This window comes from Marinobacterium lutimaris (assembly GCF_900108065.1).
Lineage (GTDB): Bacteria > Pseudomonadota > Gammaproteobacteria > Pseudomonadales > Balneatricaceae > Marinobacterium_D > Marinobacterium_D lutimaris.
In genome coordinates, this window is the sequence record NZ_FNVQ01000001.1 from 623,515 (window position 1) to 738,599 (window position 115,085).

At 57.6% G+C, this 115,085-nt stretch carries 105 protein-coding genes and 1 pseudogene (2 of these 106 only partly in view); 58 read left to right on the forward strand and 48 right to left on the reverse strand.

Annotated elements, in window-relative coordinates; genetic code table 11:
- A protein-coding gene (locus C4S72_RS02905; RefSeq protein ID WP_104001561.1) for a sulfite exporter TauE/SafE family protein crosses the window boundary here: on the reverse strand, window positions 1–51 show its 5' portion. The gene continues 720 nt to the left of window position 1, outside the view; only the first 51 of its 771 coding nucleotides appear in the window; its start codon is at window positions 49–51; its stop codon lies off the left edge, out of view.
- Window positions 52–579: 528 nt separating this feature from the next.
- Here C4S72_RS02905 and C4S72_RS02910 point away from each other — a divergent pair.
- From C4S72_RS02910 to maiA, 8 genes are all read left to right on the forward strand, one after another.
- Window positions 580–2,286 carry an FAD-dependent oxidoreductase gene (locus C4S72_RS02910; protein WP_200826723.1) on the forward strand — a complete coding sequence of 569 codons (1,707 nt, stop codon included), beginning with the start codon at window positions 580–582 and terminating at the stop codon, window positions 2,284–2,286.
- A gap of 193 nt (window positions 2,287–2,479) precedes the next feature.
- Complete coding sequence (locus C4S72_RS02915; protein WP_200826650.1) at window positions 2,480–3,520, forward strand: TRAP transporter substrate-binding protein; 1,041 nt, start codon at window positions 2,480–2,482, stop codon at window positions 3,518–3,520.
- Window positions 3,521–3,570: 50 nt separating this feature from the next.
- Window positions 3,571–4,149: a TRAP transporter small permease subunit gene (locus tag C4S72_RS02920; RefSeq protein ID WP_104001562.1), complete on the forward strand. Its 579-nt coding sequence runs from the start codon at window positions 3,571–3,573 to the stop codon at window positions 4,147–4,149.
- Window positions 4,139–5,482 (forward strand): TRAP transporter large permease, encoded by a 1,344-nt coding sequence (locus C4S72_RS02925; protein ID WP_104001563.1) that lies wholly within the window; start codon window positions 4,139–4,141, stop codon window positions 5,480–5,482. The genes C4S72_RS02920 and C4S72_RS02925 overlap by 11 nt, the downstream gene beginning before the upstream one ends.
- Before the next feature lie 100 nt (window positions 5,483–5,582).
- Window positions 5,583–6,545, forward strand: coding sequence for an MBL fold metallo-hydrolase (locus C4S72_RS02930; protein WP_104001564.1), 963 nt, complete (start codon window positions 5,583–5,585; stop codon window positions 6,543–6,545).
- A 200-nt stretch (window positions 6,546–6,745) separates the two neighbouring features.
- Window positions 6,746–7,285, forward strand: a complete 540-nt coding sequence (locus C4S72_RS02935; RefSeq protein ID WP_104001565.1) for a VOC family protein — start codon at window positions 6,746–6,748, stop codon at window positions 7,283–7,285.
- A 72-nt stretch (window positions 7,286–7,357) separates the two neighbouring features.
- Window positions 7,358–8,671, forward strand: coding sequence for a fumarylacetoacetase (gene fahA / locus C4S72_RS02940; protein WP_104001566.1), 1,314 nt, complete (start codon window positions 7,358–7,360; stop codon window positions 8,669–8,671).
- Window positions 8,672–8,776: 105 nt separating this feature from the next.
- Window positions 8,777–9,436 carry a maleylacetoacetate isomerase gene (gene maiA, locus C4S72_RS02945; protein ID WP_104001567.1) on the forward strand — a complete coding sequence of 220 codons (660 nt, stop codon included), beginning with the start codon at window positions 8,777–8,779 and terminating at the stop codon, window positions 9,434–9,436.
- A gap of 314 nt (window positions 9,437–9,750) precedes the next feature.
- Here maiA and madM read toward each other — a convergent pair whose 3' ends face one another.
- From madM to mdcA, 9 genes are all read right to left on the reverse strand, one after another.
- Window positions 9,751–10,515 carry a malonate transporter subunit MadM gene (gene madM / locus C4S72_RS02950; protein ID WP_104001568.1) on the reverse strand — a complete coding sequence of 255 codons (765 nt, stop codon included), beginning with the start codon at window positions 10,513–10,515 and terminating at the stop codon, window positions 9,751–9,753.
- A gap of 9 nt (window positions 10,516–10,524) precedes the next feature.
- The gene (gene madL / locus C4S72_RS02955) at window positions 10,525–10,926 is read right to left on the reverse strand and encodes a malonate transporter subunit MadL (RefSeq protein ID WP_104001569.1); all 402 of its coding nucleotides are present in this window, start codon (window positions 10,924–10,926) and stop codon (window positions 10,525–10,527) included.
- A 150-nt stretch (window positions 10,927–11,076) separates the two neighbouring features.
- The gene (mdcH, locus tag C4S72_RS02960; RefSeq protein ID WP_104001570.1) at window positions 11,077–11,967 is read right to left on the reverse strand and encodes a malonate decarboxylase subunit epsilon; all 891 of its coding nucleotides are present in this window, start codon (window positions 11,965–11,967) and stop codon (window positions 11,077–11,079) included.
- Complete coding sequence (locus C4S72_RS02965; protein ID WP_104001571.1) at window positions 11,961–12,617, reverse strand: malonate decarboxylase holo-ACP synthase; 657 nt, start codon at window positions 12,615–12,617, stop codon at window positions 11,961–11,963. Before C4S72_RS02965 ends, mdcH begins: the two co-directional genes overlap by 7 nt.
- On the reverse strand, window positions 12,617–13,438 hold the full coding sequence (gene mdcE, locus C4S72_RS02970) for a biotin-independent malonate decarboxylase subunit gamma (RefSeq protein ID WP_200826651.1): 822 nt from the start codon (window positions 13,436–13,438) through the stop codon (window positions 12,617–12,619). The genes C4S72_RS02965 and mdcE overlap by 1 nt, the downstream gene beginning before the upstream one ends.
- Window positions 13,435–14,298, reverse strand: coding sequence for a biotin-independent malonate decarboxylase subunit beta (locus tag C4S72_RS02975; RefSeq protein ID WP_104001572.1), 864 nt, complete (start codon window positions 14,296–14,298; stop codon window positions 13,435–13,437). Before C4S72_RS02975 ends, mdcE begins: the two co-directional genes overlap by 4 nt.
- The gene (gene mdcC, locus C4S72_RS02980; protein WP_104001573.1) at window positions 14,295–14,606 is read right to left on the reverse strand and encodes a malonate decarboxylase acyl carrier protein; all 312 of its coding nucleotides are present in this window, start codon (window positions 14,604–14,606) and stop codon (window positions 14,295–14,297) included. Before mdcC ends, C4S72_RS02975 begins: the two co-directional genes overlap by 4 nt.
- Window positions 14,607–14,620: 14 nt before the next feature.
- Complete coding sequence (locus C4S72_RS02985) at window positions 14,621–15,484, reverse strand: triphosphoribosyl-dephospho-CoA synthase (protein ID WP_200826652.1); 864 nt, start codon at window positions 15,482–15,484, stop codon at window positions 14,621–14,623.
- A gap of 3 nt (window positions 15,485–15,487) precedes the next feature.
- Window positions 15,488–17,149, reverse strand: coding sequence for a malonate decarboxylase subunit alpha (mdcA, locus tag C4S72_RS02990; protein ID WP_104001574.1), 1,662 nt, complete (start codon window positions 17,147–17,149; stop codon window positions 15,488–15,490).
- Window positions 17,150–17,296: 147 nt separating this feature from the next.
- Between mdcA and C4S72_RS02995 the strand changes: the two genes are divergently transcribed.
- Window positions 17,297–18,205: a LysR family transcriptional regulator gene (locus tag C4S72_RS02995; RefSeq protein WP_235009028.1), complete on the forward strand. Its 909-nt coding sequence runs from the start codon at window positions 17,297–17,299 to the stop codon at window positions 18,203–18,205.
- Between the two features lie 53 nt (window positions 18,206–18,258).
- On the opposite strand, the gene C4S72_RS03000 is transcribed toward C4S72_RS02995, so the two are convergent.
- The 5 genes from C4S72_RS03000 to C4S72_RS03020 form a co-directional block, all read right to left on the reverse strand.
- Complete coding sequence (locus C4S72_RS03000; RefSeq protein ID WP_104001575.1) at window positions 18,259–18,999, reverse strand: ABC transporter permease; 741 nt, start codon at window positions 18,997–18,999, stop codon at window positions 18,259–18,261.
- Entirely contained in the window at window positions 18,996–19,949 is a 954-nt protein-coding gene (locus C4S72_RS03005) for an ABC transporter ATP-binding protein (protein ID WP_104001576.1), read from the reverse strand. Before C4S72_RS03005 ends, C4S72_RS03000 begins: the two co-directional genes overlap by 4 nt.
- The gene (locus C4S72_RS03010; protein ID WP_104001577.1) at window positions 19,946–21,103 is read right to left on the reverse strand and encodes an ABC transporter permease; all 1,158 of its coding nucleotides are present in this window, start codon (window positions 21,101–21,103) and stop codon (window positions 19,946–19,948) included. Before C4S72_RS03010 ends, C4S72_RS03005 begins: the two co-directional genes overlap by 4 nt.
- Window positions 21,103–22,005: a glycine betaine ABC transporter substrate-binding protein OsmF gene (osmF, locus tag C4S72_RS03015; RefSeq protein ID WP_104001578.1), complete on the reverse strand. Its 903-nt coding sequence runs from the start codon at window positions 22,003–22,005 to the stop codon at window positions 21,103–21,105. Before osmF ends, C4S72_RS03010 begins: the two co-directional genes overlap by 1 nt.
- A 221-nt stretch (window positions 22,006–22,226) precedes the next feature.
- Window positions 22,227–23,285 carry an NAD(P)H-dependent flavin oxidoreductase gene (locus tag C4S72_RS03020; RefSeq protein WP_104001579.1) on the reverse strand — a complete coding sequence of 353 codons (1,059 nt, stop codon included), beginning with the start codon at window positions 23,283–23,285 and terminating at the stop codon, window positions 22,227–22,229.
- Between the two features lie 96 nt (window positions 23,286–23,381).
- Between C4S72_RS03020 and C4S72_RS03025 the strand changes: the two genes are divergently transcribed.
- Both C4S72_RS03025 and C4S72_RS03030 read left to right on the forward strand, forming a co-directional pair.
- On the forward strand, window positions 23,382–24,254 hold the full coding sequence (locus C4S72_RS03025; RefSeq protein WP_104001580.1) for a LysR substrate-binding domain-containing protein: 873 nt from the start codon (window positions 23,382–23,384) through the stop codon (window positions 24,252–24,254).
- Between the two features lie 59 nt (window positions 24,255–24,313).
- A complete protein-coding gene (locus C4S72_RS03030) occupies window positions 24,314–24,799 on the forward strand; it encodes a nuclear transport factor 2 family protein (RefSeq protein WP_104001581.1) in 486 nt (161 codons plus the stop codon).
- 81 nt (window positions 24,800–24,880) lie between these two features.
- On the opposite strand, the gene C4S72_RS03035 is transcribed toward C4S72_RS03030, so the two are convergent.
- Together C4S72_RS03035 and C4S72_RS03040 are read right to left on the reverse strand one after the other, a co-directional pair.
- Window positions 24,881–25,597 carry a spermine/spermidine synthase domain-containing protein gene (locus C4S72_RS03035; protein ID WP_104001582.1) on the reverse strand — a complete coding sequence of 239 codons (717 nt, stop codon included), beginning with the start codon at window positions 25,595–25,597 and terminating at the stop codon, window positions 24,881–24,883.
- A 41-nt stretch (window positions 25,598–25,638) separates the two neighbouring features.
- Complete coding sequence (locus C4S72_RS03040) at window positions 25,639–26,469, reverse strand: inositol monophosphatase family protein (protein WP_104001583.1); 831 nt, start codon at window positions 26,467–26,469, stop codon at window positions 25,639–25,641.
- A gap of 112 nt (window positions 26,470–26,581) precedes the next feature.
- Between C4S72_RS03040 and C4S72_RS03045 the strand changes: the two genes are divergently transcribed.
- Window positions 26,582–27,013 carry a DUF1810 domain-containing protein gene (locus tag C4S72_RS03045; RefSeq protein WP_104001584.1) on the forward strand — a complete coding sequence of 144 codons (432 nt, stop codon included), beginning with the start codon at window positions 26,582–26,584 and terminating at the stop codon, window positions 27,011–27,013.
- A gap of 87 nt (window positions 27,014–27,100) precedes the next feature.
- On the opposite strand, the gene C4S72_RS03050 is transcribed toward C4S72_RS03045, so the two are convergent.
- Complete coding sequence (locus C4S72_RS03050) at window positions 27,101–28,495, reverse strand: glutamine synthetase family protein (protein WP_104001585.1); 1,395 nt, start codon at window positions 28,493–28,495, stop codon at window positions 27,101–27,103.
- A gap of 338 nt (window positions 28,496–28,833) precedes the next feature.
- Here C4S72_RS03050 and C4S72_RS03055 point away from each other — a divergent pair, with 338 nt between their 5' ends.
- The 3 genes from C4S72_RS03055 (at window position 28,834) to C4S72_RS03065 (ending at window position 32,560) form a co-directional block, all read left to right on the forward strand.
- The gene (locus C4S72_RS03055) at window positions 28,834–30,180 is read left to right on the forward strand and encodes a glutamine synthetase family protein (protein ID WP_200826653.1); all 1,347 of its coding nucleotides are present in this window, start codon (window positions 28,834–28,836) and stop codon (window positions 30,178–30,180) included.
- 82 nt (window positions 30,181–30,262) lie between these two features.
- Complete coding sequence (locus tag C4S72_RS03060) at window positions 30,263–31,567, forward strand: NAD(P)/FAD-dependent oxidoreductase (RefSeq protein ID WP_327332419.1); 1,305 nt, start codon at window positions 30,263–30,265, stop codon at window positions 31,565–31,567.
- Between the two features lie 138 nt (window positions 31,568–31,705).
- Entirely contained in the window at window positions 31,706–32,560 is an 855-nt protein-coding gene (locus C4S72_RS03065) for an urease accessory protein UreD (protein ID WP_200826654.1), read from the forward strand.
- A gap of 166 nt (window positions 32,561–32,726) precedes the next feature.
- Here the strand turns inward: C4S72_RS03065 and C4S72_RS03070 are convergent, their stop codons facing one another.
- The gene (locus C4S72_RS03070; protein WP_104001587.1) at window positions 32,727–33,170 is read right to left on the reverse strand and encodes a hypothetical protein; all 444 of its coding nucleotides are present in this window, start codon (window positions 33,168–33,170) and stop codon (window positions 32,727–32,729) included.
- Between the two features lie 303 nt (window positions 33,171–33,473).
- A complete protein-coding gene (locus tag C4S72_RS03075; protein ID WP_104001588.1) occupies window positions 33,474–36,173 on the reverse strand; it encodes a glycosyltransferase in 2,700 nt (899 codons plus the stop codon).
- 309 nt (window positions 36,174–36,482) lie between these two features.
- Between C4S72_RS03075 and C4S72_RS03080 the strand changes: the two genes are divergently transcribed.
- A complete protein-coding gene (locus C4S72_RS03080) occupies window positions 36,483–37,469 on the forward strand; it encodes an OmpA family protein (protein WP_104001589.1) in 987 nt (328 codons plus the stop codon).
- Window positions 37,470–37,630: 161 nt separating this feature from the next.
- Here C4S72_RS03080 and C4S72_RS03085 read toward each other — a convergent pair whose 3' ends face one another.
- From C4S72_RS03085 to puuE, 3 genes are all read right to left on the reverse strand, one after another.
- Window positions 37,631–37,846: a hypothetical protein gene (locus tag C4S72_RS03085; protein WP_104001590.1), complete on the reverse strand. Its 216-nt coding sequence runs from the start codon at window positions 37,844–37,846 to the stop codon at window positions 37,631–37,633.
- Between the two features lie 267 nt (window positions 37,847–38,113).
- A complete protein-coding gene (gene amt, locus C4S72_RS03090; RefSeq protein ID WP_104001591.1) occupies window positions 38,114–41,524 on the reverse strand; it encodes an ammonium transporter in 3,411 nt (1,136 codons plus the stop codon).
- Between the two features lie 248 nt (window positions 41,525–41,772).
- The gene (gene puuE / locus C4S72_RS03095) at window positions 41,773–42,726 is read right to left on the reverse strand and encodes an allantoinase PuuE (RefSeq protein ID WP_104001592.1); all 954 of its coding nucleotides are present in this window, start codon (window positions 42,724–42,726) and stop codon (window positions 41,773–41,775) included.
- 142 nt (window positions 42,727–42,868) lie between these two features.
- Here puuE and C4S72_RS03100 point away from each other — a divergent pair, with 142 nt between their 5' ends.
- The 12 genes from C4S72_RS03100 to C4S72_RS03155 all read left to right on the forward strand — a co-directional run bounded on the left by C4S72_RS03100 (window position 42,869) and on the right by C4S72_RS03155 (window position 58,248).
- On the forward strand, window positions 42,869–43,720 hold the full coding sequence (locus tag C4S72_RS03100; RefSeq protein ID WP_235009029.1) for a MurR/RpiR family transcriptional regulator: 852 nt from the start codon (window positions 42,869–42,871) through the stop codon (window positions 43,718–43,720).
- 231 nt (window positions 43,721–43,951) lie between these two features.
- Window positions 43,952–44,986: an allantoicase gene (gene alc / locus C4S72_RS03105; protein WP_268807674.1), complete on the forward strand. Its 1,035-nt coding sequence runs from the start codon at window positions 43,952–43,954 to the stop codon at window positions 44,984–44,986.
- A gap of 223 nt (window positions 44,987–45,209) precedes the next feature.
- Window positions 45,210–45,512 (forward strand): urease subunit gamma, encoded by a 303-nt coding sequence (gene ureA, locus C4S72_RS03110; RefSeq protein WP_104001594.1) that lies wholly within the window; start codon window positions 45,210–45,212, stop codon window positions 45,510–45,512.
- 10 nt (window positions 45,513–45,522) lie between these two features.
- The gene (locus tag C4S72_RS03115) at window positions 45,523–45,828 is read left to right on the forward strand and encodes an urease subunit beta (RefSeq protein ID WP_104001595.1); all 306 of its coding nucleotides are present in this window, start codon (window positions 45,523–45,525) and stop codon (window positions 45,826–45,828) included.
- Between the two features lie 25 nt (window positions 45,829–45,853).
- A complete protein-coding gene (gene ureC / locus C4S72_RS03120) occupies window positions 45,854–47,557 on the forward strand; it encodes an urease subunit alpha (RefSeq protein WP_104001596.1) in 1,704 nt (567 codons plus the stop codon).
- A gap of 98 nt (window positions 47,558–47,655) precedes the next feature.
- Window positions 47,656–48,132 (forward strand): urease accessory protein UreE, encoded by a 477-nt coding sequence (gene ureE / locus C4S72_RS03125; RefSeq protein WP_104001597.1) that lies wholly within the window; start codon window positions 47,656–47,658, stop codon window positions 48,130–48,132.
- Between the two features lie 28 nt (window positions 48,133–48,160).
- The gene (locus tag C4S72_RS03130) at window positions 48,161–48,403 is read left to right on the forward strand and encodes a HupE/UreJ family protein (RefSeq protein WP_104001598.1); all 243 of its coding nucleotides are present in this window, start codon (window positions 48,161–48,163) and stop codon (window positions 48,401–48,403) included.
- 4 nt (window positions 48,404–48,407) lie between these two features.
- Window positions 48,408–49,073, forward strand: coding sequence for an urease accessory protein UreF (locus C4S72_RS03135; protein WP_104001599.1), 666 nt, complete (start codon window positions 48,408–48,410; stop codon window positions 49,071–49,073).
- A 53-nt stretch (window positions 49,074–49,126) separates the two neighbouring features.
- On the forward strand, window positions 49,127–49,741 hold the full coding sequence (gene ureG / locus C4S72_RS03140; RefSeq protein WP_104001600.1) for an urease accessory protein UreG: 615 nt from the start codon (window positions 49,127–49,129) through the stop codon (window positions 49,739–49,741).
- 290 nt (window positions 49,742–50,031) lie between these two features.
- Window positions 50,032–52,404: a putative bifunctional diguanylate cyclase/phosphodiesterase gene (locus C4S72_RS03145; RefSeq protein WP_104001601.1), complete on the forward strand. Its 2,373-nt coding sequence runs from the start codon at window positions 50,032–50,034 to the stop codon at window positions 52,402–52,404.
- Window positions 52,405–52,813: 409 nt separating this feature from the next.
- On the forward strand, window positions 52,814–54,481 hold the full coding sequence (locus tag C4S72_RS03150; RefSeq protein ID WP_146071852.1) for an autotransporter assembly complex protein TamA: 1,668 nt from the start codon (window positions 52,814–52,816) through the stop codon (window positions 54,479–54,481).
- Window positions 54,478–58,248: a translocation/assembly module TamB domain-containing protein gene (locus C4S72_RS03155; protein WP_104001603.1), complete on the forward strand. Its 3,771-nt coding sequence runs from the start codon at window positions 54,478–54,480 to the stop codon at window positions 58,246–58,248. The genes C4S72_RS03150 and C4S72_RS03155 overlap by 4 nt, the downstream gene beginning before the upstream one ends.
- Before the next feature lie 90 nt (window positions 58,249–58,338).
- Here C4S72_RS03155 and C4S72_RS03160 read toward each other — a convergent pair whose 3' ends face one another.
- The 9 genes from C4S72_RS03160 to C4S72_RS03200 form a co-directional block, all read right to left on the reverse strand.
- Window positions 58,339–58,662: a hypothetical protein gene (locus C4S72_RS03160; protein ID WP_104001604.1), complete on the reverse strand. Its 324-nt coding sequence runs from the start codon at window positions 58,660–58,662 to the stop codon at window positions 58,339–58,341.
- Between the two features lie 171 nt (window positions 58,663–58,833).
- On the reverse strand, window positions 58,834–59,472 hold the full coding sequence (locus tag C4S72_RS03165; RefSeq protein WP_104001605.1) for a response regulator transcription factor: 639 nt from the start codon (window positions 59,470–59,472) through the stop codon (window positions 58,834–58,836).
- Window positions 59,450–61,558 (reverse strand): ammonium transporter, encoded by a 2,109-nt coding sequence (gene amt, locus C4S72_RS03170; protein ID WP_104001606.1) that lies wholly within the window; start codon window positions 61,556–61,558, stop codon window positions 59,450–59,452. Before amt (C4S72_RS03170) ends, C4S72_RS03165 begins: the two co-directional genes overlap by 23 nt.
- A 251-nt stretch (window positions 61,559–61,809) precedes the next feature.
- Window positions 61,810–62,907, reverse strand: a complete 1,098-nt coding sequence (locus C4S72_RS03175; protein ID WP_104001607.1) for a BMP family ABC transporter substrate-binding protein — start codon at window positions 62,905–62,907, stop codon at window positions 61,810–61,812.
- A gap of 268 nt (window positions 62,908–63,175) precedes the next feature.
- The gene (gpt, locus tag C4S72_RS03180; protein ID WP_104001608.1) at window positions 63,176–63,673 is read right to left on the reverse strand and encodes a xanthine phosphoribosyltransferase; all 498 of its coding nucleotides are present in this window, start codon (window positions 63,671–63,673) and stop codon (window positions 63,176–63,178) included.
- A 102-nt stretch (window positions 63,674–63,775) separates the two neighbouring features.
- Entirely contained in the window at window positions 63,776–65,140 is a 1,365-nt protein-coding gene (locus tag C4S72_RS03185; protein WP_104001609.1) for an 8-oxoguanine deaminase, read from the reverse strand.
- A 12-nt stretch (window positions 65,141–65,152) separates the two neighbouring features.
- The gene (locus C4S72_RS03190; protein ID WP_104001610.1) at window positions 65,153–66,079 is read right to left on the reverse strand and encodes an ABC transporter permease; all 927 of its coding nucleotides are present in this window, start codon (window positions 66,077–66,079) and stop codon (window positions 65,153–65,155) included.
- Window positions 66,079–67,185 (reverse strand): ABC transporter permease, encoded by a 1,107-nt coding sequence (locus tag C4S72_RS03195; RefSeq protein WP_200826655.1) that lies wholly within the window; start codon window positions 67,183–67,185, stop codon window positions 66,079–66,081. Before C4S72_RS03195 ends, C4S72_RS03190 begins: the two co-directional genes overlap by 1 nt.
- Before the next feature lie 19 nt (window positions 67,186–67,204).
- Window positions 67,205–68,743 carry an ABC transporter ATP-binding protein gene (locus C4S72_RS03200; RefSeq protein WP_104001611.1) on the reverse strand — a complete coding sequence of 513 codons (1,539 nt, stop codon included), beginning with the start codon at window positions 68,741–68,743 and terminating at the stop codon, window positions 67,205–67,207.
- Window positions 68,744–69,078: 335 nt separating this feature from the next.
- Between C4S72_RS03200 and xdhA the strand changes: the two genes are divergently transcribed.
- From xdhA to C4S72_RS03245, 9 genes are all read left to right on the forward strand, one after another.
- On the forward strand, window positions 69,079–70,524 hold the full coding sequence (gene xdhA, locus C4S72_RS03205; RefSeq protein WP_104001612.1) for a xanthine dehydrogenase small subunit: 1,446 nt from the start codon (window positions 69,079–69,081) through the stop codon (window positions 70,522–70,524).
- Complete coding sequence (gene xdhB, locus C4S72_RS03210) at window positions 70,517–72,880, forward strand: xanthine dehydrogenase molybdopterin binding subunit (RefSeq protein WP_104001613.1); 2,364 nt, start codon at window positions 70,517–70,519, stop codon at window positions 72,878–72,880. The genes xdhA and xdhB overlap by 8 nt, the downstream gene beginning before the upstream one ends.
- Complete coding sequence (gene xdhC / locus C4S72_RS03215) at window positions 72,877–73,764, forward strand: xanthine dehydrogenase accessory protein XdhC (RefSeq protein ID WP_104001614.1); 888 nt, start codon at window positions 72,877–72,879, stop codon at window positions 73,762–73,764. The genes xdhB and xdhC overlap by 4 nt, the downstream gene beginning before the upstream one ends.
- Window positions 73,754–74,266: a 2-oxo-4-hydroxy-4-carboxy-5-ureidoimidazoline decarboxylase gene (gene uraD / locus C4S72_RS03220; protein WP_104001615.1), complete on the forward strand. Its 513-nt coding sequence runs from the start codon at window positions 73,754–73,756 to the stop codon at window positions 74,264–74,266. The genes xdhC and uraD overlap by 11 nt, the downstream gene beginning before the upstream one ends.
- A 2-nt stretch (window positions 74,267–74,268) precedes the next feature.
- The gene (gene uraH, locus C4S72_RS03225) at window positions 74,269–74,610 is read left to right on the forward strand and encodes a hydroxyisourate hydrolase (protein ID WP_104001616.1); all 342 of its coding nucleotides are present in this window, start codon (window positions 74,269–74,271) and stop codon (window positions 74,608–74,610) included.
- Between the two features lie 33 nt (window positions 74,611–74,643).
- On the forward strand, window positions 74,644–75,153 hold the full coding sequence (locus tag C4S72_RS03230) for an ureidoglycolate lyase (RefSeq protein WP_104001617.1): 510 nt from the start codon (window positions 74,644–74,646) through the stop codon (window positions 75,151–75,153).
- Entirely contained in the window at window positions 75,150–76,457 is a 1,308-nt protein-coding gene (gene guaD, locus C4S72_RS03235; RefSeq protein ID WP_104001618.1) for a guanine deaminase, read from the forward strand. Before C4S72_RS03230 ends, guaD begins: the two co-directional genes overlap by 4 nt.
- Window positions 76,458–77,669 (forward strand): urate hydroxylase PuuD, encoded by a 1,212-nt coding sequence (locus tag C4S72_RS03240; RefSeq protein ID WP_235009030.1) that lies wholly within the window; start codon window positions 76,458–76,460, stop codon window positions 77,667–77,669.
- A gap of 242 nt (window positions 77,670–77,911) precedes the next feature.
- Window positions 77,912–78,679: a hypothetical protein gene (locus C4S72_RS03245; RefSeq protein WP_235009031.1), complete on the forward strand. Its 768-nt coding sequence runs from the start codon at window positions 77,912–77,914 to the stop codon at window positions 78,677–78,679.
- 82 nt (window positions 78,680–78,761) lie between these two features.
- Here C4S72_RS03245 and C4S72_RS03250 read toward each other — a convergent pair whose 3' ends face one another.
- Window positions 78,762–80,225 (reverse strand): DUF3360 family protein, encoded by a 1,464-nt coding sequence (locus tag C4S72_RS03250; RefSeq protein ID WP_104001619.1) that lies wholly within the window; start codon window positions 80,223–80,225, stop codon window positions 78,762–78,764.
- A 254-nt stretch (window positions 80,226–80,479) separates the two neighbouring features.
- Window positions 80,480–81,040 (reverse strand): cysteine hydrolase family protein, encoded by a 561-nt coding sequence (locus C4S72_RS03255; protein ID WP_104001620.1) that lies wholly within the window; start codon window positions 81,038–81,040, stop codon window positions 80,480–80,482.
- Between the two features lie 120 nt (window positions 81,041–81,160).
- On the opposite strand from C4S72_RS03255, the gene C4S72_RS03260 reads away from it, so the two are divergent.
- Both C4S72_RS03260 and C4S72_RS03265 read left to right on the forward strand, forming a co-directional pair.
- Window positions 81,161–82,129: a GlxA family transcriptional regulator gene (locus C4S72_RS03260; RefSeq protein ID WP_104001621.1), complete on the forward strand. Its 969-nt coding sequence runs from the start codon at window positions 81,161–81,163 to the stop codon at window positions 82,127–82,129.
- A gap of 282 nt (window positions 82,130–82,411) precedes the next feature.
- Window positions 82,412–83,746 carry a ferredoxin reductase family protein gene (locus C4S72_RS03265; protein WP_104001622.1) on the forward strand — a complete coding sequence of 445 codons (1,335 nt, stop codon included), beginning with the start codon at window positions 82,412–82,414 and terminating at the stop codon, window positions 83,744–83,746.
- Between the two features lie 43 nt (window positions 83,747–83,789).
- Here C4S72_RS03265 and C4S72_RS03270 read toward each other — a convergent pair whose 3' ends face one another.
- The gene (locus C4S72_RS03270) at window positions 83,790–85,802 is read right to left on the reverse strand and encodes a PP2C family protein-serine/threonine phosphatase (RefSeq protein WP_104001623.1); all 2,013 of its coding nucleotides are present in this window, start codon (window positions 85,800–85,802) and stop codon (window positions 83,790–83,792) included.
- 81 nt (window positions 85,803–85,883) lie between these two features.
- On the opposite strand from C4S72_RS03270, the gene C4S72_RS03275 reads away from it, so the two are divergent.
- Window positions 85,884–87,206: a lipase family alpha/beta hydrolase gene (locus C4S72_RS03275; protein WP_104001624.1), complete on the forward strand. Its 1,323-nt coding sequence runs from the start codon at window positions 85,884–85,886 to the stop codon at window positions 87,204–87,206.
- Window positions 87,207–87,273: 67 nt separating this feature from the next.
- Here C4S72_RS03275 and ppiC read toward each other — a convergent pair whose 3' ends face one another.
- The 7 genes and pseudogenes from ppiC to C4S72_RS03310 all read right to left on the reverse strand — a co-directional run.
- Window positions 87,274–87,552: a peptidylprolyl isomerase PpiC gene (gene ppiC / locus C4S72_RS03280; RefSeq protein WP_104001625.1), complete on the reverse strand. Its 279-nt coding sequence runs from the start codon at window positions 87,550–87,552 to the stop codon at window positions 87,274–87,276.
- A 224-nt stretch (window positions 87,553–87,776) separates the two neighbouring features.
- Entirely contained in the window at window positions 87,777–88,502 is a 726-nt protein-coding gene (locus C4S72_RS03285; protein WP_104001626.1) for an aspartate/glutamate racemase family protein, read from the reverse strand.
- On the reverse strand, window positions 88,502–89,806 hold the full coding sequence (locus tag C4S72_RS03290) for a TRAP transporter large permease (RefSeq protein ID WP_104001627.1): 1,305 nt from the start codon (window positions 89,804–89,806) through the stop codon (window positions 88,502–88,504). Before C4S72_RS03290 ends, C4S72_RS03285 begins: the two co-directional genes overlap by 1 nt.
- A complete protein-coding gene (locus C4S72_RS03295) occupies window positions 89,803–90,372 on the reverse strand; it encodes a TRAP transporter small permease subunit (protein ID WP_104001628.1) in 570 nt (189 codons plus the stop codon). Before C4S72_RS03295 ends, C4S72_RS03290 begins: the two co-directional genes overlap by 4 nt.
- A 24-nt stretch (window positions 90,373–90,396) precedes the next feature.
- Window positions 90,397–91,428: a TRAP transporter substrate-binding protein gene (locus C4S72_RS03300; RefSeq protein ID WP_104001629.1), complete on the reverse strand. Its 1,032-nt coding sequence runs from the start codon at window positions 91,426–91,428 to the stop codon at window positions 90,397–90,399.
- Window positions 91,429–91,640: 212 nt separating this feature from the next.
- Complete coding sequence (locus C4S72_RS03305) at window positions 91,641–92,483, reverse strand: MurR/RpiR family transcriptional regulator (RefSeq protein ID WP_104001630.1); 843 nt, start codon at window positions 92,481–92,483, stop codon at window positions 91,641–91,643.
- A gap of 510 nt (window positions 92,484–92,993) precedes the next feature.
- A pseudogene (locus C4S72_RS03310) lies at window positions 92,994–93,284 on the reverse strand (AraC family transcriptional regulator); the annotation flags it as partial.
- 329 nt (window positions 93,285–93,613) lie between these two features.
- Between C4S72_RS03310 and C4S72_RS03315 the strand changes: the two are divergent.
- The 4 genes from C4S72_RS03315 (at window position 93,614) to C4S72_RS03330 (ending at window position 96,910) form a co-directional block, all read left to right on the forward strand.
- Window positions 93,614–94,831, forward strand: a complete 1,218-nt coding sequence (locus C4S72_RS03315; RefSeq protein WP_104001631.1) for a multidrug effflux MFS transporter — start codon at window positions 93,614–93,616, stop codon at window positions 94,829–94,831.
- 54 nt (window positions 94,832–94,885) lie between these two features.
- Window positions 94,886–95,446: a DUF1285 domain-containing protein gene (locus tag C4S72_RS03320; protein ID WP_104001632.1), complete on the forward strand. Its 561-nt coding sequence runs from the start codon at window positions 94,886–94,888 to the stop codon at window positions 95,444–95,446.
- Window positions 95,447–95,845: 399 nt separating this feature from the next.
- Window positions 95,846–96,235, forward strand: a complete 390-nt coding sequence (locus C4S72_RS03325; protein WP_104001633.1) for an MbcA/ParS/Xre antitoxin family protein — start codon at window positions 95,846–95,848, stop codon at window positions 96,233–96,235.
- A 3-nt stretch (window positions 96,236–96,238) separates the two neighbouring features.
- The gene (locus C4S72_RS03330; protein ID WP_104001634.1) at window positions 96,239–96,910 is read left to right on the forward strand and encodes an RES family NAD+ phosphorylase; all 672 of its coding nucleotides are present in this window, start codon (window positions 96,239–96,241) and stop codon (window positions 96,908–96,910) included.
- Window positions 96,911–96,939: 29 nt separating this feature from the next.
- Here the strand turns inward: C4S72_RS03330 and C4S72_RS03335 are convergent, their stop codons facing one another.
- From C4S72_RS03335 to C4S72_RS03350, 4 genes are all read right to left on the reverse strand, one after another.
- Window positions 96,940–97,485, reverse strand: a complete 546-nt coding sequence (locus tag C4S72_RS03335) for a nucleoside 2-deoxyribosyltransferase (protein ID WP_104001635.1) — start codon at window positions 97,483–97,485, stop codon at window positions 96,940–96,942.
- 13 nt (window positions 97,486–97,498) lie between these two features.
- A complete protein-coding gene (locus tag C4S72_RS03340; protein ID WP_104001636.1) occupies window positions 97,499–98,149 on the reverse strand; it encodes a TetR/AcrR family transcriptional regulator in 651 nt (216 codons plus the stop codon).
- Between the two features lie 128 nt (window positions 98,150–98,277).
- Window positions 98,278–99,663, reverse strand: coding sequence for a uracil-xanthine permease family protein (locus tag C4S72_RS03345; RefSeq protein WP_104001637.1), 1,386 nt, complete (start codon window positions 99,661–99,663; stop codon window positions 98,278–98,280).
- Between the two features lie 62 nt (window positions 99,664–99,725).
- The gene (locus tag C4S72_RS03350) at window positions 99,726–100,442 is read right to left on the reverse strand and encodes a DUF5020 family protein (protein WP_104001638.1); all 717 of its coding nucleotides are present in this window, start codon (window positions 100,440–100,442) and stop codon (window positions 99,726–99,728) included.
- A gap of 400 nt (window positions 100,443–100,842) precedes the next feature.
- Between C4S72_RS03350 and C4S72_RS03355 the strand changes: the two genes are divergently transcribed.
- The 5 genes from C4S72_RS03355 to C4S72_RS03375 all read left to right on the forward strand — a co-directional run bounded on the left by C4S72_RS03355 (window position 100,843) and on the right by C4S72_RS03375 (window position 104,631).
- Window positions 100,843–101,196: a NifB/NifX family molybdenum-iron cluster-binding protein gene (locus C4S72_RS03355; protein ID WP_104001639.1), complete on the forward strand. Its 354-nt coding sequence runs from the start codon at window positions 100,843–100,845 to the stop codon at window positions 101,194–101,196.
- Window positions 101,196–101,816 (forward strand): glutathione S-transferase family protein, encoded by a 621-nt coding sequence (locus C4S72_RS03360; RefSeq protein WP_104001640.1) that lies wholly within the window; start codon window positions 101,196–101,198, stop codon window positions 101,814–101,816. Before C4S72_RS03355 ends, C4S72_RS03360 begins: the two co-directional genes overlap by 1 nt.
- 240 nt (window positions 101,817–102,056) lie before the next feature.
- Window positions 102,057–102,353 carry a DUF6156 family protein gene (locus C4S72_RS03365; RefSeq protein WP_104001641.1) on the forward strand — a complete coding sequence of 99 codons (297 nt, stop codon included), beginning with the start codon at window positions 102,057–102,059 and terminating at the stop codon, window positions 102,351–102,353.
- Between the two features lie 111 nt (window positions 102,354–102,464).
- The gene (gene rmuC / locus C4S72_RS03370; protein WP_104001642.1) at window positions 102,465–104,060 is read left to right on the forward strand and encodes a DNA recombination protein RmuC; all 1,596 of its coding nucleotides are present in this window, start codon (window positions 102,465–102,467) and stop codon (window positions 104,058–104,060) included.
- A gap of 61 nt (window positions 104,061–104,121) precedes the next feature.
- Window positions 104,122–104,631, forward strand: a complete 510-nt coding sequence (locus tag C4S72_RS03375) for a hypothetical protein (protein WP_104001643.1) — start codon at window positions 104,122–104,124, stop codon at window positions 104,629–104,631.
- Between the two features lie 17 nt (window positions 104,632–104,648).
- Here the strand turns inward: C4S72_RS03375 and C4S72_RS03380 are convergent, their stop codons facing one another.
- Window positions 104,649–105,830 (reverse strand): GAK system CofD-like protein, encoded by a 1,182-nt coding sequence (locus C4S72_RS03380; protein ID WP_104001644.1) that lies wholly within the window; start codon window positions 105,828–105,830, stop codon window positions 104,649–104,651.
- 150 nt (window positions 105,831–105,980) lie between these two features.
- Here C4S72_RS03380 and C4S72_RS03385 point away from each other — a divergent pair, with 150 nt between their 5' ends.
- The 7 genes from C4S72_RS03385 (at window position 105,981) to C4S72_RS03415 (ending at window position 113,046) form a co-directional block, all read left to right on the forward strand.
- On the forward strand, window positions 105,981–107,660 hold the full coding sequence (locus C4S72_RS03385) for an aminoglycoside phosphotransferase family protein (RefSeq protein ID WP_200826656.1): 1,680 nt from the start codon (window positions 105,981–105,983) through the stop codon (window positions 107,658–107,660).
- Window positions 107,653–108,543 carry a GAK system ATP-grasp enzyme gene (locus C4S72_RS03390; protein ID WP_104001646.1) on the forward strand — a complete coding sequence of 297 codons (891 nt, stop codon included), beginning with the start codon at window positions 107,653–107,655 and terminating at the stop codon, window positions 108,541–108,543. The genes C4S72_RS03385 and C4S72_RS03390 overlap by 8 nt, the downstream gene beginning before the upstream one ends.
- Window positions 108,540–109,622, forward strand: a complete 1,083-nt coding sequence (locus tag C4S72_RS03395; RefSeq protein WP_104001647.1) for an HprK-related kinase B — start codon at window positions 108,540–108,542, stop codon at window positions 109,620–109,622. The genes C4S72_RS03390 and C4S72_RS03395 overlap by 4 nt, the downstream gene beginning before the upstream one ends.
- A 27-nt stretch (window positions 109,623–109,649) precedes the next feature.
- On the forward strand, window positions 109,650–110,636 hold the full coding sequence (locus C4S72_RS03400; RefSeq protein ID WP_104001648.1) for a histidine phosphatase family protein: 987 nt from the start codon (window positions 109,650–109,652) through the stop codon (window positions 110,634–110,636).
- Entirely contained in the window at window positions 110,624–111,325 is a 702-nt protein-coding gene (locus tag C4S72_RS03405; RefSeq protein WP_104001649.1) for a histidine phosphatase family protein, read from the forward strand. Before C4S72_RS03400 ends, C4S72_RS03405 begins: the two co-directional genes overlap by 13 nt.
- A gap of 141 nt (window positions 111,326–111,466) precedes the next feature.
- Window positions 111,467–112,756, forward strand: a complete 1,290-nt coding sequence (locus tag C4S72_RS03410) for a metallophosphoesterase (protein ID WP_235009032.1) — start codon at window positions 111,467–111,469, stop codon at window positions 112,754–112,756.
- 23 nt (window positions 112,757–112,779) lie between these two features.
- The gene (locus tag C4S72_RS03415; RefSeq protein WP_104001650.1) at window positions 112,780–113,046 is read left to right on the forward strand and encodes an amphi-Trp domain-containing protein; all 267 of its coding nucleotides are present in this window, start codon (window positions 112,780–112,782) and stop codon (window positions 113,044–113,046) included.
- A 25-nt stretch (window positions 113,047–113,071) separates the two neighbouring features.
- On the opposite strand, the gene C4S72_RS03420 is transcribed toward C4S72_RS03415, so the two are convergent.
- Window positions 113,072–113,962, reverse strand: a complete 891-nt coding sequence (locus C4S72_RS03420; RefSeq protein WP_104001651.1) for a LysR family transcriptional regulator — start codon at window positions 113,960–113,962, stop codon at window positions 113,072–113,074.
- 136 nt (window positions 113,963–114,098) lie between these two features.
- Here C4S72_RS03420 and C4S72_RS03425 point away from each other — a divergent pair, with 136 nt between their 5' ends.
- Window positions 114,099–115,004 carry an MBL fold metallo-hydrolase gene (locus C4S72_RS03425; protein ID WP_104001652.1) on the forward strand — a complete coding sequence of 302 codons (906 nt, stop codon included), beginning with the start codon at window positions 114,099–114,101 and terminating at the stop codon, window positions 115,002–115,004.
- Window positions 115,005–115,065: 61 nt separating this feature from the next.
- On the forward strand, window positions 115,066–115,085 hold the beginning of the coding sequence (locus C4S72_RS03430; protein ID WP_104001653.1) for a DsbA family protein. 613 nt of this gene lie beyond the right edge of the window; only the first 20 of its 633 coding nucleotides appear in the window; it begins with the start codon at window positions 115,066–115,068; its stop codon lies off the right edge, out of view.

Here is a 115,085-nt window from a genome sequence, read left to right on the forward strand (position 1 = left end):
AGAAGTGCTGCCTAAGTTCTGCAAGATCTCACTGCTTGTTGTCAGTTGCATCTCTGATCCTTCATTGTTCGGGTGATCATTTAGCCCTCCGCCTGCAATCGGTCCTGGTCCACAGGGCCGCTCCAATGTTCAAACTGCTCATGCTTCCGGTCACAGCGCTGGGCCAGGTCGTCAATTAAACACCCTCAGAAAATTATCAAAGCCGCGGCCAGGCACGGCGTCGAATCTTTCGAGTGCCCGCTTTAGCGCCTGTTTCAGTGGGCTCGGGATCACCAGCCATCCTGGCGTCAGGGCCGGGTCGTCTTTGTCTGGACCCGGCAATTCGAGCCGATGAAACCCGCCGAATCTTCAACCTCGCATCTGCAGCCGAGGGAAATTATTGCTTGCAAAGTTCGTTAATGGCAAATACATTCGCAAATAACAAACGACATGCATATGGTTAATGCGTTTCCTAAACGCTGTTATCTCTACCCAATCAGGGCATCAGCTTGCGAGCGACTTGAGGGGCGTTGATAGGGATAAAAGTCGAAAGAAGTGTGCAACAACTCAGCACACTTTCTTGATTCCAGGAGTAGTCAGGTGAAAACAATAAAATACGAATGTGATGTGTTGGTCGTGGGTTCTGGCGCCGGTGGTCTCTCAGCCGCCGTATCGGCAGCCCATAAAGGATTGAAGGTTCTCGTGGTCGAAAAGGAACCGGTGTTTGGCGGCACTACCGCCAGATCCGGTGGCTGGATGTGGATTCCCGGAAATGCACCGGGTCAGCGAGACGGAGTAAACGATTCTGCTGATGCCGCCAGGACCTATCTGAAGCATGAAACGGGTGCTTTTTTCGACGAATCGCGGATCAATGCCTTTTTGGACGCCGGTCCAAAAGCCGTCGACTTTTTCGAGAAAAACACCAGTCTGCAGTTTGATCTTGGCCCGACTTTTTCCGACTACCATCCATTGGTCGAGGGTGGGATGCCGGGTGGGCGTTCCATTGTGGCTAAACCCTTTGATGGCCGTGATCTCGGTAAGGAAATTAAACGCCTGCGTCCGCCGCTGAGGGAAATCACTGTTCTGGGGATGATGATCGGATCAGGCAAGGAGTTGCTGCACTTCTTTAATGCGACAAGATCCGTTATATCCGCCAGCTATGTTGGATTTCTGTTCGCCAAGTTTATGCGCGACGTAACCTTCCATGGTCGCGCCATGCGACTGATGAACGGTAATGCGTTGATCGGAAGGCTGGCAAAGTCCTGCTTTGAAAAAAATGTACCTATCTGGACGCGTTCTCCCGTCGCGAAGCTGATTCGGACAGAGAGTGGCGAGATCCAGGGCGCACTTGTGGATACGACAAAGGGGCGTGTTGAGGTCGTTGCTCGCAGAGGTGTTGTCCTGGCCTGTGGTGGCTTCCCGCAAGACGCAGTACGCAGGAAAAAGCTCTTCAGGCATGCGCCGACTGGCCATGAGCACGCCTCTCCTGCGCCTATGGGCAACACCGGTGATGGTCTGCGTTTGGGCGAGTCGGTCGGTGCCACTGTCAATGAAGATCTGCCTCATCCCGCAGCGTGGGTGCCGATCTCCCGCCCGGTTTGGTCTGACGGAACAACCGGAACATTCCCGCACTTTGTGGATCGCTCAAAGCCAGGAATCATCGCGGTCACCCGTTCGGGTCGTCGCTTTGTCAACGAGTCGAACTCTTACCACGACTTCTGTCAGGCGATGTACGACCGCTGTACGGAAGAGGAGGGCGAAATCTGTGCTTACTTTATCGCCGACCATAAAACCTTCCGCCGTTACGGCCTCGGATTCGCCAAGCCGGCGCCCATGCCTTATCGCAGCCAGTTGAAAACAGGCTACCTGATGCGCGGGAAAACACTGCGTGAACTGGCCGAGCAGATCGGTGCAGATCCGACTCAGCTTGAAGCAACCGTCGCTGAATTTAATAAGCATGCGGTTAACGGTGAAGATCCTGAATTCGGCAAGGGTACCACCGCTTATAACCGTTCCCTGGGTGATCCCGATCACAAGCCGAACCCCTGTGTGGCACCGATACGTAAAGGGCCTTACTACGCAGTCAAGCTGGTCATCGGTGATTTGGGTACGTTTGCCGGTTTGCGCTGCAACGAAAATTCGCAGGTTCTTGATGGTGAAGGTAGCCCAATAAAAGGCCTATACGCAGCAGGGAATGATGCCGCAAGCATTATGGGCGGTAATTACCCCGGCGGCGGAATCACCCTGGGGCCGGCGCTCACCTTTGGCTATATCGCTGCTAACCATATGGCAGGAGTTACACCCTAGTCAGCTGATTCGAGCACTGAGGATTAACTTAACCTCAGTGCTCGATATTAAATCAAATTTATAGATCATCGTTTGTATCTGAATGAATTTTTGGATGTGTGGTTTGAGATTTTAATCAGTTTTAACAGATCTCATGTTTTTAAATGGATCTGTCGTTTCAGAGTTACTGATAAAAATTAAAAAAGGTAAGAAAATGAATAAGAATTCTATGCTGGGTGCCGTTTTTGCTGGAGCAATTGCAGTATCGACTGCAACGGCTGCGAGTGCTCAAAGCTACGATTTACAGAGTACTTTTGGTTTGCATGTCCCCTCGATCGGCAAGAGCCCCGTCCACTGGGCCGAGCGCGTCTCAGAATCGACCGGCGGAAACATCGAGATCAATGTTCACGGAGCGGGTGATTTCGTGCCGCCTTTTGAGGTGTTCGAAGCCGTTAGTATTGGCGCTATTCCTATGGGGTTCGACTGGATGGGGTACTGGTCTGAAAAGATACCTGTCGCTAACCTAATTGGATCTATGCCTTTTGGCCCGACACCGGATATCGCGCTTGCCTGGATGTTCCAGGGCGGTGGTCTGGAGATTATCCAGAAGGCCTATGATCCCTATAACGTTAAAGTGCTCCCGTGTCATCTCGTAGTACCTGAAGCGGGTGGCTGGTTTAATAAAGAGATAAATACTGTTGATGACTTTAAAGGTCTCAACATGCGTATTGCTGGTTTAGGTGGTAAGGCGCTCGCTAAGCTTGGAGCGAATACGCAACTTGTCCCGGCCGGTGAAGTTTATGTTTCACTGGAAACAGGTCGTATCGATGCCACGGAGTTTTCGGCCCCTCAGCTGGATGTGGGTTTCGGCTTTCAAAAAATCGTAAAAAATTATTACTTCCCTGGATGGCATCAGCCCTCTAGCTGGGACACTGTCATCATTAACATGGATGTCTGGAACGGATTTTCAAAGGCTGAGCAGCAGGCAATGGAAAGCTCCTGCAAAGCCAACATCATGGATAACCTGGCAGACCAGATCCAGTCTCAGGCCGCAGCGCTCGATACTATTCGTGCTGCCGGTGTCACCGTCCGCAGATTCCCCGACGATGTCCTCAAAGCGATTAAACAGGCTTCGGTAGAGGTCCTTGAAGACGAGTCCAGGAAAGACCCAATTTTCGCTGAAGCTTATCAGTCGCTCACTGACTACATGGAATCTGTCGGCTACTGGGAAACGTTACAAAGAATGCCCAACTAACCGTTGGAAACGATGGGGAAAGGCGTTCTTCCAGTATTCGGGTGATTATCATGCTGTCAGTTACAAGAAAGATTCGAGATCTCTGTTCGCTTCCGGCCTATATATCCGGTTGGCTCATATTTCCCCTGATAATTATTATCTGTGTTGGGGTTTTAGGTGCGAAGTTTGGCATTAACCAGTTGTTTGATTGGGATAATGAAATTTTTCTGCTGGGTGATGCCCTGACTCTAAATAGTCTTTTGGATTTTCAGTGGTGTATATTTGCGCTGGTAGTGCTTTTTGGTGGTGTTTGTTCCTATATCGATAATCAGCATGTAAAAGTTGATTTGTTTTCAAATGGATTTTCACTAAAAAAGAAAGCAGTTGTTGGCTTGCTGGGCGATCTGTTTTTTCTTACACCGTTTCTATTGATTATTGTCTTCTACGGATCGAAGTTCGCCTATACCTCGTTTTTAAGCGGCGAAGGGTCTACCTATGGCGGTTTGCAGGATCGATGGGTGATAAAAGCCTGTCTTCCTCTATCCGCATCGATTTTTATGATCGCTGTTTTAACCCGAGTGATCGATCGCTTCTTTGAACTGTTTGCAAAGCCTAATGGATCAGTAGGCGGGGTATCCAATGACGATTGAATATATGTTGCCGCTGCTGATGTTGGCTGCATTGATTCTGGGGATTTTTTCAGGCTATCCAGTTGCATTCGTATTGGCAGGTGTTGGGATCATCTTCTCATTTCTGGGCGATGTTCCAATATTGTTTCTGTCCCTGACCATATCCCGCATTTACTCGGGAATACTGACTAACTGGCTGCTGATCGCTATCCCGCTGTTTGTTTTCATGGGGTTGATGCTGGAACGGTCAGGTGTCGCTGAGCGCCTCTTGCGTTCACTCTCCTCGCTCTTTCGTGGCTTTCCCGGCGGGTATGGTTTTGCCGTCGCCATCATTGGTGTTGTGATGGCTGCATCGACCGGCATTATCGGCGCTTCAGTGGTCTTGATGGGGATGATGGCGCTGCCGACCATGCTCGCGAACAACTATAACAAGGGCTTGTCTTCGGGTCTGATCGCTGCCAGCGGCACCCTTGGTATCCTCATACCGCCCAGCATTATGCTGATTGTTCTTGGGGATCAGTTGCGCGTCTCTGTCGGCGATCTGTTTATGGCAGCAATGGGGCCAGGTATTTTGCTGGGAGCGCTGTACCTGCTGGTAATCCTGCTAGTGGCGATCTTTCAGCCGGAAAAAATGCCTTCCGAGCACTCTGTCAGTCATGAACCTGTATTGAGTCGCATTAAAACCCTGGTATTTGATTTGGCTGCGCCGATGGCGCTCATCGGGACGGTACTGGGAACAATTGTCGCGGGTGTAGCCACGCCTACGGAATCCGCAGCAATCGGTGCTCTTGGCGCGACGTTATTTGCGCTTTTCGGTAAAAGGCTGAGTAGAAAAATTCTGTCAGAAACCTTCATGCAAACCACGAAAACGACCGCAATGATTGTTTTCGTGATGATGGGAGCCACTGTGTTTAGCGTTGTATTTCGCAAGCTCGGTGGTGATGCAATGATCGCCGATGCCTTTCATCTTGATGGTGCCGGACCCTATTACGTGCTTGGCATGATTATGCTGCTGGTATTTATTCTCGGCTTTTTCATGGAATGGGTCGAGATTGTGCTTGTTGTCGTGCCGATTGTAGCTCCCATTATTGCCAAACTAAATTTTGGCATTCCGCCAGAGCAAACACTTATCTGGTTTGCGATAGCGCTCTCAGTAAACTTGCAGAGCTCATTTTTGACGCCTCCTTTTGGCTACGCACTTTTCTATCTGAAGGGTGTTTCTCCGCCAGAAGTGAAAATGACCGATATCTATAAAGGCGTGATCCCGTTCGTACTCATCCAATTAATGGTATTGCTTGGTGTTTTGGTTTTCCCTCAGTTAGCTCTTTGGCTACCAAATTATCTAAGCAGTTAAAAACGTATACAAGATTTAAAAAGTACAGGCACCTATAAGTGAAATTATAGGTTGGTGTATCGACCCTACTGGTAATAACTAAAAAACAGGTGAATTAATCATGGCTAAAAAACCTTTTGCATCATCAGCAGATCTGGGCGAAAAGAAAGAGACCCTCGAGGTACTGGCTGAGGGTGTGTACGCCCTGACCGCTGAAGGCGACCCCAATGTCGGCGCGATCGAAGCGGAAGACTTCATCATCGCTTTCGAGGCCCGCGCGACACCTAAGGCCGGCAGTGACTGGCTGGAGATGCTGCGCGAGCATACCGACAAGCCTGTCAAATATCTGGTGCTTTCCCATTACCACGCGGTACGCGTTCTGGGTGCTGCAGCATTCAATGCGGAAAGTATTATTGCCCACGAAAAGACCAAGTTCCTGGTAGAGGAGCGGGGCATGGAGGATTGGCACAGCGAGTATGGCCGCATGCCCCGCCTGTTCCGTGACCCTGACAGCATCCCTGGTCTGACCCACCCGGATATTGTCTTCAACGACCGTCTTGAGATTCCGCTCGGCGGGGATCGCGGCAGCCTGGTGCTCGAATATTGTGGTCGCGGCCACACGGCCGGTGACATTGTCGCCTGGCTGCCCAAGCAGAAAATCCTTTTCGCGGGCGACCTGGTAGAAGCCGCAGCTGCCTTGTACACCGGTGATGCATTCCATTTTGATTGGTCCACCAACACCTTGGATAAAGTGAAGAGCCTGGGAGCGGAGGTTCTCGTCGGCGGACGCGGCGCGGTGGTACACGGCCGTGAAAATGTTGACGCGGCTATCGAGCAGACCCGCGGATTCCTGAACGGTATGAAAGAGAAAGTCGGTGAGGTTTATAACCGCGGCGGCACAGTGAAAGAGGCGTTCGAAGCGACGCACGCGCATTTGGCTCCGCAATATGGCATGTGGCCGATCTTCGAACACTGCCTGCCGTTTGATGTTCAGCGTATCTGGGACGAGTTCGAGGGTATCGACTGGCCGCGGGTTTGGACAGCCGAACGAGATCAGGAAGTCTGGGATAAGTTGCAGGGCTGATTAGCCTGGAGCAGTTGGCTGGTGCTCCTTCTGGGGGCGCTGGCCAGCTCTCAGGTGTGGCCTTTTTGCAGCGCTATGAATAGAAGCAAAAAGGCCAGGTCAGGACTTGAGTTTAGTAACATGTGTTACTATCATGATCGGTAATGGTAACGTTTGTTACTAAATTATGTCCCGAATAAGAATTAAGACCGGAGTGATTAATGATCAACATCAAGCAGATCCATCATGTGGCTTATCGTTGCAAAGATGCGAAAGAGACCGTCGAGTTCTACCAGAAGATGCTGAACATGGATTTTCTCGTCGCGATTGCAGAAGACAGAGTGCCCTCCACAAAAGCGCCGGACCCGTACATGCATCTTTTCCTGGACGCTGGTCAGGGCAACATCCTGGCGTTTTTTGAACTGCCTAATTCACCTGAAATGGGCCGTGATGAGAATACGCCGGAATGGGTTCAGCACATCGCATTTGAAGTCGAGGACAAGGAAGCGCTGCTGGAAGCTAAAGCTGAGCTGGAAGGCAAAGGGCTGGACGTACTCGGCATCACCAATCACGGCATTATCCACTCCATCTATTTCTTCGACCCGAATGGCCACCGCATCGAGCTGACCTACAAGACCGGTACTCCCGAGCAGATGAAGCAGCTTAAAGAGGTCGCGCCGGCAATGCTGGCAGAGTGGTCTCTCACCAAAAAAGCCCCCACACATGCGGCATGGCTGCACGAAACTGAGTTCACCGACTGATCAACAGGGCAGGGGGGCCTTGAGCAGGTTCCCTGCACCTTTTCATTGAAAATCGAACGGGTAGTTAAAATAATGATTAGCTTGAATGAAACCCATGACATCGGATTAACCAGCTGGGTTAGTTCGGCAAATGAACCCAACAACGACTTCCCCATACAAAATCTGCCGTTCGCCGTATTCAGACGCAAAGGCAGCGGCGAGGCGTTCCGCGGCGGGGTTGCCATCGGTGACCAGGTAATCGATCTCAAGGCCCTTAATGCCACGGGCCTGTTCTCTGGGCTGGTTGCCGAAGCGTTGCAGGCCTGCAGTAGCGATAGCCTGAACCGGTTCATGTCGATGGGCGCAGAGGCCTGGTCGGCACTGCGTCTGCAGCTGTCGCGCGCATTGCGTGAAGGTTCTGAAGAGGAAGCGAGCTTGGCGTCCTGCCTGGTGCCCCAGGCTGAGGTTGAATACAGCCTTCCCTGTCATATCGGAGACTACACCGACTTTTATACATCGGTGTACCACGCTACCAGTGTGGGCTCCCTGTTCCGGCCCGATAACCCTTTGCTTCCGAACTATAAATGGGTGCCTATCGGTTACCATGGCCGCTCCTCGTCGATACAGGTTTCCGGACATGAGTTCCGCCGTCCTCAGGGCCAGACGAAAGCCCCTGACGCTGCAGAACCAAGTTTTGGTCCCTGCCGCCGACTCGATTATGAACTGGAAGTGGGCATCTATATCGGGGCCGGTAATGATTTGGGCGAACCGATCGGTCTGGATAAAGCAGATCAGCACGTTTTCGGGCTATGTCTTTTCAATGACTGGTCAGCGCGTGATATCCAGGCCTGGGAATATCAGCCGCTGGGGCCATTCCTGTCCAAGAGCTTTGCGTCTACCGTTTCTCCCTGGATCGTAACCATGGAAGCACTGGCTCCCTACCAGACGGAGTGGACTCGTGATGCCGCAGATCCTCAGCCATTACCCTATCTGGATTCCGAGACCAACCGCGCGTCCGGGGGAATGGATATGGCCCTGGAAGTGTACCTGGAAACAGATGCGATGCGCTCTGCCAACCTGCCTGCCCACAAACTGTGTGAAACTAACTTTCGTCATTCTTACTGGAGCATCGGGCAGATGGTTGCCCATCACACGGTAAACGGATGCAACCTGCAGCCAGGAGACTTCTTCGGTAGTGGCACCCAGTCCGGACCTTCCCAGGAAGAGGCAGGGTCGCTGTTAGAGCTGAGTCGTGGCGGGAAAGAACCGATTTCACTGCCCAACGGAGAAGTGCGCACCTTTCTGGAAGACGGCGATAGCGTGATTATGAAAGGGTTTTGCCAGCGTCCAGGCGCCGCGCGCATTGGCTTTGGTGAAGCGACCGCTAAGGTGCTACCCGCAAAATAAAGCGACGTTGAGCGTCGGTTTAAGGGTAACGCTTTAGTGAGGCAGTTGAGGCCCAGTTCAACAGGGCCTCTCATTTCGCTTGTAGAGATGCCGGGAACAATAAAGATGACCGCAGAATTAGACTTGTACACCTATTGGCGATCCTCCGCTGCCTATCGTGTACGCATAGCATTAAACCTGAAGAAGATCCCCTATAACGCAAAAACCGTCAGCCTTATTGCCGACGGTGGCGAGCAAAAACTGCCTGAATATGCGCGTATCAATCCGCAGAAGCTGGTGCCGTCACTGGTGCAGGGTGAACAGATCCTGACGCAGTCAATGGCCATTCTCGAGTACCTGGACGAGGTTTATCCGCATGTGCCGCTGCTGCCGGAAACTGCCCTGGAGAGGGCACGAGTGCGTTCGCTGGCACAGGTGATCGCCTGCGATATACATCCGGTCAATAACCTGCGCGTGCTTCAATATCTTGGTAAAGAGCTGAACGTCGACAAGGCGGCACGCGACACCTGGTATCGACACTGGATTACCGAAGGGTTCACGGCCCTTGAGACTCTTCTCAATGGCGCTGAAGAGACCGGTAAGTATTGCCACAGCGATACGCCTACGATTGCGGACATCGCGCTGATACCGCAGATCTATAATGCACGCCGTTTCGATGTTGACCTGACAGCTTTCCCGACACTGCTGCGTATCGAGGCCGCGTGTAATAGGCTGGAGGCTTTTATTGAAGCCGCCCCTGAACAACAGCCGGATGCGGTTCAATAAACCTGGATCTTGGCGGTCAGCGATGCGGTATCTGGCCTCCCCAAGGCGGGCTGTTCCGTCGCTGCTGACTGGATTCACCTTTGCTGGTTTTCTCGTCTGACTTTGCGTAGCTGAAACCGACCCAGCATGCAGGCAGCGGCGGCAGGTTGCTCTGGGAATCTGTGCCTGTCTTGCGCAACTTAGCTCAGTTATCCAGAAGCTAAAAAGCCCCCACCCGATAACGGGCAGGGGAGGTGCCATGGAAAGTGTTTAGCTAAGTGTCTGTGATCTGCTTGTCGCTCGGTATCTGTTGCCTAGTATTAGGTTCCGGGCAGTTAGCCGGCGATAGCACGCATCATGATAAACAGGATTGACGGGCCCAGCAGGCAGCCCAGCGCGGTGTAGAACGCGGCGGTGAGGCAGCCATAAGGGACAAGCTTAGGATCGGTGGCGGCAAGGCCCGCGGCAACGCCGCTGGAGGTACCCATCAGACCGCCGAAGATAACCGCGGTACGCGGGGAGTTCAGGCCGATCATCGGTGCCACGAACGGTGTGGCGATCATGACCAGGATCGATTTCACCAGGCCGGCAGCGATGGAAAGCGCCATCACTTCAGAGCTTGCACCCAGGGCCGCGCCGGTGACGGGGCCTACGATATAGGTCACGGTGCCGGCACCGATGGTGGTGAGGCTCACCGCATCGGTGTAACCGAATGCCATGGCCACGGCCACGCCGGCAAAGAAGGAGGAGAAGATCCCCATCACCAGGGCGATCACACCGGTCATACCGGCTCGTTTCAGCTCGTCGATATTTACTCCGAAGCCGGTGGCGACGATGGCGAAGTCACGCAGCATGGAGCCGCCCAACAGACCGATCCCTGACAGCAGTGGAATATCGACCACACCTTTCTCGCCGCCGGTAAAGGCGCCGCCGAAGTAGGCCATGGTCAGGCCGAGCAGGATCGCAATCGCCGAGCCATGGATACGGCCCTTGGTGAAGCGTCCGGAGATCCAGTAGGAGAACCACATGGTGACGCCGATAACGGCGAAGCCAGCGACCAGATTATATTTGTCGGTAGTGTGGAGTAGTGATTCGTACATGCTGTCACCTTAAGCGCTGGTTGCCGGAGAGGCGTTTTTCTCGTTTTCTTCAGCCTTGTCCGCACCGATGCGAGCCAGCATCGGAACCAGTGCAAAGCCACATGCGACAGCTGCGATACCTGCGGTAATCGCCATCGGACCGCCGGTCAGAGCGCCCATGACGTTCTGCTTGGCCGCCATGGCAACAACGACGGGAATATAGATGGCGCTCCAGAACTCAACGCCCTGTTCGGTCTTCATGTCGATAAGACCGCGTTTGCTGAGGTAACTGCCTGCGAGAATCAGCAGGATCATAGCGATACCGACGCCGCCCACGTTGGCGGGTACGCCGATCAGTGTGCCGAGAATTTTGCCTGCGGTGATGCCTGTCAGTGTGCACACCGACAGCAGTGTGACTCCGTAGATGATCATAATGTGTACTCCAGATTATTTATTTGTATTTTTACTGGGTTAAGCGCGTGTACGGTCCCCTGATTTTTGAGGGGTTAAAGGTTTTAAGTTCAATAGGTTAGTGTTGCCCCTTCGCTCTAGTGTGTTGTAATTCGGGTTAAATGAATAGCCTTAGTTGATCTCCGATTGCAGCGCTTTGCAGATGCCGCCCGGCAGTACCCGCCGGAACAGTCCGGTGAGGGAATTACCGGGTGGCATCTCGATTACCCGCTCCAGCCCCCGCTCTGCCAGCATCTGGCAGCTATCCTGCCAGTGGGTCTGCAGCGCCATGTTTTGCGCCAGGTCCCGACATATATCCTCTACCGAGCGCAGGACACGGGCACGTGTCGCGCTGACATAGCGGCAGCTGGAACTGCTGAGCTGAACCTCTGCAAAGGCAGCCTCCAGTTCTTGCGCCTGCTCACTGAGTAGCTCGCAGTGAGAGGGCACGGGGACATCCAGCATCTGGCCCGCGCAGGGCACGCTGGCTTTCAGTTGCTCGACCGATTCGAGCAGCGCAGCGCGCTCGCCGGCCAGGACAAACTGCTGCTCCGCATTCAGGTTGGCGAGAAACACCTCCCGACCCTGTTCGCGCTGTTTGTTGATGACCTTCTCGATGGCGGAGCGTGATGCGCCGGTCAGTGCCAGCATGCCGTAGCCGCTGGGGTACGCCTGCTGCATCAGCTGTCCTCGCAGTGCTACCAGGCGCAGTGCATCGCTGAAGTTAAGTATTCCGGCGACGACAGCGGCGGGATAGGCGCCGATCGACAGGCCAAGAACAAAATCAGGTTTACAGGACTGCTGCTTCAGGTGTTCGCCCCAGGTCACGCCGCTGATCAGCAGCGACAACTGCACGTTACGGGTATCTTTTAGCGCCTCGGCGGTATCCAGGGTATGAATGGCCTGGCCAAGTACGGATTCCGCCTCGTGTACGCGAGCCGCAGCCGCTTCAGTTTTTGGCAGCTGTGTCAGCATGCCGCTGCGCTGGGCACCTTGGCCGGGGAAGGTGAAAGCGGTCAGCATGGCTTTACTCCTTCATCGCTTGAGACGCGAACATCTGCCCAGGGAGTCGCGGTAAGGCGCGGGCCAGTATTGGTTTTCTGCAGCACTTGCGCTGAAGAACCGGCCCATTCCGCCAATGCGATAGCGCCCCAAGGTGTCTCCAGCTGGATATCCACACGGCAATGGGTTGTTCCGATCATCTGTATCAGCGTTGCAGCCTGTTCCCGGCTGATCGGGTTTGGCGCATCGATCACCAGATCAAGATCGCTTTCGGGGTGCAGCTGAGCTTCACCGGTGGCGAACTCGTAGCCAAGGCTGCCGGTAACGCCCCAGCGCAGTAGATGGCCGTTCAGCAGTGTTGCCAACCGGCAGAGCGTCATCAGCACCGGATGGCTGTCGCGCTCGGCGTGATTGAGCCAGGGTTTCGTGTCGGCCAGGCTATAGGGATTCACCTGTTTATCGATGCCGTTAATCGGCGCCAGTGCGGCCTGGCGCTCGGCCTTGGTTTTGCCCCTGATGCCAACCGGAATCCAGCCATAATCGGCATTCGCCCTGCGCACAACCACCGGACCGCTACCGCTGACCACCCAGTCGGGCAGTTCGGTACCGGGAAGAGGCGCGCGCAGATGCCCGCGCTCTATCCAGATGAGGTCGTGCGCACGGCAGTTCATCAGGCCTCCCACTGAGCGCGCAGCTGCTCACGGACGAGGCGCGATGCACCTCGGTTGGTGCCGTTTAAACGACGTTCCAGTCCGGTGTCGCCGGGCTGAATATCGTTAAGAGCCTCGGCAAGTACCGTGCGTACCTTGTCGAGATCGCTGGCGCTGGGGGACTCGGCCGACTCCACTTCGAGCAGTGATTCCAGCAACCCGAGGGATGCGTAACTCTCCAGGTCATAGGCCATGGGCGGGATATCCGCGGCCAGTTTATCCAGCTCCTCTTCGGTGCGCAGGGTTACCCGCGCGGCGGCGGCCTTGCCCATGGCATGGACCTGAACGCCGCTGTCGGCGAGGGCAAAGATGCGGTTCGCCTGGTAGCCGTGGGCGAGGAAAGCGCCGGACATCGCCTTGCCGACCAGCAGCGCGATGACCGGGTGGCCCGCCTGGCGAGCCCGGGCGTAGGCGCTGACGGCAGCGGCCAGCGCCTGATGAATCCCCAGCGCTTCTTCGCGGCGGCCATAGGCCTGGCTGGGAACATCGACAATCGCAATCAGGGCGCGTTTGTGCGGGTTATCCGCATCTGTCTTGATCGCCTCATCGATGGCGGCGGCGAGTCCGTAACCCTCAAGCAGGCCGACCTCACCACGGGTTGCGCGTGGGAAGTGGTTTTCGACGTCGGGCTTAACCAGCAGCACACGACAGGCGCGTCCGGCCAGTTCGCCATCGGCGATCCGCAGGGACGGCACCGCGGCGTTAACAGAGTCCATGCTGGCGGTCAGCCCGTCGAACCACTGGCTGCCGCGTTGACTGATCGGTTTCATCTGGGCGTTCATGCGGTTTTCCCCTCTGTCAGTGCCTGACGGGCGCGTTGTGCGTCGATCTGCTCGCGGGTATCAAACTGCTGCAGGCGGGTTAAAGGTGCACTGATATCGTCGCTGCGGTGCAGGGCAGGAACACCCTGGCCGAGGCAGTCGCGTACGCTGGTGGATAGGGCGCTGACATCGTCATCGACAAAGGCATCGACCAGGCCGCTGGCAAAACGCTGGGTGCCGCCGGTCAGGCCCCAGATAAGGCCGCGGTCACGGGAGTCATACTCCTCGACGCCGGCTTCCTGCTCTATAACCTGGGGGCCGTTAAGACCCAGACGACCTTCGCGGGTGATGATCAGGTAGCTGCACAAACCAGCGGTAATCGACATGCCGCCGAAGCAGCCCACCGGGCCTGTGACCACGGCGATCACCGGCTGGTACTGGCGCAGTTCAACGATGGCTGACTGGATCTCGGCGATGGCGGCGAGCCCCAGGTTGGCTTCCTGCAGGCGCACACCGCCGGTTTCCAGCATCAGTACCGCTGCGGTGGGGTTGCCCTTGCGGTTCTCTTCTATGGCCAGTTCCAGCAGGCCGGCGATTTTCGCACCGCCCACCTCGCCAAGGCTGCCGCCCTGAAATCCGCCCTCAATAGCGGCAACGACCACCGCTTTGTTATCCAGCTTGCCGCGGGCGATAACCACGCCATCGTCAAACTGCGGCACGATCCCCTGTTTTTCCAGCCAGGGAGAGGTCAGGCGATCAAAAGGTGTGAGCAGCTCTCGCATGCTGCCGTTATCGAGCAACGACTCGATCCGCTTGCGTGCGCTCAGGTCGATAAAGCCGCCCTCGTAGTTTCCATGAAAGTTGGCGTTAAGTTCACTCATGCTTGAGCCTCCATCGCAGATGCCAGTTCGATCGCCTGTTCGATACGCAGTCGGATGACGCCGGGCGTGGCAGCAAAATCGTGAATGTCCATGCGCATGGCGGGCAGGGCGATGCGCGCCTCGATCTGCTCGATCACCTGACGCCAGCGGATCTCGCTGCCCGGTGTTGAGGTCTGGATATGGATCTCGGCCTGAGAGCCCTGAAGCGGCTCAACCATGACCTCGAGATCGCCGGAGCCCACATAGCCCACCAGCGCTGGCTGGATCCGGGCCGCCTGGGCGGGGCGGGTAAATTGCAGGGTTTCCATCGTTGTTCTCCTTCTTATTGGATGGCGTCGGCAAAGAGACGGTCTACCAGCAGCGTGGCGGCCAGCAGATCGGCGGCCCCGCCTGCGGAGGCGTTGAGGTGCAGCAAACGCGCTTCCAGCTGTGCCAGGGCGCGACGGCCGGCAAAGCTGCCGCAACCACCTGCTTCCAGCACCGCGGCGGCTCCCTGTTGCATCGCGTCCAGCCCGGCCAGACCCGCCCGTGACAGCACGCAGGTGTCGGTGAGCGCGGTCATGATCGACAGCAGGGCATTAAGCCGCGCCACCGATTCGACGTCGCCGTTGCTGCGGCTCTGGCGCAGGGTCGGCAGGCTCAGCTGGCGCAGGTGCGGGAAGCCCTGCTGCGCCTGTTCGCGGGCGCCTGGAAGGCGAAACTCACGAGCCACCCTCTCGCCGTTACTGGGTGCTTTGGCCCTGGGGGCCGCAGGATCATCCAGCCGTGCCAGCTGAGCGGTGCGATCAAACAGATCGGCTTCGCAGTCGCTGGCCGTGGCTGCGGCGGTAACCAGCAGTCCCAGGGCCCAGATAGCGCCGCGGTGGGTGTTGATACCGCCGGTCACGCTGAGCATCTCCGCTTCCGCTTCGCGACCGAGCTGGCCGATGCTCTGGCGCAGTTCGAAATCGCACTCCAGCGTCAGTGCGGCTTTCGCCATCCGGGTGAACCAGGGCTCCAGGCAGCGGGCGGAGCTGAGCATCAGCGCCAGGTTCATATCGCTGTGGGCACCGTCGCCACGGCTATCCACCAGTGCGGGTTTGGGGCTTAGTCGTGCTTCCTGCTCCAGTGCCCAGGTCGCCATCTCGCCGAGATAGGCAGCCTGAGATTCGAGAGCGTCGCTATAGCGCTTCTCTGTCAGCATCATGGCTTACCAGCTCCTGAATTTGGCGGGCGGCTCGTAGAGTCCGCCGGACCAGCGTTCCAGTTCACCGATGCTGCGGGCGGCCAGCAGGTCGCGGCTGGCATCGCTGCGGCGGATACCCAGATCTTCCGGGTAGGCCACCAGCCCTTCAGCACGCAGTTGCGCAGTTACGGCCGGATCGCGTTTCAGGCCGATCGGCGTGACACCGGCGACGGCGGCGATCATGGCGCGACGCTGCTCCAGTGATTGGGCCTTGTAGAGATAGGCGATCCCTTCTTCGGTGAGCACGTGGGTAACATCGCTGGCGTAGATCATCACCGGAGCCAGCGGCATCTGGTAATCGCGGGCCATGGCCAGGGCGTCAAGTTCTTCAACCAGGGTCGGTTTGGCGCTGTCCTGGAAGGTTTCCACCATCTGCACCACCAGCTTGCGGCCCTTGCTGAGCAGGTGGTCGTCCGGCTTCATATCGAGCCAGGCCGGTGATGAGTGGCGACGGCCACCGCAGTCATGGCCCATATTCGGTGCGCCACCAAAACCGGCCAGGCGGCCGCGGGTAACGGTGGAGGAGTTGCCATCGCCATCCACCTGCAGGGTGGAGCCGATAAACATATCGACCGCGTACTGGCCGGCCAGCTGGCAGAAGGCGCGGTTGGAGCGCAGTGAGCCGTCCTTACCGGTAAAGAACACATCCGGGCGCGCCGCCACGTAGTTCTCCATCCCCAGCTCGGTGCCGAAGCAGTGCACGCTCTCAACCCAGCCGCTCTCGATGGCGGGGATCAGTGTGGGATGCGGGTTCAGCGCCCAGTGGCGGCAGATCTTGCCTTTAAGGCCAAGCGATTCGCCGTAGGTGGGCAGCAGCAGCTCGATGGCAGCGGTATTAAAGCCGATACCGTGGTTAAGCGACTGCACCTGGTGACGTTCATAGATGCCGCGGATCGCCATCATCCCCATCAGCACATGCACGTCGGTGATCAGGCGCGGATCGCGGGTAAACAGTGGCTCGATAAAGAACGGCTGGTCAGCCTCGACGATGTAATCCACCCAGGAAGCGGGGATATCGACGCGGGGCAGGTCGGAGACGTCATCGACAATCTCATTGACCTGGAACACCACGATACCGTCACGGAACGCGGCGGCCTCCGCCAGCGCCGGGGTGTCTTCTGTGCTGGGGCCGGTGTAGATGTTGCCTTCTCGGTCCGCCTTGAAACCTGCCAGCAGGGCAACACGGGGATTAAGGTCAACGAACAGGCGGGCGTAGAGCTCGATATAAGTGTGAATCGCGCCGACCTCGAGCAGACCATCTTCCATCAGCTGACCGATACGCAGGCTCTGCGGGCCGGAGAAAGAGAAGTCCAGTTTGCGGGCGACGCCGTTTTCGAACAGGTCCAGGTGCTCGGGACGGCCGACGCTGGGCATCACCATGTGCAGGTTGTTGATCACATCCGGGTTCAGGGCGCCCAGAGAGCGGGAGAGAAAATCCGCCTGTTTCTGGTTGTTGCCTTCGAGAACCACCTTGTCGCCTGATCTCAGCAGCCGCTCAAGTGCGGCTTGAATGGAATCGGTGGGGATGATGGGACCGTCGGCTATGCCTTCGAGGCTGGCCATGCGGCGCTGCTTGTCCTGGCGGCGGCTCTGCCAGTTGATCGAGGGTTCCGCGGGAGCGTTCATGGGATATCCTCAGCTTGTGTTGTTATTGTTGTTACCCACCATAAAAGCCCCTCAAGCGACCATCAATTAAGTCCATTGACGGACCATTACTCTGAGGGTAATGATTGTGATGGGCCTACAAGCCCAGCCAATAAGAAGGATAAGAACGTGCTTGATGACACCTTTACGCTGAAGAAACTTGAGATATTTCTGGCCTTTATGAAGGCCGGAACCCTGGCCGATACGGCGGAAAATCTGGGCATGAGCACCGTCAGTGTGCACCGTGCCATTCACTCGCTGGAGGAGAGCCTCAAGTGCTCCCTGTTCCGTCAGGAGGGGCGACTGCTGGTGCCATTACCGAGTGCGCTGGTGCTTGAGGAAAGGGTACAGAGCATCGTTGCGTCGCTGGATGATGCGGTCAAAGTGACCCGCGAAACGGCGGGCATCTACTCCAATAAGTTCAAGCTCGGCGCGCTCTATTCGCTGACGTTGAACACTGTGCCGCGACTGATCGCCGGGATGAAACTACGCAAGGGCGATCTCAATATCGAACTGACCCTGGACTCCAACGAGGTGCTGTTTCGCAAACTCAAATCCGTTGAGCTGGATGCGGCGCTGGTCGCTCTGGAGTCTGGTTTTCGAGACGACGACTTTACCTGTCTGCCGCTGTTCAATGATGAGGTGCTGCTGGCGGTGCCTGCCGATTCCGACCTGAGCGACGCCGAGCCGCTGGATCTGTCGGAGTTTCGCGAGCAGACCTTCGTTACCTTGAAGAAAGGCTTCGCCACTTCTCGGGACAGTTATCGCGCGTTTGAGCGGGCGGGGTTTGAGCCCAACGTGGTGATGGAGGTGAGCGATATTTTCTCGTTGATCAGCATGGTCAGTGCTGGTGTCGGCTATGCGCTGCTGCCACGTCGTGTTGAAGCGGTGTTCGAGAACAAGATCCGCCTGCTGCCACTGAAGGGGATGGAGGATATCCGCCAGAGCATCTCCATGGTTTGCCTGGCTAACCGTGAGCGTGACCCGCGTATACTCTCCTGCATCGCGGAGTGCCGGGCCTATTCAAGAGAGCTCTGAGGTGCTGCTGGGGCGCTGCAGCGGGGGCTGATGAGTTGCTGTAAGGGCTTGTTTCAGGCTGTTGCAAAGCGCCGTTCCAGCTTCACAAACAACCCATCCAGCAGCATCGCCATCAGTGCCACGATCAGGCCGCCGTGCAGCACGAACGCAAGGTTGTCGGTGAGGATGCCGGCGATGATCACTTCACCCAGCCCCTTGGCCGCCACCGTTGAACCGATGGTGGCGGTGCCGATACTGATGATCACCGACAGGCGGATACCGGTGATGATCAGTGGCAGTGCCAGCGGCAGCTCTACCTGCCAGAAACGCTGCAGCGGCGACATACCCAGCCCGCGAGCCGCATCCTTGACGGTGGTCGGAACCGAGCCTAAACCGGCGAGCGTATTCTCGAAGATCGGTAACAGGCCATAAAGGAACAGGGCGATCAGCGTAGGCCAGGAGCCAAAACCCACCGCGGGCACCGCCAGGGCAAGCACGGCGACCGGTGGCAGGGTCTGGCCCAGGTTCGCCAGTGAGCGTGCCAGCGGCAGAAAATCCGCGCCGGCGGGTCGGCTGACAAAGAGGGCGGCCAGAATGGCGATCACTGCGGCGGTGGAGATGGCGATCAGCACCAGCAGCAGGTGCCAGCCCACCAGATCGATAAAGCTGTTGCGGGCGTAGATCGCCGGGGCGTTTTCCGGGGCCAACGGACGCAGCAGCGGCTCCAGGCTGTCGGCGCCCAGCGTCAGGTAGAGCAGCAGGCAGAGAATCACCAGGCTGCCGCCCCAGTTACGTAACTGCTGTTGAAACTTCATTCCGGTCTCTGCCCCAGGCTGAGCAGGCGTTCCATGCTGATCGCGCCGCAGGTATCGCCATTTTCACCGGTGACGCGCAGTACCGGGCTCTGCTGCCAGATCTGTCGGGCCAGGGCATCGCGCAGTGTTGCGCTTGCTTCAATGCTGGGGGTTGCCGCATTCAGTTCAAAACACTCCGCGGGTTCCATCAGATCGCTAATGCTGCGCAGCGAAAGCAGGCGCAGCGCCCGCTCTTCGCCACCCACCAGGTTGCTGACAAAACCTTCCCGCGGATTGCGCAGCAGCTCCTCCGGTGTGGCCTGCTGCAGCAGTTTGCCTCCGTCCATCACCGCGATGCGGTCGGCCAGTCGGATTGCTTCCTCGATATCGTGGGTGACCAGGATAATCGTGATCCCCAGCAGCTTCTGGATCTGTTTCAGCTCCAGCTGCAGACGTTCGCGGGTGAGCGGATCGAGAGCGCCAAAGGGCTCATCCATCAACATCAGATCCGGCTTGGCGGCCAGAGCGCGGGCCACGCCGATCCGCTGCTGTTCGCCGCCGGAGAGTCGGCTGGGCTTGCGGTGGGCGAAGCTGTCGAAATCCATCTTCAGCAGGTCGAGAAGCTCATGCACGCGGGCGTCGATCTGTTCGCTGCTCCAGCCCAGTAGCCGCGGCACGGTGGCGATGTTTTCGTAGACGCTGCGGTGGGGGAAGAGGCCCACGCCCTGGATCGCATAGCCGATCTTGCGGCGCAGCTGTTCCGGCGGCTGGTTGCGGATATCCTCGCCATCGATCAGTACGGTACCGCTGCTCGGCTCGATCAGCCGGTTGATCATCTTCAGCGTGGTGGACTTGCCGCAGCCGGAGGTACCGATCAGCGCGCAGATCTCGCCGGTCTCAACTTTGAGATTGAGATTGTCCACCGCTTTATGGTCGCCGAAGCTGCGTGTGAGGTTGTTAAGCTCGATCATCGGGTCTCTCTTTGCGTCAGCGCAATCAGGGTGTCGATCGCCATGGCCGCGATAAACGCCAGCAGGATGGTAGGCAGGGTGCCCAGCAGCACCAGATCCGTTGCGGTCTGCCCCAGTCCCTGGAAAATGTAGGTGCCGTAACCGCCGCCGCCGATCAGCCCGGCCACGGCAACCAGGCCGATATTCATCGTCAGTACGATACGCAGGCCCGACAGCATCACCGGCAGCGCCAGTGGCAGCTCCACCTGCCAGAGCCGCTGGCGCCGGCTCATACCCATCCCTTTGGCGGCCTGCAATACGGCCGGGTCCAAGCCATCGAAACCGGCGGCGGTATTGCTGACAATCGGCAGCAGCGAATAGAGAAACAGTGCCAGCAGCGCAGGCGCGGCGCCTATGCCACGGATACCGAACTCCGACAGTAGCGGGAAGGATGTAGCCAGCAGGCTCAGCGGAATCATTAGCAGGCCAAACATCGCCAGGCTCGGAATCGTCTGCAACAGGCTGAGTACCGGCAGTATGGCGGCCCTTACGCGGGGTGAACGATGGCAGCGAATACCGAGCGGCACGCCGATCAACAGTGCCGGCAGGATGCTGCCCGCCACCAATACCAGGTGGCGTCCTCCCTGTTGCCAGAACCGCTCCTGGTTGTGGTACTCCAGCATCAGTGAGATCTGATCCCAGAGCCCGCTGGCGAGCAGGGCAAAGATCGCGCCCAGATAGATAGCAACCAGGGCAAGGCGTGGTAACGGCGCCATCTTCAGCTTGATCAGCGCATCGGTCATCAGCAGCCCCAGCAGCAGAAGCAGCGTCCAGAAGCCGCTGCCCAGCGAGACCCGGGCAAAGGGGGGCTGGTCTTCCAGCAGCAGTGTTGTGGAGTTACCCAACGCGATGATCAGCAACAGCAGCGCTGCAGCGCTAATCATCAGCCTTGGCCAAAGCCAGCGGGAGAAAGTGGCGCTGAGTAGGGCGAGAAGGAACAGGGGCAGGAATATCAGGAAGCTGTTCTGCTGCCAGAGCTGGCTCAGCGCTACACCCTGGCCGGGCAGAATCCGGTTGGGCTGCAGGTTAACCAGCGGCAGCAGCACCAGCGCCAGGGCGCTGGCCAGTGAAAGAGTCAGGCCGAGTCTGTCGACCCGGCGAAGTACAGAAAGCACTAGTTGCTCAGTCCAAGTTCCTCAAGATAACTGGCGGCCACATCGCTGGCGTTTTCGCCGCCGATGGCGATGCGTGCATTAAGCGACTGCAGGGTTTCCAGATCGAAGGATTCGAATACCGGGGCCAGTAGGTCTTCTATTTCTGGATGGCTGTTAAGCACCTCTTGCCGGATGATCGGGGCGGGGGCATAAACCGGCTGCACACCCTTGTCGTCGGTCATCACCACCAGGCCAACGGCGGAGATAGCGCCATCGGTGCCGTACACCATCGCTGCATTGGTACCATCGGTTTGCAGCGCGGCTGCTTTGATGGTGGCAGCGGTGTTACCGCCGGAGAGCACCAGCAACTGGGAGTCGTTCAGGGTAAAGCCGTAGGTTTCCTGGAAGGCAGGCAGTACCGCCGGGCTGGAGACAAACTCGGAAGAGGCCGCCAGTTTAATCTCGCCGCCGTCACTGACGTAGCGGCCGAAGTCGCTCATGCTGGTCAGTTCACCCTGGTCGGCAATCTCCTGACGGACCGCGATCGCCCAGGTGTTGTTGGCGTTCGCCGGTGTTAGCCAGACGATCTTGTTGGCCTCGTAATCCAGCTGCTTGGCCTTTTCATAGCCCTCTTCAAACGACTTCCAGGCCGGATCTTCCGCCTGGTTGAAGAAGAATGCCGCGTTGCCGGTGTATTCCGGGTAGATATCGATTTCGCCAGAGGTGATCGCCTTGCGCACGATGGGGGTGCCGCCAAGCTGAACGCGGTTTTCAACATCCAGCCCCGCATTGTCCAGGCGCTGGTAGATCAGGTTGCCCAACAGGCTACCTTCGGTATCGATCTTGGACGAAACAACTATGCTCTCGGCCTGGGCCGATACACAAAGGAACAACCCCAGCAGTGGGATCAGGTAGCGCGTCATATTCCAATCTCCCTGTCACTTTCTTATGAAACCGTGGATTTGGAGCCCCAGAGTGGGCAGGACTGCATCGAGACCTGATTGAGACTAACACAAGCTTTTGATTTTTGCGGCCTGGGCGCTCCGCGAGCGCCGCCTTAAGGCACTGTTTCTCTTCATTGCTGAAGGGGCGCTTTGCCGGCGCCCCTCAGGAAAGTAGCTCCAGGAAAAGCAGATCAGAGAGGTTAAAGCGATAGCTCCCGCAGCAATGTCGCAATCAGCTGTGCAGCGGATAATTCGCGTACCATCGGCGCACTCTGGCCTGCCCAGTGCGCTGCGAACTCGGAGCTCCCAAGCTTGCTTGCCGCCGCATTGAGCTGTTTAGCCGCATCATAAGCGATGGGGTAGGCGGGTGGTTCGATACCTGCAGCGCTCTCGGCATACTCGATAAACCGGTTGCGGATACCACGGGCCGGTCGTCCAGAAAGGGTTGAGGTCAGTGTGGTTACCGCGGCACGCTCGCTCTTCAGAGCGGCTCGGTAGCCCTGGTTCGCCGCCGACTCGGGACACAAAATGAAAGCGGTGCCGAGCTGGGCCGCCGCTGCGCCAAGATCCATGGCGGCCTTGATCCCTTGGCCGTCAACGATGCCACCGGCTGCGATAATGGGTAGCTCCAAGTTTTGTACGAGCAGACTGACGAGTGCGGTGGTGCTCAGCTGTTCATCCACGACATCTGGGTCGAACATGCCACGATGCCCGCCTGCCTCTATGCCCTGGGCGACAATTGCATCAATACCCCGGTCCTGAATCTGCCTCCCTTCCTCAAGGTTAGTGGCGGTTGCCAGCGTATAGATACCGGCTTCCTTCAGCCGGTTTATCCACTCCAAAGGCGGTAATCCAAAATGAAAGCTGACCACGGCTGGCCGCGTATCGAGAAGCATCGAAAACAGTTCCTCATCGTCGAGGAAGCTTTTGTAGATTTCGTCGAGTGAAGTTGGCAGCTCCGCTGCGCATTCCAGGAACAGAGGTTTCAGATGTTCGATCCAGGCGGCTTCCAGTGTCGGATCGCGTAATGCCGGTTGGTGGCAGAAGACGTTGACGTTGAAGGGGCCAGAGGTCAAAGCGCGAGTCTGTTCAATCATCTCTCGGGCCTGTGGCAGGGTGCTTGCGCCAATGCCCAATGATCCCAGGCCTCCCGCATTCGATACTGCAGCAGCCAGTTCCGGTGTTGCAACGCCAGCCATGGGTGCCTGAATGATGGGATGAATACCCAGCCGGGCTGTAAGCGGATTTGAAGGACTCATTTCAGATTACTCCATCGATGGATCTGAGAAGGATTGGGTACAAATATTCTCAAAATGAGAATATGGTAAAAATATTATTATCAAAAGGGGAATAAAGTGGATCTGGAAACCCTGAAGATATTCGATGCGGTGGCCGCGGAATTGAGTATCACCCGAGCCGCCTCCCGGCTGGGGCGAGTGCCCTCAAACATCACCACCCGCGTCCAGCACCTGGAGGCGGAACTGGGTGTTGAACTGATCATTAGAACAGGGAAACGCATCACGCTGTCTACCGCGGGTCAGCAGTTTCTTGAATACGTGCAGCGCATGCTGGCGCTGGAGGAGGAAGCCCGGCATGCAGTGGGTGGCAGCAGCGGTGGAACCCTGCGCATCGGCAGCATGGAGTCGACCGCAGCAAGCCGCCTGCCCGCGCCGCTGGCAACCTACAACCGCGCTAACCCAGCAACGCGGCTGGAGGTGAGTACCGGCCCATCGGCGCAGCTCCTCGAGCAGGTGCGCGACGGGCGACTGGACTGTGCATTTGTGGCGCTGCCGGCATCGGCTGCAGCAGAGTCGAGCTTGGTTGAAACCGGGTTACAGGGGGCTCCGATTTGGGAGGAGGAGCTGCTGTTGCTGCTGCCAGCTGCGGATAGCGACGCAAGCGCACCGGAAGAGATAGCGACCCGATCACTGGCGGCATTCAGATCGGGGTGTACCTACAGGGGCATCGCCGAGGAGCGGCTTGGTATCGCGGCTGGAGGTCAGTGGACGATTCAGGAACTGGGCTCCTACCATGCCATGATTGCGGCCGTCGCCGCGGGTTCCTGTGTCTCCATCTTGCCGCGCAGTGTGCTGGAGCTGAGTCAGGCTCCGGCTGACCTGGCGATGCTGAGACTCGGCTCCATAACGACTTACCTGGTATGGCGCAGCGGTTACGAAATTCCGGCGTTTCGGAAGTTTCATGAGCTGTTCCTGACTGAGAGAGCATGAGTCGCCGCAAACGGTGAAGGCTATCAACCTCAAAGGCCCCCTAGCTGAAGGAAGTTAATTTGAGCATTGTCGATTCAAAGCTATTCGTTGAGATCAATGATCTCTTGTGCCGCTTTTTCCTGGCGTTTGATCAGCGGGACTGGTCCGCCATGACCGGGTGTCTGGCGCCTCAGATCCGTGTCGATTACTCCTCTTCCGGTCGTGAGCGGCCTTCAACAATGGATGGGGAGGCGTTTGTCAGGCGTCGGCAGAACGCGGTCGATAACCTGAGCAAGCAGCATAGTTTTTCCAACCTGCAGATTAATCCGCAAGCGGAAGAAACGGTTTTCAGTGTGAGCTGTAACTATCTTATTCTGCGGTTTGCCCGTTCCAGTGAGCCTGTGGAAGCGGGAGAGGATTTCTTCCACTCATGCGGAAGTTATCAATTCCTGGTGTGTGAGATTGATGGCGAATTAAAGATTTCGAGTATCACGCAGCACAACCTGCGTAGCTGGGGGAATTTTCATCTTCACAACACTAACGGTCACAAAAGTGCGCCGAGGTGAGAAGGCCGCGGTGGGGTAGCCTGAAACTGGCGGGAACTGCCTGGCTTGGTGAGCCAGGCTTAAACGCTCGGGCAAAAGTTTTTAAAGTATCGCCACGTAAACGGTATTCGTAGCCGCTTCGTTCTGGAACGGGTTATGGAACGCCACTTCGTGAACCTGAACTGTGCTGAACACACTCTGCAGCAGGTCGGTAAAGGGTTGGTCCGGCACATCGGTAGACCAGAAACCGAATACGCCGCCGGGTTTCAGGTGGGTGGCCAGCTGCGCGATACCCGCCTCACTATAAAAGGGTTTGCTGGCATCGTTGAGCAGGGCGCGGGGCGAGTGGTCGATATCAAGCAAGATCGCATCGAGCTTGCGACCGGGCGATTCCGGGTCGAAGCCTTCCTGGCTGGCGCTGAGGGCAAAGAAATCGCCCTGTACCAGGCGGCAGCGGGCATCGTCTGTGAGCACCTTGCCCAGTGGCACCTTGTGCTGCTGGTGCCAGCCGATCACCGGTGGCAGGTATTCCACCACCATCAGCTCGCCTACGCTGTCGTGCTTGAGCACCGCCTCGGCGGTATAGCCAAGCCCCAGGCCGCCAACGACCACGGACAGGTTGTCGCCTTGCAGTGCGGCAAGGCCAAGGTCGGAGAGGGCTACCTCGCCATCGACGAAGTAGCTGGACATCAGAAACTCGTCGCCGAGTTTTACTTCATAGATGTCCTGGTCGCCCATAACAGGAATACGGCGACGACGCAGGGAAATCGTGCCGATAGGGGAGGGTTGAGAATCGATCTCTTCGAATAATATGCTCATCGCGCCATTCTACGCAGTGTCGGACTTAATGGGTACGACGATTACAGATGCTGTCGCAAATGGCTGCGGATCGCTTCCAGCGCACGTTCGGAATTGGCCGCCAGAATGCATCCGTCTTTGATCAGCGGCGAGTAATCACGGCCATCGAGCATACCGACCGCGCCGCCCGCTTCCTGCAGCGCCAGGGCGCCGGCGGCGTGGTCCCAGGGCTTGGCGCTGGCGTTGATCATGAAGTCCACCTGGCCCTGCACCAGTACGCGGTATTCATGGCAGGCGCAGCGCAGACTGTAGGCGCGGGAGAATCCCAGCAGTGCCTGGCTCGCGGCGCTACGGCGCAGCGGCGGGAAGTTAAAGGCAGATGCAAAGCCGGTCATATCCTCCAGCGCCTTGTCGCGGCTGACCTGAAGCTTTACCGGTTCGCCATCCGGGGTGCAGTACCAACTGCCGCCGCCACGGCGGGCGAGAATCCAGTCATCCATCACCGGGTCATAGAGCAGACCAAAGACGGTATCCCTGTCTTCGGTCACCGCCAGCAGTACACCGTGAGTGGCCAAGCCGTTGGCGAAGTTCCAGGTGCCATCTACCGGGTCGATAATGACCGCGCGCTGAGCCTCGGCGATGCGGTCGATAACACGTCCGTCCGCGGCTACTGCCTCTTCACCCACTACCGCGGCATCGGGCATCAGTTCCATCACCGCGGCGGTGATAGCGTTTTCGCAGGCGATATCAGCCTCGGTCACCAGGTCGTCAAAGGTGGCCTTGGAGCGAATGGCGTCGGGCAAGAGGCGGCGGAAACGGGGGCTGATCTCTTTGCGAGCTACCTCCCTGACCAGATTGATCAGCTCACTTTCTTCCCTCGGCGATATCGGCATGCAGCACTCCTTGTACTAAACGACGGCAAACTTCAGTAGCTATTCTGCTCAAGCTGATAATAATGATTAGAGATGAAGGTTTCAGTATGAACAAATCTGAGGATAACAACGAGTGCCGGAAAAGGATCGTTATAACCTGGATCGTTTCGTTGAAGCCCAGGCCAGGGATTACCGCACGGCTCTATACGAGCTGAAGAATGGGCAAAAGCGCTCCCATTGGATCTGGTATATCTTCCCGCAGTTCGCAGGGCTGGGGCGAAGTCCCACGGCTCAGCGCTACGAAATAGCATCGCTGGATGAGGCCCGCGCCTACCTGGAGCATCCGCTGCTGGGGCCACACCTGATCGAGTGTTGTGAGGTAATGCTGGCGACCGAACGCCGCAGTGCGCGGGATATTCTTGGCATGCCGGACGATATGAAACTGCGCTCCTGCGCGACGTTGTTCCGTCAGATAGCGGGAAATGAGTCGGTGTTTCAGCGCGTATTGGAGCGCTATTTTTCCGGCGAGGCCGACGCTAAAACGCTGGAGTTGCTGCGCAGTTGAAAGACGGCAGGGAATTTGGCGGTAGAGATTGTCGCGGTAGAGAGTAAAGCGGGGCAGGCGTCACTGACGCAGCCTGCCCCTTTGGCGTTATACCGTGTGCAGGTACCAGGCGTATTCGAGATCCGAAATGGTCTGCTCGAACTGTTCCACCTCGTGTTCCTTACAGGCGATGAAGATATTGAGGAAATCATCACCCAGGTATTCACGCATCACGCCTGAACTTTCCAGCTCACGCAGTGCATCGCGCAGGTTGTTCGGCAGCACAACCTCCTGCTGCTCATAGGCGTTACCGCTGATCGGTGCCGGAGGCTCGATCTTGTGGGTAATGCCGTAGTGCATAGAGGCCAGCATGGCCGCCATCAGCAGATAGGGGTTGGCGTCGGTACCGGCGAGACGGTGCTCGATGCGGGTCGCTTCGGGCTCGCCGCCGGGAATACGCAGTGCCGTAGTACGGTTCTCTATACCCCAGCAGGGCCAGGTCGGTACGTAGAATCCCTGGCTGAAACGGCGGTAGGAGTTGATGTTCGGACTCAGGATCGCCATGTAGTCGTCCATCATCTCGAGCAGTCCACCCAGCGCCCAGCGCATGATGTCGTTGGGGGTTTCCGTCTCTTCATCCAGGGCAAACACGTTCTTGCCGTTCTGGTCTACCAGGCTGATATGCAGATGCATGCCGTTACCGGCCTGCTCGGCGTAGGGCTTGGCCATGAAGGTGGTATCCATCTCATGGTCGTAGGCCACGCTCTTGATCACGCGACGCAGGAGCGTGGCGTTATCGCAGGATCGGATCGGGCAATCCACATGCTTGAGGTTGATCTCAAACTGACCCGGTGCTGATTCTGCGACAATGGTGTCGGCCGGTAGACCCTGCTGACGTGCGGATTCGATCACGTCGGACAGGAAGTCCGCGTACTCGTCCAACTCGTCAATCGAGTACACCTGCACGCTCTCCGGGCGTTTGCCGGAGATCGGTGATTTCGGCGGCTGCGGCTTGCCGTTGATGTTTTCCTGATCGATCAGGTAAAACTCCAGCTCGAACGCGGTGACCGGGGTCAGGCCGAGTTCGTCGAAGCGACGCAGCACACGTTTGAGCACCGTGCGCGGATCAGCGTAAAAGGGCGTTTCCTCGTCTTCGTACATGGTCATCAGCAGTTGCGCTATGGGGCGCTTCTGCCATGATTCCATGGTCAGGGAGCCGGGAATCGGGTAGCAGATATGGTCGGCCTCGCCTATTTCGAGTCCAAGTCCGGTGCTTTCTACCGTTTCGCCGAGAATATCCAGTCCGTAAAGGGAAGCGGGAAGTGCCACGCCTTTTTCGAAGACCTTTTTCAGGGCGGATCGGTCGATACGCTTGCCACGGACGATGCCGTTCATATCGGCTATCAGCAGATCGACAAATTGTAGATCGGGGTGTTGCTTAAGAAAGGTATCGGCCTCAGCCGGATCGGGTAGCTCCAACCACCCGGATGTTTGATCGTTCATGTTCCACCATTTAGAGCTCAGAACCCGTTGGTTCCGACCCCACGAGTGAATGCCAAGCCATGGGCAAAGTCAATATGTCGGGAGGGGTATGGACTTGACACCCTCTTTTATGAAGGCTCCCGGCGGTGCTTTCCGCCGTGTCGGGAGGGTTGGCGCGGAGCGTTTGTTCACTGCGCCAAACTCGCCGTAGCCTCTGGGCTGGCGGCAAATTTTAGTAAATTTTCGGGCTGTTGTGTGAATGCTGAGAGACAAAGATTTATTCACCACTTCCCTGAATTCGACTTTGGTTGTAACGTCAGCCGAAACAGGCAGATTGTTTATATCTAATGGGGGTATACATGCAGCGGCTCGCAACCTGGCTCAAGGAGAACCGGGTCACCGAAGTGGAGTGTGTTGTCAGTGATCTGACCGGTATCGTCCGGGGCAAGATCTCGCCGACCGACAAATTTTTGTACGAGCGCGGTATGCATCTGCCCGAAAGCGTGCTGCTGCAGACGGTAACCGGCGACTGGGTCGATGACGATATCTACTACTCGCTGCTCGATCCCGCCGATATCGATATGGTCTGCCATCCGGACCCCGACGCGGTGTTCCTGCTGCCCTGGACCGCAGAGCCTACGGCACAGGTAATCCACGATACCTACAACCGCGATGGCAAACCGATAGAGCTGTCACCGCGTAACGTATTGAAAAAGGTGCTCTCGCTCTACCAGGAGAAAGGCTGGAAGCCTATCGTCGCGCCGGAGATGGAGTTTTACCTGACCAAACGCAGTGACGATCCGGATGTGCCGCTGCAGCCGCCTATCGGTCGCTCCGGCCGCCCCGAAACCGGCCGTCAGTCGTTTTCCATTGAAGCCGCCAACGAGTTCGATCCACTGTTTGAGGATATGTACGACTGGTGTGAGTATCAGGGTCTGGAGATCGATACCCTGATCCACGAAGAGGGCACCGCGCAGATGGAGATCAACTTCCTCCACGGCGACCCACTGGCGCTGGCGGACCATGTGCAGGTGTTCAAGCGCACCATGCGCGAGGCGGCGATGAAGCACGGCGTGCTGGCCACCTTTATGGCCAAGCCGATCACCAACGAGCCGGGCAGCGCCATGCATCTTCACCAGAGCATTGTTGACGCACAGACCGGCTTGAATATTTTCAGTAACGAAGATGGCAGCATGAGCGACCTGTTCCGCCATCACGTGGGCGGCATGCAGCGTTATCTGCCGGAGTTCCTGCTGTTGCTGGCGCCCAACGTTAACTCTTTCCGTCGCTTCCTGCCGGATACCTCGGCGCCGGTGAACGTAGCCTGGGGCCACGCCAACCGCACCTGCGGCTTGCGTATTCCGGAATCCGACAGCCAGAACCAGCGTCTGGAAAACCGCCTGGCCGGCGCCGATGCCAACAGTTATCTCGCCATAGCGGCGAGCCTGCTGTGCGGTTATATCGGCATGGTGGAGAAGATCGAGCCTTCCGAGCCCTGCACCGGCCGTGCCTATGACCTAGACGATTACGAGCTGCCGGTGACCATCGAAAGCGCGGTAGAGCAGCTGGAGGAGTCCGCGGCGGCGCGCAAATACCTCGGTGATGCGTTTATCGACGGTTATGCGGCGGTAAAACGTGCCGAACATGAAAACTTCAAGCGGGTGATCAGTTCCTGGGAGCGTGAGTTCCTGCTGCTGAGCGTCTGATCCGCTGCCGGGCGTTCTTGAACGCCCGATGCGTTGCTTCACTGAGTTGCTTCACTGAATTTGAGTCTGGAGAGATATCGAGTTGACCCGTTCGTCCGAATTCCTGTACCCGCCGTCCTATTACGCCGCTTCGGCGAAACCCGCGCCTGACGCCATGTCGTTGGATGGCGAGATCCGCTGCGATGTCTGTATCGTCGGCGCCGGTTATACCGGTCTATCCACGGCGATCCATCTGTTGGAGCGTGGGCTGGATGTGGTGGTGCTTGAGCAGGCGCGGGTGGGCTGGGGTGCCTCCGGACGCAACGGTGGCCAGATCGTCAACAGTTACAGCCGTGATATCGATGCCATTGAGCGCAGTGCCGGCCAGTCGGTCGCCGATGTGCTGGGTCCACTGGCGTTCGAGGGCGGGCGCATCATCAGGGACCTGGTGGCGCGCTATAACATCGACTGCGATCTGAAGCAGGGTGGTATTTTTGCCGCGCTCAACGCCAAGCAGATGGCGGAGCTGGAGCACCAGAAAGCACTCTGGGAGCGCTACGGCTATGACAAGCTGGAGCTGCTCGACAGCAGCGCTATCGGCCGGGAGGTCGCCACCGAACGCTACGTCGGTGGATTGCTGGATCATGGCAGTGGCCATATCCATCCGCTTAATCTCGCACTCGGTGAAGCCGCCGCTGTGCGCCAGCTCGGTGGTCGCATCTACGAGCACTCCCAGGTCAGATCGATAACGCCTAACCCGGCGGGTAAGGGCGGTGCCGAAGTGCTGACCGAACATGGCCGTGTGCAGGCAAGAACCCTGGTGCTCGCAGGCAACGCCTATCTGGGTGGGCTGGTGCCGGAGCTCAGCGCCAAATCGATGCCCTGCGGTACCCAGGTTGTCGCCACCGAGCCGCTGAGCGAAGAACAGGCCCGTGCGCTGATCCCCAAAGATTACTGTGTTGAAGACTGCAACTACCTGCTCGATTACTATCGTCTCTCGGCCGACAAACGGCTGCTCTACGGCGGTGGCGTGGTTTACGGCGCGCGCGATCCTGCCGATATCGAGCGCCTGATCCGGCCGAAGCTGCTGAAAACCTTCCCGCAGCTCGAGGGTGTAAAAATCGACTACTGCTGGACCGGCAACTTCCTGATGACCCTGTCGCGCCTGCCGCAGGTAGGAACGCTAGGTGATAATATCTTCTACTCCCAGGGCTGCAGCGGTCACGGTGTTACCTATACCCACCTGGCCGGACGCCTGCTGTGCGAGAAGATTCTCGGTGAGTCCGCAGGCTTCGATGCTTTCGCCGCGCTCAAGCACTATCCCTTCCCGGGTGGTCATCGTTTCCAGGCGCCGCTGAGTGCGATGGGGGCCTGGTACTATTCGATGAAAGACCGGCTGGGGCTTTAACGGCCGACCGTTGCTGTCAGCGCTGTCACCAAATTGGAGCTGCGCCGCCGGTAATGGTATTTTTGCTTTCCCCATGCGCCCGCAAGCCTGATAGCTGGCGCAGTGAATACGAAAGATCGAGCCGAGAAGGAAAGCTGGATGAACATGGCGGTAACCGCCCAGGGGTGGGAAGCACTGCTGAAGCTGCGCTTCGCCCTGCGAGGAGAGAAAACCAAGATCGTCGAGCGTGAGCGTAAGGGTCCGCTGGCGGTACAACGCCCGTTCTACCCGGAAGGTGATACCGTCTGTCACACCTATCTGCTGCATCCGCCGGGCGGTGTGGTCGGCAGTGATACCCTGGATATCGCGGTGCATGTGGAACCCGGCGCCAAGGCGTTGATCACCACTCCGGGCGCCACCAAGTTTTACCGCTCTGGCGGTCGTCTGGCGACGCAGATTCAGCGCCTCAGCGTAGAAAAGGGCGGTTTACTGGAGTGGATGCCGCAGGAGAACATCTTTTTCCCCGATGCTCAGGCACGGGTCGAAACCCATATCGACCTGCAACCGGGTGCCTCGTTTATCGGCTGGGATATCCAATGTCTTGGAAGACCGGTCATCAATGAGGCTTTCACCGAGGGGCGCCTCGATGCGACTACCCGCCTCAGCGTCGATGGCGAGCTGGTGCTGATCGATCAGGTCAGAACCGAGGGGATGGCGCTGGTTGAAGCCAGTGCCGGTATGCGCGGTTACCCGATGCAGGCGACGATGCTGATCGTGCCGGGCCAGGATAACCCCGACTTTGAACGTCTGCTGGAGCTCACTCGCGAGGCGATGGAGGGTTTGTCCGATCTGCCGCTGGAAGCGGGTGCGACGCGGGTGGATCAAGCTATCGTTGTGCGCTTGCTGGGCCCGGGTACCGAACCGATGCTGAAGCTGATGACGGCCGTCTGGCGCGCAGTCCGGCCGGAGGTCGCTGGCCGCCAGGCGGAACCGCCACGAATCTGGGCAACCTGATTGCGGTGAACGCGAGCAGTAACACGAGAAGTAACACAAGACGTCACACTAGAAGTAAAAACGGAATAAACAAAAAGCCCATTGAGCTATTCGCCAATGGGCTTTTTGGTTTACCTGTTCGAATCGACAACGTACCTAGAATACACGTCTCAAATGTCGGTGCGAATCACTCCTGGCGGGCGCCGAGATAACGCTGTCGCAGTACTTCCAGGTCATCCTCTTCGCTATTGCGTCTTAGCTTGTTCACAGTCAGCTGGTTGATGGTGCCCACCTCGGTGTAAAAACGCAGTACTTGCGTATAGGCACGGGCAGGGAAACTTTTTTCCAGATCGATGATATCGCGGCGAGAAAGCACCCTTAGCAAGGGAATGAACGGATTCAAAGCGAGATAGACGATCAGTGCTACGACGGCGGATACACCTGCCGTAATCAGCCAGGAAAACACAGACGCAGACATTTCATTGGTGAGGAAATCGGTGTCCAGCTTGGAAAATCCAAACACACCTCCAAGCAGTACTGCTGCCACTACTCCAATCATAAACACGATTGCAGCAAGCGAATGTGCTGATCGCGCAATCCACCATGACACATTAATCGTTTCTTTCTTCATCTTCCGCTCCATGGTTGTGCTCGATACAGCAAATATATGATTTCAAAGTGTGGATGATCTTCAATCTTTAGATAATCCGCAACTATTGTTGAACCTGTGATTGCATCTGTAGGTATTTGGGTGCAGAAGTGTTGTTGATCGCGGCGAGGGAGTCGCTAATCCGGGTACCATACCCATAGCAGGAGGCACGCCTCGCGCGGATTGCATCGGGTACGGCGGTCATTTTAACCGCAGGCGGTTGATCGCGGCGAGGCGCCGCTCCTACGGGAAACCTCCCCGGAGAAGAATGCGCCCCCGTGCCGATTAAGTCTGGTTCTCTGCCAGCCGGACCGGTGGCTGTCGGCGTATTGGGCGTTTGGCCTTCTGTTGTGTCTCCAGCCCCATATCGTGCAGCAGTTGACCCAGGATCTTCTGCGGCGAGTAATCCAGGCAGCGGGAAAGGGCACCGACGCGCAGCCGACCCTGCTTATCCGGGCTGGCTAGATACTCCACGGCCAGTTCCGCCATCTCGTCGCAGTCATCGGCGAGTAGTCCGCTTAGGCGGTGCTGGATGATCGAGCGCGGCCCCTTGCAGTTATAGGCTAGGGTCGGCAGACCAGCGCTCATCGCTTCCAGGATAACGCAACCGAAGGTATCGAAGCGCGAGGGCAGCAACAGCAGGTCTGCCTGCTGATACAGCTGAGGCACCTGGCTTTGTTCCAGCCAGCCGAAGTAAGTGGCTTCAGGCGCCGCCTCTCGTAGCTTCTGCTCGGCAGGTCCGCTGCCGGCGATCCAGAGTTGCGCGGCGGGATGTTCCAGTTTAACGCGCGCCCAGATAGTTGGCAGATCGAGCACGCCTTTCTCTTCGCTAAGCCTGCCCACGTAAAGCAGGATCGGCGATTCATTCACGGGCCTTGGCTGCAGGCTGGCGATTTCTGAGCCTATCCCCGCCCAATGTGCGGTCAGTTTGATGCGTTCTTCGGGCAGCTCCATATCCGGGCCGGTGAGCCAGTCGCGATGCTCCTCGTTGAGCACGAACATGCCGTCGAACTGCTGGTAAAACGCGCGAATCAAACGACGGATTCGGTCCTGGATCGGCTGGTCGAGGCGGGTTTTTCGGCTGATAAATTCAAGCCAGTCGGTGTGCATGTAGAACCAGGCCGGCACTGAATAAGCGTGTTTCAGGTACAGCGCCACCGGGCCCATGCAGAGCTCCGTGGAGCAGATAATGCGGTCGTAACCGCCGCGCTCAAACAGTTTCTGTACCTCCAGCAGGTCCGGCACATGAATCGTCTGTTCGCCCAGCTGGTTGAACTGAAACTGGGTTAGCGGCCGGATCACCTGCAGATGTGGCTGCGGCTTAAGCGACGGGTGACAAACCAGCAGATCGATCGGCAGATCCGCTTTCTGCAGCTGTGTCAGTGTATCGCGCAGCGCAGAGGATACACCGTTGCGATCGACGAAGGTGTCGGTCAGCCAGAGCACTCTTTTAGGGTGTTCGGTGGCGCCGATATCCGCGGCCAGCCGATCCAGAAAGGCGCGATTGGAGTAGAGCACCTGGGTGCTGGCAAAGGCAGCACCGGCAACGACCGAGGCGGATAGCGCCGGGAAGGTGAGCTTGTCGAGCATCTGGCCCAGATCCACCTGGGTCATATCCCTGCCGTTGCTCTTCTCGCTGGAGAACAGAGCGCGGAAATGGGTCGGCACCTCCATCATGCGGACCATCTCGTCGATCGGCATATCGGCGATGGCATCCTTGTCGATGCGGGCCAGCTCATGGTGGACGCGACTGAAAAAGGTGTGGCTGATAAAGCGGTGCAGCTCTGGGATCGACTGGCGCAGCTCTTCCGGGAAACGTTCTGGCTCGGTACGTTGGGTTTTGGCGATCCGCTTGATGATCTTAAGAATCGGCTTGAACTCTTTGCTGACGCCCAGGTTCAACAGCATCTTCGGCTTTTTGCCCTTCAACGCCTGGTGGAAGGTATCGAGGAAGGTCAGGGTATATTTGTGGCGCTTCAGCTCCTGCAGCAGATTGCTCAACGCCAGGCAGATCATGCGATCCTTCAGCGAGCCCTTGTGCAGCAGCATCCGAAGCAGGCCCGGGTCCTTCATGTTGATCACCACCTGGGCAAAGTAGTCCAGAAACGCGGTGGTCATCTTCTCCTCTTCACCGACAAAGCCGTAGGGAGCCATCCGTCCTTCACGGATCGCATCCAGCGCCAGTGCCTCGCGGCTTTCCCCGGCGGCCAGTCGCGCCTCAAGGTTGGGTACTTCCAGCAGCGTGCCGCAGCGGCCTGCGAACAGACCGTTGTGATCATCGGAGCCGCCACTGAGGTTTTTGCGATAGGGGTCACGGCAGAAGTCGTGCGGATTGATGCCATGCTTTGCCGCCCAGGCGTCGATCTTATCTGGCGTCAGGCTTTCGACCCAGCGCAGCGTCAGCAGGTTCTGCCAGTAGCCGCGCTGGCCGTTGAGCACCTCGAAACGTTCGAACAGCAGTGCAAAACGTTCCAGGATTGTCGGGTCCACATTTTCGCCGTGGGAGTAAAAAAACAGCGGATGTGGCAGTACCGTGGGCAGGTCATGCTGGCGCGCATAGGCGCAGAAAGCGTAGATATCGTGTCGCAGGTCATGCAGCTCCAGCTCCTGCTTTGGTGTAAAGCCATAGATCAGGACGTGGATGCTGAGCGGTTCGCCAGGAAAGTGGCAGGTGAATTCGCAGCCGGACAGAACCGGTTTCTGCTTATCGGCCAGGCTCCAGCAGGAGCGGGCGTTGTTGTGGTTGGTAATGGTCACCACATCGGTGCCGGCGCGATTCAGGGTTTCCGACAGCTCTTCGGTACTGAGCCAGGTTTCCGGCAGGCGCAGTAGCCGGCCCCAGATTTCATCGGGCACATCGCTGTTGTGATCATGACAGTGCAGATCGATTCTGAGCGTGTCGGACGGGTTAAGCTGCGCCGCTGCCTCGCTGAGAAACTGTTCGTACTGGCTGCGGATATCCTGGTAAAACGGCGAGTTGTTCATGGCGCGGGCTCCGAATCTCTGAACGCCCGCGCAGTGTATTAAGGTTAGGTTTCTTCCCGGTTACACAGTGGCTTTTGTTGCGGTTTTCACAAGGAGAGGATCCCCGTGCGTTCAAGGTCTGTAAGAGCGATTGCAAAATGATCTGAGGGCGGCGGCTACAAAAGATCTGTGTATGAAATAGGTAGTGGGGTCCTGTGGTCGCAGAGGTGGGGATACTGACCAAAGTGGCAATATCGGGCTGTCGTCGAGGGCGAAAATATTGATAATGGAGCCCCCGCTTTCTGCATCCTATTGATAAAAGGAGAGATCATGATGCTTAAGCAACTGCCCGCGCTGATTCTGGGTTCTTTGCTCGCGTTGCCTGTTCTGGCAGAACAAAACGATGTGAAAGGTTCTTCCGACCATCCGCTGGTTTCCCGTTTCCCTGATACCCATATCAGCAGTTATTACACCAGCGAGTACGATGAATTTCTCGTGGCTACAGGGCCTCGCGAGTCCAGCGCGGAACTGCCCCCGGTGTTGCGCCTGGAAGGCAAGGTGACGACCATCGGCTATGAGGCAAATGAGAATAAGTATTCAGCCTTGCAGATCTTCCGTAACTACGAGAAAGCCTTTGCCGAGGCCGGTTTTACGCCGATCTTTACCTGTCAGGCTGATCAGGAGTGTGGCGACAAGTTTGTCCGCCAGCTCTATTGGTATGGCAACCCCGCTCGTGCGGGACGTGATAGAAATCTGAATGCGGTCAACCTCCATGGCAAACGCCATCGCTATTATTTCTGGTCCGGCAAGGTCGATGCTCAGGGCAAGGAGGTCTATGCATCTCTCCTGGTTGATCAGGATAGCAGTGGCAAGTTTCCGACCAAGGTGGTGTTGGATATCGGTGAAATTGAAGCCTTGGATGACGATCTGATCAGCATCAACCTGGATGGCATGAGTAAGGCGATTGCCGAAACCGGCAAGGTGGAACTGGACGGGGTGCTGTTCGATACCGCCAAAACGACGCTGAAGCCCGAATCTGCCGAAGTGGTCGCAACTATTGCCGACTATCTTAAACAGAACCCTTCGAACTCCTTCTATGTGGTAGGTCACACCGATAGCCAGGGTGACTTCAACTTTAATATGAAGCTGAGTGAAGGTCGTGCGGCAACGGTCGCCAGTACCCTGGTTAACGAATATGGAATCGACGCCAAGCGTCTGGTGCCGGTGGGAGTCGGTCCGGTAAGCCCGGTGCGAAGCAATACGAGCGATACCGGCCGCAGCGAAAACCGCCGCGTTGAACTGGTGCTGGCGGACTGATCTTAGTATCCAGTTCCGCCTGAAAAGCCTTGGGAGTTTTCCTGAGGCTTTTCTGTTTAGGGGGAAAGCCACCGCTGGTTCAGGACTGGTTGACCACTACAGGCGAAATGCAGTGGCGGTCTTGAGGCGTTGAATATCCCTAACCGTGCGAGTTTCCGGTGCTATTTAACTGAGCCGTAGAAGCGAGGAAAATCGGTATAGCTTCTGGATTTCGGCTTGTTGTTGCTTCTGTTAGCAGCGCGTTCTGGTGCCAGACTCTTTTTCTTAACCGACATCAGCTCCAGATCATCGATGCATACCTGCAAAGTCTGCTGAAAGTGATTGAATAGTGCGTGCTGCTGATCGCCAGTCTGGGATACTCCGCGTTGCTGTTTCATGGCTGGGTGTCCTGCTTAAATAATGATCAATCGGCGTATTTTAGGCGTGATTCTCCAGGCTCTAAGGAGTGAGGACGCCGCTTTTTTTAGGTAAAGCGACATCTGCGCTGGTAATAAAAGTGGCAGTCATAAAGCGGTTGGGAGCAGACCAGTATCCAGCGAAAGGTTGCTGCTCAGTGGGAAAGGTAGAGTCGTAGCCTTAAATCTAAGTACATACCTTCAGGCTGACGAATCGTTTCGGCTGGTAAATAAACGCCCGGACGGAGATCAACGCGGCATTACCCGCACGCGCCCGAGTTGCTCAAGCGGTGCCGGTTTGCTGAGCAGGTAACCCTGCACAAAGTCCACACCGATCTCACGCAGCAGGCCGAGAGTTGCTTCGTCTTCGACAAACTCCGCCACGGTTTTCAGCTCCATGATGTGGGCGATGTTATTGATCGAGGCGATCATCGCCTGGTCGATTTCGTTATTGCTCATATCGCGCACGAAAATGCCGTCGATCTTGAGGTAATCCACCGGTAGACGCTTAAGGTAACCGAATGACGACAGGCCGCTGCCGAAGTCATCGAGGGCAAAGTGGCAGCCCAGGTTACGTAGCTCCTCGATAAACGCGCGGGCCGCCTCTGGATCGGACATGGCGGCGGTTTCGGTGATCTCGAAACAGAGCAGGTGGGGGGGGATCTCATGCTTGCTGATGTGCTGCTTGATCGTCTGCAGGCATTCGGCGGAGCCGATGGAGGCGCCCGACAGGTTGATGGCACACTGAATCTGACTGTTGCCGGCGTGCAGATGATCGCCCAGCCAGGCGAGGGTATTGCGTACCACCCATTGGTCCACCTGTGGCATCAGGTCGTAGCGCTCCGCGGCGGGTACAAAGGCACCGGGTGGAATCAGGTTGCCCTCGGCATCGAGCATGCGGATGAAAATTTCGATATGGGGCACGGCACCCGGTTCCGGATCCAGTGCCTCGATAGTCTGGTAATAGAGGCGGAAGTCATCGCAGTCGATCGCCTGCTGGATATGGGAGGCCCACTGCATCTGACCCTGGCGCCGAGTGAGTTCATTGTCGTCCGCCTCGTAAAGGTGGACGCGGTTGCGGCCAGTATCCTTGGCGGCGTAACAGGCGGCATCGGCAAGGCTGAGCAGTTCGTCCAGCGAGGCGCAGTCGGGGCCGAACGGCACCAGGCCGATGCTTACGCCCACGGAAAACACCTGGCCCTCCCAGGGAAAGCGAAAATCTTTGACGGTACGGCGCAGTTGCTCGGCTATCTCCAGCCCACGCTCAACCGGGCAGTCGGCGAGCAGGATGCCGAACTCATCGCCACCGAGGCGGGCGAAGGTGTCGTTCTGGCGCAGCAGGGGCTTGAGCTCCTGGGATAGCTGGCGCAGCAGCGCATCGCCGGCGCGATGGCCGCAGGTATCGTTGACCAGCTTGAACTGGTCCAGATCCAGGTAGCAGATCAGGTGTTCGCCATAGTCGGTGCGGGCGGAGATGATCAATTGCTCCAGGCGGCGTTCAAACTCGCGGCGGTTGATCAAGCCGGTGAGTGCATCGTGCACGGCCTGGAAGGTCAGCCGCTGCTGCAGCTCACTGTTCTGGGTGATGTCCTGCATGGCGATCACCCAGCCCACGCTCTGGCCATCCTTGTCGTGCAGCGGTGCGCAGTTAAGCTGCACCCTGGCGCGATGACCATTGGCGCCGATAAGACTCAGCTGGCGATATTCTCCGGCCGGAGTGCTGTCGCGGCAGAGCGCGGCGATGGAGATGTTGTCGCCCTCCATATTCTGCAGGCGCACGACAAAATCGATAGGCTCGTTGAACACTTCATCGATATGGCAGCCGGTGAGCGATCTTGCGACCGGGTTCAGATAGACGGTTTTCATCCGCGCATCGCAGGTGATGACCGCTTCGGTGATCGCTTCCAGCGTAACCTGGGCCAGCTGCGAGTGGCGGTGCAGACGCTCCTCCATCCGCTTGCGCTCGCCGATATCGCGGACGATGGCACTGTACTGGACCCCTTCGCCGGTGGGGCTGGCAGAGGTAGTGACCTCGATGGTGATCGGCTCGCCCTTGGCGTTACGCCCGATCAGTTCGTGGGGGCCCTCGTTCTGGCTTGATGCAATCAGCGGCAGCAGTTTCTCCAACGGCGTGGTTGGATAGAGCTTGAGGCAGTCCTTGTGCAGCAGTTTGGATATCTGCTGACCCGCCAGTTGAGTGTGCTGGCGACCGAAAATATTCGCCGCGCCGGGGTTGGCGCTGGTGATGATCCCTTGTTCGCTGAAGGTGATCACGCCATCCTGCATATCGCGGAGGATCAGGCGGGTACGGCTGCTCATGCGGTTGAGCTTGGCCATTACCTGGTTGTATTTGGCGGCGATCTGGCCAACCTCTGTAAAGGGTTCCACCGGCATCCTGCGCTCCATATCGCCGGTACGTTCCTGCTCGTTCATAGCGCCGAGCAGGTCGGAAAGTTCGGTGGAGGCGCCGTGTTCAGAGCTGTTAAGACCCTCGGTTTCCGCATCGTCAGAGACGCGTAGCGGCGAGATCTTGCGCAGTAACAGAAGAAAAATCAGTGATGTCGGGAAGGCCCAGGCGCCGCAGATCAGTATGCCTTCGATCTGGACCAGAACCTGGCCGGACCAGTCGAGCCCGGTGCCGAGACGTTCAGGATCGCCCAGCAGGCCCACCGCCAGCGTGCCCCAGATACCCGCGGCCAGGTGCACAGGTGTCGCCGAGATTGCGTCGTCGAGCTTGAGTCTCTCAAGCAGACGTTCCATGCCGCGCATGCAAAGTGCACCTGTGATACCGATCAGCGCGGCTTCCAGAGTTGTCACGGCGTGGCAGCCGGCGGTGATCGCCACCAGCCCGGCCAGGGTGCCGTTCATGGTCAGTTGCGGGGTCTGATTGCTGGTTTGCCAGTATCCGAGCAGCATCCCGGTGATGCCACCAAAGGTGGCGGCAATCAGAGTGTTGGCGATAATGCCGGGAATAGCGCTGGAAAATTCCAGGGTACTGCCGCCATTAAAGCCGATCCAGCCGATGATAAAACACATCATGCCCAGCATGGCGAAGGGCAGGTTGCTGCCGGGAATGGAGACCACCCGACCGTTGACGAAGCGGCCCTTGCGTGGCCCGACGACAATCAGCGCCGCCAATGCCACCCAGCCGCCGAGGCTATGCACCACGGTGCTGCCGGCGAAGTCGACAAAGCCCTGCTCGGCCAGCCAGCCGGCGGGTCCTCGCAGGGCGCCGCCCCAGGCGAGATGGCCAAATAACGGGTAGATCAGTACGGCGATCAACGCAGTGATCAGCACGTAGGTGACAAACCGGGCGCGCTCGGCGATAGCACCGGAGACAATGGTAGCGGCTGTGGCGCAGAAGGTGAGCTGAAACAGAAAGAAGCAGGCATCCCAGAAGCTGAGTTGCGGGAAGTTAGCGGCGATCAGGTGAATGTCAGGCAGTATGCCGTTCCAGGTGCTGAACATCAGGCTGAAGCCCACGAGCCAGAACAGGGCGGTAGTGACGAGCAGGTCAAAGGCGTTTTTAAGCGCCACGTTGATGGCGTTTTTGCTGCGGGTCAGGCCGGATTCGAGACAGAGAAACCCGGCCTGCATGACAAGGACAAGGACGGCTGACAGCAGCAGCCAAAGCGCGTTGAAGGCTTCCTGATTCGACACTGATAGCACTCCTGATTGCCGACAGTGAAAGATCCACGCGTTGAGCGTGTCTGTTTCTATCCTGTCAGAGAGAGCAATAAACGCGCCATTTCCTGGCGGGTCAGTCAGTTGGAGCGGCTGGCGCTGGTCGATTGTTCAGGTGCCTGCGCGACACAAGCTGATGTTTATTGCGAACTCACCCAATAAAACATAGTTGTGTCGCCAAATCGAGTCGTAACCTATTATCCTTTCCGCTTAGGCTGGCGCTGTTAAACCTCCTTGGGCGGATGCTCGCTGATCCAGTGGCGGGCAATATCCACGCGGCGGGTGATCCAGACATCGCTATGGCGCTGAATATGATCAAGCAGACGCTGCAGAGCGAGGAAGCGGCCGGGACGACCGATCAGGCGGCAGTGCAGGCCGATCGACATCATGCGCGGTGTTTCCGCGCTTTCGGCGTAGAGTACATCGAAGGAGTCACGCAGGTAATTGAAGAAATCCTCGCCGTCGGCGAAGCCCTGGGATGAGGAGAAGCGCATGTCGTTACAGTCCAGGGTGTAGGGCACCACCAGATGGTTCTTCACTTCGCCGGTACGCAGGCTGACCGGGGTCCAGAACGGCAGGTCGTCGCCGTAGTAGTCAGAGTCGTAGAGCAGGCCGCCATGTTCTACCGCCAGCTGACGGGTGTTGGGGGAGTCGCGTCCGGTGTACCAGCCCAGCGGTGTGCTGCCGGTCAGGTCGGTGATGATGCGCATCGCTTCCTTCATGTGCTCGCGCTCGCGCTCGATCGGCATCTGCTGATAGTGGATCCACTTCAGGCCGTGGCAGGCGATCTCATGGTCCAGGTCGACAAACGCCTGGGTCACCTCGGGGTTGCGGGCCAGAGCGGTGGCGATGCCAAAGATGGTCATCGGCAGGCCGCGGCGCTCAAACTCGCGCAGGATACGCCAGACGCCAACGCGGGAGCCGTATTCATAGATCGACTCCATGCTCAGGTGACGATCCGGATAGGCCTGGGGGCCGGCCATTTCTGAAAGAAAAGTTTCAGAGTGGCTGTCGCCATGCAGGACACAGTTCTCGCCGCCCTCCTCATAGTTGAGGACAAACTGGACCGCGAGACGTGCACCGCCGGGCCAGTTGGCCTTGGGCGGATTCTTGCCATAGCCGCGCAAGTCTCTTGGATAGGTGTTCGGATCGGCGCTTGGATTGGTTGTCTCGTTCATCAAGGGCTCCTTGCAGTCCATGACAGGGCAGCGGTTTGTCTTTGCCTGGACGCTGCCGGTGTTTGCGGGTTTTTTCTTCCGGACAGGCCGGGTTAGTATATTTGACTCTTACAAGCTACGTCGCCACAGGAATCAGATCGTCGTGCCAGATGCAACAATCGACCAGAAACTCCAGGAACAGTACGACCAGCTGACGCCTAGCGAACGTCTGCTGGCGGATTTCATTCTTGCCCACCCTCAGGATCTGGCGCTGTTCAACACCGCTGAGCTGGCGCGCATGTGCCATGTATCCAAGGCGACGGTGAGCCGTCTGTTCAAGCGCCTTGGTTTCTCCTCGTTCCGTGAAGGCCGCACCCTGGCGCGTCAGTTGCGCCACCAGGGCGTGCCGGTGGCGGATGACCAGGGGGGCAGTGTTGCCTTCGATGAGCATCTGCGCCAGGAGGAGCAAAACCTGCACCGAATGTTCCAGAGTCTCGATCAGGAACAGGTAGGTTCCCTGGTCGATGCGCTGGAATCAGCCCGCCGGGTGCGGGTGATCGGTTTCCGCAACAGCTATCCGGTGGCGTTGCATCTGCGTCAGCAGCTAATCCAGGTGCGTTCCAATATTCAGTTGCTGCCGCTTCCTGGCCAGACGCTCGGCGAAGAACTGGCCGATCTGGCGGCTGATGATCTGGTGATCCTGTTTGGCTTTCGCCGCCGTCCCAAGGGGTTTGATCTGCTGCTGAGCGATCTTTGTGAAGGCCCAGCGTCGCTGGTACTGATCGGCGATGAATCCCTGGCTCCTGCTGCATCTAAAGCCGACTGGTGGTTCGAGGCGCCGGTGGATTCTCGCTCGGCCTTCGACAGCTACGCCAGCGCTATGTGTCTTATCACTTTGCTGGTTAACAGCCTGTTGCACCGCTCTCTCGAAACAGGGCGTGAGCGTATCGCACGTATCAGTCACAAATATGCCGACCTCAATGAGCTCAGTCTAAGTAGCCCCAAAATGGACTGAGTGCACATCAATGCGCACCTTTATGGTGCGTAATTGCTATCCAATTTCCAGCTTAACCAGGCTAAATGTCAGCCCCGGTTCAATTTATCTTGGGTTGGAACTAATGTTGCAGTAGAAAGGTATATGAAACAAAAGGTGGTTCGCAATCCTGGGTGAAGATTCTCCGCGAATGCGAGCGTACTGAACTATTTTGCATAGATCCTTGCTAGTGATCGAAAAGAGGAGTCGGGCGTGGAATACATAGAAGGTCAGCCGGTTGAAACCCTGCCGGCATTTGCCGAAGGTGCGATGAACCTGGCCGATATAGGCCTGGGTACCGAGGTGGTTGCGGTCAGCGATCAGTTTTTTGCGCCGGCAGAGCGGATGATCAGTGCTGATCTGCCCCGTTTCTACCCGGACCGTTATGACGACCACGGTAAGTGGATGGACGGTTGGGAAAGCCGCCGCAAGCGCGGTGTTGGCCACGACTGGTGCGTGCTGCGTCTTGGCGTTGCGGGCTACATCCATGGTTTTGATATCGATACCAGCTTCTTCACCGGCAACTATCCGCCAGGGGCCAGCATTGAGGCCTGCTATCTACCGGAGAGTGACCCGGACGATTCTACCGAGTGGACAATGCTGGCGGGACCGGTGACCCTGGGCCCGAGTCAGCACCATCTGGTCGCAGCGCAGATCCCCGCTGACAAGCAGGATTCAGCCTGGACCCACGTGCGCCTGAACATCCTGCCGGACGGCGGTGTGGCGCGTCTGGTGGTGTATGGCAGCCCGTCCGCGGAACTGAAAGAGGGCGACGAGCTGAACCTGGCTGCCCGCGAGCTGGGTGCCCGCGTGGTGTCCTGGAACGACTCTCACTACGGTCACCCGAACAAGATTCTGATGCCGACCAAGGGCATCAACATGGGGGACGGCTGGGAAACCCGCCGCCGTCGTGAGCCGGGTAACGACTGGTGCCTGATCGAGCTGGCGGCTCCGGGTTATATCGATGAGATCGTTATCGATACTGCCTTCTTTAAGGGTAACTTCCCCGATAAATGTTCCCTGCAGGCTGCCTGCATGGGCAAGGTGGGCGATGAGGCTCTGGTGACCCAGAGCATGTTCTGGCAGGAGCTGCTTTCACCCCAGCCGCTGAGCGCCGATGCCGAGCATAAGTTCGTGCCGGATGCAGGCCTGCAGGGGCCTGTGACTCACCTGCGTCTGAACATTTTCCCGGATGGTGGTATCAGTCGCGTGCGCGTACACGGACGGGTTGCAGCTGAGAACAGCTGAATTTCGTCAAAAACGGTGCTATCACATTGATTTGGAATGTATATTGCTTCCAAAAACAGAGCATTGCAGAGTGACTGGCATCGCACAGGCTGATCTATGATCAGCCTGTTTTGTTTCTGCCCGGCAAACCTCAGGTTCTGTTAGCCTATAGGACGGCGGGTGAACGCAGATTCTCACCTGCTTTTATACCAGGTGCATTCAAAGATTATTCAAGAGGACGACCATGGAGCTGACCCCAAGGGAAAAAGACAAGCTGTTGCTGTTTACGGCGGCACTGTTGGCGGAACGGCGCAAAGAACGTGGCCTCAAGCTTAACTATCCGGAAGCGGTGGCCTATATCAGTGCCGCGATCCTCGAAGGCGCGCGTGACGGACGCACAGTGGCGGAACTGATGGACTTCGGTCGCACCCTGCTTGGTGCCGACGACGTGATGGACGGTGTCGCCGAGATGGTGCACGAAGTCCAGGTCGAAGCGACTTTCCCCGATGGCACCAAGCTGGTGACCGTACACGAACCGATCGTCTGAGGAGCAGAGCATGAAACCCGGTGAAATCATTGCCGAACCCGGCGATATCGAACTGAACGTCGGTCGTGAGACCGTTGAGGTGGAAGTGGCCAACACCGGTGACCGTCCGGTTCAGGTGGGCTCTCACTACCACTTTTATGAGGTCAACGACGCGTTGCAGTTTGATCGCGAGAAAGCACGTGGTTTTCGTCTCAATATCGCCGCGGGTACTGCGGTGCGTTTCGAGCCCGGTCAGAGCCGTACGGTCGAGCTGGTGGCGTATGCCGGCTCCCGCGAGGTTTACGGTTTTCAGGGACGGGTAATGGGTTCGCTCTGAGCCCGCGCGAAGGAGGAGTTTGAAAATGGCAAAGATTTCTAGACGCGCCTACGCGGAGATGTTCGGCCCGACCACCGGTGACCGTGTACGTCTGGCGGACACCGAGCTGCTGCTCGAAGTGGAACGCGATTACACGACCTACGGTGAAGAGGTTAAGTTCGGCGGCGGCAAGGTGATCCGTGATGGTATGGGACAGGGCCAGCGCCCGAGTAGCCGTACCATGGACCTGGTGATCACCAATGCACTGATCGTCGACTACTGGGGCATTGTTAAGGCCGACGTCGGTATCAAGAGTGGCCGTATCGCCGCCATCGGCAAGGCCGGTAATCCGGATATCCAGCCGGATGTCGATATCGCCATTGGTCCGGGTACCGAAGTGATCGCGGGCGAAGGTCAGATCCTCACCGCCGGCGGCATCGATTCCCATATCCACTTTATCTGCCCGCAGCAGATCGACGAAGCGCTCTGCTCGGGTGTTACCACCATGATCGGTGGCGGTACCGGACCGGCGACCGGCACCAACGCCACCACCTGTACACCGGGCCCGTGGAACATCCACCGCATGCTGGAAGCGGCGGATTCGCTGCCGATGAACCTGGGCTTCCTCGGCAAGGGCAACGCCAGCCAGCCGGAAGGTCTGCGTGAGCAGATCGAAGCCGGCGCCATCGGCCTGAAACTGCACGAAGACTGGGGCACCACGCCGGCCGCCATCGACTGCTGTCTGAGCGTGGCCGACGAGATGGATGTGCAGGTGGCGATCCACACCGACACCCTGAACGAGGCGGGCTTCGTGGAAGCCACCCTGAAGGCGATCGACGGTCGCGTGATTCACACCTACCACACCGAAGGTGCCGGTGGTGGCCACGCGCCGGATATCATCAAGGCGGCGGGCGAAGCCAACATTCTGCCGTCGTCTACCAACCCGACTCGTCCCTACACGGTGAATACCATCGATGAGCATCTCGATATGCTGATGGTCTGCCACCACCTGGATCCCTCCATCGCCGAGGATGTGGCCTTCGCCGAATCCCGTATTCGCCGCGAAACCATCGCCGCCGAGGATATCCTGCATGACCTGGGCGCGTTCTCGATGATCTCTTCCGACTCCCAGGCCATGGGCCGGGTCGGTGAGGTGATCACCCGTACCTGGCAGACCGCGCACAAGATGAAGGTGCAGCGTGGTGCGCTCAGCGGTGATACCGAACGCAACGATAACAACCGTATCAAGCGCTATATCGCCAAGTACACCATCAACCCTGCGCTGACCCACGGTGTCGCCCACGAGGTAGGTTCCATCGAGGTGGGTAAGCTGGCGGACCTGGTGCTTTGGAAACCGGCCTTCTTTGGCACCAAACCGAGCATGGTGATCAAGGGCGGCATGATCGCGGTGGCGCCGATGGGCGATCCCAACGCGTCTATCCCGACTCCTCAGCCGGTGCATTACCGTCCGATGTTTGGCAGCTTTGGCCGCGCGGTGCAGAGCACCTCGATGCTGTTCCTGTCCCAGGCGGCGATGTCGGCCGGTATTCCAAGCCAGCTGGGTCTTGAGAGCCTGATTGGCGAGGTGCGGGACTGCCGTACGATCACCAAGGACAAGATGATCCTGAACAGCTATCAGCCGAAGATCGAGGTGGATTCCCAGACCTATGAAGTGCGTGCCGATGGCCAGCTTCTGGTGTGCGAGCCGGCCACCGAACTGCCGATGGCGCAGCGTTACTACCTCTTCTAAACCGGCTGGTGTAGCCAGGGGTGAGTCGAGGTGTTGAAGGGGCCAGGGACGGCGCTTCGTAAGATTAAAGAGTTCGAATAGATAGGTTTTATTACAGTATGTTGCGACTAGTTTCTAAACTGGATGCCAAGCAAGAGCCGACCGCGCGCCTGTGTCTGCCGATCGATTCCAGAATCCGCAGCCGTCTGCGTGTGGAACTGGAAGACGGTCGTGAGGCGGGTCTGTTCCTGCAGCGTGGCCTGATCCTGCGCGGTGGTGATCTGCTGCAGAGCGAATGCGGTGAAGTGGTTGAGATCGTTGCCGCAGACGAGAGTGTCTCCACGGTGCGTTCCGGCGATCCGCTGCTGCTGGCCCGCTGCGCTTACCACCTGGGCAACCGCCATGTGCCGCTGCAGATCGAGCAGGGCATGGTGCGTTATCAGCACGACCATGTGCTCGACGACATGGTGTGCGGACTCGGTGCCGAAGTGGTCGCCGAGCAGGCGCCGTTCGAGCCGGAAGCCGGTGCTTACGCCAGCGAAGGTCATGGCCATCACCATCATCACGACCATGAGCACGGATCCCACAGCCATTGAGCTGACCCTTTCGAAGAGAGGCAATTCTATGCAGATGTTTAAGCGATCTCTGGCGGCTGTTTCGTTGCTGGCTCCGGGTATGGCTATCGCTCACGAAGGTGCGCATGGCGGCGGTCTGACCAGTGGCTTCGTTCACGTCATCAGCGAGCCGGACCACCTGGCCATTGTCTGCCTGGGCGCCGCACTGATCGGCTGTGCCAGCTGGGCGGTACATGGCCTTGGCCGAAAGCGTGCGCTGTCTCGCCAGGCGTCCAGCCGCGCACGGGACTGATTCGATGCTAGCGGATCTACGTCTCTATCAATTGATTAGTCCGGCGTTGCCGGTGGGTGCCTTTACCTACTCCCAGGGATTGGAGTGGGCCATCGAATGCGGTTGGGTGACCGATGCGGCCAGCCTCGAAGAGTGGCTGGTATCGGCGCTGGAGCATAGCGTCGCTACGCTGGAACTGCCGGTATTGTTGCGGCTTTGCCGCGCCCTGGAAGAGGGTGACGAGCAGAGCTTCGGTCAGTGGTGCGACTATCTGCACGCCAGCCGCGAAACCTCGGAGCTGCGGGCAGAAGAGCGTCAGCGCGCCCAGGCGCTGCTGCGCCTGCTGCCGGAATTGGATGTTCCTGTGCCCGACTCGCTGCGCGACAAAATGGGCAAAACCCAGATCGCCGGCATGGTGCTGGCGGCCAAAGCCTGGGATATCGACAGCATCAGCCTGGGGCGTGGCTATCTCTGGAGCTGGCTTGAAAACGCCGTAATGGCGGGCGTCAAGCTGGTACCCCTGGGCCAGACTGCGGGTCAGAAAATGCTGCTGGATGTATCGGCGCGCTTGCCGGCGCTGCTGGAGCAGGCCCCCAATATCGCCGATTGGCAAGTGGGCAGCTCTACACCGGCACTGGCGATCGCCAGCTCCAAGCACGAAACCCAGTATTCAAGACTTTTCCGGTCCTGATGGCGGATCAATCTGATCCTCGTCTGGACCTCGCACTATAAGGAAACATGAGAATGAGTGACTACAAGGCGCCCCTGCGTGTCGGAATCGGCGGCCCGGTCGGGTCCGGTAAAACAGCGCTGCTGGAAGTGGTGTGTAAAGCGATGCGCGATGACTACAGCATCGCGGTTGTTACCAATGATATCTACACCCAGGAAGATGCCAAGATTCTGACCCGCGCCGAAGCGCTGCCGGCGGACCGTATCGTCGGTGTCGAAACCGGTGGTTGCCCGCACACCGCCATCCGTGAAGATGCGTCGATGAACCTGGCGGCAGTGGAAGACCTGGCGCGTCTGCACGGCGATCTCGACGTGGTGTTTGTCGAGAGCGGCGGCGATAACCTGAGCGCTACCTTCAGCCCTGAGCTGGCGGACCTGTGTATCTACGTTATCGATGTAGCGGAAGGCGAGAAGATTCCGCGCAAGGGGGGCCCGGGTATTACCAAGTCCGACCTGCTGGTCATCAACAAGATCGACCTGGCGCCCTACGTGGGTGCAGATCTCTCCGTCATGGAATCCGATACCAAGCGGATGCGTGGAGAGCGTCCCTTCGTGTTTACCAACCTGAAAGAGGGTAAGGGACTCGAAGAGATCATCGGCTTTGTCGTCAAGCAGGGTATGTTGGACTGATCTAAGCGTATTAGGCTGCGTATATCATAAAGTACTGTTGTATTTTTAGGACGCGGCCAGCATCATCGTTGAGTCGGCCCGGTTTGAGGCCGATTCAACGCGCTACACTGAACAAGTCATGGAAGTCTTTGCAGTAGAAAAATAATATCCGGGATCCTTAGTTATGCAGCAGTCGTTTTACTCTTTTACCCTCAGCTCATGTCCAGCTGCGTTATTGGTTTGCAGCGACGTACCTGATTCCGCGCCTTTGGGCAGGGTGCTCCGAGTATAACGAGGAGGCACTGACGGATATGGCGAAAAAGTCCAGACTCCGCTCCAGGTTTCCGGTCCATCTGAAGCTTGCACTGCTGCTGCTTGTCTGCTCACTGCTGGTGCTCGGTGGTGGCGGCTTCTATAAATCCGAGATTGCCCGCGAAACCTTCCGCTATCAGCTCGACGCCCGGTTTGACCGCCTCGATCAGTTTGCCAGTGCGTTGGCCGTCAACGTCGCCCAGGCGGATCGCGAACAGGTCGTTCACATCCTTAATCTTCTCCTGGCTGAACCCGACGTGCTGCGGGTCGAGTTGCTCGATGCCGAGGTGCATCCCGTTGTTAATCTGGAAACAGAGGATTACGGCAACATTCAGGTAGAGGGGCGGATCGTGGTTCCGGTGCCGGATATCTCCGGCAGCGAGAAAGAATCAGGCTGGCTGATCATGGAAGCCAGCGGCCAGAGCCTGGTGGATGCCAACAAATCGATTCTCGATGATGCCATTGTTACCCTGGTGCTGATCGTTTCACTGTCCGCGCTGGCGATCCTCGTTTTCCAGGTTCGCTATATCAACCGGCCATTACGGCAACTGCTCTTCGCTATCGAGCGCTCCCGCAACAGCGGCGAGCTGGTGCGTGTTGGCGACCGCCTGCCCAACGATGAATTTGGTACGATCATCGGCGCCTACAATGAGCTCCTGATTGAAGTTGAAGACAAGCACCGCTCGTTAAAACGTAGCGAGGCGCGTTTCCGTCACCTCTACAACCGGACGCCGGCGCTGCTGTTCAGCCTGTCGGAGCGGGGCATTTTCGAGAATGTCAGCGAGCATCTACTCCATCACCTCGGCTACCCGGTCGATCAGGTTCTGGGCCGGCATATCGGTTCCCTGTTGATCGATCCGGATGATGTGCGCTCTCTGGATACCGCCTTTGAGCGTCTCGCTCACAGGCACCATGCCGAGTTTTATCTAAAACTGCGCAACGCCACCGGTGATGAACACGCCATGCGCGTCGACGCCACGCCAAACCCTGAAGGGCCGGGTGTTTTGGCGGTGATGACAGATATCACAAGCCTTAACGACGCGCTTAATACCATCGAGCGCCAGGCGAACTTTGATAGCCTGACGGGGCTTCCCAACCGGCACCTGTTCAAGATGCTGCTCGGTGAGCAGCTTGAAAGCGCCGCTGCGGCAGATGCCGACGGTCAGCAGGGGCTTTCACTGCTGTTTGTCGATCTGGATCGCTTCAAATATATCAACGACACCTATGGCCACCATACCGGCGATAAGCTGCTGAGGGCTGCGGGCTCGCGCATCCAGAATGTGCTGCCTGCGGGTGATTACGTGGCCCGACTTGGTGGCGATGAGTTCGCCGTGCTGATCCACGGCATTACCGACGAAGACGCCCTGATGAGTCTCTCCTCCAGCCTGATTGATCAGCTGGAAACCTCTTTCCAGATCGATCAGTGCACCATGCATATTTCCGCCTCGGTGGGGATTGCCGTCTACCAGGGCGAGGAAGCGACGCCGGATCAGTTGCTCAAAAGCGCTGATCTTGCGATGTATCGCGCCAAGGCGGAAGGCCGGGGGCGCGCCTGCGTGTTTGCACCGGAAGATGAGCAGCGCACTCTGCACCGGGTTAATACCGAATCCCTGTTGCGCGAGGCGCTGGAAGGGGAATATTTCGAACTCCACTATCAACCGGTATGTGACCTGGGTACCCAGCGTATTGTCGGCGCCGAGGGTCTGGTGCGCATGAACCACCCGGAGAAAGGGCTGCTTGCACCCGGTGACTTTATCGATGTGGCGGAAGAGACCGGGCTGATTGTGCCGCTGGGTGAATGGGTGCTGGAAGAGGGCGCGCGTCAGTTGGCCCAGTGGCACCGCGAACTGGGCTGCGATATTACCCTGTCGCTGAACGTATCGAGCAAACAGCTGCAGAGTTCGCGTTTTGCCGGACGTGTCGCCGAGATCTGCGAAAAATACTCGGTGCCGTCCGGGCATCTGGTGCTGGAGATTACCGAGTCGATGTTGATGAATAACAGTGACCAGGTGCTGGATGTGATGAACCGATTGAAGGCTCAGGGCTGCCTGCTGTCGATCGACGACTTCGGCACCGGCTTCTCCTCCCTCAGTTATCTGCAAAAATTTCCGCTGGATGTGCTCAAAATCGATCGCGCCTTCGTAATGGATATCGAAGCTAATGAAACGCATAGAGCGCTGGTCAGGGCGATCGTCAGTATGAGCGAGGCGTTGAAGCTGCGTGTGATTACCGAAGGTGTAGAGACCGAAGGGCAGATGCGCTGTATCCGTCAGCAGGGCTGTGAACTGGGTCAGGGATATTACTTCTCGCGGCCTTTGAAAGCGGCGGTGTTCAATGAATGGATCAGATCGAGCGAAACGTTGTCAGTATAAAGGAAGAAAAAAAAGCGCCCGTCCGGTAGCCGGGGACGGGCGTAAACCGTGAACCGGGTCAGTCAGCTGTGTGGGTCTGACGTGAACCCGATGAAAGCCTGTCAAAGCGTTAGTAATCATAATGCGAACCATTATCATTAGCAAGTAATTTCTCAAATATTTTTGCCCGTGTTTTCTACGGCGCGAGACGCTACACTGTGCGCATCGCTCCAGGCCCCGTAGCTAGAGGGATCGCGGGCTTTTGCCGGTCGGGACGAAGGCGACGTAAAACGTCCTTTGTCGCGCATGGAAGTGGTGAATCGGTATCTATAATCTTCGGAAAACCAAGTTGATCTATTTGGCTTCACACCCAGGTCGCCTGCTGCGCTGTTGCTGCCTTGTTATCTCTCTCAGCCTGCCGGTTACCGCCGTGGCAGAAGTGACTGTGCAGGTCGAGGGCGTGGATGGCGCCATGCAGGAGGGACTGCGCAGTACTCTTTCGATTGCCTCTTTGCCTGCCGACGCAGAGCCCTCCGATGCGCGAGTCCGTTATCTGCACCGCAATGCGGAAGATCAGTTGCGCAATGCACTCCAGGCTTACAGTTATTTCAATCCGCAGATCGACAGCAGGCTCGAGCGCACCGAAAGCGGTTGGCTGGCGACCTATGAGGTCAATCCTGGCCCCGCCGTGCTGATCGAGGATCAGAAGCTGGAACTGCTGGGCGAAGGCGCCGACAGCGGCCTGTTCGATGCCTGGCTTAAATCTCCGGTGCTGGCCAGCGGCGAAAAGCTGGACCAGCAGGCCTATGACGCCCTTAAAGCCGATCTGCTGGAACTGGCGGCATCGGAGGGTTACCACGATGCTCGGTTTACCGAGTCAAAGATCGAGGTCTACCCCGAGGATAATCGGGCGCGGATAGCGCTGACCTTCGATACGGGGCCCTCTTACACCATCAGCGAGATCAATTTTGGCGAGGCACCTGTACGTGAGTCTTTGCTGCGACGTTATCAGACGGTCCAGGCTGGCGATCCGGTGCGTAACGATGAGTTGATCCTGATGCAGCGAGGGCTGATCGACAGCGATTACTTTGAGCTGGTCGATGTTCAGCCGGATTGGTCCCAGGCCGATGAGCAGCACCGGGTGCCGGTGCAGGTGACCATGAACCCCAATAAACGTACTGCTTATCGTTTTGGTGCCGGTTACGGTACCGATACCGGTGCCAGGGTGAGTGTCAGGCAGGATCGGCGCTGGGTAAACGACCGTGGGCACAGCATGGATACCAAGCTTGAGCTTTCTGAGGTCACCAACACTCTGAGCAGCGAGTACGGTATTCCCGGCGTTAATCCTCTGAACGACAGTTACGCGATACAGGCGCTTTACGAGCAGGAAACCACGGATACCACCGATACCGAAAAGTGGTCTTTGGCAGCGCTGGACAAACGGTTGCGCGGCAACCAGAGCTGGAACTACGGCTTGATCCTGGAGCAGGAGAAATTCAGCTTTGGTGATGATGAGCAGAGTACACTGCTGCTGGTGCCGGAGTTGGATTGGGAGATCAGCAAGGCGGATGACCGCCTTAATACCCGCAACGGCTACCGGCTGGGGATCAAGCTCAGCGGTGCTGAAGAGAATATCGTATCTGACCTGACCTTTGCCCAGGTCGAGGTGGATGCCAAGGTCGTTAAATCCCTGGGTGATGACTGGCGCTTTCTTGGCCGTACCCAGTTGGGTGCAACGGCGGTGGAAGATTTTGAACACATGCCATCATCAAGGCGGTTTTTTGCCGGTGGTGATAACAGCGTGCGTGGTTACACCTACAAGGAATTGGGGCCTGAGGATGATGAAGGCAACGTACGTGGTGGCCGATATCTGATGACATACAGTGCGGAGTTCGATTATCGCGTCGCCGGTAACTGGCGGGCGGCGGTGTTCTACGATGCCGGTAATGCGGTTGATTCGCTCACTACTGCGCTGAAGCACTCCGCCGGTGTCGGTGCCCGTTGGCAGTCGCCGATCGGGCCGATACGGGTGGATTTGGCGAAACCTCTGGATGATGACGGCTTCCGCATCCACTTCTCGCTGGGGCCAGACCTATGAGGCGTTCCCTGCGGTGGATACGCCGCCTGCTGTTAGCCCTGCTCGTACTGATTATTCTGCTGCTTGCGGTGATGATCTTTCTGGTCAGCAGCGAAACCGGGACACGCTGGGTGTTCGACCTGGCGCAGCGCTGGGTGCCTGCGTTGCAGGTAGACAGCATCAAGGGGGCGTTGACTGGGCCTTTGGATCTGGAAGGCGTCAGTTTCCGCCCGCCACAGGGCAGCGGTGTTGAACTGGATCGCCTGCAGCTGGAGTGGTCGCCGGGTAAGCTTTTCTCTGCACAGCTCTCGGTGCAACGCCTGGCGCTGGGTGGGCTATTGATCCTACCGGGTGAGCCAGCGAGCGCCGAGCCTGAAAGCCAGGGACCTTACACCGGGTTCAGTCTGCCGGACAGCATCGCGCTGCCGCTGGGTATCGATATTCAGGAGGTGTCGCTAAACGGTCTGCGTATCGATGGTCAGCCTGACGCGCTGGTGAACAGCCTTAAGATCAAGACTCATATGGCGCAGAGCGACCTTGTGCTTGATCAGTTCTCTCTTGACGCGCCGATGGGGACTGCCTCGCTAACAGGCCAGATGTCGCTCAAGGGGGACTACCCGCTTGACCTCACCTCCGACCTGCTGCTGCGTCTGCCGGAGCGCCCGGAGATTGCGCTCAAGGGCAGGTTACAGGGACCACTGGATGCAATAGCGCTAACACAGGATGTCAGCGGTCCGCTACGCGCCAGGCTGGATGCCGAACTTGAAGGCGTCACCGGCCGTGAGCCGCACTGGCAGGCTCAGTTGGGGCTTGAAACTATCGATCTGGTTGCACTGGCTCCGGAAGCGGCCGCAGCCGAGCTCAGCGACATTAGTGCCAGGCTGGAAGCCAGCGGCAGCTTTAGCGGGGCTGAGCTCTCACTGAATGGCGGCTTCAGTCAGGCGCAGACCGGGCCGATGCAGCTTTCGCTGCAAGCCAGTGCCGATACCGAGCGAGCCGAGATCAAGCAGCTGAATCTGGTTCAAACTGAGGGCCCCGCCCGGGTCGAGCTGACCGGACATATCGCGCCATTGACGCCGGAGGGCGAGCTGGCACTGGACTTCAACTGGAGCGATCTTGCATATCCAATGGTTGGCGCTGAGCCTCAGTTCGCCTCACCCAAGGGGTCATTGCTGCTCAGTGGTACGCTGAACGGTTATCTCGCTGAGCTGGATATCGGTGTGCAGGCGCCGCCACTCGAAGCGATCAGCCTGACGGGGGAGGCCCGCGGCAACCTGCAGGCCATCGACAGCTTGGATCTGATTGCCCAGGCGCCGGAAGGCCGCGCCGAGATCAGTGGTTCGGCAGCCTGGCAGCCGATGCCGGTGTGGAACGTAAATATCGAGGCGGATCAGCTGGACCCCGGCTACTTTGTCGCCGAGTGGCCGGGCAAAATTTCCGCGCTGATCCATACCGAGGGGCAGATCGACGCCGAACCTGCGCTCAGCGCCCGTATCGAAAGACTGGGCGGTACCCTGCGACAGCAGCCCCTGTCGGGCCAGGGCGAGGTCAGTCTGAGTGGCGGCGTTTGGCAGTTACAGGGGCTCGATCTAGGCTGGAGTGACGCCAAGGTCTCCGCCAGTGGCGAGGTTGGCGAGGCGATCGCGCTGAATTTCGATCTGAGTCTACCGGCTCTGGACAAGTTGCTGCCGGATGCCGGCGGCCAGCTCAATGCCAGCGGTACGGTGGGTGGTACTCCCGCCATGCCTGCCATTGAAGCAAACCTCTCCGGTTCTGCGCTACGTTGGCAGAGTTACCAGGTTGGCGCCGTGGACGGGCGTGTCAATTTCGACCCGCAGTGGCGCAGCGCTGCAGATATAGCGCTTCAGGCCAGCGCATTAAACCTGGCCGGTCAGGTGATCGACAGTGTCAATCTGGCAGTAAGCGGAACCGACCAGGCGTTGAATACCGAGCTTGATGTGAAGGCCGGGGAGGACAGCCTCAGTGCTGCGCTCGATGGTAGCCTGAGGCTTGAAGAAACCGAATGGGGCTTCGATGGTCGGTTAAGCAAACTGGCCGTGACCCAGAGTGCGGCCGGTACCTGGCGTCTCAATCAACCCGCTGCGTTGAGTCTGGCGCCAAATCGCTATCGTCTTGATCAGCTTTGTCTGGCGGCACAGGCCGGGCAGGGGCGTCTCTGTGCCCAGGGCAGCCTTGAAGATAGCGCGATACTGGGGCAGTTCAGCCTGGATCAGCTGCCGCTTGCCCTGGTTCAGCCCTACCTGCCACCGGGCGCCGAGATCAAAGGCTATGTAGATGGTGAGGGTCGATTCGAGAGCCAGGGCCAGCGCATGGATTATGCGCTGAAGATTGAGCTGCCCGAGGCCGGTGTCAGCTCTGCCGAGCGGGATCTGGCGCTTACACTCGATACCACGGCGCTGACTGTGGAAGGCGACCAGAAGCTGGCGCAGGTGCGCTTTAATGCCCCCCTGCCTGAATTGAAAGGCTCGCTAAACGCCAGTATTGATATCGATAACCCGACCACCGATCCTGGCCTTGAGGGTCAGGTCCGGCTTGATCTCCCTCAACTGGATGCACTTAACGTGCTCAGCGCCGACCTGGTGATCCATAAGGGTCAGGCCCGTGCCGATCTCGACCTGGCCGGCAAGGTCTCAGCGCCGCAGGTGCGCGGTCAACTGCTGCTGGATGAAGGCGATATGGAGATCCCGGCGTTTGGCCTGCATCTGACCGATATGCGCGTTAATCTGAGAGACTCGGATACGCCGGATAAGCTGCTGCTCGATGGTACTGTGACCAGCGGAGAGGGCAGCCTGGTACTTGCCGGTGAGCTCTGGCCGCTTGAGAGCCGTATCGATGCCACCTTGAAAGGCGAGAATTTTCAGGCTGTAGATACCCGTGAAATGGCGGTGCGGATCTCTACCGATATGTCACTGGCGGTGGACCCCGAGCGTATCGCCGTGGGCGGTAAGTTGATTGTCCCCGAAGCGTTGATCAGACCGCCCAAGGCGTCGCCGAACGCGGCCAGTCGTTCTGCGGATCTGGTGGTGATCGAAGAGGGAGCCGACGGTGAACAGGCGCTGGGACCTGCGTTGGATCTGGATCTGAGTGTTGAGCTTGGTGACAACGTGCGTGTCGATGCCTTTGGTTTTACCGGTCTGCTCAGGGGCGCCCTGCGAGTGCAGCAGCAGGGGCAGGGTGTGCCACGCGGCACGGGAAGGCTGGGTGTCCAGAGCGGTGAGTACACCCTGTACGGCCAGCAGCTGACTATCACCCGGGGTGATGTGCTGTTCACCGGTGGTCCGGTGACCAATCCTGGCCTTGATCTGCGAGTTGACCGTGAGGTCGAGGATGTCACCGTGGGCGCGGTGGTCTCAGGCACTCTGCGCACGCCGGATCTGGCGTTGACCTCCAGCCCCTCGATGCCGGATAACCATATTCTTTCCTACCTTGTGCTTGGGCGGGCGCCAGGGTCGGCATCCTCCGGCGAGCAGCAGATGCTGATGCGTATGGCGCTGGCGCTGGCCGGTGGGCAGAAGATCGCCGGCCGTATCCAGGAAACCTTCCACGTGGATGAGGTGGGGATCGGCTCCGGTGATTCGGGAGAGGATACCTCTTTCTATATCGGCAAGTACCTGACGCCGGATCTCTATATCAAGTACGGCGTGGGTCTGGGCGATACGGTGAACACCTTCCTGGTGCGGTATCGACTGGCGACGCGCTGGCTGCTTGAGTCGACAACCAGCTCTGAGGCCAGCGGCGGCGATCTGATCTACAGCTTTGAGCGCTGATCGTCGGCCGGCTTAACTTGTGGGTTAAGTTCTGGTTTAAGTTGAGAGGGCTGGCGGAGGCGTTGCTCGCCTCGCCAGTCAGTCGCTGCTTCAATACTGGCGGCCGGGGCGACCTTTAACTTCCGCTATGTCCTCAACCTCCATGCTGCTGGCGTCGGCTCTCATGCGGCGCCGGTCCAGCTCCTCGCTGCTCACTGCGAGAACGGCACTGGCCTCGGTCTGGATGCTATTGCTGTAGCTGCGCATTCCTCGGCGTGTCTGTTCCTGGCTGATATTTTCGTTTTCGCTGAGCGCTGCTGTATCGGTGTATTCCGTGGTGGGTGCCAGGCTGACTCCGATATAAAAAATCAGAGCGCTGGCCAGCGCTATGCCTTCGATTGCGTGCCAGTGTCCGTGAAATGTCATCGTGTTCATAGCCGTTCTCCAATCGCTGACTGAGTGTATTTAAAGGCTAGAAGACGGGCGAAACCGCGCTATCCCCCATATAGGGGGGCGCTATGTTTATCTGATATGAGCAGGTGAATAACCCGCGCTGGTCGCGGTCGGTTGCGGCTGGCTCAGTGCTAATGGGGAAAGGCTTGAGGTTTAGCTGGCCAGACCGCTATCAAGGGCGATGCGTGTTGCCTCTACACGGGATCTGATGTTCAGCTTCTTGTAGATCGACTTTACATGGTCGTTGGCCGTGTAGGTCGATATATCCAACTCCCGAGCGATCTGCTTGCGTGATGCGCCCCTGGCGATCAGTTTTAAAACCTCCCGCTCTCTCACCGTAAGCAGTTCGTTAAGCGCCCCATTGGGCCGGGGTGGTTCACTGAAGTGGGCGATAATACGGCTGGCCATGGCCGGTGATAGCGGAGGCTGGCCGGACAGCATTCCTTTAAGGTGTTCGGCCAGCATCTGTGGCGGCTCTGACTTGAGCAGATAGCCGCTGGCACCGGCGCGCAATGAATTAAACAGGCTTTCGTCGTCATCGGCGACGGTGGCCACGACGCAGTGGGTGCTGGGTTGCTCCCTGGTGATTCGATTCAGGGTTTCGATGCCGCAGCCGTCGGGCAGGTTAAGGTCAAGAATCGCCAGGTCAAAACGATGCCGGTCGAGTAGGGAGGCCGCTCCTTTGATGCTGGTGGCCAGGTGAATCTGAACGGGACCGAAGGCGAGCTTGATGGCGTGCTCAATCAGAACGGACCATTCCACATAATCCTCAAGTAGCAGGACGTTTTTCATGGTTGTTTCCTGGGTCAAATTGTCGTGAGGTAGGTGCAGGCTTGAAGGCGAGGGTAAAGCAGGTGCCTTCGCCTGGAGTGGAGCGAACGCTGATTGTCGCTCCAGCACTGCTGAGCAACTTCTTTGCGCTGAACAGGCCTATGCCATAGCCGCTACTACCGGATTTGGCATGCAGGCGCTGGTGGTTGTTGAACAGATGCTCGCACTGCTCCGCCGCGATACCTATGCCATGATCTTCCACTTCAACAAGGTCCTGTCCGTTAGCGGAGAATGAACGCAGGGTGATCGACGGAGGCTGGCCCGCCGGTGTGTATTTGATAGCGTTGCTGATCAGGTTGACCAGCACCTGGTGCAGGGCGAATTCATTGAAATAGACCGTTTTAACCTGGCAGTCGCTGCTGATCTGGGCGCGGCTTTCTTCAATCAGTGGCGTCAGATGGATGCGCACGTTGTACAGCACCTCTTCGAGTTCAACCGGCTGCAGTGTTTCCAGCTCATGGGAAGCGCGGGAGAAGTTGAGCAGTTCGCGAATGATCTTCAGCGCGTCATCTGAGGAGCGGCGAATCCTCTCGACATACTCGCGATGGTTACTCTGGGCTTCGGGATCCTCCTGCAGCATCGCCGCGTAGGAGCTGATCACCGTGAGAGGGTTGCGCAGGTCGTGGGCGACCAGCTGGTCGTAGTTACGCAGGCTCTCGTTAGCGATCTCCAGCTGGGAGTTGCTGGTTTTCAGCTTTTCCTCCTTCAAGCGTACCGTATTGAGCACATGGTTATAGGCCATACCGACGATGCCAAGCTCGGTAAATTGGTCCGTAGGCGCCGGGCGATTGAGGTTACCGGTATCGGACTGGTACTGCATAAAAGCGATCAGTTCATATAGCTCAGACGAGGCACGGTGCTCGCTGATATTAAGACCGACACTCTCATCCTGAGGCGAGACGCGAAACGGGTGGTAGGTGTTGATCAGGCGGAAGATCAGGTAAGCAGAACCAAACGCCCAGACAGCGGTGACCAGAATGCCCAGCAGCTGCACGCCTATCTGTTCAAGCCTGCCTAGTTCTGACCCCAGGCCGCCAAGATCGCAGAAGATACCGGCTGCGAGGGTGCCCCAGATACCGGCGCCGAGGTGAACCGGCACCGCACCTACCGCATCGTCCAGCCGGTATTTGAGCAGCAGTTTGGCGGTAAACAGCACGCTTACCGCCGAGCCTGCGCCTATAACAACGGCTGCTGGTGAGGTGACACAGTCGGCAGAGGCGGTGATGCCGACAAGCCCGCCCAGGGCGCCGTTGAACAGGTCCTCAGGGGCCGGAGACTCGCCGCGACGGTGGATCAGGATCAGTGTGAACACCAGGGAGGCGGAGCCGGCGATCAGCGTATTACTGAGGATAATGCCGATATCGGAGCTGAAGTTATAAGCGCTACCGCCGTTGAAGCCCATCCAGCCGAACCAGAGAATCAGCACGCCCAGCGCCGACAGCGTCAGGTTACTGCCTTGAATGGTATGAGCCTTGCCATCGGCGTCAAAGCGACCAAGGCGGGGGCCGATGATGATCACCAATGCCAGGGCCACCCAGCCACCGGTGGAGTGGACGACAGTGGAACCGGCAAAGTCATGAAAGCCCAGTTTCAGTAACAGTCCCTCACCGTTAGTGATCAGGCTGCCGCTCCAGCTTAGATTGACCGCCACCGGGTAGATCAGCCCGGCAATGATCGCTACCAGAATCGGATACATGATAAAGCGGAGCCTTTCTGCGGCTGCGCCGGACACAATGGTGCAGCAGGTGCTGCAGAATACCGCCTGAAACACGAAGAAGGCGTTGAGGGTGTTTTCCTGCGAATGGAACAGATAGTAGTTGCCCTCGTCCAGAGGGTTGCTGAACGGCATGCCGAAGGCGATGGAAAATCCGATCAGCCAGAACAGGAAGATCGATGTGGCGTTATCGCAGATGTTTTTCAGCGCCACGTTGATGTTGTTTTTGGAACGGGTCATACCCGATTCCAGGCATAGAAAGCCGGCCTGCATGATCCACACGAGGCAGGCACACAGCAGAACCCAGAACACATCGATATCTTCTAGAGTCATTTCCCTGTCCGTAAGACTTCAGCCGTTTTCAGGCTTGAGCGGTGAACAGAAGTGTAGACTTAGGGGGACTTAAAACCGCAGGAAGCATGCGTATTTATATTGATGCGCTGGCCATGCGGGTGAATCTGATTCATGCAGCCTCATGGCTGCGCGCCTTTTTTAGCGGCAGCACGAGGGCAATAGGGGCGTAACGGCAAAAGAAAAGGGCCGGTGGTTTGCACCACCGGCCCTGATCTCAAGCCTGGAGACTGTTACTTCGGCAGCTCGGCGTCGATGCCCTGGATGTACCAGTTCATCTTCTCGAGCTCTTCCCAGCTCAATACTTCACCTTCCGGCACCATCACTTCGCCCGCCTGGTTAACTACCGGGCCTGCGAAAGGATGGATGCTGCCGTCCTGGATACCGGCGACCAGACGCTCGGCTTCCGCTTTCACATCAGCAGGGATGGAGTCAGCGAAGCTCGGGATCACGATGGCGCCTTCGGTCATGCCTTCAACCATGGCGTGGCTTTCCCAGGTACCGTCCATCACTTTTTGAGCCTGGGCGATGTAGTGCGGGCCCCACTCGTCAACGACAGACAGCAGGTGTGCGTTCGGGCCAAAGCTGGACATATCTGAAGCCTGGCCTACGGCGTATTTTCCGCGACGCTCTGCGGCCTGCATCGCTGCCGGGCTGTCGGTATGCTGCAGGATGACGTCTACACCCTGATCCATCATGGCGTTGGCTGCGTCAGCTTCCTTACCCGGATCGAACCAGCTGTTGACCCAGATGATCTTCAGCTCAGCATCCGGGTTGTATTTGTTGAGCGCCATCTGCACGGAGTTGATATCGCGGATAACCTCCGGGATCGGGAAGGAGGCGATGTAACCGATCTTGTTGGATTTGGTCATCTGGGAGGCAACGTAGCCCGCTACATAACGACCCTCGTAGGTCTTGGAGATGTAGGTGCCCAGGTTGTCGGCCAGTTTGTAGCCGGTGGCGTGCTCGAACTTAACGTCGGGGTAGCGCTTGGCAACCTTGACGGTGGCGTTCATGAAGCCGAATGAGGTGGTGAAGATCAGCTTGTGGCCGCTCTGCGCCAGGTTACGGATTACGCGCTCGGCATCGGCACCCTCAGGCACGTTTTCAACGTAGGTGGTTTCCACCTTGTCGCCGAAGTGCTCTTCCAGTGCAAGACGACCCTGGTCGTGCTGGTAAGACCAGCCGTGGTCACCGATCGGACCAACATAAACAAAGCCGACTTTCAGCGGGTCGTCCGCTGCCATCGCCTGGCCGGACATCAGGGCCGTGCTCAGACCAATACCGGCTGCAACGCCGGTGAGCAGCTTATTAAATTGACGACGTTTCATGCAGTGTTCTCCTTGTGTAGTGCCGAGCACCAGGAAAAGGTGCGATCTTGTAAGTTGCGATCTTGTAAGTTGCTAAGACTCAGTTTTTCTATCTTTTCGATTATGCAAAAAACTGACCACTTGTTCAGGTTTGACCGGTGGCCGTGATTACAAGCCTTGGCGCCCATTCCCAAGGCGCTTTTCGCACTCTCCGGGCTCACTGTTGAGCCCGGTGCCCTGTTTTGGACAGGGTTGAATACTCTTAACTCTCTACGTTTAACTATCTACTTTAATTCTCTCGGTCTGCGAGCGGTGTGGCAAAGGTGTATGCCATATCCCAGGGGAAGCGGATCCAGGTATCCTGGCTGACTTCGGTGATAAAGGTATCGACCAACGGCTTGCCTGCCGGTTTGGCGTACAGGGTAGCGAAGTGCGCCTTGGGCAGCATTTCGCGCACGTACTTGGCCGTTTTGCCGGTATCGACCAGGTCGTCGATCAGCAGCATGCCTTCGCCGTCGCCCTCAACCCCTTTCAATACGTTCAGTTCACCCTGCTGCGCCTGAGTACCGCTTTTATCGCTCTTGCCGTAGCTCACCACACAGAGCGTGTCGATCAACCGGATATCCATCTCACGCGCCAGAATGGCTGCAGGCACCAGGCCACCGCGAGTGATGGCGATGATCCCTTTCCACGGTCCCTTATCGAGCAATCGCAACGAGAGTGTACGGGCGTTGCGGTGCAGCTCGTCCCAGGAAACGGGGAAATCCATATGGTATGGATTGGACATCGTGTTGTTCTCCTCATCATGTAAGGCAGGGGCTGTACACAGCGCTAAAAAATAAATAGCGACAAAGTTTAACCGCTTGGTCAGGTTTTTCCAGTATCTGGATCAACCGACCTTCGCAGCAAGACGCTGTGCCGCCGCCTGATGTTTTTCAATCAGTGCAGGAATATCGATATTCAGTGGCTGGCCATCCATCACTCGCCAGCGACCGCCGACCATCACTGCATCGGCTTGGTGTGCGCCGCATAGCAGCAACGCCGCCAGTGGATCGTGTGCACCGCTGAAGCGTAGCTCATCAAGCCCGAACAGGGCGATATCAGCCTGTTTGCCGACGGCGAGTTCACCCACATCATCACGGCCCAGCACCGCCGCGGAACCGCGCGTACCCCAGCGCAGCGCATGCTGGTGGTGCACCTTGGAAGAACCGTAGCGCAGCCGCTGCAGATACATCGCCTGGCGCACTTCCTGAATCATGTTGGAGCAATCGTTGGAGGCGGAGCCATCCACGGCGATACCGACCGGACAGCCCGCGTCTTCCAGCGCCTGTACCTGGCAGATTCCGGAGGCGAGCATCATGTTGGAGCTCGGGCAGTGTGCGATGCCCACGCCAGCGCTGCCAAGGCGTGCGATCTCTTCGTCATTGAAGTGGATGCCGTGGGCGAGCCAGCTGCGCTCGTTCAGCCAGCCGACGCTTTCGAGATAGTCTACGGTACGCAGACCAAACTGCTGCTCACAGAACGCTTCTTCATCCAGTGTCTCTGCCAGATGGGTGTGGGTGCGTACGTTGTATTGCTTGGCCAGCGTTGCCGTGTCGCGCATCAGTTCGGTGGTCACCGAAAACGGTGAGCAGGGCGCCAGGGCGATCTGCACCATGGAGCCTTCGCTGGCATCGTGATAACGCTGCACCAGGCGTTCGCTGTCGGCGAGGATAGCTTCTTCAGTCTGAACCACACTCTGCGGTGGCAGGCCGCCCTGATCTTCGCCGAGACTCATGGAGCCGCGGGTCAGCGTGACGCGCATGCCAACCTTGGCAGCAGCCTCAACCTGAATATCCACTGCTTCTTCCAGCGCGGCCGGGAACAGGTAGTGGTGATCGGCTGCCGTGGTGCAGCCGGACATCAGCAGCTCGGTCAGAGCGAGTTCGGTCGCGGCGCTGAGCATATCCGGCTCAAGACCGGCCCAGACCGGGTAGAGCGTCTTCAGCCAGGGGAACAGCTCCTTGTTCAGGGCTGCCGGCAGGGCGCGGGTCAGCGTCTGATAGAAGTGGTGATGGGTGTTGATCAACCCCGGAATCAGCACCTGACGGGAGGCGTCGTAGCGTTCATCCCAGCCACCGGCCGGTTCCTGGTCCTTGGCGACCAGCTCCAGAATTTTCCTGCCCTGGATCACAAGACCGCCACGGGCGTCCTCTGCGTTACCGGTGAAAATAGCCAGAGGGTTGGCGATCCAGAGGCGTGTACTTTCAGCCATTAATTATTGTCCTTAGCTGCTTGCGTGGAAGGGTTTGCCCAGTGACATGGGGGCCAGCAGGCGAGCGCGCACCTGGTTACGCGACAGCAGTACCAGTACCAGAATAGTCGCCACGTAGGGCAGCGTTGCGAGCAGGTTGGATGAGATCGAGAAGCCCAGCCCCTGGAACACCAGGTGAAGAATGCTGGCCAGACCAAACAGCCAGGCACCCAGCAGCACGCGCTCAACTTTCCAGCTGGCAAACACCACCAGTGCCAGTGCGATCCAGCCGCGGCCCGCGCTCATGTTCTCCGCCCAGAGCGGGGTGTAGGCGATAGACAGGTAACCACCGGCGAGACCCGCCATGGCGCCGCCGAACATGACCGCCAGGTAGCGGGTACGTATCACCGGCAGGCCGATGGCGTTGGCTGCATGCGGGTTCTCGCCCACCGCCTTGACGATCAATCCCGGGCGTGAGGAACGGAAGAACCAGTAAACGGCTGCAAAGAGGAAGAAAGAGAGGTAAACGATCATATCCTGGGAGAACAGCATCTTGCCAAGCAGCGGAATTTCGCTCAGCAACGGCAGGGCAAAGGGTTCGAGCCCGGTGATCGGCTTGCCGACAAAATCGGAGCCGATAAACGCCGACAGCCCCGTACCGAAAATCGTCAGTGCGAGGCCCGTCGCCACCTGGTTGGCGTTTAGCCCCAAGGCGATAAAACCGAACAGCAATGACATGGCGATACCCGCAGCGATTGCCAGCAGGAAACCGAGCATCAGGCTGCCGGTGAGCAGGGCGGCCACAAAGCCGGCCACAGCGCCCATGAGTACCATCCCTTCCTGACCGAGGTTGAGCACGCCGCTTTTTTCACACACCAGCTCACCCAGCGCGATCAGCAACAGCGGCGTACCGGTGCGCACCATCGCATAGAGAATGTTTGAGATCAGATCGATATCCATCAGTTTGCAGCCTCTTGGTTGGCGGCCAGCTTGTCGGTGGCGGGGGTGGACAGGGCGGGAATGCGGATGCGGAAGTTGATCAGCACATCACATGCGAGCAGGTAGAAGAGCAACATACCCTGGAACAGACCGGTCAGCGCAACCGGCAGGCCCAGGTTGATCTGTGCCATCTCGCCGCCCATATAGATCAGTGCCATCAGCAGCGTGGCAAGCAGGATGCCCACCGGATGGAGGCGGCCCAAGAAGGCGACAATGATCGCCGCGTAGCCGTATCCAGGAGAAATAGAGGGCACCAGCTGCCCCAAGGGACCTGCGACTTCGCCGACACCGGCAAGGCCAGCCAGCGCGCCACTGATCAGCAGGGCGATCCAGACCAGACGTTTCTCGCGGAAGCCAGCCAGGCGAGCGGCGCTGGCATCCAGCCCCAGTACCTTGATCTGAAAACCGAGGAAGGAGCGGCTCAGCAGCACCCAGACAACCACCACGGCCAGCAGCGCGAACAGCATGCCGAAGTGGATGCGGGTGCCGTCGATCAGGGTGGGTATCAGCGCCGAATCTGAGAACATGGCGGATTCCGGGAAGTTGAAACCGTCCGGGTCTTTGAGCGGACCGTGAACCGCCCAGATCAGCAGGTTCAGGGCGATATAGTTGAGCATGATGGTGGTGAGAATCTCGTTGGCGTTGAACGAGGTCTTCAGCCAGGCCGCGAGTCCCGCCCAGAGCGCACCGCCGACCATGCCTGCGAGCAGCACTGCGGGTAGCACCCAGAAGCCTTCCGCATCGATCAGTGCCAACGCACAGGCGCTGCCGATCAGGCCTCCCATCAGCAACTGACCTTCGGCGCCGATGTTCCAGACCTTGGCTTTGAACACGACTGAAAGGCCGATGGCGCAGAGAAGAATCGGCGCCGCTTTTACGCAGAGTTCAGCGAGTCCATAAATGTCTGAGACCGGCATGATAAGCAGGGTATGCAGTGCTTCCAGCGGGTCCTGGCCGAGCAGGGCGAACAGAATGGCGCCACTGATCAGCGTCAGCACGCCGGCAAACACCGGCGACAACCAGGCCATGAGCTTGGAGTGTTGGCCACGGGGTTCCAGTTTAATCATCGTTAATCCTCGGGCTTAATCAGGCTTTGATTTCGACTTCGGCGAAATCACCGGCCATCCAGCGGCCTACTTCGTTGATCGTTGTGTCAGGTGTGGGTTTGATGGGCGAGATGCGACCGTGGCAGATGGCGCCGATGCGGTCGGATATCTGGAACAGCTCATCGATATCTTCGGACACCACCAGAATCGCGGCGCCCTTGTCGCGCAGTTCGATGAGTGCTTTGTGAATCGCCGTCGCGGCGCCGATATCAACGCCCCAGGTTGGGTGTGCAGCGATCAGCAGTTTCGGGTTCTGCATGATCTCTCGGCCGATTATGAACTTCTGCAGGTTGCCGCCGGAGAGGCTTTCGGCGTGGGCTTCGGTACCGGATGTTTTGACCTTGTAGCGCTCGATAATCTGTTTGGCGAAATCGCGGGTTTTACCGTGTGCGATCATGCCGCGATTCACAAGGCCGGTAAGAAACCCGGTCAGCAGGGCGTTGTCTTTAAGGCTCATATCGGGCACCGCGCCGCGACCGAGGCGCTCTTCTGGAACAAACGCCATGCCGGCAGCGCGGCGCTCCCGCGGCGACAGATGACCTACCGCGCCATGGGGAAAGTGGATCGCATCATGGTTTTCCACCTGGTCTTCGCCACTCAGGGCGCCAAGCAGCTCCTCCTGGCCGTTACCGGCCACGCCGGCGATACCAAGAATCTCACCGGCGTTTACCGAGAAACTGATGTTGTGCAGGTCGGTGCCAAAGGGGTCGTCACTGACTCGGTTCAATCCGCTGACTTGAAGGAAAGGCTCTTCACGCAGCACCTTCGGATAGTCGGTGCTGATCGGCGTATCGTCGCCCACCATCATGCGGGCGATGCTCTGTGAGCTTTCATCAGCGGGCTTGCATTCCCCCGATACCTTTCCGGCACGAAGAATGGTGGCGTTGTGGCAGAGCGCGCGGACTTCATCAAGCTTGTGGCTGATAAAGAGGATGGAGCAACCTTCCTCGGCTAGCTTTCTGAGCGTTACGAACAGGGTTTCCACCTCCTGGGGGGTGAGCACCGAGGTAGGTTCGTCGAGAATCAGCAGCTTGATCGGCTGTACCAGGCAGCGAACGATCTCGACGCGCTGGCGCTCGCCCACGGAAAGGGTGTGAATCTCGCGATCCGGGTTCAGCGCCATGCCGTATTTTTCGGAGACTTCACGGATTCGCTTGGCAAGAGAAGGCAGGTCACCCGCATCGTCGCCCAGAGCCAGAGCGATATTCTCGGTAACGGTCAGTGTCTCGAACAGGGAAAAGTGCTGGAACACCATGCCGATCCCCAGCTTGCGCGCCTGTGCTGGGTCCTTGATCTCCACCGGCATCCCGTCCCAGAGCACTTCACCCTGGTCCGGTTTAACCAGACCGTAGATCACCTTCATCAAGGTACTTTTACCGGCGCCGTTCTCGCCGAGCAGGGCGTGAATCTCTGCAGGTTCTATATTGAGATCAATAGAATCGTTGGCGACGCAGCCGGGGTAGATCTTGGTGATTCTCCGCAACGTCAGGCGCGGGGGCGTGATATGTGCTTCGGCCATGGGTCTGCTCTGTGTTGTTGAACGTCATGCCGCTTTTGGCGGCTACGAATAAAACTGCCGGAAAAAAGAATGCAAAAACCTGACCACTTGGTTAGTTTTGATTTGAAGTTGACTAATCGGTCAGTTTTGGCAGGATTCATGCAGCCTGTAAGTAATAACTGACTGAACGGCCAGATTCGAGGGGCGGCATTATAACTGCCCTGAAAAAGTTTTCCCTCCATAAATTGGGGGCGCCGTACACAGGAAGAACGCCCTAAAATAACGTATAAACAGTAGTTTAGAGCGAATTCTCGGTTTTGAAAGTCGATTTCTTATAACAGTGGGGCCGTGTTGGGATGATCCGTTTTCTTCTGAACGATGAGTTAGTCAGTCTCGAAGACTGCTCCCCGGAGTTGACCGTTTTGGAGTTCTTGCGCACCAACAAGGGGCGCACCGGCACCAAAGAGGGGTGTGCATCGGGTGACTGTGGAGCATGTACTGTGGTCGTTGCCGAACCCGCAGGCGGTCAGCTGCGCTACACCAGCCTGAACAGCTGCATCACTTTTGTGGGCACGCTGCACGGCAAGCAACTCCTTACCGTTGAACATCTTGAACAGAGTGGCGCTTTGCATCCGGTGCAGCAGGCGATGGTGGATCTGCATGGTTCCCAGTGCGGTTACTGTACGCCCGGCTTTATCATGTCGATGTTTGCACTCTATAAGAGCTGCGATACGCCTTCACGTTCCGATGTGGAAAGAGCCCTGGCTGGAAACCTCTGCCGTTGCACCGGCTACCGTCCGATTATCGACGCGGCATTAAGCCTGGCGGGCAGGGGGGCAAAAGATCAGTTTTCCGATGCGGAAACTCGGGTGCGCGAGCAGTTAACCCAGATCCTTAAAGACGCACCCAGCGCATCGCTTACCCAGGACGATCATCGCTTCTATATTCCCTCGACCAGCGACGAGCTGGCATCCCTGTTACAGGCCTATCCACGGGCGAAGCTGGTTGCCGGTGGTACCGATCTGGCGCTCAGCGTTACTCAGCAGCTGCAACAGCCCGAGGTGCTTATCTATACCGGTCGCGTCGCCGAGATGGCTGAGATCAGGAAATCAGAAGATGCCCTGCTGATCGGTGGCGGTGTCAGCTATAGCGTCGCCGAGCCGTTGCTGCATAAGCACTTTCCGGCCTTTGCCGATCTGCTGGAGCGCCTGGGGTCTCTACAGATCCGCAACCAGGGTACGATCGGCGGCAACATCGCCAACGCATCGCCAATAGGTGATACACCGCCGGTGCTGCTGGCGCTGAACGCTAAAATCCATGCCCGCAGCGGTAACCACTGTGAAGCGATTCCGGTGGACCAGTTCTTTACCGGCTATCGCGAGACCGCGCTACCGGAGCAGGGCTTTATCGAACAGATTGAGATTCCCCTGCAGCCGGAACGTGAGCTTTACGTCTTCAAAATTTCGAAACGTCTGGATGATGATATCTCCGCCGTCTGTGCGGCTTTTTCCCTCAGTATCGATGACTGCGGTGCAGTGACCGATGCGCGCCTCGGCTTTGGCGGCATGGCGGCGACACCGGCGCGGGCGATCAACGCCGAGCAGGCACTGATCGGCAAGCCTTTTACCGAAGAAGGCATTAAGGCGGCTCAAACCGCTCTAGCCAGTGATTTCAGCCCCATCGATGATGTCCGCGCCAGTGGCGAGTACCGGCTGATGGTGGCGCAGAACCTGTTGCTGCGTGCCGTGCTGGAGCAGAACAACCCGACCCAAGAGCCGCTGGAGGTGGTGCAGTATGCGTAATCTGAATCCAGTGGCTGATCAGGCCAAACCCGCTGGCGCCACCGGGGTAGCCCGTGCCCATGAAAGTGCCAGCAAGCATGTCTCCGGTGCCGCCACCTATGTAGACGATATCGTCACTCCTCAGGGCACACTGCATGCCGCGGTGGGCTACAGCCGTATTGCCCGCGGACATATCCGCAGCCTGGATCTCAGCGGTGTACGTGGCAGCGAGGGAGTGATCGCGGTGTTGGAAGTTGCCGATATCCCCGGACACACCGATATCGGTCCGGTATTCCCCGGTGATCCGCTACTCACTTCGGACGAGATCAAATACGCCGGCCAGCCGATCTTTGTCGTGGCTGCTGAGACTGAGCTGCAGGCGCGTCGTGCGGTGACAAAAGCCAAAATCGATTACGAATCCCGCGAACCACTGCTGGATGTCACCAGGGCTCTGAAGGAGCAGACCTTTGTGCGTCCATCGCACCATCTGCAGCGTGGCGATGAGGGAACCGCCATTGAGGATGCGCCGCTCAAGCTCAGTGCAGAGCAGCATGTCGGCGGCCAGGAGCACTTCTATCTCGAGGGGCAGGCGTCCCTGGCAGTGCCGGGCGAAGATGGCGGCATGCTGGTGTACAGCTCTACCCAGCACCCCAGCGAAGTACAGAAACTGGTGGCCGAAGTATTGGATGTGCCGGTCAACCGAATCACTGTGGATATGCGTCGCATGGGCGGTGGTTTTGGTGGCAAGGAGACTCAGGGCGCACCCTGGGCCTGTATGGCTGCGCTGCTGGCGCGCAAGACCGGTAAAGCCGTGAAGCTGCGCCTGCCGCGTTGTGACGATATGCCGATGACCGGAAAGCGCCATCCGTTCTATAACAGCTATGAGATCGGCTTCGATCTGCAGGGCCGTCTCCAGGGCGCGAAGATCGTGGTCGCCGGTAACTGCGGTCATTCCCCGGATCTGTCGGACGCCATTGTCGATCGCGCCATGTTCCATGCCGATAACGCCTATTTCATTCCCCATGTCAGCGTCGATGGCCATCGCTGCATGACCAACACCGTCTCCCACACCGCGTTTCGTGGTTTTGGTGGTCCCCAGGGGATGATGATTATTGAGCGCGCCATGGACGATATCGCCCGCGCCGTGGGTCGTGATCCTCTTGATGTGCGCAAGCTGAATCTCTACGGCGGGGAGGGGCGCAATCTCACTCCCTATCATCAGACCGTTGAGCATAACGCACTGCCGGAGTTGATCGACCGGCTCGAAGAGAGCAGTGACTACCGCGAGCGTCGCGCAGAGATCACCGAATGGAACAAAACCAGCAGAGTACTTAAACGCGGGCTGGCACTGACGCCAGTTAAGTTCGGTATCTCCTTCACCATGCCACACCTGAACCAGGCCGGCGCTCTGGTGCATATCTACACCGATGGCAGCATCCAGGTGAATCACGGTGGTACCGAGATGGGCCAGGGGTTGCATACCAAGGTGGTGCAGATCGTTGCCGAGGCGCTGTCGGTCAGTGTCGATGAGATTCAGATCACCGCGACCCGCACCGACAAGGTACCGAATACCTCGCCGACCGCTGCATCCAGCGGCACAGATCTGAATGGTCAGGCCGCGCGCAATGCAGCGCTGGAGCTGAAGAAACGAATCAGTGAATGTATCGCCGAGCAGAAAGGCTGCGCGCTGGAGAGCGTGCGCTTTGAATCCGGACGTATTTACTGGGCCGCAGACGATGCCTCCGAAGAGGAGAGTATGAGCTTCCCGGAAGCCGCCCAGTTTGCCTATTTTCACCGTATTTCCCTGTCGGCCACCGGTTACTACCGCACGCCGAAGATCTGGTACGACCGCGAGCAGGCCAAGGGGCGGCCATTCTTCTATTTTGCCAATGGTGCCGCCGTATCTGAGGTGGTGATCGATACGCTGACCGGCGAATACCGGGTGCTTGGCGTGGATATTCTCCACGATGTGGGTCGCAGCCTGAACCCGGCCGTGGATCTGGGCCAGATCGAAGGCGGCTTTATCCAGGGTATGGGCTGGCTCACCACCGAAGAGCTGCAGTGGAACGCAGAGGGCTTGCTGACCAGTAATAGCCCGGCCAACTACAAGATCCCGGCGATCAGCGATACGCCGCCACGCTTCAACGTGGCGCTGTTTGAGCGCGATAACGAAGAGGAGACCGTCTACCACTCCAAGGCGGTGGGCGAACCGCCGTTTATGCTGGCGATCTCGGTCTGGTCGGCTCTGCGCGACGCCATCGCCAGTCTTGCCGATTACCATGTCAGTCCCGCACTGGATACACCGGCCACGCCAGAGCGCGTACTCAAAGCGGTGATGGAAACACGGAAGTCTGCGCAGGTGGGAGGTAAGGCATGAACATCTGGGGCGAGGCGCTGGCCGAACTCCAGCGTCGCGGTGAAGCCTATGTCATCGTCACGCTGATCGGCACCCGTGGCTCCACGCCGCGGGAATCCGGTAGCAAAATGCTGGTCACCGCCGAGCAGAGCTACGACACCATCGGCGGAGGCCATCTGGAGTTCAAGGCGATTCAACGCGCCCGCGAACTGCTGCTTGGTCAGCAGGATGCCCAGGTTCTGGAACAGTACCCGCTGGGTGCAACCCTGGGGCAGTGCTGCGGCGGTCAGGTCTCGGTACTGTTTGAGTTTTTCGCACCAAGGGGCAAAGAGCTGCTGGTGTTCGGTGCAGGCCATGTGGCCAAGGCGCTGATCCCGGTGCTGGCCGGTTTGCCGCTGCGGGTGCGCTGGATCGATAACCGCGACGACATGCTGCCGCAACAGGTGCCCGCCAATATCTCTACCTGCATGACCGATGATCCGGTGGCAGAGGTCGAAACCGCGGCGCCCGGCGCGTATATGCTGATTCTGACCCACAACCACCAGCTTGATTTTGAGCTGGCCGAAGCAGCCCTGAAGCGCGGGGACATTGGCTTTCTTGGCGTCATTGGTTCGGCCACCAAGGCACGACGTTTCCGCCAGCGGATGGAGCATCGCGGTTTTAACCAGGCGCAGATCGAGCAGATGATCTGCCCGGTGGGCTTGCCAGAGGTGAGCGGCAAACGCCCCATGGAGGTGGCGGTTTCCATCGCTGCGCAGATTATCGGTCTGTATCAGAATGAACTGCCTGAAAAGACAGTCTCCACCGGCATCGACTGGCGAACCCTGAAGCAGGCGTTCAGCGTCGAAGAGATCAACGAACGCAATATCGACGACCAGGATAGAGATGTAAAACATGAAGCTTGAAACCTTCAACAAGCTACCGGCTGCGGAGTGTGAAAACGCGCTGAACCAGTGCTGTGTTGCCACGCGCTGGATCGAGCAGATGCTTCAGGCGCGGCCCTTTGCGGATGCTGAGGCGCTGTTTGAAACGGCAGAGCGAGTTTGGGCAGGATTGTCCATGCCCGATTATCTGGAAGCCTTTGAGGGCCACCCGAAGATCGGCGATGTCAGTTCGCTGAAGAAAAAATATGCCAGCACCAAGCAGCTGGCAGCGGGGGAACAGTCCGGCGCCTCGGTCGCCAGTGATGAGGTGCTGCGGGCGCTGGCCGAGGGTAATGACGAATATGAGCAGCGCTTCGGCTTTATCTTTATTGTCTGTGCCACCGGTAAAAGTGCCGAGGAGATGCTGGCGCTGCTGCAGGCCCGTCTTGGCAACGACTTAATGACCGAGCTGAATATCGCCGCAGGGGAGCAGGCCAAGATTACCCGACTGCGTCTGGAAAAAATGTTAGCGGAGCAGGAGTGAACATGAGCCAGATCACCACCCATATTCTCGATACCGCCAGGGGTTGCCCGGCGGAAGGCGTTTCTTTAGCCCTGGCAGTGATGAAGGGCGATAGCTGGGAAACCCTGGCTGAAGGTGAAACCGACCACGACGGTCGCGTGGCGGATCTTCTGCCGGCGGATGAAGACCTGCCGGCGGGTCGTTACCGCATGCGCTTTGAGCTTGAACCCTATTTTGTCGCCCAGGGCGGCGCGATGTTCTATCCCCGCGCGGATATCGAATTTATGATTGCCGCCGGCGGCGAGCATTACCACATACCGTTGCTGCTAAGCCCCTTCGGGTATTCCACCTATCGTGGCAGCTGATAAAAACCCAACATTAGATTCAACGAGATACAGATGATACTTAAACCGATGCCGCTGACGGCGGAAGCGTTCGCACCCTATGGTGACCTGATTGAAACGGGCGCTGATCCGATGATCATCAACTACGGCAACACCGAACGTCATCACGATCTGGCCGACCTCGACCTGAGCGAGAAAGAGGGCAAGGCGATCGTGAGCATCTTCCGCTCCAAACCTCTGCCGCTGCCGTTGAGCCTTAAAATCATGGAACGTCATCCGCTGTCGTCCCAGGCGTTTATCCCGATGGGCGCTGAGCCTTATCTCGTGGTTGTGGCGCCTGCCGGTGAATTTGATGCCAGCAAGCTGCAGGCCTTCATAGCCCGCCCGGACCAGGGGGTTAACTATGCGCGAGGCACCTGGCATCACTTCTGCCTGGCGCTGAACGACGTCAGCGACTTTATCGTGATCGACCGCGGCGGCGAAGGCCCCAACTGCGACGAAGCGGAACTGCCAGAACAGGTGGACGTTGACCTCTCCGGCATGGCGGAGATTCTTGCCGGATGAGTCTGCAGCAGAGAGCGATCCGGGGCGCGATCCTCGACTTCGTAGATGATCCGGCCCTGAGCGGCGATGACGCCTGGCGTTATATCGAGGATGGGATTCTCTGGATCGAGGACGGCCGGGTTAAAAAAACTGGCAGTTATGAAGAGCTGTCAGCCGAGCTGCCCGAGTCTATCGAACTTCACGAGTACGCTCATCACCTGATTCTGCCCGGATTTATCGATACCCATATCCACTACCCGCAGACCGAGATGATCGCCGCCTACGGCGAGCGTCTGCTGGAGTGGCTCGAAACCTACACCTTTCCGGTGGAGAGCAAGTTCAGCGATGAAGCCTACGGTCGCGAGATCGCCTCGGTGTTCCTCGATGAACTGCTGAAGAACGGCACCACCACGGCCCTGGTGTTTGGCACCGTGCATCCCGAGTCGGTGGATGCCTTCTTCACCGAAGCACAGCAACGCCGCCTGCGGATGATCGCCGGCAAGGTGATGATGGACCGCAATGCCCCCGACTTTATCTGCGATGAAGCGGATGAGAGCTACGCGGACTCCAAGGCGCTGATCGAGCGCTGGCACGGCGTGGATCGTCTGCAATACGCGGTAACGCCGCGCTTTGCGCCTACCAGCACCGACAGGCAACTAGAGCTGGCCGGCAAGTTGCTGAAGGAGTATCCCAGCGTCTACATGCACACGCATCTGGCGGAAAACGTGGAGGAGTGCGCCTGGGTGGCGGAACTGTTCCCGCAGTCGAAGCACTACCTGGATGTATACGACCAGGCGGGCCTGCTATCCGAGCGTAGCGTTTTTGCCCACGGTATCCATCTCTGTGATGACGCCTGTGAACGTCTCAGTGAGACCGGTTCTGCCATCGCTCACTGCCCCACGTCGAACCTGTTCCTGGGTTCTGGACTGATCGAGCTGGAGCGCCTGGCGGAAAAGGGCGTTCAGGTGGGTGTGGGCACCGATGTGGGTGGTGGTACCAGTTTCTCCATGTTCCAGACCCTGGCTGACGCCTACAAGGTGCAGGCGATGCGGAACAGGAAGCTGGATCCATTTCGTGCGCTCTATCTGGCGACGCTGGGCGGCGCCCGCGCGCTGGATCTGGAAGGCTACATCGGCAACTTCGAGCCAGGCTGCGAGGCTGATTTCATTACCATCGACCTGCACGCCACGCCGTTCCTTAAATTCCGCACCGAACGCTGCCGTTCGCTGTTTGAAACACTGTTTGTACTCAACACCCTGGGCGACGATCGGCTTATCGATACCACCTGGGTTATGGGAGAGATCGCCCACAGGAGGGACTCATAAGTGATTGACGCTCAACTTACCGCCTATCTTTACGATTGGCTGCATCTGCTGCTGCGTTTTCTGCACGTGGTCACGGCCATCGCCTGGATCGGTGCGTCCTTCTACTTCGTCTGGCTGGATAACTCACTGGAAGAGCCGCCGAAGTGGAAGAAGGACAAGGGCATAAAAGGGGATCTCTGGTCGATTCACGGTGGTGGTTTCTACGAGATCGCCAAGTACCAGCTGGCGCCGGAATCGATGCCCAAACATCTGCACTGGTTCAAGTGGGAGGCGTACTCAACCTGGATCACCGGCGCGCTGCTGATGAGCCTGCTCTACTACGTGGGAGCCAGCAGCTACCTGATCGATCCGGGCAAGGCGGATCTGACCGAGTGGCAGGCGATCGGTATCAGCGTCGCGACGCTGCTGGGCGGTTTTATCATTTATGAGGCGGCGTGCCGCTCTCCGCTGGTGAATCATGGTCTGGTGTTTGGCGTGGTGATGCTGGTGATCATTACCGCCATCGCCTGGGGCCTGAGCCAGGTATTCGGTGATCGCGCTGCCTATATCCACGTCGGGGCGCTGATCGGCACCTGCATGGCCGGTAACGTCTTCTTTGGCATCATGCCGGCCCAGCGAGGCCTGGTGGATGCGGTTAAGCGAGGCGTTACGCCCGACCCCAAACCGGCGCTGATGGCGAAGCTGCGTTCTACGCACAATAACTACGCTACCTTGCCGGTGCTGTTCATCATGCTCAGCAACCATTATCCGATGACCTATGGGCATGATTATGGCTGGCTGATCCTGGGTGCGCTGGCTCTGATCGGTGCCTGGGCGCGTCACTTCTTCAACCTGCGTCACCAGGGGATATTCAAGCCCTGGATCCTGATCTCGGCGTTTCTGGCGTTTTGCGTACTGATTTTGGTAGTGCGTCCGGCGCCGCGCGTAATGGCCGAGCATAGTGGCGCGGTGATGAGCGATGCTGAAGCGGTGGCACTGGTGCAGACCCGCTGCAGCGTTTGCCACAGCGCCACACCGAGCGACGATGTCTTTACCGTGGCACCCTCAGGTGTGATGTTCGATACCGCCGACCAGGTCAGACGCTGGATGGATCGTATCGAGGCGCGTGCGGTGCTGACCCACGATATGCCGTTCCTCAATAAAACCGGCATGACCGATGAGGAAAGGGCGCAGCTCGGCGCCTGGATCGCGGAGCAGCGCAAAGCTAATTAAGATCTTCGGCGACTGAACGACCAACGCGGGGTGAGGGTTCTCAGCCCCGCGTTCTCCCTCACTATTTCCCCAGTTTTACCTTCCCCTGCGAAACCAGGCTAAAACGCCGGTTTCGTCTTTTTTTACCTGAATAGCGGCGAGTCGTATTTGTGCCCGGTTATTAAGCAATGGCCGATATGGCGTCGATAACTGTATCCTCTGCCTGGAGAGAGCAATTGCCATTAATGGAGTGGCAGGAACCCATGGAATGCCCTAACTGCGGATATGAACGTCAGCACCAAGACAGCCATGTGATGGAGGGTGTCTGTCCGAACTGCGGTATCGCCTATGTAAAGTGGAAGGCGCGTCAGGAAGAGCTAGGTACCGCGGAGAATCAAGCGACGCCGCAGGACGAACTCGACAGTTTCGTCATCGAGCCGCTCCTTCCGATCTGGAAGCGGGTGCTGAAAAGGCTGGCGGCAGAGCCAGAAAAGGTGGACTCTGTCAGTTTAGCCGGTCAGGCGCTGATCTATGTGGCGTTCTTTTTCTGGGGCTGGTCGTTCATTCTCGGTGGTATCGATTGGCAGGGCATCGGTGGCTCTTTTCTGCACAGCGTTAACCTGCCGTTTCACGAATTTGGCCATGTGCTGTTCAGCCCCTTTGGCCGTTTCATGATGTTTCTCGGTGGCAGCCTTTTCCAGGTGCTGATGCCGCTGGGGCTGATGCTCGCTTTTATCCTGCAGCGCCGTGACAACTTCGCTGCGTCAATCATGCTCTGGTGGTCGGGGCAGAACTTTATCGATGTCTCTCCCTATATCGCCGATGCGAAGTATCGATCCCTGCCGCTGATTATGGGCATGGGTGAAGAGTCCCATGACTGGGGTAATCTGCTGCGCATGAGCGGCACGCTGGACAAGGCGCAGAGCTACGCTCAGCAGTGGTTCGCCATTGGCGTGATTTTGATGCTGATCAGCTTCTGCTGGGGTGGCTGGCTGTTGTATCGCCAGTTTCGACGGCTAAGAGAAGAGTAGGCTGATGAGTAAAAAGGGCCGGCGCTCAGAGAACGCCGGCCCTTTTTCTATCCGTTTTTTTCTATGCGTGTGTCAGTGTCTATCAGTGCTGAAACGCGCTCAACAGTGGCGGAATACCCGGGAACATCCCGATACCGGTCATCACCGCGCAAAGGATACCGAAGGTCAGCCCCGGAATTATCCAGCGGCCGGTATGACCCAGAGTCTTGCCACGCTCCTTGCAGCCGATCAGGCCCAGGTTGTCCAGCAGCACCGTCAGTGACCAGCCAAATACCGGGTTTACCAGCGCGGAGGAGAAGATAACGATAGCCGCCGACTGGGTGGTTTTGCCTTCACGCGTCATCTGCATACCGGCTTCCAGCAGCGGCAGGAACACGCCGACCACCAGTGCCACGCTAAGCACCGGCTGCCAGATCGCCAGATCCATCGGATAGCCCCAGATCGCTGCAATCACGCACAGGAGGCCCGTGAGCACCGCACCCGCGGCAATCGGACGACGCGCAATCGCTGCAGGGACGATGTAGGTTCCCCAGGACGATGACAGGTTACCGCCGCCCAGCAGGCTTCCCACAGTCTGACGTGCAGCGGTGGAGACCATGGTGTCATCGATATTCATCAGCACGCGTTCGGTCTTCGGCGGGTAGCTCAGCTCCTGGAAAACCCGGTGTCCCAGAAAGTCCGGTGACCACATCGCCACCGCCAGGACCGCGAACGGCGCCACCGCCACAAAGTGCTCAAAAGAGGGAAGACCCAGCTGCCAGCCCGTATCCTCGCCCCACCAGTAGGCGGGATTCATGTTCGGAATACCCGGTTCGGTGCTGAATTCGAACGGCGCGCCCAGCGCATAGGCGATCACGCCGGCCAGCACGGAACCCAGTGGAATCGCCAGCCAGCGCAGTTTCATGTGTTCCAGCCAGGCGTACATCAGGATGGTGCTGATAATGATCACGAAGGCGATATAGGCCATATCGAAGCTTTCCGCCCAGGCGAACAGCTTGCTGATCTGGCTGGTGATGCCGATAAAACCCAGGTACAGCAGTAATCCGCCGCAAACCCCGTTACTGGTCAGTTTCGCCAGCAGACTGCCGCCCTTGGTGATACCGAGAATAAAACCGAACACGCCGATCAAAACACCCAGCGCCATCGGGTGGCCGCCGGAAGCAACGATCAGCGGAATCAGCGGGATCAGTGGGCCATGTGTACCCGCCAGGTTGGCAGTGGGGTTCAGGAATCCGGAGACGAGCACCACAAACAGCAGCGCGGCGATCAGCAGCTCGAAGCGGGAGTTTTCCACCACGAACTCTGGCGACAGCCCCAGCGGTGCGGCAAAGGCGCCGACCACGGCGGCAACCATCACGATCTTGCCGATGGTAGCGGCCATGGCTGGTACCCAGTCTTCAAACTCAAAGCGGTAATCGCGGAACGGAAGGTTAGGCCGCCAGCGCCTGGGCGCCATCACCTGCAGTTCATGCTCCAGGTATTCGGTACGGGTGTTGAATGCGGAACGCGGCTTGTGCTGTTTTTTATATGTATCGGTACTGCTCATGTCGGCTCTGATCCTTTGGGTCGACCTATCGCGAACGAGCAAGTCTAGGTAGCAGCAACAGGTGCCACAATTGATCCTTAGGCTAAGACCTCGTCTTTCGACAACCGATATGGGAACGCGGGGCCGTGAATGATCCTCGCAGCGCCCGAGTAGAAAAGCCGCTATTTACAGCCTTCAAACGGGATAAAGCTCGGTTTTCAGGAGGGTAAAGTGCCCATCCGTATAGATGGGCTAGGGTTAAATGACGACCAGGCTTAACGCTGGGCTTCCATGTTCAGAAGTTCCTCTATGCTGATCACTTCGCCAAAAGCAAAAGCCAGTGCGGCCATAAAGGCGGCGTGCACCTGTACCGCGGGGACTTTGACACCGTTGAATTCCAGAGCCAGCGTGGCGCAGGCATCGTGCACCAGTGTGTTCGCATAGCCCAGGTCAGCGGCGGCTCGGGTGACGGCGTCGATACACATATGACTCATCGCACCGACGATCACCAGATTGGTAATACCTTCCCGCTGCAGCAATGTCTGGAGTTCGGTGTCCTTAAAGCTGTTCACGCCGTGCTTCAGAATCTGGAACTCTCCCTCGGCTGGCAGCAGGCTTTCGTGGATCTTTGCGCCCTCGCTGCCGGGGGCGAAAAATGGAGCCTCGCTGGAGGTAAATTCATGGCGGACATGAATCACCGGTAATCCGCGCTCGCGGAAGTCGGCCAGAACCCGGGCGGCATTGGCGGCTGCCGACTCGATGCCTTCCAGCGGCCATTTACCCTTGGCAAAGTAGTCGTTCTGCATATCGATGATGATCAGGGCGGTTTTGCTCATGGTGCTCTCCTCATAGTGCTCTCCTTATAGTGTTCTCCGGTTGAGTTATGTCGCTAATGCTATCCGTAGCTGTTAGCCTGCATCGATGGCAGAACTGACAATAAGAGTGCAAATACTGACATGAGCCAAAGTATCCAGGTTGCGGTGCTGATGATCCCCGGCACCGCTCAGTCGGCGGTGTATGGACTGATCGATCTTTTTCAGAGTGCTAACCGCATACTGGAGCAGATGCAGCAGGGTTCAGAGCTCAGCTTCGAGGTATCTCGCTGGCAGTTGGAAGCAGGGGAGCTCACGGCTCTGGATACTCATGCGGGTTCCCCGTCGTTGGTGATAGTGCCGCCAATGCTGGCGGGCCAGGCTTATCTTGAGCCGCAGCCTGAGCTTTGTGCGCAGCTGACAGGCTGGCATCAGAGAGGCGCGGTTGTCAGTTCTGCCTGTGCAGGCTCTTTTCTGTTGGCCCAGGCGGGGCTGCTCGAGGGGCGCACAGCAACCACCCATTGGCAGCTTGAAGGAGCTTTCCGCAAACACTATCCAGACGTAGAGCTGGATACCGATTCTCTTTTATTGGTCGATTCAGACCTGGTCACCGCGGGTGGTGTTATGGCCTGGATGGATCTGGGGCTGCATCTTATTGGGCGCTACGTTCCGCCGACGGTGGTGCAGGCGCTGGCACGTTTCCTTCTGGTCGATACCGGCACGCGACAGCAAAGCTACTATCGCGGCTTCATCCCTGTGCTTGATCACAGTGACAAGGCGATATTGATGGTTCAGCACCATATTCACCGGGAGTATGGGCAGCCGCTCAGTGTTGGGGATATGGCTCAGGTCGCTAACCTGAGCGAGCGTACTTTTATCCGCCGCTTTCAAAAGGCGACCGGTATGCGGCCTGCTGAATACCTGCAGCATCAGCGCGTACAAAAGGCCCGTGAAATGCTGGAAAACACCGCAACGACGGTGGAGCGGGTGGGCTGGCAGGTAGGGTATGAGGATGTCAGTGCGTTTCGGCGGATGTTTCAGAAACACACTGGGCTCACGCCTGGGCAGCATCGGGAACGTTTCTGCGGCCACTCACCTGAAAACCCTAAATAGAACTTCTTTCTCCTGGCATCGCTCAGGTCGCCTTGCTACTGAATAAACTCAGCTTTAACAGCCCTTTCTTACCGGTGCTGCAAGACCCCAGATTGTCAAAAGCCAGGTAGACCTATGAGGCTTGCGAACAGATTTATACGCTAGCTGTGGCGGTAGTAAGTTATCTCTTTATTAGTAAGTATTCATAAATAAGAGAAAGCCTGACGCAGGGCACAGCTCCCCCTCAGCGTGGGCTCTATCATTGCTACCAGAGCAAAGGAACCCGCCTGTAGTGGAGGCGTTATGAAGAATGTTCAGCGTGTATTTTGGCTGGTGTTACTGGGCCTGAGTGGCGTCTGGCTGTTGGCAGATACCCTGTCACCTTACCCTTTTACCTACTTCTCGTTCCGCACTGTGTTCGTACAGTATACGGGCGTAGTTGGCATGGGCATGATGAGCCTGGCGATGATGCTGGCGTTAAGGCCCAAGTGGGTGGAGCCTCCACTTGATGGATTGGACAAAATGTACCGGCTGCATAAGTGGCTGGGTATCGGTGGTCTGGTTTTCTCGACCCTGCATTGGTGGTGGGGAAAAGGGACCAAGTGGATGGTCGGCTGGGGTTGGCTAAGCCGTCCCGAGCATAACGCCATTGGTGAGCAGTCCCTTTCGGCCCTTGAACAGTGGCTGAACACACAGCGGGGGCTTGCGGAAACTATCGGTGAATGGGTGTTTTACGCGGCGGCGATTTTAATCATTCTGGCGTTGGTTAACTCCTTTCCCTACCACTGGTTCAGGAAAACGCACAAACTGCTGGCCCTGGCGTATCTGGCGTTGGTTTATCACAGCCTGGTTCTGCTCACCTTTGACTACTGGCTCCAGCCGGTGGGTGTGGTGATGGCACTCTTGATGCTGGGCGGCAGTGTCGCCGCTGTTACTGTACTCGCTGGTCGGGTGGGCCATTCGCGCAAAGTCGCGGGTATTCTTGAGCACCTCGAATATTATCCCGCCCTTAAAATGAACGAGGGTTTCATCAAGCTCGAAAAGGGCTGGCCTGGCCATAAGCCGGGGCAGTTTGCCTTTGTAACCTCCGAAAACAATGAAGGGGCTCACCCTTACACTATCGCCTCCGTCTGGAACCCGGAGGCGCCGGGTCTGCGGTTTATCGTCAAGGAACTGGGTGACTGGACAGGGCAACTGAGAACCCGCTTACGGGTGGGTCAGCCGGTCTCCGTAGAGGGGCCTTATGGTTGCTTTGATTTCAGTGATCGGCCTGAGCGCCAGATCTGGGTAGGCGCGGGAATCGGCATTACCCCGTTTATCGCGAAACTGGAACAGCTGGCGCAGTCAGGCGAGCGACGCGAGGTGGATCTGTTTCATGTCAGTGCTGAATATGAGCAGGCGGCTTTCGACAAGCTGACTGCGGCGGCAGAGGCCGCGCAGGTCCGGCTACATATTCGGATGACTCCCAGCGAAGGGCGCCTGACACCGGAACAGATTCGGGCCGCGGTGCCAGAGTGGCGTGAGGCGAGCCTCTGGTTCTGTGGACCGGCAGCCTTTGGTAACTTCCTGCGCGAGGACTTCGCCCGGCATGGGTTGCCGAGCAAGCATGTCCATCAAGAGCTTTTCGCTATGCGTTGAACATGGTGCATGAAGTAGAGATAAGTCGCGGGTAACGGCGGTTTCAGTACCTTGCCTGGATGACCAGCAGGGTGCGGTCGACGCCGGGACCACTGGTGTATTGCTCCAGGTCCCGGCGTATCTGTGTGATCATATCCTCTGCTGCGCCTGCACCCAGCTCCTCCAGTGCCCGCTCAAGCCCCGCCAGGCCGTATTGCCGTCGAGTATCGTCGAGCGCATCGATAATGCCGTCCAGGCCGATGACCAGGGTATCGCCCGGACTTAGCTTCAAAGACACCGGTTGTGGGGTATCCATCGAAATCCCAAGTGACAGAGGGCCCGTAGCAGCAGGTATCTTTTCTGTTGTCTGGCCATGGCGCAGCAGCAATGGGTCCATACCCGCACCAAGGGCGCGGATCGATCGACCGCCTTTTTCGATTCTTAGCAACCAGATACCCAGCGGGCCGAACCCGGTCAGGTCTTTGCGGGCGAATGATTCGAGGTGGGAGGCCAGCGCGGGCAGATCCAGGCCTTCGTGCACGCCAGAGCGCAGGGCAGCGCGCAGTTGAGCCCCCTGTATCGCCGCAGTCACGCCATTGCCGGGAAATTTAAACAGGGCGAAAAGGACAGCTTCCGGCTCATCGTTTCCGTCCAGTGGAATAGCGTCGTAGAACTCGCCACCCACCGCTTCTGACGGCTCATGCCATACCCGGATATCGAGCCCAGAAACCTCTGGAAGGGGGCTGGGCATTAACATTTTATGGATCGATAGAGCCACGCGCAGGTCTTCACGGGCTGCCGAGAAGGTTTGCAGCGCGGCGCGCATTCGCTCCAGCGTAGCAGAAAGGTGGCGGATCTCCTGGATGTTGGATTTGACCGGCTTCACCGGTTCGAAATTCAGCCGCTGCATGCGGTTGCCGTTATCGGTGAGCTGCTGCAAGGGTACGGCATAACGGCGCGACAGCCAGAGCGCGCGCAGCATTGCCAGCAGCAGCACAGCGCCGGTGGTAATAATGATGATCAGCCCCGAGTCCGGCAGCGCCTCCAGCAGTTGTTCTTCGGGGACCAGCGCACCGATCCAGATATCGTCAGAGGTACGCAGCCTGGAGCGGGTGATCTCACCCCACCAGGATTCACTCTGGTGCACGAATTCCACGGGAGAACCCGGCAGAGTGGGGTGGGTTTCAAGGGCATCACTGACAAAGCTCGCCAAGGGGCCACCTAGCTCAGCCGGTCGACTCAGGACGTAATTGATCATGGTTGCTTCGTCGGTGAAGCGCTCATCGGCGGGCACTCCGACTACAAGCATTCCCTGGGGGCTGTCCGGCTTGCCTCGCAGTACAAACACCTTGCCGTCCCGACCCTCTTCGAGGTTTGAGGTGAAACGGCTGATGTCTGCCAGCAGGATATCAAAGCCAAGCACCATTACCTGTCCGGAACGGGTTCGTTGCGCAAGGCTCAGCGTCAGGCCAGGTTCCTGGGTGGTGAAGAATTTGTAAGGGCGGGTCCAATAAATGCGCTCGCGGATCGGCGCGTCTTCGCCTAACTCCGCCAATAACTGCAGTGCGCCCTGATGCCAGGGACGTTGTCTGGCGTCGTAGCTCAACTCACGTTGCTGGATCGGCCTGGGGTCATCTTTTGCGCTCCATTCACGCCAGTCTTCGCGCGCGCCCCAGTCCTCGGGGCGGGTAAGCCGGCTCTGCCAGCGACCCGCTGATTTGAGCAGCATGTATTCGTCGCCGTTTTCATGGGCATACATCACTGAGGAGAGTTGCGGCAGCCGTTCAATAAGCGGAGTGAAGTAGCGGTCGAGATCTTGGAGGGGGAATTGCTCGAATTCACCATTAATAGCGCGTTCGGCGGAGATTTCGATCGCGGCCTGAACTGGCCCAAAGAAGCCCATGATTCGCGCGTCGGTGGTAGCGATTACCTGATTGGTCAGTGCGCCTGACAGCCTTTTGACCGTCCTCTCTGTCACGATGAGGGAGGTCACCAGCAAGATAATGCCGAGGAGCAGCACTCCCGAGGTCAGGTTGAAGAGCAAGCTTTTCTGGAACGGAACAGTCCTGTTTCTCATCTACCCGCCCTCAGGTGGTTCACACGACGATTGCAGATCAGATTACTATACTCATTCGAATCTGGTTAGCCGGGCTTAGCCATGTTTTCACCCACGCGTTTTCCTGAACCATCAGCAGATCACCTGACGCGCACGCGCAACGCGGCTCAGGATGGAACTCCGCCCAATCCGGTGATCGTGATACCGGGTGTACTGGGTTCAAAGCTTGTGTCTGATTCAGACGCTCAGTCGGTCTGGGGAGAGTGGGTGCCCGGATTTACCGATCCGACCTCGAACGAGGCGGCACAACTGTTCGGCCTGCCGATGGCGATTGGAACGCCGCTGGATCAGCTGCACAGCGCCAGCCAGGTTGATGGCGTACTCGGGATTGTGCGCGGGTCCGTGGTTGGAGTGCCCTTAAAGGTCACCGCCTACGGTGATGTGATGAGCGCCATGGGGGTAGAGAGCTTTTCCGATACCTTCGTTGAGAGCCGAAGCGAGGCGCTCAGCAGCGGCGCCGAGGCTTTCGAGTTCAGTTACGACTGGCGTCGCAGCCTGGATGAGAGCGCCATCGCGCTGCAGGCATTCATTCATCGGGCGACGCGGTTTATGCAGGTGCAGCGCAACAGCAGCGAGCCTATCCGGTTCAATGTTGTGGCGCATTCCATGGGCGGGTTGCTGTTACGTTACTTTCTGCAGTTCGGCGGCCAGTTGCTTCCGTATGACGGATCAGGCCCTCGCCTGAATTGGGGCGGTGCAGCGTACGTCGACAAGGCGGTCATCATCGGTACGCCCAATGCAGGTGCCGTGCAGATGCTCGATCGGCTGGTGCAGGGAATTCCCGGTAACCCTATGCATCCTGCGTACGGGCCGGTGCTGGTGGGTACCTTTCCTTCGGGTTATCAGCTGCTGCCGCGGCCGAGACATAAGCCGCACGGTGATGGCGACAACAACATCCTGGATGCGGATTTCTGGCTATCACACGACTGGGGTATCACCGCATCCTGGCTGGTTGAGGAGCGCGCGCGGCAGTTGTCGGGGCTCTCTTCACCGGGGCAGCGTCTTGAGGTCGCTGAGGATCATCTTCGCAAGTGCCTGCACAATGCCCGGGTGTTCCATCACGCCATGGATCAGCCCCTGGAAGCGGTGCCGGATCATCTGGAGTTTCATCTCTTTGTCGGCGATGCGCATCGCACTCCGATGCATTTCAGCGGTGAGCGTGGCGACCGTCAGCTCAGGTGGACCGCCTTCGGACCCGGCGACGGCACCGTATTGGCGAACAGTGTCAGGCTGGATGAGACCGACCGCAGTTCACCGATCCCCTGGAACAGCATCACCGTGCTTAAGAGTAACCACATGGGGTTGGTTAAAGACCGCCAATTGCTTGGTCAGGTGCTTGAGCTTCTCGGCAGGGCGGGCCGCTAGGCCAGCATCCGAGCAGCGCCCAGATCCTGAGCCGATCACTGTTCGACGTGCGAAGATCTGAAGCTTCTCAGCTGCGATACAGCGTCTTGATCAGGTGATAGCCGAAGCGGGTTTTCACCGGGCCGTGGACTTTGAGCAGCGGGCGCTTGAACACCACGTCATCGAACGCTTTAACCATATCGCCACGATGAAACTCGCCCAGATCACCACCACGCTTGCCGGAGGGGCAGATGGAGTGGCGTTTCGCCAGTTCGCCAAAGTTTTTACCTTTCTTCAGCTGTTCAAGAATTTCTTCAGCTTCTTTTCGTGTCTTTACCAGAATGTGCAGTGCCGCCGCTGTAGCCATAACGCCTCCCATCAATTGAGGCGAATACTAACCTAAATCGGCAGCCTGTGGGACTTGTTGGACGAGGCTTTAGTCCGGTCTTGATGCATGGTTCTGGCCCAAAGCGGTCTCTGCAGCTTGGATTGCCGCTCTGTGCTTGAGGTATAGATGTGTCTGGTCGAGTAGGGGCGCTTCAGTTGGATTACCTCTCGGTGGAATCGAGCTGAACGGCATAGTTGCACTATTCAGTGTGTGCTAGGTTGCACGAGGCCCTTTCTGGAGATCGACGGTATTCCGGCCAAACCTTCTGCGATTTTCACTGCCGCCAATATCGCATCAATCACAGGGATGCCGAATTTTTTGGCGAGCATTGGCGCACTGCCAGTTAGTCCACCTGAGCCCAGAATGATCGCCTCAGCTTTGTCGAGTTCGGTGGCGTCTGTGATTGCCTGCTCGATAAGTGCCTGGGTGGCTTCTCCCCCTAGGGCTGCCTGCGCAACACCTATGCCTGCAGCCCTCACGGTGCAAATATCGCTGACACCGTAATGTCTGATGAGCTCATTAATGCCCGGTACGGCGGAGTGAACGGTGGTAACAATGGTAAAGCGCTTAGCGACAGAGCGTGCAGCAGTGATGCTTGCCTCAAAAGGGCCGATCACGGGCACGCCTGCGAAACTTCGTATCTCGTGAAGTCCAATGTCATCGAAGCAAGCTAGTGCGCAGGCGTCATAGTTCTGATCCAGGGAGGCCTGCGCCAAAGCGATCGTTTTTGGAACAGCTTCATTCCGGTGTTCAAGTGTTTCTATTGATAGCGGGCCAGTATCCGGGTTCATAACCGTTATGCGGGTATTTGCTCCCAGGATCTTTTCCGACTCTTTTTGCACCCGTGCACTGATGCGGTAGTTGGTATTAGGGTTGATAACCAAAATACGTTTTAGTGAGGGAGCGTTGGTTGTTGATCGGTCTTTCATTATTGTCCAGCCAGCAGGTTGGGTAGCCACATGACGATGTCAGGGAAGATCATCAGCAGGATCGTGAACAGCATCATGATAAGCACATAGGGAATTGCCCCACGGGTTACATCGCTATAGGGCCCCTTATCGACACGCACTCCGTGTACCACAAAGAGGTTCATACCGATGGGGGGCGTGATTAGAGCGACCTCACACATGATCACGATGAAGATGCCGAACCAGATCGGGTCGATCCCGGCCGCTACGACAATCGGAATCACGATAGGCACGGTCAACACCAGCATCGACATGGCGTCCATGAAGGTACCGAGCAGGATATAAAACAGCAGCAGGACCAGAAGCAGGGACAGCTGGTGTAATTCGAATGAGGCGATCCACTGGGTCACGGCCTGTGCCGCGCCTGTCATTGAGATGGTTACATTCAGTAGCAGGGCGCAGACCAGTACGATCATCACCATGCCGCTGGTCTTCGCCGCCTGGATAGAGCATTCGATTAGCAGCTCGATGCTCAGACGACGGTTCAGCGCAACGAAGACCAATGCGATCATCACACCGATAGCGGCGGACTCTGTGGGCGTAGCCAGTCCACCGTAGATGGAGCCCATAACGACACCAAAGATCACGAAAGGCGGTATCAGGTGCTTTGCCAGCCGCATTTTTTCTGCCCTTGGCATATCAACCAATGCTGTGGCCTTGCCTCCTGCTTTGCCGTGGGCGATGAATATGTAGAGTGAAAAGCTCAGTGCCATCAGTAAGCCCGGTACAACGCCCGCCGCAAACAGCTGACCCACCGATGTGCTGGCAAGCGATCCATAGACCAGCAGGTTGATACTCGGGGGGATCAGTATTCCCAGCGTGCCGCCCGCTGCTAGCGATCCCAAGGAGGGACGGGTGTCGTAGTTGTATTGCTTCAGCGCGGGCAGAGCGATAGTGCCCACCGTCGCCGCTGTTGCGACCGATGACCCGGAGGTGGCAGAGAACAGCGTGCAGGTGGCCACGTTAGTATGCAGCAGTCCGCCCGGCAGACGTGCCAGCCATACCGCCATGGCATCGTACATCCTGTCTGCGATGCCGCCGCGGAGCAGGAGTTCGCCAAGCATCATGAACAGCGGGATCGCCAGCATGGATGGGCTATTAAGGCTGGACCAGATAACTCCGCCCATCATGTCTACCAGCGGCATGCCGTACATCAGGTAACCACCGATAGCGCCGACTGCGATGATGGCTACGGCCACGGGTATGCTCAGCAGCATCAACGCGAGCATGGTGGCAAAACCGAGTCCGACGATGAGAATACTCATTGTTTGAAACTCTCCCGTTTTTTCAGGTCATCCAGTTCCGCCTGCAGCTCTTCCTGAACGGAAACCGTTCCAAACTGCGTTAGCAGTGTGGGCCAGTCGCGTTTGATCAAGCGTATAAGTGCGCGTACGGCGAAAATAAGGGCGGTTGCGGGGAAGGTAAGCATGGCGATCAACCAGATCGATTGCGGGTAGATGAGCGGTGTTGCCCAGGGGGTCTGTGCAATCGATTTGTAAGTCCGGGTATCGATAACGGTTTCCACCGTGAAGTAGAGGAAAAACAGCGAAAGCATCGCGATGGATAGCATGGCGATAACATTCAGCACGGCCTGGGCCTTGATCGGCATCCGACCGCTGAGCTGGTTGATACGAATATGGGACTTGTCGATAAGCGCCAGGGTAAATGCGAGCGGTGCGGCTACAGCGATAGCGTAGCCGCCCAGCTCATCGATACCGCCGAGGGAGAATGAAAACAGCTTTCGCAGTAGTGTTTCCAGCGTGATGATTGCAGACAGCAGGAACATCATCACGCCGAATGCGATGCCGAGTATTCGCGCGTAGGTATTCATTTTCATCTCCTTTCGGCTTATTCGTTACAGACCCAGCTGGGTACCTACAGTTTTGCGCCAGGTTTCTTCACAGTCTGCCGCAACCGCATTGCACTGCTTGGCCCAGATCGGCAGTGATACTTCTCCCACCGCCTGGGCGACGGTCGCCAAATCGGACTCGGCTACAGTGGCTTCGGTCAGTGAGTAGGGTTTACCGCGCTTACAGTCCGGGCTGCCGGTGTTGCAGTGCATGGCATCCTGGTAGAGCTCTTCAGAGAATGCCCAGATATCGTCATTCAACTCACTGATGGCTGAGGCCAGCTTTTCCTGCTGTTCCGGGGTGAACTTTGCCCAGGTGTTGCTGTTGATCGCGTATCCGTTGACGGCCAGCTGAAGCGCTACCGGCAGAACGGTGGTGGTGGCTTCCGGCCAACCGCCAGAGTTGGCCGACGCAGGGCCTGTGATGGCGCAATCCACGACTCCGCGAGCCAAAGACTGCTGAACTTCGCCAAAAGGCATTGATATCCCGGTGGCGCCGAGCTTATCGACAAAGTTGGCAGCGCTTTGATCGCCGACGCGGACCTTCAGACCCTGCAGGTCAGCAAGACCCTGAATAGACGGTTTACAGAAGACGACCTGAGGTCCTGCAGGCCATACGCCGAGAAGCTTGGCGTTAAACTGGCTGTCGATACGCTCGCCAACATAGCCGCTGAATGCATCCATGTGTTTCTTACCGGCTGCATAGCTGGTGTTGAGGCCGACCAGGTCCAAACCAAGAATTGAGGGCTCATCCCGGCTTACCTGGGGGCCGCGGAGGGAGACGATGTCGAACAGTCCAGATCTGAGTACTCGTAGACCGTCGGTATCGGGAATCCCCGCCACATCGACGGGGAGATATTCCACCTTGATATCCAAACCGGTTTTCTCTGCCAATTGTTCGAAGAACGGTTGTTCTTTCTGTTGAGCAATCAGACCAGAACCCGAAGGCTGACCGAGTACGCGCAGGTTAATGGTGTCTGCCTGTGCAGCACAGGAGAGACCGGTGATTACCAGGGGAAGCAGAACTTTTTTCAGCATGACATGTTCCTTTCATCGACCAAGGGGGACTGGTGGTTATTCGTAGTTACTGGCTGTAAGGAATACAGGTTTCATGCCATAACACATGAAAATTTATTTTCACGTTTGGGTACAAATGGTTAGTGTCACATAGCACTGATCGCGCGTTATGTAACTATAGTTTCTTGTGCATCATTATGAGTCTTTGGTTTCGCGTTCTGCACCGGAATTGGTCACAGCTCATCCAATTCGTCGTTTAATGACTCGATGTTGCGCAGTCGTGATCGACCGCTCGATCCAGCGTTTTCGATGCAACGGGTGATGATCAGGTGGCAGAGTGCCATTACTGAAACATGATTAAACAGTGGTCCTGGCGCCAAGGTCTGGCAACGGAGATGCCACTCGGCGTTTTTCTGAAAAGATACGCTTTCATCCGTGATGTAGAGGAGGCGGGCCTTCTGTTTGATCACCTGGGTAAGCAGCCGGTCCATCATGCTGACTCTACGACGCAAACCAAACACTATCACTACGTCTTCGGGAGAAATACTAACGAGGTGTTCTCCGAGAGTTTGTCCGGCAGCAGGAATCGCAACGACGTGCTCAACGACTTGGGTGAGTTGCCACTGAAGGTAAGTGGCGAAGGCGGAGCTTGCCCTGAACCCAACAACCCACACCTTGCGGGCTCCGAGAATGGCACTGGCTATCGAGCTAACCTGTGTTTCTCCGATAGAAACGAACGTACCCTCCAGATTTTGAATGCTTTGTGCGACGTGAGAGCCTACCGACTGTTCGTTTTCTGCGTCAGCTGCAGCCGCCAAAAAAAGACGTGACCCCGTTTGCCTCTCCGCTCTCGCGTGGCGACGTGCTTCTTCATAGTTTTCATACCCGAGCCGTTGGACAAAGCGAGATACTGTCGCTTTGGACACATTGGCAAGGGCTGCAAGTTCTTGAGCAGAGTAGCTGGCTACTTCCCCCGGGAAATCACAGACAAAGTCCCCTAACCGCCGTTCTGCAGGATGAAGGTTGGGTAGAATTGCTTGAACACGTGAAAGAAAGGATTGCTCTTTTGGACTCATAAACTATCTCAAGAAACTGAAGTTTCATCGAGTATGTCCATGTTTCGTTTGGAATCGCAACGGTTATAACTTTTCCCTGCCTTGAAGAAGTGCTCAAAATTTTGGGTTTACATAGTCCGCAGGATGCTCGGGTCGTTTATAAAGCTTTTACAAACTTCTCAAATCAGCGGGACCGATTCGAAAGCGCCTTCTCCTAAGAAATGACGAATTAGCCTCTCTATATAAGGTGGTTAGTGATCTGGCCCCCAACTCTCCTTGCTCACCGCGCAAGTCGGAAGCAGGACTCCTGAAACAAACGGATTGAATAGACCATGCTTTTATAGACCGATTGTAGGCATAGGTCCGGTCATTCGTATGAGTCACGATGGCCGCTTTGTGCCGTTATCGGCGGTTGGGACTCTCCCAGACATTTAGCAGGTCTAGTGGCCGCTGCGGTGAAATCCAGGCGAGTACCCGATAACCATCCTAGCCAGACAACTCGGTGACTGAACTTTACCCGCGTGAATGAACCTACCAAAGCGAAATAGGCAGGTAGAACGTCAGATCAAAGCGCTCATCTGGAGCTAGAAAATGGTTGTTTCGATAGTGTGTAAAAGCCGGTGTGGTTTTCGCCCTGAAGCCGGAGGAGGGCAGCCAATGATCGAGTATTTTGCTCAGGTAAGGCAGTAACTCCCCATATACACCGGTCAAGTCAAACGCCGCGTGCAGCCCGCCTGGTATGCGCATGCTGCTCACTCTACCTTTCCTGAGAATGGGTTTATCAATGGCCAGGCAGGCAACGTAACGGTATTGGTTCAGTGGTACCCAGGCGGGGTGTCAACGGAGTTGGTATAGCGCCTGAATTTCAGTCACGAAGCGCCAGATACGCTCGGATAGGCCATCGTCGTTTGGCCGGGGTGCTGTTATAACCTTTGAAAATCTGGAGTCCAATTCGGCGAGTCGGCGATCGGCATGAGGCGGCGATCCTGGCCGATAACGAGGGGTTCGTGCTCCATCATTTCAAGATATGAGTCATCTGGTATGTTCCTGTAAAGCCGGGACTTGGCATAGATTCTTGTAGAATATTTGTTATCGTGATTAACAATGTGCACAAGAAGCAATTGTTTTCAGGTTATTCCCAGAGACCCTTTATGAGCAAATCGAGTATTCCCGTTGAATTCCTACTCCTGATGGCAACGATGATGTGCTTGACGGCACTGTTTGTGGATTCGATGTTGCCTGCATTGCATCAGATAGGCTCGGATCTGGATGCGTTGGATAACAACCGCTACCAGATGGTCCTTACCTCGATCATGGTTGGGCTGGGAGTTGGGCAGCTGTTTTATGGGCCGATAGCCGATGCCTTTGGGCGCAAGCCTGCGGTTTATCTGGGGCTGGCACTGATGCTGGTCGGTACCGCAATCAGCACCTTCGCGCAGAGTTTCGAGGCGATGTTATTCGGCCGTGTACTCCAGGGGGTAGGGGCGGCAGGGCCGCGCGTCATGGTGGTAACTATTATTCGTGACCAGTATTCCGGTGCTGAAATGGCGCGGGTGTTGTCTTTGGTGATGACCATATTTATTTTCAGCCCCGTTGTCGCACCGTTAGTCGGTCAGGTGGTGCTCCTGTTCGCAGGATGGCGCGCCATTTTTGGTTTGCTCGGTGTCATCTGTCTCGCACTGCTGGCCTGGTTTGCCATGCGTCAGGTGGAAACGCTGAAGCCAGAACATCAGCGGCCCCTTTCGTTAAAACCGGTGATGCAGGGGATGAAGGAGGTTGTATCACATCGCGTAGCCTTGGCTTATATCCTGGTTGCGGGGCTTTCTCACTCTTCAATCATCGCCTTTTTGACCTCGGTGCAGGGGATCATGCAGGGGATCTATGACGCTGGCGCCATGTTCCCCGTTTATTTCGCGATAATCGCGCTTGGGGTTGGCTTCTCCTCCTTTATAAACAGTCGTCTGGTTTACCGGTTTGAAATTCGTACCTTGGTTACCCGGGTGCTGATGTTTTTGGGTACGCTTTCACTGATTGAAGCTGCATTGGTGACCTCGGGTGTCGTCGAGGTTTCCTTGGCTGGATTCATTATGATGATGACGGTGAGTACCTTCTGTTTGGGGTTACTTTTCGGCAATATCAACGCGCTCGCCATGGAGCCTTTTGGGCATATGGCCGGGATAGCTTCAGGCGTTATAGGTGCCTCGACGATGCTGATCGGGGTGTTGGTCGGTGGAGCGGTTGGAATGAGCTTTAATGGCACGATTATTCCTTTGCTGTTGGGTTTCGGATTAACCTCAGTGACCTCGGTAGCGCTGATACTTTTCGGAACACCCAAACAGGTTACAAAAGCAGCGGCGGTAAAAGACTAAAGACAGATAAACTAACCTTTGGATTACCTCACTACGGAAACGGCATGTCCTGTCATGAGTCTTTCTGATCTAAACAAGCTAAGTCATAGCGTTGAAACTAACAGCCAAGGGATTCCGCCACTGGATCTTTGGAACCCGGATTTCTGCGGCGACATGGATCTTCGCATTGCACAGGACGGCACCTGGTTTCACGAAGGTGCGCCGATCACTCGCCAAGAGATGGTCAAGATGTTTTCGCGGATTTTGTGGCTGGAGAACGACGCCTATTTTTTGAAGACTCCGGTTGAGAAGGTAGGTATCCAGGTCGATGACTTGCCCTTTCTGTTTATCTCGCTGAAGGTCATGGAAGGGCCTCTTGGGCAGGAGTTGCACTTTTTGAGCAGTACGGGCGACGCAATTGTTGCCGGGCAAGAGCATCCGCTGGTTGTCACCGAAAACGAGCGCAACGGCGAACCCCAGCCAGCCCTGGCTGTGCGCTTCGGTATGTGGGGCAGGCTCCACCGCAATGTGTTTTATCAACTGGTCGAACTGGGTACAGCTGAACCCTGTGCTGATGGCGGCGAAGAGCTGGTTGTGTACAGCTGCGGTGAGCGCTTCTCGCTGGGTTATTTGTAGGGCGCTTTAAGGGCGCTTGTGCAGAGAGCGCTCCCATCTGTACTTAGCAGATCACCTCAGTTCGAGGGAGGGTCGACATATTTGCGCCTCAGCTGGGTGTTGTGCATCTTGCGATGCCGATCAGCTTAAGCATGTTCTCTTAGCGCCCGAAGCTGGCAACCTCAATCTCGTTCTGCCGTAGTTTGAATAGCCCCGGTTTCGCTAGACAGCTCTCTATCCACTGCACACTAGAACGGACTTGGTTTTCGGGTTGCTGACTCTCTCTAAATGGGATCTGAAATCTCTTTGGTCAGTATCATCGATAGATGATATTAGCGCTGTCTCCTTAGGGATTATTATTGAATATAATCCCTGTGAGGACTATTCTCTGTCTATATTAACCAATTCAGGGTGTCCAGGATGATCGCCAATCCCGAAGGCGCAACGCAGGCGGATGATCGCCGCAGGTCCGATGTGGCGCTGAAAACCTTTTTCCGTATTACCGATGGCTGGGGCTTGAGCAGCCAGCAGCAGAAGGTGCTGCTGGGCGATCCGCCGCGTACGACCTTCTACAAATGGCGCAACGGAGAAGGCCCCACAGTGACTCGCGATACGCTGGAGCGTATCTCCTACGTGCTGGGCATCTACAAGGCGCTGCGGATTCTGTTCCCGACCGAGGAGCAGGCCAATACCTGGCCGAAAAAGCCAAACCGGGATTTCGACGGGGATTCTGCGCTGGATGTGATGCTCAAGGGCAGCGTAATCAATCTGGCGGATGTCAGGCGTTATCTTGATTACATGCGGGGCTAAGGGATGCGGCAGCTGATACCTGATTGGGAGCGGGCGCATCGACTGGTTCCGAGTCACTTTCCACCGATCAATCTGTTTGAAACCGTCGCCGATCCGGAGGATCTGGAGATCCTCTTTGAAATAGAGAGCCTGACCAACGATCGGCTGCGGGATGAAGCCGGCGATCTGCGGCTGGTGCCAGCATCGGAGCGGATCTCGGGCCCGGGCTCTACGCCGGTTATGGCGGCATTTACCCATATCGGTCAGGCCAGTCGTTTTACCGATGGTCGCTATGGCGTCTATTACGCTGCTAATTCGCTGCAGGTGGCAATAGCTGAAACCCGCTATCATCGGGAGCGCTTTCTCTCGGCGACGCAGGAGCCGGATACCGAGGTGACGCTGCGTGAATATATCAGCGTGATTCAGCTGCCACTGGAGGATATTCGTAGCGATAACTACGCTGAACTGCACCATCCGAGCGATTACGCGCCTTCTCAGCGTTTCGCGCTGGAGCAGCGCAATTCGGGTGCCTCGGGCCTGCTGTATAACAGCGTGAGACAGGAGCAGGGGGAGTGTGTGGCGCTGTTCACGCCTAAGGCGACGTCAATTCCTGCGCAGGGCGGTCACTATCGCTATGTCTGGAGTGGTGCGGCGCAGCGGATTATCTCGGTGCTGGCGGTTAGCCTGATTCAATGAAAAAAGCCCGCAATCGCGGGCTTCCAGCTTTATCCTTTTTGGCTTGCAGCCAGCTTCTCGATCACCTTGCGGAAGGCGTTAAGGTGATGCTGAGGCTCGGCCGGGTCGCCGGCTTCGCGTAACAGTTCTCCGCCGCTTGCTGCGATGGAGCCGACCAGCATCAGGTTGTCGGCCATGCCGAACGCTTCCACATGCTGTTTCTGAACATCCCAACCCGGTTCGGGTTGTTCGACGCGCTCGCCATAATCCCGTGCATCCAGGGTGTAGCCCCAAACGGGTTTGCCCTGGGCGCGCATATAGCCCATCTCGAATGCGGTGCCGCCATCCAGTCCCGGGCCGCGAAATGGCGTCATGTTGGCGACGATCAGGTCGCAGCGATCCATCAGCTCGATATCCGCGCCGTAGATCGCAAGGCCTGACTCAAAGGGTGTCAGGTTGCTCAGGTCCACATTGGCGTCCAGCGGAAACAGGCCTTCAAAGCCGTATTCGGCGCAGATTTTCGCCTTGGCTTCGCCGAGCTCCTTGGCGTCGGCGCGGAATACATCGGGTCCAGCGAGGTAGATCTTCAGACTCATTGGGAGAGATCCCTTATTTGATGCCGCAGCCTTTGAGAATGATATGCAGGAGGGTGCTGGCTGCATCCTGGTAGTCTGCTTCCTCCAGTTGATCCTTACCCAATGCCGCTTCGATCTGGGTGGAGAAATCGGCGTAGTGCTGGGTGGCGGACCAGAGCAGGAAGATCAGATGCTCGGGGCTGACTTCGGGATCGATTTTGCCCTGTGCGGCCCAGGCGCGAAAAATATCTGCGCGGCCCTTGAACCAGAGTGCGTAGTCGTCGCGGAAATACTCCTTCATATTGGGAGCGCCGCTGATCAGTTCCTTGGCGAAGATACGTGAGGCCAGAGGGTTCTGGGCGGAGAATTCGATCTTGCGCTGAACGTAGGTGATCAGCACATCCCGTGGGTTGTCCTCGGGGGTTATAGCGTTCAGTGTGCTGTCCCAGAGTTCGATGATGTCACTCAGGACGGCTATATACAGGCCCAGCTTGTTCTTGAAGTAGTAGTGGATATTGGCCTTGGGCAGGTCTGCCCGCTGGGCAATATCGTTCATGCTCGCGCCCTTGAAACCCGAGTTGGCGAATTCGATCTCGGCTGCGCGCAGGATGATCGATTCGTTCTTCTGGCGGATTCGGCCGCCCACAGGCCTGGCTTTGGTATCGGGATCTAATTTAAACAGCATGGACTGACCACTCCAACGTACCCATCTTGCATTCCATTTGGCAGGAGGCGTCTCTGCACTCTCCTGACCGCTCTCGGCGCATTATACGCAAAATGGCCGCCTCGAGGGCGGCCCTTGTTTACTCGTTGTTATAAGGCTTCTTTCGTTTTGCCTTCCGGCGCTGAAGCCACGGCTGTGGTAGCTGTCTTGTTATCCGGTATCAGCCAGGTGAGCAGTATGGCGACCAGGCCGCCGCTGGTGATGGCGGAACCGAACACGTTCTGTACCAGTTTAGGCATCTGCTCCAGCAGGTTGGGGACCAGGGTGACCCCCAAGCCGATACCAAACGCGGCTGCCATGATCAGCATTTTGCGACGGTCCAGCTCCTCGGTGGAGAGGATCTTCACACCCGCCGCGGCGACTGTACCGAACATCACCAGCGTGGCGCCGCCGAGTACAGGCTTTGGAATCTGCTGCAGTACCGCACCGATGATTGGGAACAGGCCAAGAATGACCAGAATCACCGCGATGTAGTAACCGATATAGCGGCTGGCTACGCCGGTCAGCTGAATAACGCCGTTATTCTGGCTGAATGTAGTGTTGGGGAAGGTGTTGAACACCGCCGCCAGCGCCGAGTTGAAACCGTCGGCCAGAACGCCGCCACGTATGCGCGAGATGTAAACCGGACCTTTAAGCGGCTGTTTCGACACCATGGAGTTGGCGGTCAGGTCGCCGGTGGATTCGATGGCGGTGATCAGGTAGATCAGTGCAATTGGAATGAACGCGCCGAAGTCGAAGTCAAAACCGTACTTGAAGGGCACGGGGATGCTGAACAGCGGAGCACTGATATTATCGAAGCTGATTTTGCCCATGAAGAATGCGGCGATATAGCCCACTACCAGGCCGATAATGATCGATGACAAGCGAATCCAGGAGTTGCTGGACTGGTTTAGGATAATGATCAACGCCAGCACGCCGCCGCCCAGGGCCAGGTTCTGGACGCTACCGAAATCGGGGGCGTTAAAGCCGCCGGCCAGGTCGGTCATGCCTACCTTGATCAGGCTGATGCCGATAATGGTGATGACAATACCGGTCACCAGTGGAGTGACGACACGCTGCAGTTTATGGATGAACTGGCTGAGTACGATCTCGATAAACGCGCCAAAAAAGCAGACGCCGTAAATCAATGCGAGTATCTCTTCCGGGCCGCCGCCCTTGGCCTTGGCGATAAAGCCGGCTGCCAGCACGGAACTGAGGAATGCAAAGCTGGTGCCCTGGACGCAGATCATCCCGGCGCCCAGACCCATGGGGCGACGTGCCTGGATAAAGGTACCCACGCCGGATACGACCAGGGCCATGCTGATCAAGTAGGGGACTTCGGAGCCGAGGCCAAGCACGCCGCCGATAATCAGAGTGGGGGTGATAATACCGACGAAACTGGCCAATACATGCTGTAGGGCTGCGAAAACAGACTCCAGCGGGCCTGGTCTGGCGTCGAGCGGGTATAGTAGTTCGCTGTCCTGCGATTGAGCCATAACTAAACCTCCTGTTCAGGGCGCCCCCGTGGGCACCCTGAATTCGCTAAATAGAGCCGTTATCAGTAGTGCCACTTGAGCAGGAACGCAGGGTTGCGCTCGTCGGCGCCTTTGATACCGAACTTGTTGTTCCAGTAGGCATATTCGGTACCGATATACAGCTTAGACTTCATTCCGAAGTACTTGCCAATGTTCCACTTCAGCTGAGAGGTCCAGTTCATTTCGGAAGCGTTGGTATCGGAAGCGGATGACCAGTCAAGGAAGCCGTCATACAGGAAGTCCGCGTTACCCAGGGAGAACGGCAGGCCCCAGGTCAGAGTCAGCTGTTCGTCATCGTCGCTCAGGTCGTTTTCGGCCTTGTAGATGTTGGCGTTGAAGTAGTTGAAGCCGGGTACATCGAAGGAGAAGCCAACACCATAGAGCAGGTTGTCGAAGTTTTCGCCGGATTCCCAGGTGGTTGAGATGAGCACATCCTTGATTGGACCAAAGGAGAGATCAGAACCGGTAACGCCGCCGAGGCTGAGGCGGGGAGAGAACTCCATGTAGTTTTCGGTGGTGCCGTCGTCCCATTTCAGACGGTCCATGAAGAAGAAGGTGTCGCCCCAGGAATGACCACTTGCGTGTTCGACAGTTATAACCTGACGGTCTTCGTCACCAACTTCGTAATCGCTACCGTTAAGGTAGGTCAGGCTGAAGTCCTGCCAGATCAGTTCGGCAGAAGCGTTAGAGGCTGAGGCAAGTCCGATAGCAAGGGCAGCGGCAGCGTGTATGGGTTTCATCTAGTCGAGTTCCTGCATTGGTTAGTTACGGATTGGTTATTTACGGATAGAAATAAACTGACCGTTTAGTCAGATTGACTGCGCATACTCAAAGCAAAAAACTGACCAAGTGGTCATGAAAGCGTAAATATATTTTTATGCTTATAAATATCAATTACATATCGAAAGTTCATAAAGTAAATAATAGTTAAAGGCAGGATGAACTTTGTGCTCTTTTTGTGCTCCCTTGCGTTTCTCGCCCGTTTGTGTGCACGAATCGAGGCGAAATAATTCCCGGTAGATATTAATAATACATTGTACGTATTGAGTAACTTGTTAGGTGTCCGGGTTTTAGGTCTGGGGTGCTATCTGGAGTGTTTTTCGCATAGGGCTTGCAAAGTCTTTATGGGGAGTTCCAGTTATGTCGTATCGGGTAGCGGTTGCCTCGAAAGAGGGTGTGGCGGTCGATGAGCACTTTGGTCACGCCAAGCACTTCAGTATCTATAGCGTGGGTGAGGCGGGTTGCTCGCTGATCGAAAAGCGGGAAGTGGATCACTACTGCCTTGGCGGTCACGGTGATCGATCCGCATTGGAAAAAATCCTCGATACCATTGAAGACTGCGATGCCGTGCTCGTCGCTCGCGTTGGTGATGGCCCGGCGGAAAAACTGCGTAAGCGCGGTGTTGAGCCGGTGGCAGATTATCCCTGGGAAGAGGTGGAACCAGCGCTGATCGCCTGGTTCTCCTCCCTGGTCGCCGGTGAGGGGGTTGCCTGATGCTGACCTTTTATATGACGCCCGGCTCCTGCACCACCGGTGTCCATATTCTGCTGGAAGAGTGTGAAGCGCTGTTTTCGGTGGAACTCGTTAACCTGATGACGGGGGACCAGAACTCGGAATCTTTCCGCGCGCTGAACCCCAAGGGTTCGATCCCTATGCTGAAGCTTGATAGCGGCGAGATTCTCACCGAGTTTGAAGCGATCGCCTGCTGGCTGGCCTGGAGTCATCCGCGAGCACGGCTTATATCGGAAAAGCCGCTGGCCGCTGCCAGGACCGTTGAGTTGATGGCGTATGCGGTGAACAACCTGCATATGCAGGCATTTGCGCGAATATTTACGCCGGAGCGGTTTGTGGCCGGCTCTTCAGATTTGGAGTCGGTGAAAGCAGAGGGGCGGCGGCGTGTCGTTGAAGCCTTTGATCTGCTGGCGCTTCAGCTACCAGGCAGCGGTTATGCCTGCGGCGACTTTTCCATCGCGGATGCAGCGCTGTTCTACGTCGAGTTCTGGGCAGATCGCAGCGATATTCCGCTACCGGCGGTTGTGCGTTCCCACTTTGAGCTGATGCTGCAGAGGCCCTGCGTCAGGCAGGTGCTGATGGAAGAGGGCTATCGGCTCTGAGCTTCGGATTCAAGGCTGTCAGCAAGTGGCTGTTCGATTGCGGTTCGGGTTTTGCAAAAGCGTTAGTGCCGCCAGACCTTAATCCCTGTTCTGCACTGTTCGGGGCGCGATTGCGCTTCGGGCTTTGTCGGCTAGTCGACAGGCAATGTGAGAGTTCCTACAGGGAGGCCCTGCAAGGGTGGGCTGGTGGCGCCGTTTTACTCAAATCCCGCAATCACAAAAACCGTAAGAGCTGTCATCATGAGTTCAAACGAACAGTACGATAAATACTTTCTTACCTACACCGGCATTACTCTCCCTCTGCAGCTGGTCAATCCCCTTGATCCCTCCGAAACCCAGAACCGCAACACCTACTTTGGCGCCAACCTGGATGCGGAAGGTCGCCTGGAGCGTGTCCATAAGGTGGTTTATGGCGAGGTTGAGCTCGAGCATCGCTATGGCTATAACGCTAATGGTGCGCTGCAGTGGGCCGAGATCCGCGACGATGATGACGAGGTTCAGCGCCTGGAGTTCAATAACGCGGGGCAGCGTATCTGATCGACTCCTGTTGAAAGGGGCTTGTTGGCTATCTATCTCGGCGCTGACAGTGTCGTTGGCGCGCCAAGTGAACTATCATCGTGCCTGATCCATCTGTCAGGGATGTTATTGATGCCAAACGAGTTCCTACTTCCTTCCGCTGTTGCTGCCTCCTTTCTTATTGCGTTTGTTATCGCCTGGTTGGTCGCCGGTAGTCGTGCTCAGAAACGTCTGCAGGAGGAATTGCTGCGTGCCGATCGTGCCGAGTCCGAGCAGGAGCGACTGCAGGATCTGCTTGATATGCAGCGGGATGAATATGAAGGTGCTCGCGCGCGCCTGGCGCAGATCGATGTCGAAAAAGGGCGCCTGGAAACCCGCCTGGATCACTACGCCGAGCAGCTGGATGCGGCGGAATCGCAGCGCGATCTGGCGCATCGGCAGCTGGAAAATAGGGGCGTCGAGTTGCATCAGGCGCAGACCGAATTGGCCACGGCGGTAGAGCGGCGCGATCAACTCGTCGAGCGTCTCCATGAGCGTCAGCAGCGCCTGCTTCGTGCCGAGGAACAGGTTGAGCGCTTGCGCGAGACCCATTCTGCATTGGAATCTGAACACACCGAGCTGCGCACCACGCTGGCACAGAAGCAGGAGCATTTCGAAGAGCAGCTCAAGCAGCTTGAGCGTAGCCGCGAGATGCTGAAGAAAGAGTTTGAGGTGCTGGCCAGCGAAATCTTCGAGCGTAAAGGTAAGGCATTCACCGAGCTTAACCAGACCAGCCTCAGCGCGCTTCTGAATCCAATTCATAGTGAAATGAAGGGGTTCAAGGAGAAAGTTGAACGTATACATGAACAAGAAACGGCGCAGCGGATTCAGCTGAAGACAGAGCTTGAACACCTGCAGAAGCTGAACCGGGATATCACCGATCAGGCCCACAAGCTGACCACTGCGCTGCAGGGGCAGAAGAAGATGCAGGGTAACTGGGGTGAGTTGATGCTGGAAAACGTGCTGGAAAAGTCGGGCCTCAGGCTTGGCGAAGATTACCAGCGAGAGGTCAGCATCAATACCGAGGATGGTCGCCTGCGTCCGGACGCGGTGGTCTACCTGCCGCAGCATAAGCATCTGATCATTGATGCCAAAACCTCGCTGATGGCCTACACGCGCTACGTGAACTCGGAGGATGAAACCGAGCGCCTCACCGCACTGGCGGAGCATACCCAGGCGGTGCGCGACCGTATCAATGAGCTGGCCGACAAGGACTACTATCGCCTGCCGGGGCTCAATTCACCGGAGATCGTGGTGATGTTTATTCCGATCGAATCCGCCTATGTCGAGGCACTGAAGTACGACGATACGCTGTACCAGCGCGCTATCGAACGCAACGTGCTTGTCGCTACGCCGACCACGCTGCTGACGAGCCTCAATATCGTGCGTCAGCTCTGGCGTTTTGAGGATCAGAGCAAGCACACCGCGGAGCTCGCCGACCGGGCCGACAAGTTCTATCGCAAGCTCAACGCCTTCCTGAACAGCATGCTTGATGTGGGCAAGAAGCTGGATCAGGCCAAGGGTAGCTACGACAGGGCGCTGGGGCAGCTGACCGATGGTCGTGGCAACCTGATCAAGCAGGCGTCAGAGTTCAAGGATCTGGGTGTCGCGGTGCAGAAGGAGCTGCCGCCGGAACTGGTTGAGCGTGCTCATCTCGAGCTGGAGCGGCCGCCTTCAGAACCGGAGTAAACCAGATGAACGATGCATCAACCGATAGACCCTCACCGACTGAGCGCGTATTCTCGAGACTATGATCAATATCGCTTCCTTTACTTTTCAGTTCGACCTGGTGGAAGACCGTATCCGTCTGGTCGGCAACCTGGACAATGGCGAGCCGCGCGTGGATTTCTGGCTCACCCGTCGACTGGCGCTGCGTATCCTCGGTGCGTCCGATGAACTGGTGCAGCACACCTCCAAGCGGGTCAGTGAAAGCCCACCAGAGTTTCGCGATGCAACGGCGCAGTTTGAGCATGAGCAGGCGCGTGAACGGATGGAGGTGACCAACCAACCGATTCCGGCGACCGACTCCAAGGGGCCGGAGCTGCTGCACCGTATCGATATCAGTCATCGTAACGGCCGCTATCAGTTGCGTCTGTTTGGTCAGGATGATCCGGATGAGGTGGCGGCCAGCGGGGTACTTACCTACGACGAACTGCACCAGGTACTGCACCTGATCCATACCGGCGCCGATCGTCTGGGCTGGGATGCGCCGCCGCTGTTTACCGCCTTTGGCCGCGAAGTCAGCCCCACGCTTCAGTAAGAAATAAGCTCGGGGCTTTAGCTGAGTGACAGCAGGGCCTCGACCAGAGGCTCGTTGTCGTAGTAGCCGGTTTGCGGGTTTATTACCGGCAGGTCGATGATCTCAATACCCAGTTCCGCCAGTCGTTTTTCCGGTATGCCTCCCTCGTAGCGGCCGTTCCTGCTGTCGATCAAGATAAAGTTGATCAGGTCGCTGGCTTCAAGCTCCTCACCATCACGCTGCAGGTGTTCCAGCAGCAGATTGAGGCTCTTCTCCAGTGTCATTCCCAGCTGTTCCGGATCCTTGCCCTGATTGGGAATAAACACCTTCGGGGTGCGGTTGCGGGCGATGGCGCGACCTACGCCCTCTGGCAGCAGGTTTGCCAGCAAGCTGGAGTAGAAGCTGCCCGGCGGGTAGCAGATCAGTTCCGCCTGCTGGATCAGTTTGCGGTTGCGCTTGCGAAGCTGAGTGGTGGCGATCTCCGGCTGCTGCAGGGATTCGCAGAGCCGCAGCGACCGTATCGGCGAAGCGAGCGGGTCACACTCCTTGCCGGTCATACGGTGCTGGCCGATCACTTCCGAACCGTCCTCAAGCTCCGCATGCAGGTGCAGATCGTCATCGACGATGGCACGCACCGTGCCCTGAACGTTCACCAGCTTCGAAAACAGAAACAGGATAGGTTCCAGGTCGCGGCGGTTGTTGAGATAGCCGCCGGCCAGAATCAGGTTGCCAATGCTGGCGCCCGCCAGGTCGAAATCCTCTGGCATGGCATCAATAAAAAACATCAGATGGTTGCAGATCAGGCTGCGCATCGGGTTCAGGATCGCATCCATCAGAGGGTCTCTGCCGCGCACCAGCGCCTTGAGCTGCTTGCGAAGCTCCTCCTGACTCTCATCCTTGGGAAGACGATAGTTAAACAGGCGGTAAACGTCCGGGTGACCTAGCACGGTCTCATCGGCCAGTGCCATCAGGCGGCTGCGCAGATCGCCGATAGCGGGCATATCGAACGCCTGGCGCAGGATCGCGGAACTGCCGCCGGAGTCGAACGGCGTGACCAGGTGGATGGAGTTATGGGTGTAGTGTTTGAGCGTACGTGACAGGCCGTTCAGCGCCGAACCGCCGCTGAAGAACAGAATGCGCGGCCCCAGCTCCGGAATCTTGCGATAGCGACTGACCTTGAGCGGGTCGGGCAGGCACACCTCCCGGGTAACGCTGACCATGTCCGTTTCTGCACTCCCTGTTATCGATTGGCGAAGTCTACCGGCAGTGATCTGTGGGCCACAATAGCGCAAAGGGCGAAATTACGCGCCTTTCAACGGGTTATGTTAGCCTTCATGAAACTGAAATGTTGAAACCGTCGCCGGTTAAGTATGCTACGCCGGTATTTCCCGAGTGAAGCCGTGGCCAGCATGATCAAACTGCCGAAGCCGTTGAGAGATAACCTCCACTTTTTGTGTGTTGAGGTGGACTCTCAGGTCGCCAGTCTACAAAGCTATTTCGAAACACCGGCCGCCGCCGTTGCGCGTCGTATCGTTGACCGGGCGGGGTATGCCTATAACCTCAAGGTCCGCATCCACAGCGCCACGGTGCAGAAGCTGCGCAGCAGCAAACGCCAGGCGCAGCGAGACCTGATGCTGCGCAGTATCGAATTTATCGCCACTGACCTTGAACGCCTTGCTGAGATCAGCCGCAACTGCGTCCGGCAGCTGGAATATATCGAAGCGTTCGAGCTGCTCGGCGCTAAACGCTATATCGGTATGCTGAAGCGCGTGCGCAAGGCGATAGCTCAGATCGAGCCCGCGCTGCAGGCGGACGATTCCACCCGCGCTATCGAGATGGGCAAGGGGCTCGGCCGCATGGCCAGCGACTACGACAAACTGCTCAAACGCTATCGCTTGGCATTGAAAGAAGTGCCGGAGCATACCGATGACCTGACCCGGGCCCTGTTTGTGGCCTACGAGGTGCGCCAGATGGGCGAAGCCCTGGTGCATATCAGCGAATCGATCATCTCCGCGAACCTGGGGCAGCCGGTTAACTTCGAACGTTTCTTCTCGCTGCGCTCGCTGGTGTCCGACCTGGAAGCCGATGAGGAGGATCTCCAGATCTCCGCCATCGCGCAGACACGCTCCGGCAGTTCGATCTCCGGTATATCCGCCGGTGATGAGGGCGAAAACGGCTACCTGGCGATCTTCAAGGATGGCGAGAAGCGCAAGGTGAAAGAGGAGCGTGCCGGAGTACGTAGCTGGCACGAGATCTATCCGGGGCTGGCGCCGAAGATTCTTTCTTACGAAAAACGCGGCCAGTCCGCAGCGCTGCTGATCGAGCATCTGCCGGGGCACACCTTTGAGCAGATTGTGCTGAATGAGTCGGACGAACTGGTGGATGAGGCGTTCAAGCGCCTGGCTAAAACCCTGAAGTCGATCTGGAAGGCGACTCGCAGCCAGGAGCCTGCCCAGGCCGGCTTTATGCAGCAGCTGCAGAAACGGATGAACGAGGTGTACCGCATCCATCCGGAATTCGCCCGCACCGACAGCCAGATCTGCGGTCTGCCGGTACCATCCTTCGATACCCTGGTAGCGGCCGTTACCAAGCGGGAAAAACGCTGGCCGGCGCCGTTCTCGGTCTATATCCACGGCGATTTCAACGTCGACAACATCATCTATGATCCGATGGAGCGGCGTATCAACTTTATCGATCTGCATCGCTCCCGCTACATGGACTACGTGCAGGATCTGTCGGTCTTCATGGTGTCGAATTATCGTCTGCAGGTGCTCGACAGCGACACCCGCTCCCGCATCAATGACCTGGCGCTGAGGCTTTATGATGTGGCCCGGCGCGAGGCGAAAAAACAGAATGACGAGCTGTTTGAAGTACGCCTGGCCCTTGGGCTGGTGCGCTCTTTTGCCAGCTCCACCCGCTTTATTCTTGATAAATCCCTTGCCCGTCGCATGTTTATGCGGGCCCGTTATCTGCTGGAGCAGGTGCTGGCCATAGAGCCGGGCAAGGAGACGAAGTACCGTATTCCAATGAAGGAGATTTTCGTTGACTGAGCCCCGCGTAGCCGTGATCGGTATTCCCGGCAAGTGGTCCACTGAAGTACTGGCGGATGCGCTGGAACAGCGCACCGGTTTCCGCCAGGTGGTCGATATGGCAGACGTATCCCTGGATCTCACCGACAACAGCCTGCGCTGCGGTGCGTTGAATCTGTGCGAGCTTGATGGCCTGGCGGTTAAGAAGATCAGTGCTGAATACAACCCCAACACCCTGGATCGCCTGGAGATGCTGCGTACGGCAGAACAGCAGGGCGTGCGCGTGTTCAGCGGCGCGGAGAAGATCTTGCGCCTGGTAGACCGGCTCAGCTGCACCGTGACCCTGCGTAACGCCGGTGTCCCAATGCCGGACACAGTCGTTACCGAGGATCTTCAGGCCGCCTTCGATACCGTTAAACGTTTCGGCGAAGCGGTGTTCAAGCCGCTGTTCTCTACCAAGGCGCGGGGTATGTGTGTGCTCGGTGGCGAGCAGAGCGATGCAGAGCTGCGCGACGCCATTGCCGCCTTCAAGGCTGACAACCCGATGCTCTATATCCAGCGCAAGATCGAGCTCTCTGGCCGTGACCTTGGCATGGTGTTCCTTGGTGGTCAGTACCAGGGTACATATGCTCGCGTATCCCAGAGCGATACCTGGAACACCACTATCAATAGCGGCGGCCGTTACGAAGCGTTCGAGCCCGATGCCGAGCTGATCGAGCTGGCGCGCAGGGCGCAGGAGCCGTTCGGACTGGATTTTACCACCGTGGACGTGGCGCTGACCGACAACGGGCCGATTGTGTTTGAGGTCTCTGCGTTTGGCGGCTTCCGTGGAGCCCTGGAAGGCGCGGGCATCGATGCGGCTGGCCTTTACGCGGATCATATTCTGCAGCAGGTACGTCGATGAATATTATGCCGCAAGAGATTGCCGATCAGCTGATCGAGGGACGGGAGTTTCTCGATACGAGCCTTTTACTGGCACTGGATGGGCAGCAGATCCAGGTGCGTTCAAACTCTGAAGAGTTGCTGGCGCGTCTGCGAGAATACTTCGCCCATATCGTCGTTGAGAGCGGCGAGCCGGATATCACCGTGCTGGCGGTTGAGCGCAATGCGCCCCAGCTCGACTTCCCCTACGAGGACTGGCCCCGTGAACCTGGCAAAACCGGGCGCAAGGACGCCTGTCAGGATCTGCCGGGTGCCAGGGTAATCCATAAGGTGCGCACCGGCATGACCTTTCTGCAGAGTGAGTCCCTGCGTATCGCCGCCGGTCCCTGTGTCGAGAATGACAACCAGGTCATCAACTTCATCAACAACCAGTATATGACCTGGCTGCAGCGTAACGGCTGGCGCAACTGCCATGCGGCCGCGCTGAGTATCAATGGTGGTGGCTTGGCCATGGCTGGCTTCTCCGGTGGCGGTAAATCCACACTGATGCTGCATATGCTGGAGCATCCGGAGACGGCGTTTATCAGTAATGACCGTCTGTTTATACGCCGCAACGAGGATGGCGTGGAATGCGTAGGCATCCCCAAACTGCCGCGCATTAACCCGGGTACCATTCTGAATAACCCGAGGCTCGCACCGATGCTGAGCGCCGAGGAGCAGCAACAGCTGCAGGCGATGCCCAGGGCTGAACTCTGGGACCTGGAGCAGAAGTACGATGCGGATATCGACAGGCTCTATGGCAAGGGGAGAATAGAGACTCAATCCTGCTCGCTGCGCGCCTTCATGGTGCTCAACTGGGAGCGGGACAGCGACGAGCCGCTCAGCGTGGAACGTGTGGACCTGAGTCAGAGAAAAGACCTGCTGGCTGCTATCATGAAATCACCGGGGCCTTTCTATCAGGACGCCGATGGGGCCTTCCATCAGGGTCGCGCACCCTTCGATGAGCAGGCGTACCTGGCGGTTCTGGAGAGCGTTCCGGTCTATGAAGCGCGCGGCGGCGTTGATTTCGATGCCCTCGCAGAGCGCTACCTCAACCTCTGATTCCGTTCAGCAAGTCGCGAGCCCTCCATGTTCGAACTGATGCTGCTCCGGCACGGCCGGGCGAAAAAGGCCGATATGGATTATTCCGATCGGGATCGGCCGCTCAAGAATAGCGGCAAGCGCTCGGCCCAGCGGCTGGGCGTGCAGCTGCAGTTTCAGGGTGATCAGCCGGACCTGGTGCTCAGCTCGCCGGCAAAGCGTGCGCTGGAAACCGCTGAAAAGTGCGTCAAGGCGATGGGGCTGCCGGCCTCAATGATCGAAACCGATGAACGCCTCTACGAAGGCGACGCCGAAGCATTGATGGCAGCCATCGCAGAGCGAAGCTCCAGGGGGCATCGCCTGCTGCTGGTGGGGCACAACCCGGCGCTGGAGCAGTTGATCAAACAGTTGGTGCCGGAGCCCCGGTTACCGGGGCAGAGCGATTTTCGTTTGCGCAAGGGGATGCTGGTGCAACTGCGCCTGCCGGCAACCGGTGCGCTGCCGCTGAACGGTGAGGGCGAGTTGATCGGTTCTATCTCGCCGGATCAGTTGCCCGAACTCTTTCCCTGGCCCGGTCCTGGTGGCGCCGAACAGCGTGAACGCCCCGCCTATTACTACACCCAGTCCGGTGTGATTCCCTACCGTTTCAGCAGTGGTGGACGGCTTGAACTTCTGCTGATCACTTCCAGCAGCGGGCGCTCCTGGGGCGTCCCCAAGGGGATTGTCGAGCCGGGACTTACGCCGCAGGAATCCGCCGCCAAGGAGGCGTTGGAGGAGGCGGGCGTCCAGGGCAAGGTACATCCCGAGCTGCTCGGTTGTTACCGTCAGCCCAAGTGGGGCGCGGAGTGCGATGTGGAGTTGTTCGCGATGCGTGTCGATAGTCTGATCGAAGATGCGGACTGGGATGAGGATCACCGCTGCCGGCGCTGGTGCGATATCGGTGGGTTAGATGGCGCCCAGCTCAAGCCGGCGCTTAGAACCTTGATCGATCTCTTACCAGAACGGCTGAAGGAGTCTGGTTTATGGCCCGTTTGATCGCCGCCCTGATTCGTCATGGCGACTACCATCAGCTGCCCAATACGCCGAGCGCTCACCAGCCTTTTCCGCTGACCGAGCGCGGCTTTGAGCAGGCCGACCTTGCAGCGGCTAATATGGCCAGGGTGTTGGCAGAGCAGGGCTGGGTTCCCGATTACCGGGTGGATTCATCACGGCTGTTGCGCGCCTGGCAGACCGCAGAGCGTTTCTGTGCCGCGCTGGAACCGATGTTCGAGCGCACGCCGGAACAGCAGGGCCATTCCGCGCTGGCGGAGCGGGGCGTCGGCAGTGCAGCCAACCTGACTGTCGCGCAGATTGAGTCGATTCTGCAGCAGGACCCGCGTTTTGATGCGCCGCCTGCGGACTGGAAATCCAACAGCCACTACCGTTTACCGCTCCAGGGGGCGGAATCGCTGATGGATGCAGGTGAGCGGGTGGCGCAACATATCGAGCTTCAGATGTTGATGATGGAACCCAGCGATACCGATCGGGTAAGGCTGTTCGTGGGTCATGGCGCAGCGTTTCGTCATGCAGCACATAGACTTGGTGTATTGGAGTTTGAGCAGATCGCGGCGCTGAGCATGTACCATGCGGAGCCTGTTTATATCGAGATGCTGGAAGGTGGCCGGTGGCGACATGTGGCCGGTGACTGGAAGGTGCGCGGCAAGCGCGAGTCATACGCTGATTAGAACTGCATGCTGAAGTGCTCAGGCAGATTTCAGGGTTTTAACATTTCGATCACATCTGCCGGTTAGGGTGGAAGCTTTTATCAAGTCTGCGTCTGGGTTCTCATGGTATTCGAAAGAAATATAATTCCTGAAATCAAAAGCTTGAAACGCTTTCCTGAAGCTCAGGGTGCGATGCCAACCATCGCCGAGCCCTGGGCGCTGGATGATACCCGCTCGGCCAACAAGGCGATGATCCATAGCCGCAGCAAGGAATCAAACCCGCTATTGGATAATCCCGAACACTGGTCCTGGCCCAAGCGACCGATCTGTTTTATTGCTGATCCGCACGCCGATTACCAGGCCTTTGTCGCCTCGCTGGTGGCAAGCGGGGGTGTTGTCACCCAGGGGCATGGACCGCGCGACTTCAGCCTTACCAAGGCCGGTCGCAAGATGCTGTTTATCATCGGTGGTGACTGCCTGGACAAGGGCCCGAGTAACCTGGAGCTGCTGCGGGCTATTCGTCATCTCTTCGATCTGGGAGCACGGGTCAAACTGCTCGCCGGTAACCATGATGTGCGTTTGCTGATGGGTATCCGCGCCATGGGGCTTGAGCGTCACCCAACCACCGAGCACCTGTTTGTGCGCATGGGTGACAAGGTGATCCCGCTGTTTAAAGAGGTGCAGGCCTACTGCAAGGGCAAGGAACTGAAAAAAGCGCCGGATGAAGCCGAATGCAAACGCCGGCTGTTTCCCTCGGATGACTGGTTCGAGCGTTTCCCCGAGGCGGCCGCCGACTATATGAATGCCGCGGCCATCGAGCGTGAACTCAAGCGGATGCACGGTAAATTCGATAAGTTTGAATCTGCGTGCGCCGATGCGGGGCTCAGCATGCGTGATGTCTACGCTATCGCCCAGGAGTGCCGAAAGCTGTTTCTCAAGCCCAAGGGCGAGTTCGCCTGGTTCTTCCGCGATATGCAGCTGACCTACCGCAGTGGCTCGTTTTTGTTCCTGCATGCCGGTCTTGATGACAGTATTACTGAGGTGGTGGAGCGAAAAGGGGTGAAAAAGCTCAATCGCGATTTTCGCAAGCAGATCGAGCACGACCTGTTCCGCTTTTACTTCGGCCCGCTGGCGAATACCATGCGCACCAAGTACCGCACCGCGGATCGACCGCTAACCGAAGCGGGCGTCGCCAGAATCGGTGCGCTGGGGATCCATACCCTGGTGCATGGCCATATCAACCGTACCCACGGCCAGCGTCTGGCGTTGAAGCACGGCTTGCTGCATCTCGAGGGCGATATCACACTGGATCGCAACTCGCGTCACAAAGAGGGGCTCAAGGGCGTGGGCGCCGGTATCACGATGATCCGGCCCGATGGCCATATCGTTGGTATCAGTAATGATTATCCCGCTGCCAAGGTCTTTCGCCCGGGTATGTACTCGCAGATCTAATGTTTTAATGAACGGATGACACCATGCTAGAGAACAAACAGCGCTTCCGACATCAGTCGCTGCAAGATTGCCAGAGCATTCAGGAGATGCTGGACGCCATCGCCAAGGGCATCGCGAAAGGGGAGCTCTCGTTCAGCGACGAGGATGGCGAGATCCGTATGAATCCCCGCGGGCTGCTGGATCTGAAAGTAACCGCCAGCGAAGAGGACTCGCGCCACCGTCTGGAGATCCGCATCGCCTGGCAGGCCGACGAGCCGCTACAGGCGAAAGAACCGCTGAAGGTGGGCTAAGCCTTACCACGGTCTTCTCTAAGTCTTACCAGGGATTATCCCTAAACCAGGCTTCCAGGTAGTCGATCAGCGCGCGCACGGCGGGCAACTGGTGCTTGCGCGAGGCATAGAGAATATAGATTTTCAGATCTTCCGGTTTGTAATCCGTTAACACCTGCTGCAGTTCGCCGCTTTCGAGGTATCGCTGCGTCATATAAGTGGGCAGCATCGCGATCCCCATCCCCTGCAAGGCCGCGCTCATCAGCGCGGTGACCTCGTTGGCGGTCAGTCGACAGCGAATTTCCGCCTCGTTAATCTCCCCGGCCTTATCGCGTAAATGCCAGACATGGCGGCCAAAATTGCGATAACCCAGGCAATCCTGCTGCGCCAGCGCCTGCGGCGTTTCCGGTGCGCCGCGACGGGCCAGATAGTCGGGCGAAGCAACCAGTACAGACTCGCACAGGGCGATCGGCTTGCCGATCAGCGCAGGGTCCGGATTAGCGGCGAAGCGCAAAGCGAGATCGATTCGCTGTGCGGTGAGGTCGGTGACGGAATCCTGCAGCTCCAGCTCTACGGTGACCCGCGGATACTGCTCCATGAATCCCTTGAGCGCCGGCACCAGCTGGGAATGGCCGAACGACATGCTGGTGGCCAGGCGCAGGTGGCCGCCCGGTTCCTGTTCCTGAACGCCAAGCAACGGCAGTGCTTCTGCCTGTTCCAGCCAGGCCTCTACTTCCGGCAGATACTGCTCACCGGCGCTGGTCAGGGAGATTTTTCGTGTGGTGCGGTGAAACAGCCGCGCCTGCAACCAGCTCTCCATCGCCTCCAGGTGGCGGCTCACCATGGGGCGGGACATCTCGAGTCGATCTGCCGTGCGCGTAAAACTGCCGGAATAGGCCAGATCAACAAACACCTTTGCAGCGGTCACCCTGTCCATCGATTAATCCCAGTGATTTGCTCGTAATTTGAAATAATGATGAACGTTATTAGATATTTTTAACAGTCCAATTAAACGCCAGAATCACCCCCATCATTGATTAAAAGATCGTCATTAGCGATTAGGGGAGTTCACCATGAAATTCACGCTGACCAGTAATCCGCTTTTCAAAACCGCTGCAACCCTGATGATGACCGGTGCAGTGCTTGCCTCCGCTACAGCGGGTGCTGCCGAGCGCCTGGAACTGGATGTCTACAATGCCGGTCCAGGCAGCTTTCATGTAAATGCCACCCTGGTGACCGGTGAGACCGAAGCGCTGTTGATCGATACCGGCTTCACCAAGGCGGATGCGCTGCGTATCGCCGCCAAGGTGCTGGATGCCGGTAAACCGCTGAAAACCATTTTTATCAGCCAGGCAGACCCGGATTTCTACTTCGGCGCCGAAGTTCTGAAGCAGCAGTTTCCGGAAGCGCGGATCATTACAACCGCTGCTGTGGCTGAGGCGATCGAGAAAAAAATGCAGGGCAAGGTCGGCTACTGGGGGCCTAAACTGGGTGCCAACGCGCCGGTATCGCCGGTATCGCCGGTGTTACCCGAGGTGTATGAGGGCGACACACTGACCCTGGACGGCCATGTGATCGAGATTCGTGGTACCGAGGGGATTTTGGCGCATCGTCCTTACCTCTGGATTCCTGATAACCAGGCGATCCTGGGCGATTTGGCGGTGTTCTCCAACCTGCATCTCTGGACCGCCGATACTCAGACCGATGCGGAACTGGATGCCTGGACCGAACAGCTGGAATCTATGCTGGCGCTTAACCCGGAGACCGTGATCCCCGGTCATATGGCTGCGGGCTCTGATCTGACGGCTGGCAGCATTGAGTACTCCAAGGAGTACTTGGCCAATTTCCGCCGGGCCATTGCAGAAAGTGAGACCAGTGAGCAGGTTAAAGACGCCATGACCGGACAATATCCAGAAGCCGGGCTTGGTATTGCGCTGGATATCGGTGCTAAGGTCCACACCGGTGAAATGCAGTGGTAAATGCTTCAACGCTAACGTTAGTGGTAAACGCGGTGAATACGCTAAACACAGGAGAACCCATATGCTGACAGTGCACTATAT

Coding starts and splice junctions, on each gene's coding strand:
- osmF (WP_104001578.1), bottom strand. CDS start 22,005: ATGACGCGCTACCTGATCCCACTGCTGGGGTTGTTCCTTTGTGTATCG.
- xdhB (WP_104001613.1), top strand. CDS start 70,517: ATGCGTAATCTGAATCCAGTGGCTGATCAGGCCAAACCCGCTGGCGCC.
- C4S72_RS03395 (WP_104001647.1), top strand. CDS start 108,540: ATGAATATTATGCCGCAAGAGATTGCCGATCAGCTGATCGAGGGACGG.
- C4S72_RS03020 (WP_104001579.1), bottom strand. CDS start 23,285: ATGAGTCCTTCAAATCCGCTTACAGCCCGGCTGGGTATTCATCCCATC.
- C4S72_RS03200 (WP_104001611.1), bottom strand. CDS start 68,743: ATGGCCGAAGCACATATCACGCCCCCGCGCCTGACGTTGCGGAGAATC.
- C4S72_RS03155 (WP_104001603.1), top strand. CDS start 54,478: ATGAGGCGTTCCCTGCGGTGGATACGCCGCCTGCTGTTAGCCCTGCTC.
- C4S72_RS03055 (WP_200826653.1), top strand. CDS start 28,834: ATGCAGCGGCTCGCAACCTGGCTCAAGGAGAACCGGGTCACCGAAGTG.
- C4S72_RS03265 (WP_104001622.1), top strand. CDS start 82,412: ATGAAGAATGTTCAGCGTGTATTTTGGCTGGTGTTACTGGGCCTGAGT.
- C4S72_RS03400 (WP_104001648.1), top strand. CDS start 109,650: ATGTTCGAACTGATGCTGCTCCGGCACGGCCGGGCGAAAAAGGCCGAT.
- C4S72_RS03325 (WP_104001633.1), top strand. CDS start 95,846: ATGATCGCCAATCCCGAAGGCGCAACGCAGGCGGATGATCGCCGCAGG.
- C4S72_RS03245 (WP_235009031.1), top strand. CDS start 77,912: ATGGAATGCCCTAACTGCGGATATGAACGTCAGCACCAAGACAGCCAT.
- ureG (WP_104001600.1), top strand. CDS start 49,127: ATGAGTGACTACAAGGCGCCCCTGCGTGTCGGAATCGGCGGCCCGGTC.
- C4S72_RS03160 (WP_104001604.1), bottom strand. CDS start 58,662: ATGAACACGATGACATTTCACGGACACTGGCACGCAATCGAAGGCATA.
- C4S72_RS02965 (WP_104001571.1), bottom strand. CDS start 12,617: ATGAACTGCCGTGCGCACGACCTCATCTGGATAGAGCGCGGGCATCTG.
- C4S72_RS03130 (WP_104001598.1), top strand. CDS start 48,161: ATGCAGATGTTTAAGCGATCTCTGGCGGCTGTTTCGTTGCTGGCTCCG.
- C4S72_RS03290 (WP_104001627.1), bottom strand. CDS start 89,806: ATGAGTATTCTCATCGTCGGACTCGGTTTTGCCACCATGCTCGCGTTG.
- C4S72_RS03230 (WP_104001617.1), top strand. CDS start 74,644: ATGATACTTAAACCGATGCCGCTGACGGCGGAAGCGTTCGCACCCTAT.
- C4S72_RS03255 (WP_104001620.1), bottom strand. CDS start 81,040: ATGAGCAAAACCGCCCTGATCATCATCGATATGCAGAACGACTACTTT.
- C4S72_RS03080 (WP_104001589.1), top strand. CDS start 36,483: ATGATGCTTAAGCAACTGCCCGCGCTGATTCTGGGTTCTTTGCTCGCG.
- C4S72_RS02915 (WP_200826650.1), top strand. CDS start 2,480: ATGAATAAGAATTCTATGCTGGGTGCCGTTTTTGCTGGAGCAATTGCA.
- madL (WP_104001569.1), bottom strand. CDS start 10,926: ATGATCATCTACGGAGTCACACTGCTGTCGGTGTGCACACTGACAGGC.
- xdhC (WP_104001614.1), top strand. CDS start 72,877: ATGAACATCTGGGGCGAGGCGCTGGCCGAACTCCAGCGTCGCGGTGAA.
- C4S72_RS03350 (WP_104001638.1), bottom strand. CDS start 100,442: ATGAAACCCATACACGCTGCCGCTGCCCTTGCTATCGGACTTGCCTCA.
- C4S72_RS02985 (WP_200826652.1), bottom strand. CDS start 15,484: ATGATGCTGACAGAGAAGCGCTATAGCGACGCTCTCGAATCTCAGGCT.
- ureA (WP_104001594.1), top strand. CDS start 45,210: ATGGAGCTGACCCCAAGGGAAAAAGACAAGCTGTTGCTGTTTACGGCG.
- C4S72_RS03340 (WP_104001636.1), bottom strand. CDS start 98,149: ATGCTGTTTAAATTAGATCCCGATACCAAAGCCAGGCCTGTGGGCGGC.
- C4S72_RS03375 (WP_104001643.1), top strand. CDS start 104,122: ATGATCAATATCGCTTCCTTTACTTTTCAGTTCGACCTGGTGGAAGAC.
- C4S72_RS03275 (WP_104001624.1), top strand. CDS start 85,884: ATGTTTTCACCCACGCGTTTTCCTGAACCATCAGCAGATCACCTGACG.
- C4S72_RS03330 (WP_104001634.1), top strand. CDS start 96,239: ATGCGGCAGCTGATACCTGATTGGGAGCGGGCGCATCGACTGGTTCCG.
- C4S72_RS03190 (WP_104001610.1), bottom strand. CDS start 66,079: ATGGATATCGATCTGATCTCAAACATTCTCTATGCGATGGTGCGCACC.
- C4S72_RS03305 (WP_104001630.1), bottom strand. CDS start 92,483: ATGAGTCCAAAAGAGCAATCCTTTCTTTCACGTGTTCAAGCAATTCTA.
- guaD (WP_104001618.1), top strand. CDS start 75,150: ATGAGTCTGCAGCAGAGAGCGATCCGGGGCGCGATCCTCGACTTCGTA.
- C4S72_RS03035 (WP_104001582.1), bottom strand. CDS start 25,597: ATGAGCATATTATTCGAAGAGATCGATTCTCAACCCTCCCCTATCGGC.
- C4S72_RS03315 (WP_104001631.1), top strand. CDS start 93,614: ATGAGCAAATCGAGTATTCCCGTTGAATTCCTACTCCTGATGGCAACG.
- C4S72_RS03380 (WP_104001644.1), bottom strand. CDS start 105,830: ATGGTCAGCGTTACCCGGGAGGTGTGCCTGCCCGACCCGCTCAAGGTC.
- C4S72_RS03270 (WP_104001623.1), bottom strand. CDS start 85,802: ATGAGAAACAGGACTGTTCCGTTCCAGAAAAGCTTGCTCTTCAACCTG.
- C4S72_RS03175 (WP_104001607.1), bottom strand. CDS start 62,907: ATGAAACGTCGTCAATTTAATAAGCTGCTCACCGGCGTTGCAGCCGGT.
- C4S72_RS03065 (WP_200826654.1), top strand. CDS start 31,706: ATGAACATGGCGGTAACCGCCCAGGGGTGGGAAGCACTGCTGAAGCTG.
- C4S72_RS03405 (WP_104001649.1), top strand. CDS start 110,624: ATGGCCCGTTTGATCGCCGCCCTGATTCGTCATGGCGACTACCATCAG.
- C4S72_RS03075 (WP_104001588.1), bottom strand. CDS start 36,173: ATGAACAACTCGCCGTTTTACCAGGATATCCGCAGCCAGTACGAACAG.
- puuE (WP_104001592.1), bottom strand. CDS start 42,726: ATGAACGAGACAACCAATCCAAGCGCCGATCCGAACACCTATCCAAGA.
- mdcA (WP_104001574.1), bottom strand. CDS start 17,149: ATGAACGCTCCCGCGGAACCCTCGATCAACTGGCAGAGCCGCCGCCAG.
- mdcC (WP_104001573.1), bottom strand. CDS start 14,606: ATGGAAACCCTGCAATTTACCCGCCCCGCCCAGGCGGCCCGGATCCAG.
- madM (WP_104001568.1), bottom strand. CDS start 10,515: ATGTACGAATCACTACTCCACACTACCGACAAATATAATCTGGTCGCT.
- mdcE (WP_200826651.1), bottom strand. CDS start 13,438: ATGAACGCCCAGATGAAACCGATCAGTCAACGCGGCAGCCAGTGGTTC.
- amt (WP_104001606.1), bottom strand. CDS start 61,558: ATGACTCTAGAAGATATCGATGTGTTCTGGGTTCTGCTGTGTGCCTGC.
- C4S72_RS03050 (WP_104001585.1), bottom strand. CDS start 28,495: ATGAACGATCAAACATCCGGGTGGTTGGAGCTACCCGATCCGGCTGAG.
- C4S72_RS03300 (WP_104001629.1), bottom strand. CDS start 91,428: ATGCTGAAAAAAGTTCTGCTTCCCCTGGTAATCACCGGTCTCTCCTGT.
- maiA (WP_104001567.1), top strand. CDS start 8,777: ATGACCGCAGAATTAGACTTGTACACCTATTGGCGATCCTCCGCTGCC.
- C4S72_RS03185 (WP_104001609.1), bottom strand. CDS start 65,140: ATGGCTGAAAGTACACGCCTCTGGATCGCCAACCCTCTGGCTATTTTC.
- C4S72_RS03115 (WP_104001595.1), top strand. CDS start 45,523: ATGAAACCCGGTGAAATCATTGCCGAACCCGGCGATATCGAACTGAAC.
- uraH (WP_104001616.1), top strand. CDS start 74,269: ATGAGCCAGATCACCACCCATATTCTCGATACCGCCAGGGGTTGCCCG.
- rmuC (WP_104001642.1), top strand. CDS start 102,465: ATGCCAAACGAGTTCCTACTTCCTTCCGCTGTTGCTGCCTCCTTTCTT.
- C4S72_RS03425 (WP_104001652.1), top strand. CDS start 114,099: ATGAAATTCACGCTGACCAGTAATCCGCTTTTCAAAACCGCTGCAACC.
- C4S72_RS03285 (WP_104001626.1), bottom strand. CDS start 88,502: ATGAAAGACCGATCAACAACCAACGCTCCCTCACTAAAACGTATTTTG.
- C4S72_RS02975 (WP_104001572.1), bottom strand. CDS start 14,298: ATGAGTGAACTTAACGCCAACTTTCATGGAAACTACGAGGGCGGCTTT.
- C4S72_RS03335 (WP_104001635.1), bottom strand. CDS start 97,485: ATGAGTCTGAAGATCTACCTCGCTGGACCCGATGTATTCCGCGCCGAC.
- C4S72_RS03355 (WP_104001639.1), top strand. CDS start 100,843: ATGTCGTATCGGGTAGCGGTTGCCTCGAAAGAGGGTGTGGCGGTCGAT.
- C4S72_RS02920 (WP_104001562.1), top strand. CDS start 3,571: ATGCTGTCAGTTACAAGAAAGATTCGAGATCTCTGTTCGCTTCCGGCC.
- C4S72_RS03420 (WP_104001651.1), bottom strand. CDS start 113,962: ATGGACAGGGTGACCGCTGCAAAGGTGTTTGTTGATCTGGCCTATTCC.
- C4S72_RS03195 (WP_200826655.1), bottom strand. CDS start 67,185: ATGATTAAACTGGAACCCCGTGGCCAACACTCCAAGCTCATGGCCTGG.
- C4S72_RS03295 (WP_104001628.1), bottom strand. CDS start 90,372: ATGAATACCTACGCGCGAATACTCGGCATCGCATTCGGCGTGATGATG.
- C4S72_RS03365 (WP_104001641.1), top strand. CDS start 102,057: ATGAGTTCAAACGAACAGTACGATAAATACTTTCTTACCTACACCGGC.
- C4S72_RS03165 (WP_104001605.1), bottom strand. CDS start 59,472: ATGAAAAACGTCCTGCTACTTGAGGATTATGTGGAATGGTCCGTTCTG.
- C4S72_RS02925 (WP_104001563.1), top strand. CDS start 4,139: ATGACGATTGAATATATGTTGCCGCTGCTGATGTTGGCTGCATTGATT.
- xdhA (WP_104001612.1), top strand. CDS start 69,079: ATGATCCGTTTTCTTCTGAACGATGAGTTAGTCAGTCTCGAAGACTGC.
- C4S72_RS03345 (WP_104001637.1), bottom strand. CDS start 99,663: ATGGCTCAATCGCAGGACAGCGAACTACTATACCCGCTCGACGCCAGA.
- ppiC (WP_104001625.1), bottom strand. CDS start 87,552: ATGGCTACAGCGGCGGCACTGCACATTCTGGTAAAGACACGAAAAGAA.
- ureE (WP_104001597.1), top strand. CDS start 47,656: ATGTTGCGACTAGTTTCTAAACTGGATGCCAAGCAAGAGCCGACCGCG.
- C4S72_RS03320 (WP_104001632.1), top strand. CDS start 94,886: ATGAGTCTTTCTGATCTAAACAAGCTAAGTCATAGCGTTGAAACTAAC.
- C4S72_RS03145 (WP_104001601.1), top strand. CDS start 50,032: ATGGCGAAAAAGTCCAGACTCCGCTCCAGGTTTCCGGTCCATCTGAAG.
- mdcH (WP_104001570.1), bottom strand. CDS start 11,967: ATGCTGACCGCTTTCACCTTCCCCGGCCAAGGTGCCCAGCGCAGCGGC.
- uraD (WP_104001615.1), top strand. CDS start 73,754: ATGAAGCTTGAAACCTTCAACAAGCTACCGGCTGCGGAGTGTGAAAAC.
- C4S72_RS02935 (WP_104001565.1), top strand. CDS start 6,746: ATGATCAACATCAAGCAGATCCATCATGTGGCTTATCGTTGCAAAGAT.
- C4S72_RS03070 (WP_104001587.1), bottom strand. CDS start 33,170: ATGAAGAAAGAAACGATTAATGTGTCATGGTGGATTGCGCGATCAGCA.
- C4S72_RS03360 (WP_104001640.1), top strand. CDS start 101,196: ATGCTGACCTTTTATATGACGCCCGGCTCCTGCACCACCGGTGTCCAT.
- C4S72_RS03000 (WP_104001575.1), bottom strand. CDS start 18,999: ATGAAGTTTCAACAGCAGTTACGTAACTGGGGCGGCAGCCTGGTGATT.
- fahA (WP_104001566.1), top strand. CDS start 7,358: ATGATTAGCTTGAATGAAACCCATGACATCGGATTAACCAGCTGGGTT.
- C4S72_RS03250 (WP_104001619.1), bottom strand. CDS start 80,225: ATGAGCAGTACCGATACATATAAAAAACAGCACAAGCCGCGTTCCGCA.
- C4S72_RS03005 (WP_104001576.1), bottom strand. CDS start 19,949: ATGATCGAGCTTAACAACCTCACACGCAGCTTCGGCGACCATAAAGCG.
- C4S72_RS03085 (WP_104001590.1), bottom strand. CDS start 37,846: ATGAAACAGCAACGCGGAGTATCCCAGACTGGCGATCAGCAGCACGCA.
- C4S72_RS02930 (WP_104001564.1), top strand. CDS start 5,583: ATGGCTAAAAAACCTTTTGCATCATCAGCAGATCTGGGCGAAAAGAAA.
- C4S72_RS03385 (WP_200826656.1), top strand. CDS start 105,981: ATGCTACGCCGGTATTTCCCGAGTGAAGCCGTGGCCAGCATGATCAAA.
- C4S72_RS03135 (WP_104001599.1), top strand. CDS start 48,408: ATGCTAGCGGATCTACGTCTCTATCAATTGATTAGTCCGGCGTTGCCG.
- C4S72_RS03040 (WP_104001583.1), bottom strand. CDS start 26,469: ATGCCGATATCGCCGAGGGAAGAAAGTGAGCTGATCAATCTGGTCAGG.
- gpt (WP_104001608.1), bottom strand. CDS start 63,673: ATGTCCAATCCATACCATATGGATTTCCCCGTTTCCTGGGACGAGCTG.
- C4S72_RS03260 (WP_104001621.1), top strand. CDS start 81,161: ATGAGCCAAAGTATCCAGGTTGCGGTGCTGATGATCCCCGGCACCGCT.
- ureC (WP_104001596.1), top strand. CDS start 45,854: ATGGCAAAGATTTCTAGACGCGCCTACGCGGAGATGTTCGGCCCGACC.
- C4S72_RS03415 (WP_104001650.1), top strand. CDS start 112,780: ATGCTAGAGAACAAACAGCGCTTCCGACATCAGTCGCTGCAAGATTGC.